Annotated in this window: 108 protein-coding genes (1 of these 108 cut by a window edge); 57 read left to right on the top strand and 51 right to left on the bottom strand. The window is 65.4% G+C overall.

Annotated features, from left to right (window positions below; translation table 11 throughout):
• Window positions 1-256: 256 nt before the first annotated feature.
• Both fliD and ACODTB_RS07320 read right to left on the bottom strand, forming a co-directional pair.
• Window positions 257-1,666 carry a flagellar filament capping protein FliD gene (fliD, locus tag ACODTB_RS07315; RefSeq protein ID WP_488929199.1) on the bottom strand — a complete coding sequence of 470 codons (1,410 nt, stop codon included), beginning with the start codon at window positions 1,664-1,666 and terminating at the stop codon, window positions 257-259.
• A gap of 162 nt (window positions 1,667-1,828) precedes the next feature.
• Window positions 1,829-3,016, bottom strand: coding sequence for a flagellin (locus tag ACODTB_RS07320; RefSeq protein ID WP_488929200.1), 1,188 nt, complete (start codon window positions 3,014-3,016; stop codon window positions 1,829-1,831).
• A gap of 547 nt (window positions 3,017-3,563) precedes the next feature.
• Between ACODTB_RS07320 and flhD the strand changes: the two genes are divergently transcribed.
• The 11 genes from flhD (at window position 3,564) to ACODTB_RS07375 (ending at window position 14,455) form a co-directional block, all read left to right on the top strand.
• Window positions 3,564-3,899 carry a flagellar transcriptional regulator FlhD gene (gene flhD / locus ACODTB_RS07325; protein WP_297403347.1) on the top strand — a complete coding sequence of 112 codons (336 nt, stop codon included), beginning with the start codon at window positions 3,564-3,566 and terminating at the stop codon, window positions 3,897-3,899.
• A 59-nt stretch (window positions 3,900-3,958) separates the two neighbouring features.
• The gene (flhC, locus tag ACODTB_RS07330; RefSeq protein WP_297403349.1) at window positions 3,959-4,495 is read left to right on the top strand and encodes a flagellar transcriptional regulator FlhC; all 537 of its coding nucleotides are present in this window, start codon (window positions 3,959-3,961) and stop codon (window positions 4,493-4,495) included.
• Between the two features lie 242 nt (window positions 4,496-4,737).
• Window positions 4,738-5,595 (top strand): flagellar motor stator protein MotA, encoded by an 858-nt coding sequence (gene motA, locus ACODTB_RS07335; protein WP_382161755.1) that lies wholly within the window; start codon window positions 4,738-4,740, stop codon window positions 5,593-5,595.
• A gap of 114 nt (window positions 5,596-5,709) precedes the next feature.
• The gene (gene motB / locus ACODTB_RS07340) at window positions 5,710-6,813 is read left to right on the top strand and encodes a flagellar motor protein MotB (protein ID WP_488929201.1); all 1,104 of its coding nucleotides are present in this window, start codon (window positions 5,710-5,712) and stop codon (window positions 6,811-6,813) included.
• A 47-nt stretch (window positions 6,814-6,860) separates the two neighbouring features.
• Window positions 6,861-7,247, top strand: coding sequence for a chemotaxis response regulator CheY (cheY, locus tag ACODTB_RS07345; RefSeq protein ID WP_382161749.1), 387 nt, complete (start codon window positions 6,861-6,863; stop codon window positions 7,245-7,247).
• 12 nt (window positions 7,248-7,259) lie between these two features.
• Window positions 7,260-7,886, top strand: coding sequence for a protein phosphatase CheZ (locus ACODTB_RS07350; protein WP_488929202.1), 627 nt, complete (start codon window positions 7,260-7,262; stop codon window positions 7,884-7,886).
• Between the two features lie 313 nt (window positions 7,887-8,199).
• A complete protein-coding gene (locus ACODTB_RS07355; RefSeq protein ID WP_291112642.1) occupies window positions 8,200-9,360 on the top strand; it encodes an EscU/YscU/HrcU family type III secretion system export apparatus switch protein in 1,161 nt (386 codons plus the stop codon).
• Window positions 9,357-11,432 carry a flagellar biosynthesis protein FlhA gene (gene flhA / locus ACODTB_RS07360; protein WP_291112640.1) on the top strand — a complete coding sequence of 692 codons (2,076 nt, stop codon included), beginning with the start codon at window positions 9,357-9,359 and terminating at the stop codon, window positions 11,430-11,432. The genes ACODTB_RS07355 and flhA overlap by 4 nt, the downstream gene beginning before the upstream one ends.
• Window positions 11,429-12,946 (top strand): flagellar biosynthesis GTPase FlhF, encoded by a 1,518-nt coding sequence (gene flhF / locus ACODTB_RS07365; RefSeq protein WP_291112638.1) that lies wholly within the window; start codon window positions 11,429-11,431, stop codon window positions 12,944-12,946. Before flhA ends, flhF begins: the two co-directional genes overlap by 4 nt.
• Window positions 12,939-13,736, top strand: coding sequence for a hypothetical protein (locus ACODTB_RS07370; protein ID WP_291112636.1), 798 nt, complete (start codon window positions 12,939-12,941; stop codon window positions 13,734-13,736). The genes flhF and ACODTB_RS07370 overlap by 8 nt, the downstream gene beginning before the upstream one ends.
• A 2-nt stretch (window positions 13,737-13,738) precedes the next feature.
• Window positions 13,739-14,455, top strand: coding sequence for an RNA polymerase sigma factor FliA (locus tag ACODTB_RS07375; protein WP_291112634.1), 717 nt, complete (start codon window positions 13,739-13,741; stop codon window positions 14,453-14,455).
• A gap of 136 nt (window positions 14,456-14,591) precedes the next feature.
• Here ACODTB_RS07375 and ACODTB_RS07380 read toward each other — a convergent pair whose 3' ends face one another.
• Window positions 14,592-15,164: a putative glycolipid-binding domain-containing protein gene (locus tag ACODTB_RS07380; RefSeq protein ID WP_291112632.1), complete on the bottom strand. Its 573-nt coding sequence runs from the start codon at window positions 15,162-15,164 to the stop codon at window positions 14,592-14,594.
• A gap of 134 nt (window positions 15,165-15,298) precedes the next feature.
• On the opposite strand from ACODTB_RS07380, the gene ACODTB_RS07385 reads away from it, so the two are divergent.
• Together ACODTB_RS07385 and ACODTB_RS07390 are read left to right on the top strand one after the other, a co-directional pair.
• On the top strand, window positions 15,299-15,670 hold the full coding sequence (locus tag ACODTB_RS07385) for an ankyrin repeat domain-containing protein (RefSeq protein ID WP_488929203.1): 372 nt from the start codon (window positions 15,299-15,301) through the stop codon (window positions 15,668-15,670).
• Window positions 15,671-15,730: 60 nt separating this feature from the next.
• On the top strand, window positions 15,731-16,369 hold the full coding sequence (locus tag ACODTB_RS07390; protein ID WP_488929204.1) for a LysE family translocator: 639 nt from the start codon (window positions 15,731-15,733) through the stop codon (window positions 16,367-16,369).
• 4 nt (window positions 16,370-16,373) lie between these two features.
• Here ACODTB_RS07390 and ACODTB_RS07395 read toward each other — a convergent pair whose 3' ends face one another.
• From ACODTB_RS07395 to flgA, 7 genes are all read right to left on the bottom strand, one after another.
• Window positions 16,374-16,763, bottom strand: a complete 390-nt coding sequence (locus ACODTB_RS07395) for a VOC family protein (RefSeq protein ID WP_291112626.1) — start codon at window positions 16,761-16,763, stop codon at window positions 16,374-16,376.
• Window positions 16,764-16,796: 33 nt separating this feature from the next.
• On the bottom strand, window positions 16,797-17,204 hold the full coding sequence (locus tag ACODTB_RS07400; RefSeq protein WP_291112624.1) for a hypothetical protein: 408 nt from the start codon (window positions 17,202-17,204) through the stop codon (window positions 16,797-16,799).
• Between the two features lie 56 nt (window positions 17,205-17,260).
• A complete protein-coding gene (locus tag ACODTB_RS07405) occupies window positions 17,261-17,497 on the bottom strand; it encodes a hypothetical protein (RefSeq protein WP_291112623.1) in 237 nt (78 codons plus the stop codon).
• Window positions 17,484-17,678, bottom strand: a complete 195-nt coding sequence (locus ACODTB_RS07410; RefSeq protein WP_291112621.1) for a hypothetical protein — start codon at window positions 17,676-17,678, stop codon at window positions 17,484-17,486. Before ACODTB_RS07410 ends, ACODTB_RS07405 begins: the two co-directional genes overlap by 14 nt.
• A 178-nt stretch (window positions 17,679-17,856) precedes the next feature.
• Complete coding sequence (locus ACODTB_RS07415) at window positions 17,857-18,237, bottom strand: hypothetical protein (protein WP_291112619.1); 381 nt, start codon at window positions 18,235-18,237, stop codon at window positions 17,857-17,859.
• Between the two features lie 26 nt (window positions 18,238-18,263).
• Window positions 18,264-18,581: a flagellar biosynthesis anti-sigma factor FlgM gene (gene flgM / locus ACODTB_RS07420; RefSeq protein ID WP_291112617.1), complete on the bottom strand. Its 318-nt coding sequence runs from the start codon at window positions 18,579-18,581 to the stop codon at window positions 18,264-18,266.
• 131 nt (window positions 18,582-18,712) lie between these two features.
• The gene (gene flgA / locus ACODTB_RS07425) at window positions 18,713-19,444 is read right to left on the bottom strand and encodes a flagellar basal body P-ring formation chaperone FlgA (protein ID WP_291112615.1); all 732 of its coding nucleotides are present in this window, start codon (window positions 19,442-19,444) and stop codon (window positions 18,713-18,715) included.
• Window positions 19,445-19,640: 196 nt separating this feature from the next.
• Between flgA and flgB the strand changes: the two genes are divergently transcribed.
• The 13 genes from flgB (at window position 19,641) to queC (ending at window position 32,270) form a co-directional block, all read left to right on the top strand.
• Window positions 19,641-20,054, top strand: coding sequence for a flagellar basal body rod protein FlgB (gene flgB, locus ACODTB_RS07430; protein WP_291112613.1), 414 nt, complete (start codon window positions 19,641-19,643; stop codon window positions 20,052-20,054).
• A gap of 134 nt (window positions 20,055-20,188) precedes the next feature.
• Entirely contained in the window at window positions 20,189-20,593 is a 405-nt protein-coding gene (gene flgC, locus ACODTB_RS07435; protein ID WP_291112611.1) for a flagellar basal body rod protein FlgC, read from the top strand.
• Between the two features lie 26 nt (window positions 20,594-20,619).
• Window positions 20,620-21,282 (top strand): flagellar hook assembly protein FlgD, encoded by a 663-nt coding sequence (locus ACODTB_RS07440; RefSeq protein ID WP_291112609.1) that lies wholly within the window; start codon window positions 20,620-20,622, stop codon window positions 21,280-21,282.
• Window positions 21,283-21,332: 50 nt separating this feature from the next.
• Complete coding sequence (flgE, locus tag ACODTB_RS07445; protein ID WP_291112607.1) at window positions 21,333-22,547, top strand: flagellar hook protein FlgE; 1,215 nt, start codon at window positions 21,333-21,335, stop codon at window positions 22,545-22,547.
• 136 nt (window positions 22,548-22,683) lie between these two features.
• Window positions 22,684-23,421 (top strand): flagellar basal-body rod protein FlgF, encoded by a 738-nt coding sequence (gene flgF / locus ACODTB_RS07450; RefSeq protein ID WP_291112605.1) that lies wholly within the window; start codon window positions 22,684-22,686, stop codon window positions 23,419-23,421.
• 26 nt (window positions 23,422-23,447) lie between these two features.
• Window positions 23,448-24,230: a flagellar basal-body rod protein FlgG gene (gene flgG, locus ACODTB_RS07455; RefSeq protein ID WP_291112603.1), complete on the top strand. Its 783-nt coding sequence runs from the start codon at window positions 23,448-23,450 to the stop codon at window positions 24,228-24,230.
• 9 nt (window positions 24,231-24,239) lie between these two features.
• On the top strand, window positions 24,240-24,935 hold the full coding sequence (locus ACODTB_RS07460) for a flagellar basal body L-ring protein FlgH (RefSeq protein ID WP_291112602.1): 696 nt from the start codon (window positions 24,240-24,242) through the stop codon (window positions 24,933-24,935).
• A 71-nt stretch (window positions 24,936-25,006) separates the two neighbouring features.
• The gene (locus ACODTB_RS07465) at window positions 25,007-26,095 is read left to right on the top strand and encodes a flagellar basal body P-ring protein FlgI (protein ID WP_291112646.1); all 1,089 of its coding nucleotides are present in this window, start codon (window positions 25,007-25,009) and stop codon (window positions 26,093-26,095) included.
• Between the two features lie 2 nt (window positions 26,096-26,097).
• Window positions 26,098-26,958, top strand: coding sequence for a flagellar assembly peptidoglycan hydrolase FlgJ (gene flgJ, locus ACODTB_RS07470; RefSeq protein WP_291112600.1), 861 nt, complete (start codon window positions 26,098-26,100; stop codon window positions 26,956-26,958).
• 13 nt (window positions 26,959-26,971) lie between these two features.
• Window positions 26,972-28,885, top strand: coding sequence for a flagellar hook-associated protein FlgK (gene flgK / locus ACODTB_RS07475; protein WP_291112598.1), 1,914 nt, complete (start codon window positions 26,972-26,974; stop codon window positions 28,883-28,885).
• Between the two features lie 161 nt (window positions 28,886-29,046).
• On the top strand, window positions 29,047-30,264 hold the full coding sequence (gene flgL, locus ACODTB_RS07480; protein WP_291112596.1) for a flagellar hook-associated protein FlgL: 1,218 nt from the start codon (window positions 29,047-29,049) through the stop codon (window positions 30,262-30,264).
• A gap of 19 nt (window positions 30,265-30,283) precedes the next feature.
• On the top strand, window positions 30,284-31,483 hold the full coding sequence (locus tag ACODTB_RS07485) for an HDOD domain-containing protein (protein WP_291112594.1): 1,200 nt from the start codon (window positions 30,284-30,286) through the stop codon (window positions 31,481-31,483).
• A 31-nt stretch (window positions 31,484-31,514) separates the two neighbouring features.
• Window positions 31,515-32,270: a 7-cyano-7-deazaguanine synthase QueC gene (queC, locus tag ACODTB_RS07490; protein ID WP_291112592.1), complete on the top strand. Its 756-nt coding sequence runs from the start codon at window positions 31,515-31,517 to the stop codon at window positions 32,268-32,270.
• Here the strand turns inward: queC and ACODTB_RS07495 are convergent, their stop codons facing one another.
• From ACODTB_RS07495 to gspG, 13 genes are all read right to left on the bottom strand, one after another.
• The gene (locus ACODTB_RS07495) at window positions 32,271-34,082 is read right to left on the bottom strand and encodes an ABC transporter ATP-binding protein/permease (protein WP_291112590.1); all 1,812 of its coding nucleotides are present in this window, start codon (window positions 34,080-34,082) and stop codon (window positions 32,271-32,273) included.
• 248 nt (window positions 34,083-34,330) lie between these two features.
• Window positions 34,331-35,227, bottom strand: a complete 897-nt coding sequence (locus ACODTB_RS07500; RefSeq protein WP_291112588.1) for a 5'-nucleotidase — start codon at window positions 35,225-35,227, stop codon at window positions 34,331-34,333.
• Between the two features lie 135 nt (window positions 35,228-35,362).
• A complete protein-coding gene (gene gspF / locus ACODTB_RS07505; protein WP_291112586.1) occupies window positions 35,363-36,592 on the bottom strand; it encodes a type II secretion system inner membrane protein GspF in 1,230 nt (409 codons plus the stop codon).
• Between the two features lie 9 nt (window positions 36,593-36,601).
• Window positions 36,602-38,044, bottom strand: coding sequence for a type II secretion system ATPase GspE (gene gspE, locus ACODTB_RS07510; protein ID WP_291112584.1), 1,443 nt, complete (start codon window positions 38,042-38,044; stop codon window positions 36,602-36,604).
• A gap of 10 nt (window positions 38,045-38,054) precedes the next feature.
• Entirely contained in the window at window positions 38,055-40,259 is a 2,205-nt protein-coding gene (gene gspD / locus ACODTB_RS07515) for a type II secretion system secretin GspD (protein ID WP_488929205.1), read from the bottom strand.
• A gap of 45 nt (window positions 40,260-40,304) precedes the next feature.
• Entirely contained in the window at window positions 40,305-41,099 is a 795-nt protein-coding gene (gene gspN, locus ACODTB_RS07520; protein ID WP_291112580.1) for a type II secretion system protein N, read from the bottom strand.
• Window positions 41,096-41,632 carry a type II secretion system protein M gene (locus ACODTB_RS07525; protein WP_291112578.1) on the bottom strand — a complete coding sequence of 179 codons (537 nt, stop codon included), beginning with the start codon at window positions 41,630-41,632 and terminating at the stop codon, window positions 41,096-41,098. The genes gspN and ACODTB_RS07525 overlap by 4 nt, the downstream gene beginning before the upstream one ends.
• Window positions 41,633-41,634: 2 nt before the next feature.
• Complete coding sequence (gene gspL, locus ACODTB_RS07530) at window positions 41,635-42,942, bottom strand: type II secretion system protein GspL (protein WP_291112576.1); 1,308 nt, start codon at window positions 42,940-42,942, stop codon at window positions 41,635-41,637.
• Window positions 42,943-43,045: 103 nt separating this feature from the next.
• On the bottom strand, window positions 43,046-43,975 hold the full coding sequence (gene gspK / locus ACODTB_RS07535; protein ID WP_291112574.1) for a type II secretion system minor pseudopilin GspK: 930 nt from the start codon (window positions 43,973-43,975) through the stop codon (window positions 43,046-43,048).
• A 131-nt stretch (window positions 43,976-44,106) separates the two neighbouring features.
• Entirely contained in the window at window positions 44,107-44,841 is a 735-nt protein-coding gene (locus ACODTB_RS07540) for a PulJ/GspJ family protein (RefSeq protein WP_291112569.1), read from the bottom strand.
• Window positions 44,842-44,843: 2 nt separating this feature from the next.
• A complete protein-coding gene (gspI, locus tag ACODTB_RS07545) occupies window positions 44,844-45,212 on the bottom strand; it encodes a type II secretion system minor pseudopilin GspI (RefSeq protein ID WP_291112567.1) in 369 nt (122 codons plus the stop codon).
• Window positions 45,209-45,661: a prepilin-type N-terminal cleavage/methylation domain-containing protein gene (locus ACODTB_RS07550; protein ID WP_291112565.1), complete on the bottom strand. Its 453-nt coding sequence runs from the start codon at window positions 45,659-45,661 to the stop codon at window positions 45,209-45,211. The genes gspI and ACODTB_RS07550 overlap by 4 nt, the downstream gene beginning before the upstream one ends.
• Before the next feature lie 121 nt (window positions 45,662-45,782).
• Window positions 45,783-46,244 (bottom strand): type II secretion system major pseudopilin GspG, encoded by a 462-nt coding sequence (gene gspG / locus ACODTB_RS07555; RefSeq protein WP_488929251.1) that lies wholly within the window; start codon window positions 46,242-46,244, stop codon window positions 45,783-45,785.
• 92 nt (window positions 46,245-46,336) lie between these two features.
• Here gspG and ACODTB_RS07560 point away from each other — a divergent pair, with 92 nt between their 5' ends.
• Window positions 46,337-46,843: a general secretion pathway protein C gene (locus tag ACODTB_RS07560; RefSeq protein ID WP_291112563.1), complete on the top strand. Its 507-nt coding sequence runs from the start codon at window positions 46,337-46,339 to the stop codon at window positions 46,841-46,843.
• 8 nt (window positions 46,844-46,851) lie between these two features.
• Here ACODTB_RS07560 and ACODTB_RS07565 read toward each other — a convergent pair whose 3' ends face one another.
• Window positions 46,852-47,949 (bottom strand): nicotinate-nucleotide--dimethylbenzimidazole phosphoribosyltransferase, encoded by a 1,098-nt coding sequence (locus ACODTB_RS07565; protein ID WP_291112561.1) that lies wholly within the window; start codon window positions 47,947-47,949, stop codon window positions 46,852-46,854.
• A 9-nt stretch (window positions 47,950-47,958) separates the two neighbouring features.
• A complete protein-coding gene (gene ilvA / locus ACODTB_RS07570) occupies window positions 47,959-49,563 on the bottom strand; it encodes a threonine ammonia-lyase, biosynthetic (protein ID WP_291112559.1) in 1,605 nt (534 codons plus the stop codon).
• 220 nt (window positions 49,564-49,783) lie between these two features.
• Between ilvA and ACODTB_RS07575 the strand changes: the two genes are divergently transcribed.
• Window positions 49,784-50,233, top strand: coding sequence for an OsmC family protein (locus ACODTB_RS07575; RefSeq protein ID WP_488929206.1), 450 nt, complete (start codon window positions 49,784-49,786; stop codon window positions 50,231-50,233).
• 21 nt (window positions 50,234-50,254) lie between these two features.
• Here the strand turns inward: ACODTB_RS07575 and coq7 are convergent, their stop codons facing one another.
• On the bottom strand, window positions 50,255-50,917 hold the full coding sequence (coq7, locus tag ACODTB_RS07580; RefSeq protein ID WP_488929207.1) for a 2-polyprenyl-3-methyl-6-methoxy-1,4-benzoquinone monooxygenase: 663 nt from the start codon (window positions 50,915-50,917) through the stop codon (window positions 50,255-50,257).
• Window positions 50,918-51,233: 316 nt separating this feature from the next.
• On the opposite strand from coq7, the gene ACODTB_RS07585 reads away from it, so the two are divergent.
• Window positions 51,234-52,238, top strand: a complete 1,005-nt coding sequence (locus tag ACODTB_RS07585) for a porin (protein ID WP_488929208.1) — start codon at window positions 51,234-51,236, stop codon at window positions 52,236-52,238.
• Window positions 52,239-52,498: 260 nt separating this feature from the next.
• Window positions 52,499-53,485, top strand: coding sequence for a porin (locus ACODTB_RS07590; protein ID WP_444688469.1), 987 nt, complete (start codon window positions 52,499-52,501; stop codon window positions 53,483-53,485).
• A 78-nt stretch (window positions 53,486-53,563) separates the two neighbouring features.
• On the opposite strand, the gene ACODTB_RS07595 is transcribed toward ACODTB_RS07590, so the two are convergent.
• The gene (locus ACODTB_RS07595) at window positions 53,564-54,064 is read right to left on the bottom strand and encodes a ComEA family DNA-binding protein (RefSeq protein WP_488929209.1); all 501 of its coding nucleotides are present in this window, start codon (window positions 54,062-54,064) and stop codon (window positions 53,564-53,566) included.
• Between the two features lie 181 nt (window positions 54,065-54,245).
• On the opposite strand from ACODTB_RS07595, the gene ACODTB_RS07600 reads away from it, so the two are divergent.
• The 8 genes from ACODTB_RS07600 to ACODTB_RS07635 all read left to right on the top strand — a co-directional run bounded on the left by ACODTB_RS07600 (window position 54,246) and on the right by ACODTB_RS07635 (window position 63,514).
• Window positions 54,246-54,902 carry a DUF3047 domain-containing protein gene (locus ACODTB_RS07600; protein ID WP_488929210.1) on the top strand — a complete coding sequence of 219 codons (657 nt, stop codon included), beginning with the start codon at window positions 54,246-54,248 and terminating at the stop codon, window positions 54,900-54,902.
• Between the two features lie 96 nt (window positions 54,903-54,998).
• The gene (locus tag ACODTB_RS07605; protein WP_291114061.1) at window positions 54,999-56,570 is read left to right on the top strand and encodes an ABC transporter substrate-binding protein; all 1,572 of its coding nucleotides are present in this window, start codon (window positions 54,999-55,001) and stop codon (window positions 56,568-56,570) included.
• A gap of 63 nt (window positions 56,571-56,633) precedes the next feature.
• Window positions 56,634-57,614 carry an ABC transporter permease gene (locus ACODTB_RS07610; protein WP_291114063.1) on the top strand — a complete coding sequence of 327 codons (981 nt, stop codon included), beginning with the start codon at window positions 56,634-56,636 and terminating at the stop codon, window positions 57,612-57,614.
• Window positions 57,614-58,897, top strand: a complete 1,284-nt coding sequence (locus ACODTB_RS07615) for a M20 aminoacylase family protein (protein WP_291114066.1) — start codon at window positions 57,614-57,616, stop codon at window positions 58,895-58,897. The genes ACODTB_RS07610 and ACODTB_RS07615 overlap by 1 nt, the downstream gene beginning before the upstream one ends.
• Window positions 58,894-60,480, top strand: a complete 1,587-nt coding sequence (locus ACODTB_RS07620) for an ABC transporter substrate-binding protein (RefSeq protein ID WP_291114069.1) — start codon at window positions 58,894-58,896, stop codon at window positions 60,478-60,480. The genes ACODTB_RS07615 and ACODTB_RS07620 overlap by 4 nt, the downstream gene beginning before the upstream one ends.
• Window positions 60,481-60,544: 64 nt before the next feature.
• Window positions 60,545-61,456 carry an ABC transporter permease gene (locus ACODTB_RS07625; protein ID WP_291114071.1) on the top strand — a complete coding sequence of 304 codons (912 nt, stop codon included), beginning with the start codon at window positions 60,545-60,547 and terminating at the stop codon, window positions 61,454-61,456.
• A gap of 7 nt (window positions 61,457-61,463) precedes the next feature.
• Window positions 61,464-62,438: an ABC transporter ATP-binding protein gene (locus ACODTB_RS07630; RefSeq protein ID WP_291114074.1), complete on the top strand. Its 975-nt coding sequence runs from the start codon at window positions 61,464-61,466 to the stop codon at window positions 62,436-62,438.
• A complete protein-coding gene (locus tag ACODTB_RS07635) occupies window positions 62,435-63,514 on the top strand; it encodes an ABC transporter ATP-binding protein (RefSeq protein WP_291114077.1) in 1,080 nt (359 codons plus the stop codon). The genes ACODTB_RS07630 and ACODTB_RS07635 overlap by 4 nt, the downstream gene beginning before the upstream one ends.
• A gap of 255 nt (window positions 63,515-63,769) precedes the next feature.
• Here ACODTB_RS07635 and ACODTB_RS07640 read toward each other — a convergent pair whose 3' ends face one another.
• Window positions 63,770-64,618: a MurR/RpiR family transcriptional regulator gene (locus tag ACODTB_RS07640; protein ID WP_291114080.1), complete on the bottom strand. Its 849-nt coding sequence runs from the start codon at window positions 64,616-64,618 to the stop codon at window positions 63,770-63,772.
• Between the two features lie 69 nt (window positions 64,619-64,687).
• Here ACODTB_RS07640 and tal point away from each other — a divergent pair, with 69 nt between their 5' ends.
• Window positions 64,688-65,629, top strand: coding sequence for a transaldolase (gene tal / locus ACODTB_RS07645; RefSeq protein WP_291114083.1), 942 nt, complete (start codon window positions 64,688-64,690; stop codon window positions 65,627-65,629).
• Between the two features lie 543 nt (window positions 65,630-66,172).
• Here the strand turns inward: tal and ACODTB_RS07650 are convergent.
• A complete protein-coding gene (locus tag ACODTB_RS07650) occupies window positions 66,173-67,075 on the bottom strand; it encodes an undecaprenyl-diphosphate phosphatase (protein ID WP_488929211.1) in 903 nt (300 codons plus the stop codon).
• Between the two features lie 167 nt (window positions 67,076-67,242).
• On the opposite strand from ACODTB_RS07650, the gene ACODTB_RS07655 reads away from it, so the two are divergent.
• From ACODTB_RS07655 to ACODTB_RS07685, 7 genes are all read left to right on the top strand, one after another.
• The gene (locus tag ACODTB_RS07655; protein ID WP_488929212.1) at window positions 67,243-68,262 is read left to right on the top strand and encodes a nucleoside monophosphate kinase; all 1,020 of its coding nucleotides are present in this window, start codon (window positions 67,243-67,245) and stop codon (window positions 68,260-68,262) included.
• Window positions 68,263-68,553: 291 nt separating this feature from the next.
• Window positions 68,554-70,662, top strand: a complete 2,109-nt coding sequence (locus ACODTB_RS07660; protein WP_488929213.1) for a hypothetical protein — start codon at window positions 68,554-68,556, stop codon at window positions 70,660-70,662.
• A 9-nt stretch (window positions 70,663-70,671) separates the two neighbouring features.
• Complete coding sequence (locus ACODTB_RS07665; RefSeq protein WP_488929214.1) at window positions 70,672-72,297, top strand: peptide chain release factor 3; 1,626 nt, start codon at window positions 70,672-70,674, stop codon at window positions 72,295-72,297.
• Window positions 72,298-72,333: 36 nt separating this feature from the next.
• Window positions 72,334-72,630, top strand: coding sequence for a hypothetical protein (locus ACODTB_RS07670; RefSeq protein ID WP_488929215.1), 297 nt, complete (start codon window positions 72,334-72,336; stop codon window positions 72,628-72,630).
• A gap of 31 nt (window positions 72,631-72,661) precedes the next feature.
• Complete coding sequence (gene groEL, locus ACODTB_RS07675; protein WP_488929216.1) at window positions 72,662-74,293, top strand: chaperonin GroEL; 1,632 nt, start codon at window positions 72,662-72,664, stop codon at window positions 74,291-74,293.
• A 113-nt stretch (window positions 74,294-74,406) separates the two neighbouring features.
• Window positions 74,407-75,000 (top strand): methyltransferase domain-containing protein, encoded by a 594-nt coding sequence (locus ACODTB_RS07680; RefSeq protein ID WP_488929217.1) that lies wholly within the window; start codon window positions 74,407-74,409, stop codon window positions 74,998-75,000.
• 74 nt (window positions 75,001-75,074) lie between these two features.
• Window positions 75,075-75,605: an NUDIX domain-containing protein gene (locus tag ACODTB_RS07685; RefSeq protein ID WP_488929218.1), complete on the top strand. Its 531-nt coding sequence runs from the start codon at window positions 75,075-75,077 to the stop codon at window positions 75,603-75,605.
• A gap of 34 nt (window positions 75,606-75,639) precedes the next feature.
• Here the strand turns inward: ACODTB_RS07685 and cfa are convergent, their stop codons facing one another.
• The 7 genes from cfa to ACODTB_RS07720 form a co-directional block, all read right to left on the bottom strand.
• Entirely contained in the window at window positions 75,640-76,821 is a 1,182-nt protein-coding gene (cfa, locus tag ACODTB_RS07690; protein WP_488929219.1) for a cyclopropane fatty acyl phospholipid synthase, read from the bottom strand.
• 53 nt (window positions 76,822-76,874) lie between these two features.
• The gene (locus tag ACODTB_RS07695) at window positions 76,875-77,234 is read right to left on the bottom strand and encodes a TraR/DksA C4-type zinc finger protein (RefSeq protein ID WP_488929220.1); all 360 of its coding nucleotides are present in this window, start codon (window positions 77,232-77,234) and stop codon (window positions 76,875-76,877) included.
• 19 nt (window positions 77,235-77,253) lie between these two features.
• On the bottom strand, window positions 77,254-78,135 hold the full coding sequence (locus ACODTB_RS07700) for a universal stress protein (protein WP_488929221.1): 882 nt from the start codon (window positions 78,133-78,135) through the stop codon (window positions 77,254-77,256).
• A gap of 1 nt (window position 78,136) precedes the next feature.
• A complete protein-coding gene (locus ACODTB_RS07705) occupies window positions 78,137-79,612 on the bottom strand; it encodes a SulP family inorganic anion transporter (protein ID WP_488929222.1) in 1,476 nt (491 codons plus the stop codon).
• Window positions 79,613-80,033: 421 nt separating this feature from the next.
• Entirely contained in the window at window positions 80,034-80,159 is a 126-nt protein-coding gene (locus ACODTB_RS07710; protein ID WP_488929223.1) for a hypothetical protein, read from the bottom strand.
• A 73-nt stretch (window positions 80,160-80,232) separates the two neighbouring features.
• On the bottom strand, window positions 80,233-80,958 hold the full coding sequence (locus ACODTB_RS07715) for a hypothetical protein (RefSeq protein ID WP_488929224.1): 726 nt from the start codon (window positions 80,956-80,958) through the stop codon (window positions 80,233-80,235).
• Entirely contained in the window at window positions 80,955-84,005 is a 3,051-nt protein-coding gene (locus ACODTB_RS07720; protein WP_488929225.1) for an HsdM family class I SAM-dependent methyltransferase, read from the bottom strand. Before ACODTB_RS07720 ends, ACODTB_RS07715 begins: the two co-directional genes overlap by 4 nt.
• Before the next feature lie 109 nt (window positions 84,006-84,114).
• Here ACODTB_RS07720 and ACODTB_RS07725 point away from each other — a divergent pair, with 109 nt between their 5' ends.
• Window positions 84,115-85,014: a BrxR family helix-turn-helix transcriptional regulator gene (locus ACODTB_RS07725; protein ID WP_488929226.1), complete on the top strand. Its 900-nt coding sequence runs from the start codon at window positions 84,115-84,117 to the stop codon at window positions 85,012-85,014.
• Here ACODTB_RS07725 and ACODTB_RS07730 read toward each other — a convergent pair.
• From ACODTB_RS07730 to ACODTB_RS07740, 3 genes are all read right to left on the bottom strand, one after another.
• On the bottom strand, window positions 85,011-86,408 hold the full coding sequence (locus ACODTB_RS07730) for a transposase (protein ID WP_488929227.1): 1,398 nt from the start codon (window positions 86,406-86,408) through the stop codon (window positions 85,011-85,013). The genes ACODTB_RS07725 and ACODTB_RS07730 overlap by 4 nt on opposite strands.
• 508 nt (window positions 86,409-86,916) lie before the next feature.
• Window positions 86,917-88,563 (bottom strand): chaperonin GroEL, encoded by a 1,647-nt coding sequence (gene groL / locus ACODTB_RS07735; protein WP_291114086.1) that lies wholly within the window; start codon window positions 88,561-88,563, stop codon window positions 86,917-86,919.
• A gap of 46 nt (window positions 88,564-88,609) precedes the next feature.
• A complete protein-coding gene (locus ACODTB_RS07740) occupies window positions 88,610-88,900 on the bottom strand; it encodes a co-chaperone GroES (protein ID WP_204733408.1) in 291 nt (96 codons plus the stop codon).
• A gap of 238 nt (window positions 88,901-89,138) precedes the next feature.
• Between ACODTB_RS07740 and ACODTB_RS07745 the strand changes: the two genes are divergently transcribed.
• Entirely contained in the window at window positions 89,139-90,884 is a 1,746-nt protein-coding gene (locus tag ACODTB_RS07745; protein WP_291114092.1) for a sensor domain-containing diguanylate cyclase, read from the top strand.
• A 77-nt stretch (window positions 90,885-90,961) separates the two neighbouring features.
• Window positions 90,962-91,513, top strand: coding sequence for an NADPH-dependent FMN reductase (locus ACODTB_RS07750; RefSeq protein ID WP_291114095.1), 552 nt, complete (start codon window positions 90,962-90,964; stop codon window positions 91,511-91,513).
• Window positions 91,514-91,525: 12 nt separating this feature from the next.
• Here the strand turns inward: ACODTB_RS07750 and ACODTB_RS07755 are convergent, their stop codons facing one another.
• The 3 genes from ACODTB_RS07755 to metK all read right to left on the bottom strand — a co-directional run bounded on the left by ACODTB_RS07755 (window position 91,526) and on the right by metK (window position 95,770).
• Complete coding sequence (locus ACODTB_RS07755; protein WP_291114098.1) at window positions 91,526-92,326, bottom strand: SDR family oxidoreductase; 801 nt, start codon at window positions 92,324-92,326, stop codon at window positions 91,526-91,528.
• A gap of 27 nt (window positions 92,327-92,353) precedes the next feature.
• On the bottom strand, window positions 92,354-94,405 hold the full coding sequence (locus tag ACODTB_RS07760) for a PAS domain-containing sensor histidine kinase (protein WP_291114101.1): 2,052 nt from the start codon (window positions 94,403-94,405) through the stop codon (window positions 92,354-92,356).
• 183 nt (window positions 94,406-94,588) lie between these two features.
• Complete coding sequence (metK, locus tag ACODTB_RS07765) at window positions 94,589-95,770, bottom strand: methionine adenosyltransferase (protein WP_291114104.1); 1,182 nt, start codon at window positions 95,768-95,770, stop codon at window positions 94,589-94,591.
• A gap of 158 nt (window positions 95,771-95,928) precedes the next feature.
• Here metK and ACODTB_RS07770 point away from each other — a divergent pair, with 158 nt between their 5' ends.
• Entirely contained in the window at window positions 95,929-96,792 is an 864-nt protein-coding gene (locus tag ACODTB_RS07770; RefSeq protein WP_488929228.1) for a lysophospholipid acyltransferase family protein, read from the top strand.
• Window positions 96,792-97,715, top strand: a complete 924-nt coding sequence (locus ACODTB_RS07775) for a lysophospholipid acyltransferase family protein (RefSeq protein ID WP_291114107.1) — start codon at window positions 96,792-96,794, stop codon at window positions 97,713-97,715. The genes ACODTB_RS07770 and ACODTB_RS07775 overlap by 1 nt, the downstream gene beginning before the upstream one ends.
• Before the next feature lie 6 nt (window positions 97,716-97,721).
• Here ACODTB_RS07775 and ACODTB_RS07780 read toward each other — a convergent pair whose 3' ends face one another.
• Both ACODTB_RS07780 and yihA read right to left on the bottom strand, forming a co-directional pair.
• On the bottom strand, window positions 97,722-98,642 hold the full coding sequence (locus tag ACODTB_RS07780; protein ID WP_291114110.1) for an alpha/beta fold hydrolase: 921 nt from the start codon (window positions 98,640-98,642) through the stop codon (window positions 97,722-97,724).
• Between the two features lie 26 nt (window positions 98,643-98,668).
• Window positions 98,669-99,457 carry a ribosome biogenesis GTP-binding protein YihA/YsxC gene (gene yihA / locus ACODTB_RS07785; RefSeq protein WP_488929229.1) on the bottom strand — a complete coding sequence of 263 codons (789 nt, stop codon included), beginning with the start codon at window positions 99,455-99,457 and terminating at the stop codon, window positions 98,669-98,671.
• A gap of 103 nt (window positions 99,458-99,560) precedes the next feature.
• Here yihA and ACODTB_RS07790 point away from each other — a divergent pair, with 103 nt between their 5' ends.
• The 5 genes from ACODTB_RS07790 to msrQ all read left to right on the top strand — a co-directional run bounded on the left by ACODTB_RS07790 (window position 99,561) and on the right by msrQ (window position 105,646).
• On the top strand, window positions 99,561-100,175 hold the full coding sequence (locus ACODTB_RS07790) for a c-type cytochrome (protein ID WP_382161488.1): 615 nt from the start codon (window positions 99,561-99,563) through the stop codon (window positions 100,173-100,175).
• Between the two features lie 188 nt (window positions 100,176-100,363).
• Complete coding sequence (locus tag ACODTB_RS07795) at window positions 100,364-102,520, top strand: cytochrome c biogenesis protein ResB (RefSeq protein ID WP_291113856.1); 2,157 nt, start codon at window positions 100,364-100,366, stop codon at window positions 102,518-102,520.
• A complete protein-coding gene (gene ccsB, locus ACODTB_RS07800) occupies window positions 102,517-103,884 on the top strand; it encodes a c-type cytochrome biogenesis protein CcsB (RefSeq protein ID WP_291113853.1) in 1,368 nt (455 codons plus the stop codon). Before ACODTB_RS07795 ends, ccsB begins: the two co-directional genes overlap by 4 nt.
• A 128-nt stretch (window positions 103,885-104,012) precedes the next feature.
• Window positions 104,013-105,014, top strand: coding sequence for a protein-methionine-sulfoxide reductase catalytic subunit MsrP (msrP, locus tag ACODTB_RS07805; RefSeq protein WP_291113850.1), 1,002 nt, complete (start codon window positions 104,013-104,015; stop codon window positions 105,012-105,014).
• 5 nt (window positions 105,015-105,019) lie between these two features.
• A complete protein-coding gene (gene msrQ / locus ACODTB_RS07810; RefSeq protein ID WP_291113848.1) occupies window positions 105,020-105,646 on the top strand; it encodes a protein-methionine-sulfoxide reductase heme-binding subunit MsrQ in 627 nt (208 codons plus the stop codon).
• Between the two features lie 6 nt (window positions 105,647-105,652).
• Here msrQ and ACODTB_RS07815 read toward each other — a convergent pair whose 3' ends face one another.
• The 7 genes from ACODTB_RS07815 to lptM all read right to left on the bottom strand — a co-directional run bounded on the left by ACODTB_RS07815 (window position 105,653) and on the right by lptM (window position 112,091).
• Window positions 105,653-106,642: a branched-chain amino acid ABC transporter permease gene (locus ACODTB_RS07815; RefSeq protein WP_291113845.1), complete on the bottom strand. Its 990-nt coding sequence runs from the start codon at window positions 106,640-106,642 to the stop codon at window positions 105,653-105,655.
• Window positions 106,643-106,652: 10 nt separating this feature from the next.
• Window positions 106,653-107,531, bottom strand: a complete 879-nt coding sequence (locus ACODTB_RS07820) for a branched-chain amino acid ABC transporter permease (RefSeq protein WP_291113842.1) — start codon at window positions 107,529-107,531, stop codon at window positions 106,653-106,655.
• 87 nt (window positions 107,532-107,618) lie between these two features.
• Window positions 107,619-108,812: an ABC transporter substrate-binding protein gene (locus tag ACODTB_RS07825; RefSeq protein ID WP_291113839.1), complete on the bottom strand. Its 1,194-nt coding sequence runs from the start codon at window positions 108,810-108,812 to the stop codon at window positions 107,619-107,621.
• Between the two features lie 65 nt (window positions 108,813-108,877).
• Entirely contained in the window at window positions 108,878-109,588 is a 711-nt protein-coding gene (locus ACODTB_RS07830; RefSeq protein ID WP_291113836.1) for an ABC transporter ATP-binding protein, read from the bottom strand.
• A complete protein-coding gene (locus tag ACODTB_RS07835; protein WP_291113833.1) occupies window positions 109,588-110,370 on the bottom strand; it encodes an ABC transporter ATP-binding protein in 783 nt (260 codons plus the stop codon). Before ACODTB_RS07835 ends, ACODTB_RS07830 begins: the two co-directional genes overlap by 1 nt.
• A gap of 196 nt (window positions 110,371-110,566) precedes the next feature.
• Entirely contained in the window at window positions 110,567-111,856 is a 1,290-nt protein-coding gene (gene lysA / locus ACODTB_RS07840) for a diaminopimelate decarboxylase (protein WP_291113830.1), read from the bottom strand.
• A gap of 31 nt (window positions 111,857-111,887) precedes the next feature.
• Window positions 111,888-112,091, bottom strand: coding sequence for an LPS translocon maturation chaperone LptM (gene lptM, locus ACODTB_RS07845; RefSeq protein WP_488929230.1), 204 nt, complete (start codon window positions 112,089-112,091; stop codon window positions 111,888-111,890).
• A 12-nt stretch (window positions 112,092-112,103) separates the two neighbouring features.
• On the opposite strand from lptM, the gene cyaY reads away from it, so the two are divergent.
• Window positions 112,104-112,189, top strand: partial view of an iron donor protein CyaY gene (cyaY, locus tag ACODTB_RS07850; RefSeq protein ID WP_291113827.1) — the beginning only. It continues 244 nt past the right edge of the window; the window shows 86 of its 330 coding nt (coding positions 1-86); the start codon lies at window positions 112,104-112,106; its stop codon lies beyond the right edge, outside the window.

Here is a 112,189-nt window from a genome sequence, read left to right on the forward strand (position 1 = left end):
CCCAGGTTGCGCTGGGCGGTCATCGACATCACGTTCGTGTTGATGGTGGTCATGAGGAACTCCGGTTGAGAGGTTGGGCTGACTGCCCGGTTGCCCGGGCCACGAACCCATGGAGAAGTTCGTTGCAACCTATTTCGGTGCCTGTCACGTTTTCTTGAGGAATTCGACCCCGACCGCCCGCCGCCGCGAAAAAACGCACGAAAAAAAGCCCTGGTCGCATGAAGCGCCAGGGCATCCGTGGAGCGGACCCTTCAACTCAACCCGTGGATTTGTTCCACTGCGCGATCTGCTGGCTGACGAAAGCGTTGAGCGAGTTGAGCTGGCCCACCATCGCGTCCATCGCGTTGTACTGCTTGAGGTAACGCGATTCGGCGCGGACGGCGCGCTCGTTCACCTTTTCCTGTTCCTTGGTGTTGCGCTTGGCGGCTTCGCGCAGCGATTCGGAGCGCGAGGTCAGCGTGCCGCTGGCGCCCGCGAAACCTTCGGCGAAGGTCTTGAGCTTTTCGCCGAAGCCCTGTGCCGTGGGATCGATGTGGTCGGCGTTGAAGAGGTTTTGCACCGCCTGGGGGTTGTCCAGCGCCTTGCCCAGCTTGGTGCTGTCGACGCTCATCTTGCCGCCGGACTTGATCTCGATACCGATGTCGGCCAGCGTGGTGAATTCACCGCCGGGCGTGAACGAGCGCATCATGCCGCGCAGCGCGTTCTGCAGGCCCACGGCCGTGCTGTCGCCCTGCAGCGAGCCGGCCACCTTGGTGTCGGCGTTGTAGCCCGTGGTGCTGCTGAGCATGTCGTTGAGCGAGTTGTACGCATCGACGAAGGACTGGATGGTCTTGGTCATCGCCTCCTTGTCGTTGGTGATCGACACCTCGACCGGCGCGGTGGTGGTCTGGGAGAACTGCAGCGTGATGCCGGGCAGGCCGTCCTTGTAGGTGTTGCTGGCCGACTCGATGGCGATGCCGTTGATGGTGGCCAGGGCGTTCGCGCCGTGCGTGATCTGCACGCCCGAGGCCACGCCACCCTGCACCGCCAGGCGGGAGAGGCCGGCGGCGGGGTCGCCGTCGGCATCGGTCACCTGCATCTCGAAGCCCATGGCCTCGCCGGTTTCCTTGGAGCGCATCAGCAGGCGCTCGCCCGAGGCGTCGCGCAGCACGGTGGCGGTCACGCCCGAATCGGTGGCGTTGATCTTGGCCGCGATCGCCGTGAGGGTGTCCTCGCCGTCGGCGATCACGATGTCCACCGGGGTCTTGTCACCGGCTACGAAGGAGCCCGAACTCCAGTCGCCGAGCGTGATCTTCAGGCTGCCGGCGCCCATGGCCGTGTCTTTGGGCACCGCCAGCGTGGCCGTGGACTGCGCCCGGGCCAGCTGGGAGACCTCTACCGACATCGCGGTGGGCGCGGTGCCCGCCGTCACGGTGACGCCCACGGCGGCGGCCAGCGAAGAGCTGCCCTTGACGGCCTTGAAGGCGTTGGGGTCGGCCAGCTTGGTGCCGAGCTCGCCGAGCGAGTTCATCATCGACGTCAGGGTGCCGAAGAGCGAAATCTTGCTCTGGATCTTGGTGGCCTGCGTCTGCAGGCCCGCCAGCGGAGCGCGCTCGAGCGCGACCAGCTGGGAGACGATGGTTTCGATCGGGACGCCGCTGGCCATGCCGGTGGAGGTGATCGGCATGTCAGATCTCCGCGCCGGCGCGGGGCGCCTGCGTGTGGGTGGAAGCGGGTCGGTTCTTCATGTTCTGTTTCCTCCGGGATGTACGCACCACACGCCAGGGCATGCGGTCTGTGCATCCCGCAATCGCCGTTGGACACGGCGCATGCGGATGTGCGCGCCCGATCAGGAGCGCAGCAGCGAGAGCACCCCCTGGGGAATCTGGTTGGCCTGGGCCACCATGGCGGTGCCGGCCTGTTGCAGGATCTGGGCGCGCGAGAGGTTGGACGTTTCCTTGGCGAAGTCGGCATCGACGATGCGGCCGCGCGCGGCGGAGATGTTCTCGCCCGTGATCTGGATGTTGGCCACGGCGTTCTCGAAGCGGCTTTGCAGGGCGCCGAGGTCGGCGCGCGAGCTGTTGATTGCGTTGATGGCGTTGTCGATCACCTTCAGGGCGAGCTGCGAGTCGCCGAAGGAGTTGACGTTGATGTCTTCGACGAAGGAGTCGGCGGCGGCGGCGGTGGCCGCGCCAGCGCCGGTGGTGCCGGCGGCGAAGTTGCCGAAGTCGCCCGCCACGAGCGCGCGGTCGGAGAACACCTCGTAGCCGTCCATCACGCCAGCGGTGAACGTGGGGCGGGCGAAGACGCCGGTGTCGGAGGACTTGGCGTTGATCGCGTCCACCACCTGGCCGGCGCGCTGCGCCAGCGTGGTGGCTTCACCGATGGGGCCGAGGTTGACCGCGTTGCCGTTGGCGTCGTTGATGGAAAGGGGCGTGGCGCCACCGGCGGGGATGGCGGCCAGCACGGCGGGCGCCACCGGCGTGGCCGGCGGCACGATCTTGGCGGTGGTATGCACCGAGGTCTGGCCCAGCGCCTTGGAGTTGGAGTTGACGATGCTGTCGATCGAGATGCCTTCACCGGCGTTGGCGCCGACCTGGAAGGTGGCGTTGGCGAACGAGCCGTCGAGCAGCTTGGTGCCGTTGAACGAGGTGGTCTTGGCCACGCGGTCGATTTCCTGGCGCAGTTGCTGCACCTCGGCGTTGAGCGCGGTGCGGTCGCTGCCGTTGTTCGAGGCGTTGGCCGACTGCACGGCCAGTTCGCGCATGCGCTGCAGCATGTCGCCGACCTTGCCCAGGGCGCCTTCGGCGGTCTGCGCCAGCGAGATGCCGTCGTTGGCGTTGCGCGCGGCCACGTTGAGGCCACGCACCTGGGTGTTCATGCGTTCGGAAATCGCGAGGCCGGCGGCATCGTCTTTCGCGCTGTTCACGCGCAGGCCCGAAGACAGGCGCTGCATGGAAGTGGCCAACGAGCTGGCCGAGCTGCTCAGATTTCGCTGAGCATTCATCGACATCACGTTCGTGTTGATGGTGGTCATAACTAACTCCTGTAAATGGACTTGGAAAGTGAACCGGCTTCATGGGCATTGCTGCCCATCGCCGTGTCGACCCTTGCGGGCCTCCACCGTCGCTGCTCGCCGCCTTTGCTGGCCGGACGACGAACCCATTTGGAAGTTCGTTGAGTCAATTTCGGTGATGAGTGGAGATTCTTGAGGTTTGTCTGCAATCCAACCGGCGGATAAACCGGGCCGTTCGGCGCCAGTTCGTGGCTTTAAGGGGCTCCCCCCTGCGCCGCTTTGCGGCTTCCCCCCTCTGTGGCGCGCCTGCGGCGCTTCGAGGGGGGACGGCGTCTCGGGCCGGCGGAGCCGGACCCTTGACGCCTCTTGAGGGAGGCAGCTCCTCTCCTGCGTCGCCCCACAGGCAGGATCGTTTTGAGTACCAAGGTTGTAGGTGTTTGGATGACAAGGGGGTGCTGCGCGCCTGACGCAACGCACAGACATTTCCCGATTCAAGTTTTTTTACCGCTCGACACAATTCATACATCGGGCCAACAAACAGCGGCTCTCACTGAAAGAAGGAAACATCATGGACAGCGAACAACTCCTGGCAGAAATCCGCGAAGCCAACCTGACGTACCTCATGCTGGCGCAGAACCTGATCCGCAAGGACCGCGCCGAAGCCCTGTACCGCCTGGGCCTGACCGAAGAGGCCGCCGACCTGCTGGGCATGCTGTCCACCGCCCAACTGCTCAAGATCGCGTCCAGCAACATGCTGCTGTGCCGCTTCCGCGTTGACGACGACCTGGTGTGGAACCTGCTGACCAGCCACAACGTGAAGAAGGTGGACAACAGCACCACCACCCAGCTGCACGCCAGCATCCTCATGGCCGGCCGTTTCGCCGAGTCCATGGCCGCTCACTGAGCCGCGCTTCCCGCTTCCTTTCTTCTTCTTTCTGAACGTCTCATCTCCAGGAGCCCACCATGGCCGCAGGCAAGAGCATCCTCAACGAGTCGCGTGACATCGAGCGCGCTGTCGCCCTGATCCAGCTCGGCGCCCGCCTGCAGGTTCTGGAGTACGAAACCAGCCTGTCCTACGAGCGCCTGCTGCGCCTGTACAAGGAAGTCGCCGGCAAATCGCCGTCCAAGGGCCAGCTGCCTTTCTCGACCGACTGGTTCCTGACCTGGCAGCCCAACATCCACTCGTCGCTGTTCCTCAACATCCACGAGTACCTCTCCAAGACCAGCGAACTCGAAGAGATCGACACGGTCATCAAGGCCTTCCGCCTCTACAGCGAACAGATGCAGGCCAGCGCCATCGAGCCGCTGCTCTCCGTCACCCGCGCCTGGCGCCTGGTGAAGTTCGTCGACAACGGCATGCTCACGCTGACCAAGTGCTCCTGCTGCGGCGGCCACTTCGTCACCGAACCCTACGAAAACCGCCATTTCGTCTGCGGCCTGTGCCAGCCGCCGGCCCGCGCCGGCAAAGGCAGCGCCAACGGCGGCCTGAAGTTGCATTGATCGCCCCCCCGCGCCGCCTTCGGCGTCACCCCCCAGGGGGCAACACCTGCGGCCCGGCAAAGCCGGTTCCGCGGTGTTCTGGAAGAAGGCCGGCGCAGCTCAAACCTCGAAATGGACCCCGATGCGGGTCCATTTCGCGTTTATGGCCCGCTTCATTCCCACCTAGAGTTGACCGATAGAAAACACATTCCTCCAAGTCACGCGTGCGCCGGTGTGCCGCGTCCTCTTCCAGGCACAAGAACATGTTCGTCATCATTGGTTTCGTGGTTTCGATGGTCTGCATCTTCGGGGTATTCATATTCCACGGAGGCAACATCGGTGTCGTGCTCAAGGCGCTGCCTTTCGAGCTGACGACCATCCTGGGCGCCGCGCTGGGGGCTTTCCTCATCAACAACCAGATGAAGGTGGTCAAGGCCTCGTTCAAAGGCCTGGCCCAGTGCTTCAAGGGCAGCCGCTACACCAAGGCGCGCTACATGGAGCTGCTCGCGCTGCTGTTCGACATCCTGCAGAAGGCCCGCAAGGAAGGCCTGATGGCGATCGAGCAGGATGTGGAGAACCCGCACGACTCCGCACTGTTCAAGAAATACCCCACCATCTCGGCCGACCACCACGTGGTCGAGTTCATCACCGACTACCTGCGCATGATGGTCTCGGGCAACCTCAACGCGCACGAGATCGAGTCGCTGATGGACGCCGAGATCGAAACCCACCACCAGGAAGCGCACGCCCCGGTGGCCGCCATCGGCCGCCTGGCCGGCGGCCTGCCGGCCTTCGGCATCGTGGCCGCCGTGCTGGGCGTGGTGAACACCATGGGCTCGGTTGGCCAGCCGCCCGCCGTGCTCGGCGCCATGATCGGTTCGGCCCTGGTCGGCACCTTCCTCGGCATCTTGCTGGCATACGGCGTGTTCGAACCGCTCGGCGGCCTGCTGGACCAGAAGATGGAAGAGGGCAGCAAGGAGCTGCTGTGCGTCAAGACCACGCTGCTCTCCAGCATGCAGGGTTATGCGCCGCTGACCGCGATCGAGTTCGGCCGCAAGGTGCTGTTCGCCGACGTGCGGCCGACCTTCGCCGAGCTCGAGACGCATGTGAAGAAGAAGTAACCATGCAACGCGAGCAGACACGCCATTCCAGGGCGCCGCGGAACCGGCTTTGCCGGGCCGCCAGCGCCGCCCCCTTGAGGGGGTCGCGCGCAGCGCGGCAGGGGGGAGCTCCATATGGCCGGTGATGGAAAAAAGCTCCAGCCCATCATCATCAAGCGCATCAAGAAGGGCGGCCATGCAGCCCATGGTGGCGCCTGGAAGATCGCCTACGCCGACTTCGTGACCGCGATGATGGCCTTCTTCCTGCTCATGTGGCTGCTGGGCTCCACGGCCAAAGGCGAGCTGCAGGGCATCGCGAGCTATTTCCAGTCGCCGGTGAAGGTCTCGCTCATGGGCGGCCCTGGCACCGGCAACAGCAGCAGCATCCTGCCCGGCGGTGGGCGCGACCTGAGCAAGTCCTTCGGCCAGATGGACAGCGGCGAGGCCGAGCGCGCGGCCAAGCTCATCGGCGCCCAGATGGCGCGTGCCGACTCGATGCGCCGCGACGCCGCGCGCATCGACGCGCTGGAGCGCAAGATCACCACGCTGATCGAGAAGAACCCCAAGCTCTCGGAGTTCGGTTCGCAGATCCAGCTGGAGAAAACCCTCGACGGCCTGCACATCCAGATCGTGGACCAGCAGAACCGGCCCATGTTCGACACCGGCAGCGCGCTGGTGAAACCCTACATGCGCGACATCCTGCGCGAGATCGGCGCGGCGCTGGGCGACGTGGAGAACCGCATCGCCCTGGCCGGCCACACCGACGCCACGCCCTACGGCAGCGGCGAGCGCGGCTACAGCAACTGGGAACTCTCGGCCGACCGGGCCAACGCCTCGCGCCGCGAATTGGTGGCCGGCGGCCTGCCGCAGGACAAGCTGCGCCGGGTGGAAGGCCTGGCCTCCAGCCGCCTGCTGCGCGAAGACCTGCCCACCGACCCGATCAACCGCCGCATCAGCATCGTCGTGATGACGCAGGAGGCCGAAGACCGCCTGCTGCCCCGCTCGTCGCCCACGCCCGTGATGCCCATGCTCGAACCCGCGCCGCCGCCGATACCCACTGCGGCCGCCAGGCCCCAGAGTGCCCCCCGCGCGGCCGCCCAGCCGGCCGCCGCCGGCGCCGCGCCGGACGTGCCCGCCGTGCCCGCCGTGCCCGTGAAGACCGCCGAGCCCGTCATTGCGCTGCCCACGCTTCAGATTTCCGGGCAAGTGACGAAATCTCCTTCACAGAGCGGTGGCTGACGCGGCCGGCTCCTCTTCCTTGATCCTTTCCTCCCACGGAGGCTTTCATGTCCACCCCGATGAAATTCCTGATCGTTGACGACTTCTCCACCATGCGCCGCATCGTGCGCAACCTGCTCAAGGAGATCGGGCACGCCGACGCCGACGAGGCCGAAGACGGCGCGATCGCGCTGAGCAAGCTGCGCAACGGCGGCTTCAACTTCGTGGTGTCGGACATCAACATGCCCAACATGAACGGCTTCGAGTTGCTGGCCCAGATCAAGCAGGACGAGAAGCTCAAGCACCTGCCGGTGCTGATGGTGACCGCCGAGGCGCGCAAGGAAGACATCGTGATGGCGGCGCAGAACGGTGCCGCCGGCTACATCGTCAAGCCCTTCACCAAGGCCACCCTGGAAGAAAAGCTCGCGAACATCTTCAAGAAGCTCGGCATCTGAGAGGGCCGCACCATGAATCAAAAACAAGAAGAGGCGGCGTCGGGCAACCCCGACATGTTCCGCCAACTCGGTTCGATCACGCGGCAGCTGCACGATGCGCTCAAGGAGCTGGGCTACACCGACAAGCTCAAAGGCACGGTGGACCAGCTGCCCGACGCGCAGAGCCGCCTGTCCTACATCGCGCGCCTGACGGGCGAGGCGGCTGAAAAGGTGCTCAACCACGTGGACGAAGGCAAGGCCGAGCAGGCGAAGATCGCCGAACGCGGTCGCCAGCTGGCCGACACCATCTCCCGCGTCCCCGGCCTGGCCCGCGCCATGCCCGAGCTGCTGGAATGGTCGAAAGACATCGTCGAGCTGAGCGACAAGTCCGACGCGCGCCTGACCGACATCATGATGGCGCAGGACTTCCACGACCTCACCGGCCAGGTGATCGGCCGCGTGGTCCAGCTCGCCGGCACCATCGAAGAACAGTTGCTGGGCCTGCTGCTGCAATCGGCCCCTGGCGGCCAGCCCGGCCAGGACCACGCGCTCGTGGACCAGCCCGCCCTGGCCGGCCCGGTGGTCAACGCCGAAGGCCGCACCGACGTGGTGAGCGACCAGGCGCAAGTGGACGATCTACTGGCAAGTTTGGGGTTTTGACCCCCGCGGCGCTTCGCGCCACCCCCTTTCAGGGGGCAATGCCAGTGGCCCGGCAAAGCCGGTTCCACGGCATTTCTGGAAAAGCCCTCGTTGGCACGCCACTGGCTCGGGGAGGCCGGGCGTTCTGCGCAGCGGGGTAAAGGCGGAGGCGGCACCAGCCGCCGGGGGACACCCGCGGAGCAGAGCGCCCGGCATCCCCGATGCCCGCGAAAGGTGACCAAAGAGAAAAGCGCCACCGAAGCGCGTCTTATCGCCCTTTAGTTTTTCCTGGCGGATTCCAGAATCGGATTCACCGATCGTGTGAACCCGCCCCATGGACTCTTCCGCCCAAGACAAGAACCTGCCAGCCACCGCGCAGCGCCTGAAAAAGGCGCGCGACGACGGCCAGGTGCCGCGTTCCAAGGACCTGTCCAACCTCGCCGTGCTCGGCGGCGGCGCCCTCATCCTGCTTGCGCTCGCCCCCGTCGGTTTCGAAAAACTGCGCAGCGCCCTGCAAGGCCAGCTGCGCTTCGACCACCAGACCCTGCTCAAACCCGAACTCGCCACCGAACGCCTGGTGGACGGCTTCGCGCAAGGCCTCCTGCTCTACCTGCCGCTGGGCGTGGCCGTGCTGGCCCTTGTGCTTTTCACGGCCTTCGCCTCCGGCAGCTGGGCCCTGAGCACCAAACCCCTGGTGCCCGACCTCAGCCGTCTCAACCCGCTCAAGGGCATCGGCCGCCTCTTCACCAAGCAGCAGCTCTTCGACACCGCCAAGCTCGCCGCCATCTCCGCCATCGTCGGGCTGGTGGCCTGGCAGTTCCTCTCGTCCCACGTGCAGGACTTCGCCATGCTGGTGATGCAGCCGCTCGAGTCGGGCCTGGGCCAGCTCGGCCACTGGCTCATGCTCGGTGTGGGCCTGCTGCTGATGGTGGTGGCGCTGGTCGCGGTGATCGACTTTCCCGCGCAGAAATTCCTGCACGCGCAGCGCATGCGCATGTCGCACCAGGAAGTGAAACAGGAACACAAGGAAGCCGAAGGCGATCCGCACTTCAAGTCCAAGCGCCGCGCGATGCAGCGCGAGATGGCCCAGCGCAACAGCGTGGGCGCCGTGCCCAAGGCCGACCTGGTGGTCATGAACCCGACCCACTACGCCGTGGCCATCCGCTACGACGACGCCAGCATGAACGCCCCGCGCGTGATCGCCAAGGGCGCCGACCTGCTGGCCTTGAAGATCCGCGACGTGGCCAAGGCCCACAAGGTGCCGGTGCTGCAGTCGCCCATGCTGGCGCGCGCGCTGTATGCCCACGCCGAGATCGACGACGAGATTCCTTCGGCGCTCTACACCGCCGTGGCCCAGGTGCTGGCCTACGTGTACCAGCTCAAGGCCGCCATGAAGGGCCAGGGCGCCATGCCCGCCGCGCAGCCCGAACCCCTGGTGCCGCCCGAGCTCGATCCGCACTTCAAGAAAACCCCCGCCAAAGAGGCCTCTGAATGAACCTGCAAGCGCTGCAGCAATGGTTGAACCGCAACGCCAGCTGGGCCGGCGGCCTGGCCGCGCCCATGCTGGTCATCACCATCCTGTCGATGATGGTGCTGCCGCTGCCGCCCTGGCTGCTGGACACCTTCTTCACGCTCAACATCGCGCTGGCGCTGGTGGTGATGATGGTGGCGGCCTACATGAAGCGCCCGCTGGACTTCTCGGTGTTCCCCACCGTGCTGCTGCTCACCACGCTGCTGCGCCTCTCGCTCAACGTGGCCTCCACCCGCGTGGTGCTGCTCGAAGGCCACACCGGCCCGGGCGCGGCCGGCGCGGTGATCGAGGCCTTCGGCCACTTCCTGATCGGCGGCAACTTCGCGGTCGGTTTCATCGTCTTCGCGATCCTGGTGGTGATCAACTTCGTGGTGATCACCAAGGGCTCGGAGCGCATCGCCGAGGTCTCGGCCCGCTTCACTCTGGACGCCATGCCGGGCAAGCAGATGGCGATCGACGCCGACCTCAACGCCGGCCTGATCGACGACAAGGAGGCCAAGCGCCGCCGCCGCGAAGTGGGCGAGGAAGCCGAGTTCTTCGGCTCCATGGACGGTGCCTCCAAGTTCGTGCGCGGCGACGCCATTGCCGGCATCCTGATCCTGTTCATCAACATCATCGGTGGCTTCATCATCGGTGTGCTGCAGCACGGCCTGTCGGCCGGCCAGGCGGCGGACAACTACATCCTGCTGGCCGTCGGTGACGCGCTGGTGGCGCAGATTCCCTCGCTGCTGATCTCGGTGGCCGCGGCCATGGTGGTCTCGCGCGTGGGCAAGGACGAAGACCTGGGCGTGCAGGTGATGGAGCAGATGTTCCTCTCGCCCAAGGTGCTGGGCATCACCGCCGCCGTGCTGTTCATGCTGGGCGTCGTGCCGGGCATGCCGCACCTGGTGTTCCTGAGCTTCGCGGCCATCGCCGGGGGCCTGGCCTACTGGGTGGCGCGCGAGCAGGCCAAGCCCGCGCCCGAACCGCAAGCGCCGGCCGTGCAGGGCGACGGCGAAGCCACCTGGGATGACCTGCAGCCGGTCGATCTGCTGGGCCTGGAGCTGGGTTACCGCCTGATCGCCATGGTGGACAAGACCCGCCAGGGCGACCTGCTCACCCGCATCAAGGGCGTGCGCAAGAAGTTCGCGCAGGAAGTCGGTTTCCTGCCGCCCGCGGTGCACGTGCGCGACAACCTGGAGCTGCGCCCCAGCGCCTACCGCATCACCCTGCGCGGCGTGGTGGTGGGTGAGGGCGAGGTGTTCCCCGGCATGTTCCTGGCAATCGATCCGGGTGGCATCGGCACGCCGTTGATCGGCACGCCCACCACCGACCCGGCGTTTGGCCTGCCCGCGCACTGGATCGACGAAAAGCAGCGCGAGAACGCGCAAATGGCCGGTTTTACCGTGGTTGATTCCGAGACCGTGCTGGCCACGCATCTTTCACACTTGATGCAAGTCCAGGCGGCCAAGTTGCTGAGCCGGACGGAGACCCAGGACCTGGTTGAACACGTCACCCGCCTGGCCCCCAAACTGATCGAAGAAGTCGTGCCCAAAATGGTCCCGGTTGCCACCTTCCAGAAAGTCCTCCAGCTGCTGCTGGAAGAGTCTGTGCATGTGCGCGACATCCGCACCATCATCGAATCGCTGGCCGAGCACGCCCCCCACACCACCGACCCGGCCGAGCTGGCCCGCCGCGTGCGCATGGCGCTCTCGCCGGCCATCGTGCAGCAGATCTACGGCCCGGTGAAGGAGCTCGAAGTGATTGCCATCGAGCCCGGCCTGGAGCGCCTGCTGATGCAGGCCCTCTCGGGCAGCGCCAACGGCGCGCTGGACCCGGGCGTGGCCGAGATGCTGAGCAAATCCGCCACCGACATCGCCAACCGCCAGGAAGAGAAGGGCGTGCCCGCCTGCCTGCTGGTGCCCGACGCCATCCGCAACGCCATGTCCCGCCTGCTGCGCCGCGCCGCGCCGCGCCTGCAGGTCCTGGCGCACAGCGAAATACCTGAAACCCACCTGATCCGCATCGGCCCGATCCTTGGAGAACTTGCAGCATGAACATCCAACGCTTCATTGCCCCCACGTCCCGCGAAGCCATGAACAAGGCGCGCAAGACCTTTGGCGACAGCGCCGTGATCCTCTCCACCCGCAACACCGCTGAAGGTTTCGAGGTGATGGCCGCCGCCGAGGAAAGCCTGGCTTCGCTGGCCGATCACGCGAACGCCGCGCCGGCCGCTGCCGCGCCCGCCCGTCCCAAGGCCTCCACCAGCGCTTCGCTGGCCGCGCCGCAGTCGGTGCAGAGCGACACCGAAACGCTGGCGATGAGCACGCTGTCGTTCCAGGACTATGTGCGCGAACGCATGCTGCGCAAGCGCCGTGAGTCGCTGCACGGCACGCCCGCCGCAGCCGCCGAAACCGCAGCGCCCGCCATCGAGCGCCGCGCGCCGGCCCCGGTCGCCGCGCCGCAGATCGTCGCCCGGCCCGAGCCGATCGAGGTGCCGGTGCAGCGCTTCAACCAGCCCGAATCCATGGTGGCGCGCAAGCCCGCCCCGATCCGCACCCGTTCCAGCGAGCCGGCGTGGGAAGACTCGCAGCCGCCGTCCACGCGCTTCCCCAGCCACGACGACAGCCGCATGGCGGTCGAGCTCTCGGCGCTCAAGGACATGATCGAAGAGCGCTTCAACACCCTGGCCTGGCTCGGCTCGTCCAAGCAGAACCCGATCCAGTCCAACCTGATGCTCAAGATGATCCGCGCCGGCTACTCGCCCGCGATGTCGCGCGCCGTGCTCGAGCGCGTGCCGGCCGAGGCCAATGCCGCCGAAGCGGTGCGCTGGCTGATGGATGTGATCACCCGCAACCTCAAGGTCGCCACGCCCGGCGCCGGCCTGTGCGACGAAGGCGGCGTGGTCTCGCTGGTGGGTGCCACCGGCGTGGGCAAGACCACCACCGCCGCCAAGCTGGCCGCGCAGTGTGTCAAGCAATACGGCGCCGGCAGCGTGGGCCTGATCACGCTGGACACCTACCGCGTCTCCGGCTTCGAGCAGCTGCGCGCCTTCGGCCGCATGCTGGGCGTCGTGGCCCACCTGGCGCACGACCGCGCCGCGCTCAAGGACCTGCTCAACCTGCTGGGCAACAAGCGCCTGGTGATCATCGACACCGCCGGCCTGGGCCAGCGCGACCAGCGCATCCAGGACATGCTGGACGTGCTCGACATCCCCAAGGTCAAGAAGACCCTGGTGCTCAACGCCGGCTCGCAAGGTGACACGCTGGACGAGGTGCTGACCTCGTTCAAAGCGAGCTCGCTGCACGGTGTGGTGCTCTCCAAGGTGGACGAAGCCGTCAAGCTCGGCCCGTCGCTGGACGCGCTGATCCGCCACCAGGTGGTGCTGCGCGGCGTGGCCAACGGCCAGCGCGTGCCCGAAGACTGGCAGAACGCCGATGCCGCCGCGCTGGTGCGCCTGTCCATGGGCACGCAGGGCAAGTCGGCCTACGACCCGCAACCCACCGACATGGGTTTCTTCTTTGCCCAGGCCTCCGGCCGCGGCATCGACCTGGGGGCGGCCCATGTTTGAACCCGGCTTCGACCAGGCCGCCGGTTTGCGGGGCGAACCGCCCGTGGGCGGGCCGGTGCTGGTGCCGGTGTCCAGCCCGGCGCAGCCCGCGCGCGCCTACGAATGGCTCTGCACGCTGGCCACCGCGCTCACGGCCGAAGGCCGGGCGGTGGTGATCGTCGATGGCACGGCCACCGAAGCCCGCAGCCGCGACCGCCACGACGGCGCCCACCTGGGCCTGATGCGCGTGCTGCAAGACCCCTCCATCGCTCACCTGGAACACCCCCTGGATGGCGCCGACTGGCTTGTGATGCCCGGCGCCGCCGGCCTGCAGGCCTTGCAGGAAACCGCGCAGGCCGCGGGCAGCCAGGTCGCGCTCTCGCGCCTGCTGACGCCGTTCGCCTCGGGCGCGGTGGTGCTGCTGTTCGCGCCCGCCTTCTCGCTGGCCGGTTTGCTGCACGGCCTGGGTGCCCGCGCGCTGGTGCCCGTGATCGAACAACCGCAGTCCAGCATCGACGCCTACGGCGCGGTCAAGCTGCTGGACGCGGCCGGCCTGGCGCCGGTGCTCGCCCCGCTGGCCTCTGGCGCGCCCGCCGCGCTGCAGACCGTGGTGCACACGGTGATCGACACCGCGCAGCGCCACCTCGGCCTGTCGCTGGACAGCTGGCCCGTGGCCACCTGGGCCCTGCGCGCGCAGGAAAGCGCGATCGAGCGGCCCCGCCCGACCCATGCGCACGGCTACCACGGCCTGGTGCCCGGCGCCTCGCGCACCGGCCGCTCCACGGCCGCCGCCCCTTCTCTCTGGAGCTGAAGATGTACACCGCCAAAGGCACCCTCAACCGGGACGACCAGTTGCGCAAATACAGCCCGCTGGTGCGCCGCCTCGCTCACCACATGATCGCCAAGCTGCCGCCCAGCGTGGAGCTCGACGACCTGATCCAGGTCGGCATGATCGGCCTGACCGAAGCCATCGCGCGCTTCGAGCCCACCCAGGGCGTGCAGTTCGAGACCTTCGCCAGCCAGCGCATCCGCGGCGCGATGATCGACGAATTGCGCGAGGGCGACTGGATGTCGCGCGGCTCGCGCAAGAGCCAGAAAGACATCGAGCAGGCCGTGCACCGCCTGCAGCAGAAGCTGCACCGCGTGCCCAAGGAAAGCGAGATCGCCGCCGAGATGGGCATGAGCCTGGCCGACTACCAGCACCTGCTGGCCAAGGTGCGCGGCACCCAGCTCGTGTACCTGGAGGACATCAGCGGCAACAGCGACGACGAAGACGGCTTCCTGGACCGCCACATGGGCGACCACGAGGCCGACCCCTCGGCCGTGCTGCAGGACCACCGCATGCGCACCGCCCTGGTGGCCGCCATCAAGGTGCTGCCCGAGCGCGAGCAGCAGATCATGTCGATGTACTACGAGCACGACATGAACCTGAAGGAAATCGCGGCCGTGCTGGGCGTGACCGAATCGCGCATCTGCCAGCTGCACAGCCAGTCGATCGCGCGCCTGCGCTCCAAGCTGCGCGCGCATTGACAGGAACACCCCCCTGCGCCGCTGGCGCGGCTTCCCCCCTCCGTGGCGCGCCTTCGGCGCTTCGAGGGGGGACGGCGTCTTGGGCCGGCGGAGCCGGACCCTCGACGCCTCTGGCTGGTGTCGCGCCGGCAATGCCTTAGATGCGTGTGAACAGACCTGGGTAGTCGAGCACGATGCCGTCTTCGTCCACCGGCAAATCCACCTGGAAACCGCTGCCGTCCAGGCTCTCGAAGCGGTAGAGCCGCTCGGCCAACCTGGTGTAGGCCTGGGGCTTGGCCTGTACGGTGAGCTCGGGGGCGTTCACCCAGGCCATGCGGAATTCGCGGCGCTCACCCACGGCCATCGGCTCGCGCCGGATCGGAAAGCTGTTGGTGAAGGGCGTGGGCCAGATGTCGATGTCCAGGCAGCCTTCCAGCTCCCGCAGCGCGCGGTTGTGGCCATCGCGCCAATGGCCCTGGCCGTCGGTGCGCAGGCTCAGCGCGCGCGAGGCCTGGTCGGTGTCTACCAGCAGGTCGGCCTGGCGCAGGTGCCACGACCGCCCCCAGGCCAGCCGGTAGCTGAGCCGGAACGGGCCGCTGGCTTCATCGAAGGCCAGCACCACCGCGCTGGCTTCGTTGTCCGACAGCAGCAGGTGTTCCATGCCCAGGCCCTCGCGGGCCGGGTTCCAGGTGGGTTGCCAGCAGAGGGTGCGGGTGTCGGTGCGGGCCATGGGAAAGGTCTATGGCGCCAGCCAAAGGGCGGCAAGGGTTTGTTTCATGGTCATGGCGCAGACCTCCGGTTATGGTGCAGGGCCTTGCCGGCATGCCGGCAGGCGGTCAACGATTGAAGCACGAAGGAGACGGGATGTCGGGTGGTGACTGGAAAGAGCTGTTCAAGGCGGCCTGCGAGGGCCATATCGAGCTGGTGCGCTACCACGCGCGCAATGGCGTGGACCTGAACTACGCGCACCCGGAGTTCCTCTCCACGCCGCTGGTGGCCTGCATCCTGGAGCGGCAGGAGGTGGTGGCCGGTTTGCTGCTGGACCACGGCGCCGATCCGCTGCTGCACTCCGAATTCGACAACCTCACGCCGGTGCAGGCCGCGCGTCAGGTGGGTCTGGGGGCGCTGGAGGCACGGCTGCGCGCGATGGGCGCGCCGGATCCCGTCGTGCGAACGCCGCGAAGAGGCGGCTGGCTCGCGCTTTTACTGGGGCGCTGGTTCTGGTGGGCGAGGTGAGCATGGGGTTGTTCGGCCTGGCCTAGGATGTGGGATCCCCACCCCACCGAGGCTTTTTTCATGGTTCCCCTGAACGACTGGCTGCTCTTTGCCGGCGCGGCCCTGCTGATGGCGCTGACGCCCGGCCCCAACATGGTCTATCTGATCTCGCGCTCGATCTGCCAGGGGCGACGGGCCGGCGTGATCTCGCTGTTCGGCGTGGTGGCCGGCTTTCTGGTGCACATGTTCACCGCCGCGGTGGGCCTCACAGCGCTGTTCATGGCCGTGCCTTTGGCCTACGAGATCCTGAAGTGGGCCGGCGCGGCCTACCTGCTGTACCTGGCCTGGCAGGCGGTCAAGCCGGGCGCGCGCTCGCCCTTCGAGGCGCGCGACCTGCCGCAGGACTCGCCGCGCAAGCTGCTCGCCATGGGCTTTCTCACCAACCTGCTCAACCCCAAGATCGCGGTGTTCTACCTCGCGATCTTTCCGCAGTTCGTCTCGCCCGAGCATGGCTCGGTGTTCGTGCAGAGCGTGGTGCTGGGGCTGACCCAGATCGTGTTCAGTTTCAGCGTCAACCTGAGCATCGCCCTGTCGGCAGCGAAGCTGGCGCGCTGGTTCCAGCACAACCGCCGCTGGCTGGCGGTGCAGCGCTACGTGATGGGCGGTGTGTTGGCCGCGCTGGCGGTGCGGCTGGCCGCCGAGCAGCGCCGCGTGGCCTGAAGATTCAGCGCGCGTCGCGCGCGTAACTCACGGTGAGCATTTCCCACTGGTGGCCGTCGGGCTGGTTCCAGTAGACGATGCGCCCGCCGTGGGCCGTGTCCACCTTCGAATCGACCGGCCCGTGCACCAGGCTGCGGTAGGGGATGCCGGCGGCCTGAAGGCGCGCGAGGATGGCGTCGAACGCGTCCTCGCTCACGCGAAACGCGAAGTGGATGGGTGGCACGGGCCCATCCCACTGATCGAAGTCGAGGGTCAGGCCGTCGTTGACATAAACCGGTGCGAATGGCCCGATGCCGCTGGTGGACCAGGGCACGCCGAGCAGCTCGGCGAGTTGCCGCGCGGCGGCGATCTTGTCGCGGGACGGCACGAGCAGGTGATCGAGTTGAATGTTCATCGCGATGCCGCCGTGCGCCTGGGCCGTCCGTGTTCAGTAGGAGCGCAGCGCGATGCCCCAGTGGCCCGCCGAACGGGTCACGATCCAGAGGTTGTGGTACCGGTTGAGCACCTCGCCCGCCGCGGTGCGCCGGGTGTAGTCCACGAGAAAGTGCACCTTGTCGGTGCTCGTGAGCACGGGGGTGATCGACTCGGTTTGTGTGCGCGCCCAGCCGGTGGCGCGCAGGCTGGCGAAAAAGTCGCTCGGAAGCTGGCCCGGCGCGAACCATTCCAGGCGGTGTGAGCCGGAAAGCAGGGTGTGCGGGAAGTTCAGTTCGGCATCCATGCCCGGCAGGTCTTCGGCGTTGAAGGCGGTGGCGAAACGCTCAATGCAGGCCCGGGCTTCCACCGTGTCGCCGTTGCCGCTGGTGTCCGAACCGTTCGGGGCGTGAATCTCGTTCATGGCAGGGGAAAAAGGAGATCGGGGGCCTGTCATGTTGGCGCTCGCGCGAGGGCGCGTCAACCTTGCTGGCAGAGCGCGCCCGGGTGTTCCCAGCCGGAGCCATTGCGGGGCCATTCGACCAGCACGCCTTCTTCGGTCTGGGCCACCACGCGGCCATCCACGCGGTCCAGGCTGCCTTTGTGAAGGCGGTTGACACGGGCGCCGGCAGCGAACTGGGGCGTCTGGAAATAGGATTTGAGCAATTCGATCATGGTGTGGGTCTCGGGATCGGGGTGGGGGTCAGAAGGCGCCATGGTGGTGGTGGCCTCGGTGGGCCTGGTCCCAACGGCGTTGCATGTCTTCCAGCTGGTGAAGGCTCTTGGCGGTGCTGAGGTATTCCTCCAGCCCGTCGGATGCGCCGGCGGCGGCGCGGCGGAAAAAGTGGCCAACGGCACCAGCCAGTCGGGTCCACAGGGAAGTGATGAGGGTGTTCATGGCATTCAATCTAAGGGTTAACCCGTATTTTAGAAGGGCTGCCGCTAAAAAAATACATCCATCAGTTTGGCTAATGAGATATCAGAGGCGATCTCTCAAACCGACTTTTGGGTGCCAGTGACGTCTGTAGACGCAAAAAAACCGGCAGATGCCGGTTTTTGACGGGAGAAGGAGAGGATCAGGCGGTCAGGAAACCGCGCCCCGCGCCGCCGAGCGGTGAGGGTTTGACCATGCGGCCGTAGGTGGGCTGGCGCTGCAGCGACTGCTGGGGCAGCAGGCTGGCGACCGCGCGTTCGTTCTGGGCGTTGGAGCGCAGCACGGCTTGGCGCAGCTGGGCAAAACGTTGCGCGGCGCTCTGGGTGTCGCGGCGCAGTGGGCTGTCGGGGTCGGTGAAAGCCGGCGTGCGGGGGGCCTGCTGCAGCACCGCCTGCATGGCCGCGCTGGCCTGTTCCACACCGGGCGCGTCGCCGCGCAGCAAGGCGGCTTCGAGCGCGTCGAGTTCGGCCTGCAACGAGTCGATCCAGGGTTGGTGGGGCGTCGTCGTTGCGGCTGAGGTCATGGTGCGGTCGGTGGGTGGTGGGGGAATCAGGCCCTGGCGCCGTTGAGCATTTCGGCGGCGTTGGCCAGCATCTTGTCGGCGATGGCCTCGGGGTTCACCTGGAAGGTGCCGTTGGCGATCGCCGCTTTCATGGCTTCGACTTTTTCCGTGTTGAACACCTCGTTGCCGCCCGAGCCCAGGGCCGAGACGGTGGAGGGGGACAGCGTCACGGTCACGCCCTGAGGCTTGGCCGTGGAAGCGCCTGCGGCGGCCAGTTCGGCGACCGCTGCGGGTTTTTCGGCGGCCTTCTGGGGACCACCGGCCACGGAACCTATATAGGAATCGGGTGACGAATCGACTTTCATTTCACGCTCCAAACCCCGTAGTCAGGGTGATGTGTGAGAACTATCGACCTGGGTGGAACGAACTTTAGGCATTTTTGAGGCGCCGGTTCAGGCAATCCGTCACGTTGGCGGGGCCGTTGCGGACGCCCGGCTCAAAGCGCCATCTCAACGGTCTGGTCTTCCTGCACCAGACCGGTGACCACCCGCCCGCCGGGCAGGCGGATGCGGGCGGACTGCCCGACCAGGCCGGCGGTGAGCGCCAGGCCGGTCACGGAAATGCTGAAACCGGTGCCGCTGCTGTTGACCCGCACCTGGTCGCCCGCGGCGAAGGCCTTGGTCGGGCGCACCATGTTCTGGCGGATCGCCAGGCCCGGGGTGAGGGCGAAGGCGGTTTCCTGGCCGATCCACATTTCGGGGCGGGCCAGCACCGTGGCGGGGCTGGCCGCCCAATCCACTTCGGCCAGTTCGGCATCTTCTTGAGTGAGGGTGGCACCGGCGTCCACCGGGCGCTTGATCACCCAGGCCGGGCCGAAGGCCTTGACCGTGACCGGCACGAAGACGTTCCAGCGCGAAGGGCCCTCGACGCAGCGCAGGCCGATGCGGCTGCGGCCCCACAGGCGCGAGCCGGCCGGCAGGTGGGGCTCGACCCTGGCGCAGGGCGCCAGGCGCAGGCGGGTGTCGAGCGCGCCCATCACGACCTCGGTGCGCAAAGGCAGGGCCTCGTCTTTCGGGATCGCGGCTTCCAGCGCGGGCTGCAGCCACGCGCGCGCGGTCTTCTCCAGTTCGTCGGTCTGGTTGTTCGCGTGGGCCGTGCCCAGGCCCGGCAGCAGCAGGGCCAGGGCCCAGCCGCAGGCGGCGAGCAGGCGGTGCAGGGTGGGGCGCATGGGCGGTCTCCGATGGGGGGTCAGGGCTGCACTGTAGGTGGAGGGCCGGCCGGACAAAGGCAGGAAAAGGCTTGAAAAGCGGCGCTTGTTCCGGCCATCGCCAATCCTCAAGATTTCCATACTCCTTCCAACCCCCACCCGGTGTCAGGACCTTCTCCCCAGGCCCGGCCGGACCCGAAACCCGCTGGAGTGAACGATGCTTGAACAGATGACCGGCCGGCTGGACTTCCATGCCAACGCCCTGCTGCTGCGCTCGCAGCGCCAGCAGGTGATCGCCAGCAACATCGCCAACGCCGACACGCCGGGCTACGTCGCGCGCGACTTCGATTTCGCCAGCGCGCTCAAGAACGTCTCGGGCATGCAGGCTGGCGCGACCGCAGGCGTGACCCAGACCAATGCCCAGCACATGCGCCTGGGCACCACCGGCGCGGGCCCGGCCCGACCCGACATGGCCTACACGGTGCAGACCCAGCCCAGCCAGGACGGCAACTCGGTCGACCTCGACCGCGAGCGCGCCAACTTCGTGGACAACAGCGTGCGCTACGAGTCCACGTTGCGTTTCATCAATGGTCACGTGAAGACCATGTTGAGCGCCATCACCGGCCAATAAACATGAACACCCCCCGCGTCGCCTTCGGCGCCACCCCCCTGATAGGGGGGCAACACCAGCGGCCCGGCAAAGCCGGTTCCGCGGTGTTTCTGGTTTGCACCTTTTCACGCGTTGCGTGATTGAAAGGAATTGGTATGTCGATGTTCTCCATCTTCGGTGTCTCGGGCAGCGCGGTCAGCGCGCAGTCCCAGCGCCTCAACGTGGTGGCCTCCAACCTGGCCAATGCCGACGCGGTGGCCGGCCCGGACGGCCAGACCTACAAGGCGCGCCACATCCTGTTCCAGACCGTGCCCATGGGCGGCGAGGGCAACGCCGGCGTGAAGGTGCAGAACATCGTGGAGAGCGATGCCCCGGGCCGCCGCGTGCACAACCCCACGCACCCCAGCGCCGACGCCGAAGGCTATGTGACGCACGCCAATGTGAACCCGGTCGAGGAGATGGTCAACATGATCTCGGCCTCGCGCTCGTACCAGAACAACGTCGAGGTCATGAACACGGCCAAGTCGCTGCTGCTCAAGACCCTGCAAATGGGGCAGTGAACCCGATCCCTGGAAAGACCTGAGCCATGTACATCACCCCCATCGACATCAGCCAGCTGGGCAACACGCCCGGCAGCACCACCGGCACCTCGGCCCAGAACAGCATGGACCCGAAGGCCTCGCAAGACCGGTTCCTCAAGCTGCTGGTCGCGCAGCTCAACAACCAGGATCCGTTGAATCCGATGGACAACGCGCAGATGACGACCCAGATGGCGCAGATCAACACCGTCAGCGGCATCCAGGAACTCAACGCGACGCTCACCAGCATGGCCGCGCAGTTCTCGTCGCAGACGGCGCTGCAGGCCACCTCGCTGATCGGCCGCGAGGCCCTGCTGCCCGGCGACAAGCTCACGTTCAAGGACGGCTCGGCCAAGGCCGCGTTCTCGCTCGACGCCAAGGCCACCGATGTGAAGGTGGACATCATGGGCACCAACGGCGAGGTCATCAAGACCATCGAGATGGGTGCGCTCGGGGGCGGCCTGCACCGCTTCAACTGGGAAGCCGCGGGCGTCGACCCGGCCACGGTCAAGGGCTTCAAGGTGCGCGCGGTCGACGGCAGCGAAGCCGTGGACGCCATGTCCCTGCAGCGGCTGACGGTGGACTCGGTGAGTTTCTCCGGCGGCTCCATCTACATGCTGCTGCAGGACGGCAGCACCCGCGCCTACAACGACGTGCTCGCGTTCATGTGAGCGCCTGAGCCTTTCCTTACACACCGCTTTCCCCTTCTAAGGACATCACCATGGCATTCCAGCAAGGACTCTCCGGCCTGAACAGCGCCAGCCGCAACCTCGACGTGATCGGGCACAACATCGCCAACGCCAACACGGTGGGCATGAAGAGCTCGCGCGGCGAGTTCGGCGAGCTCTACGCCAGCTCCGTGAACGCGGCCGGCGGCGTGAACTCCGGCATCGGCGTGGCGCTGACCACCGTGTCGCAGCATTTCACGCAGGGCAACATCACGGTGACGGGCAACGACCTGGACGTGGCCATCAACGGCTCGGGCTTCTTCGAACTCAACATGCCCAACGGCACGGTCGCCTACAGCCGCGCGGGCATGTTCAAGCTCGACAGCAGCGGCAGCATCATCACCAACGGCGGCGCCAACCTCATGGGCTACCCGACCGCGCCCGATGGCACGCGCCTGAGCTTCGACTCGCAGCCGCTGCGCCTGCCCACCGGCGGCCCGATTCCCGCGCGCCAGACCACCAGCATCCTGGCCGAATTCAACCTCGACGCCCGCGCGCCGGTGGCCTCCACGCAGACGCCGCCCACGCCGCTGTCGACCTACGGCACGTCCCTGGTCGCCTACGACTCGCAGGGGCTTGAGATCCCGGTGTCGCTGAGCTTCGAGAAGATCGGCAACAACCAGTGGAACGTCTACACCGGCGTCAACGGCGCCGACCCCGCGCTGTCCACGCCCTTCGTCGTGAACTTCCTGCCCGACGGTTCGCTCGACCCCGCCTCGGTGATTCCGCAGCTCACGCTGGCTTCGCCCAACGACCCCGCGCAGACCTTCAACGTCGATCTCGAGTTCGGCGCCGCGACGCAGTTCGGCACCAACTTCGCCGTCAGCGACCTGGACCAGGACGGCTACCGCCCCGGCCAGTTCCTGGGCCTGAAGATCGGCGAGGACGGCCTGGTCAGCGGCCAGTACTCCAACGGCGAGACCCGCGCCGCCGGCCAGATCGCGCTGGTCAACTTCCGCAACACCCAGGGCCTGCAGCCCATGGGCGGCGGCAACTGGACGGCCACCTTCACCTCGGGCGACCCGCTGCACGGCGAGCCGGGCACGGGCAACTTCGGCGCGCTGCGCTCGGGGGCGCTGGAAGACTCCAACGTCGACATCACGGCCGAGCTGGTCAACATGATGACCGCGCAGCGCACCTACCAGGCCAACGCCCAGACCATCAAGACGCAGGACCAGGTGCTGACCACCCTCCTGAACATGCGCTGAACATGAAACACCCCTGCCGCGCTGCGCGCGACCCCCTCAAGGGGGCGGCACTGGCCGTCCGGCAAAGCCGGCCCGGCGGTGCCCCTGGTCGAAGCCCTCGCGCGCGCATCGGCATCTGCATTCGAAGGAGCCCCGCATGGACCGCATGATCTACACCGCGATGACCGGCGCCAACGCCGCGCAGTACCGGCAGCAGGTGCTGGCCAACAACCTGGCCAACGTGTCCACGCCGGGCTTTCGCGCCGAGCTCTCCACCTTCCGCGCCGTGCCGGTGCGCGGCGACGGTGCGAGCACCCGCGTGTTCGCCCTGGAAGCCACCCCCGGCCATTCCGACCTGCCCGGTTCGATCGCCGCCACCGGCCGCAACCTGGACGTGGCCGCGCGCGGCAACGCCTATTTCGCGGTGCAGGGGCTGGACGGCACCGAGGCCTACACCCGCGCGGGCGCGCTCGAAGTCAACCAGGACGGCACCCTGGTCAGCGGCCAGGGCCTGCCCATGCTGGGCGACGGCGGCCCGATCGTGATTCCTGAGGGTGCGCGCGTGGACATCGCTTCCGACGGCACCGTGAGCACGCGCATCGGCAACCAGCCCTCGCAGACCGTGGGCCGCCTCAAGATGGTCACGCCCGACGCCGACAACCCGCTGCGCCGCAGCGAGGACGGCCTGTTCCGCGGCCCGCAGGGCGACCCGCTGCCTGCCAGCGACGTGGCGCGCCTGCAGGACGGCGCGCTCGAAGGCTCCAACGTCAATCCCATGGAGGCCATGGTCGGGATGATCGCCGTGGCCCGCCAGTTCGAGGTGCAGATGCGCATGCTGCAGAACGGCGAAACCAACGACAAGACCGCCAGCCAGCTGCTGAGCATGAACGGTTGAACCCCCTTTAAATCGCGGAGCACAAGATGATCAATTCGCTGATGATTTCCAAGACCGGCATGCAGGCGCAGCAGATGCAGCTGGATGTGATCTCGAACAACCTGGCCAACGTGTCCACCAACGGTTTCAAGCGCGCCAACGCCGTGTTCGAGGACCTGATGTACCAGAACCTGCGCCAGGTGGGTGCCAACACGGCCGAGCAGGCCGAGCTGCCCACCGGCCTGCAGGTCGGCCTGGGGGTGCGCACCGTCGCCACCTCGCGCAACTTCTCGCAGGGCAGCCTGCAGCAGTCGGACAACCCGCTGGACCTGGCCGTCAACGGCAACGGCTTCTTCCAGGTCGAGATGCCCGACGGTACCACCGCCTACACGCGCGACGGCAGCTTCAAGGCCGATGCGCAGGGCCGCATCGTCACCAACAGCGGCTACCCCCTCACCGCCGGCATCACCGTGCCGGCCCAGGCACAGAGCGTCACGGTGTCCGCCGACGGTGTGGTCACCGTCAAGCTGCCGGGCAACCCCGCGCCGCAGCAGATCGGCAACATCGAGCTGGCCAGCTTCATCAACCCGGCCGGCCTGGAGCCCCTGGGCCAGAACCTGTACGCCGAAAGCCTGGCCTCGGGCAACCCCATCAACGGCGCGCCCAACTCGACCGGCATGGGCTCGCTGATGCAGGGCTACGTCGAAACCTCCAACGTCAACGTGGTGCAGGAACTGGTGACCATGATCCAGACCCAGCGCGCGTACGAGATGAATTCCAAAGCCATTCAAACCTCTGACCAGATGCTGCAGCGTCTGAGCCAGCTGTAAGGAACCGCCATGTTGCGCATCGCCCTCATCCTGTCGCTCGCCGTGCTCGCTTCCGGTTGCGAAACCCTGCAGCGCACGCCCCAGGTGGACCTGGCGCCGGCCCAGCCGGTGCGCTATGCGCAGCAGGCACCGATGGCGGCGCCCGCCGTCACGGCCGCGCCCGGCGGCAGCCTGTTCCAGGCCGTGAGCTACCGGCCTGCGTTCGAAGACCCGCGCGCGCGCCTGCCAGGCGACATCCTCACGGTGCAGATCACCGAGCGCATCAACGCAACGCAGAAGTCCTCGTCGTCGGTGGACCGCACCGCCAACGCATCGGCCGGCGTCTCCGCGCTGCCCTTCATCAGCCCCAGCAGCTCGCTGCTGGGCAAGCTCGACGTGGGCGCGAATTCGTCCAACAAGTTCGCCGGCAACGGCGAGACCGAGAACGCCAACACCTTCACCGGCTCCATCACCACCACGGTGCAAGAGGTGCTGCCCAACGGCCACCTGCTGGTGGTGGGCGAGAAACAGATTGGTGTGAACCAGAACGTGGACGTGCTGCGTTTCTCCGGCACGGTGGACCCGAAACAGATCCGCCCCGGCAACGTGGTCGCCTCCACCCAGGTGGCCAATGTGCGCATCGAGTCGCGCGGGCGCGGCCAGCAGGGCGAAGCGCTTTCAATTGGCTGGTTGGCACGGTTCTTTTTGACGGTTCTCCCCTTCTGATGCCGTTGCATCATGGGCCACCGATCCCTGGAACCAATGAAATGAATATCGACCGGCTCTTCCGATACTTGATGGTGATTTGCAGTGTGCTGATCTGCCTGCCGGCGGCTGCCCAGTCCATCCGCATCAAGGAAATCGCGGCCGTGCAGGGCGTGCGCAGCAACCAGCTGACCGGCTACGGCCTGGTGGTGGGCCTTGACGGTACGGGCGACCAGACCACGCAGATGCCCTACACCACGCAGAGCCTGAACAACTACCTGCAGCAGCTCGGCCTCTCGCTGCCGCCCGGCACCAACATGCAGCTGAAGAACGTGGCGGCCGTGATGGTCACCGCGCAGCTGCCCGCCTTCGCCCAACCCGGCCAGGCCATCGACGTGACCGTGTCCTCGATCGGCAACGCCAAATCGCTGCGCGGCGGCACCCTCATCACCACGCCCCTCAAAGGCGCCGACGGTGAGATCTACGCGCTCGCGCAAGGCAACCTGCTGGTCGGCGGTGCGGGCGCCTCCGCCGGCGGCAGCAAGGTGCAGGTCAACCACCTGAGCGCGGGGCGCGTGCCCGGCGGCGCGCAGGTCGAGCGCGCGGTGGCCACGCCCTTCGCGCTGGGCGAGACCATCGACCTGGGCCTGAACTCGAACGACTTCCAGACCGCCAGCCGCGTGACCGACGCCATCAACCGCGCCATGGGCTCGGGCGTGGCCAGCGCCGTGGACGGCCGCGTGGTGCGCCTGCGCGCGCCGGCCGACCCCAGCCAGCGCGTGAGCTTCCTGGCCAAGGTGGAAGACATCCGCCTGGACGCCACCATCCCCACCGCGCGCGTGATCATCAACTCGCGCACCGGCTCCATCGTCATGAACCAGGCCGTCACCCTCGGCGCCTGCGCCGTCTCGCACGGCAACCTCTCGGTGAGCATCAGCTCCACCCCGGTGATCAGCCAGCCCAACCCGCTGTCGGTCGGTGGCCAGACCGTGGTCACCGAGAAGGCCGACATCCAGATCCGCCAGGACAAGGGCTCGCTCGTCAAGATCGACACCGCGCCCCAGCTCTCCGACGTGGTGCGCGCCCTGAACTCGCTCGGCGCCACGCCGCAGGACCTGCTCGCCATCCTCCAGGCGATCAAGGCCTCCGGTGCGATGAACGCGGAACTCGAAGTCATCTGAGCATGAACACCCGTGCCCTCACGCCCAGCGGCCTGGCCGCCGACCCGACAGCGCTCAATGCGCTGCGCTACGGCAAGGGCGACGACAAGGCCGCGCTCAAGGAAGCGGCCAAGCAGTTCGAATCGCTCTTCATGCGCGAACTCATCAAGAGCATGCGCGAAGCCACGCAGAAGTCGGGCCTGATGGACGGCGAGGGCGGCAACCTGGGCATGGACCTGCTCGACCAGCAGTTCTCGGTGCAGCTCTCCGGCCTGCCCGGCGGCCTGTCCGAAGCGATCGAGCGCCAGCTCGGCCGCCAGATGACCCCCACCGACGCCACCCGGGGTGGCGGCAGCGCCGCCCTCTCCGCCACCGGCGACACCAGCACCGTGGGCCGCGTGAACGCGGGCCCGCGCCAGGCCGGTTTCGTGGAGCAGCACAGCGAAGCCGCGGCCACCGTGGCGCGCGAGTCTGGCATTCCCGCCAGCTTCATGATCGGCCAGGCCGGCCACGAGACCGGCTGGGGCCGCAGCGAGATCAGGCACGCCGATGGCACGCCCTCGCACAACCTGTTCGGCATCAAGGCCACGGACAGCTGGAAGGGCAAGGTCGCCGAGATCACGACCACCGAATACATCAACGGCGAGCCGCGCAAGGTGACGGCCAAGTTCCGCGCCTACGACTCCTACGCCGATTCGTTCCGCGACTACGCGCGCCTCATCGGCAACAGCCCACGCTACGAAGGCGTGATGGACCAGCTGCATTCCGTGCAAGGCTTTGCCAGCGGCCTGCAGAAAGCTGGCTACGCCACCGACCCCCAGTACGCGGCCAAACTCAGCCGCGCGATCAACTCCACCCTGAGCCTGCAGCGGGCGCAGGGCTGAAAGAGAGCACGCCATGTCCGCCCTCAACATCGGCGCCCGCGCGCTCAACGCCAACCTCGCGGCCCTGCAGGTCATCGGCAACAACATCGCCAACGTCAACACGCCCGGCTATTCGCGCCAGAACGTGATCCAGCAGTCGTCGGGCTACCAGCAGATGGGCAACGGCTACTTCGGCATGGGCGTGGAGATCGCCACCGTCGAACGTTCGCACAACCAGTACCTCACGCGCGAAGCGCAGAAGGCCGGCTCCGTGGCCTCCGCCGATGCGCTGCGCTATGCGCGCCTGCAGCAGCTGGAAAGCGCCTTCCCCACCGGCTCGGCGGGCCTGGGCACGGCGCTCAACGACATGCTCAACGCCTGGACCGATGTCTCGTCCTCCCCCGGCAACCTGACCGCGCGCGTGGTCGTGATCGCCAAGGGCGAAGAACTCGCCACGCGCCTGCGCAACACCGCCAGCCAGATCGACTCGCTGCAGCACACCACCAAGCAGCAGGTGGCGGGCGCGGTCGACCGCATCAACGGCCTGGCGCAGGACCTGGCCAAGGTCAACGCGCGCATCACCGAGAGCCAGGGCAACGGCCACACGCCCAACGACCTGCTCGACCAGCGCGACAAGATCCTGGGCGACATCAACAAGTACGTGCAGACCACCAGCGTGCCCGCCGCCGACGGCAGCGTGAGCGTGTTCATCGGCGGCAGCCAGCCGCTGGTGCTGGGCACGCGCGCCAACGCGCTGGCCGTGGGGCAGGACAGCACCGACAGCTCGCGCGTCGCGCTCTCTTTCGTGCAGGGCGGCGTGAGCACCGCGGTGCCCGACGCCAGCCTGGGCGGCGGCGAACTCGCCGGCCTGATGCGCTTCATGAACGAAGACCTGGTCGACGTGCAGAACCTGCTGGGCCGCATGGCCCTGGCCACGGCCACCACGGTGAACAACCAGCACAAGCTGGGCGTGGACCTGCAGGGCAACCCGGGCCAGAACTTCTTCAACCCGCCGGCCGCCGCCGTGGGCCTGCCCCGGCCGGGCAATACCGGCAGCGCCGAGATCAGCGCCAGCGTGGCCGACCCGACCGCGCTCGTCGCCTCCGACTACGAACTGCGCTTCGAGGCCGGCGGCATGAGCGTGGTGCGCCTGTCCGACGGCACCGCCACCCCCGTGACCTCGCTCCCCGCCGTGGTCGACGGCCTCAACTTCAACCTCGACAACGGCGCCGGCGCGCCCGGCGACCGCATCCTGGTGCGCCCCTACGCCGCCGCCGCGCGCGACCTGCAGGTGGCCATCGGCTCGCCCGACAAGCTGGCTGCCGCCAGCCCCGTCATGGTCACGCCCGGCACCGGCAACTCTGGCGGCCTGAGCGTGGAGAGCCTGTACGCCTCGTCGGCCTCGCCCAACCTCACCGACCCGGTCACCATCACCTTCCTGGCCGACGGCAGCTTCACCGCCACCGGCCTGGGCCCGGGCAACCCGCCGCCCGACAACGCCGGCCCGCCGCCGAGCTACAACTTCAAGCCGGGCCAGTCCATCACCCTCAACGGCTGGAGCCTCACCATGCGCGGCAGCCCGGGCGCGGGCGACACCTTCAGCATCGGCGCCGCGCCCGCTGGCGCGATCTCGCAGAACGCGGGCAACAGCGCCGGCATGCTGGGCCTGCGCGACCTGCCCACCTACGGCGGCGTGCCGCTCTCCGATGGCTACGTCAGCCTGTTCTCTGACATCGGCACGCGCGTGCAGGGCGCCAAGTTCGCCGCGGACTTCTCGGCCAACGTCGCCAACACCGCCGAGACCGCGCGCGCCAACGTGGCCGGGGTCAACCTCGACGAAGAAGCCGCGCGCCTGCTGCAGTACCAGCAGGCCTACCAGGCCTCGGCGAAATTCCTCCAGATCGCCCAGAGCACCTTCGACAGCCTGTTGCAGACCGTGGGTCGCTAGATATGAACACCCCCCTGCGCCGCTTTGCGGCTTCCCCCCTCTCTGGCGCGCCTTCGGCGCTTGGAGGGGGGACGGCATCTTGGGCCGGCGGAGCCGGACCCTCGATGCCCCTGACCGGCGTCCGGCTGCGTGTCGAGATTCGGAAAGATTGAGGAACCAACATGCGCATCTCCACCGCCCACAGCTACGACAACACCATCGCCATCCTGACCCGCCGCCAGGCCGAACTGGCCGCGCAGCAGGAGCGCGTGTCCACCGGCCTGCGTGTGCAGAAAGCCAGCGACGACCCAGTGGCCGCCACGCTGGCCGAAACCGCTGCCAACCGCCTGGCCCGCACCACCGCCGACATGCGCGCGCTGGAAGCCTCGCGCGCCAGCCTGCAGCAGGCCGAGAGCGGCCTGAAGGAATCGGGTGACCTGATCCAGCGCGTGCGCGACCTGCTGGTGACCGCCGGCAACGCCACCTTCACCGACGCCGAACGCGAAGACGTGGCCAAACAGCTCGAAGGCCTGCGCGAGCAGCTCATCGCCGTGGCCAACCGCAAGGACAACGCCGGCCGCACCCTCTATGGCGGCCTGGGCGGTTCTTCCACGCCCTTCGTGGACCTCTACGGCCCCAGCGGCAGCGGCGTGCAGTTCGACGGCCAGCGCGGCCAGGCCGCCGCCGGCAACAGCTCGCTGCCGCAGGCGCTCGACGGCGACGCCATCTGGATGCGCGTGCCCCAGGGCAACGGCACCTTCACGCTCGGCGTGCCCACCAGCAACACCGGCAACGTGAGCACCACCATGGGCAACGTCACCAACGCCGCCGCGCTCACCGGCGACGACTACGACATCACCTTCGCCGAAGTCGGCGGCGTGATGCAGTACACCGTGACCAATGCCACCACCGGCACGCCGGTGCCCGGCCATGTCGGCCAGCCCTATGTGGCCAACAAGACCATCGAATTCGACGGCATGTCGCTGGAGCTGCGCGGCAAACCCGCCGCCGGCGACCGCGTGGAACTGCGGCCCGTGACCACCACCACCGACATCTTCTCGGTCGTGCAGAACGCCGTGGATGCGCTGCGCTACAACGGCCCCAACGAGAGCGCGTACCACGCCCAGGCCATGGCGCGTGCCATGACCGAGGTGGACGCCGGGCACGACCGCGTGCTCGCCGCCCGCGGCCGCGCCGGTGAGTGGCTCAACCGCGCCGACTCGCTCAACGCCCAGATGGAAGACGGCTCGATTGCCCTCAAGACCGAGAATGCCCGCCTGGTCGAACTCGACCCGATCAAGGGCCTGTCCGACCTGCAGACCCAGCAGCTCGGCCTGGAGGCCGCCATCAAGACCTACGCGCAGGTGCAGCGCCTGTCGCTCTTCCAGGTGATCAATTGACCTGCGTTCCCCTTTTCTCATGATCATCAGTCACACCGTGTTGGACAGCATCGCACTGGGCTACGAGCCCGTGTGGAACCGCGCGCGCGAACTCGCCGCCGTGCGCATGGGCGTGCGCGCCGTGCACCCCGAATCCGTCGACGCGGCCCACCTCATGCAGGCCCTGGGCGACGACTGGCCCGCCAGCGCGCCGGTGCTCATCCTCAGCGTGGACAGCCCCCGGCTGCTGCAACAGGCGCTGGCCTGCGCGCCCGTGCAGAACACCTGGCTCGAAGTGCCCGCCGCCCTGTTCGAACAACCCGACACCCTGGCCCGCCTCACGGCCGGCGCCCGGCGCGGGCACCGGCTGCTGCGCCGCACCGACCTGGCCGCCGTGCGCGGCCAGGCCGTGGCCCCGGCCGATGCGCGCAACCTGCTGCGGCTGGGCGCCGAATCCGTGCCCGCCGGGCTGATCGGCCAGCTCGTCGAAGGCGTCGCCACGCAAACCCTGGCGCGCCAGTGCCTGGACGACGCCGGTGCCTGGGGCGTGCTCGGCTGGCCCGACAGCGACGTGCTGCACGCGCACCGCCACCAGCCGCTGAACTACGACGGCGCCGTGGTCAAGCAGATCCTCATGGCCATCGGCGACGAAGACTGCTCCATCGAACACCTGGAACGCCTGGTGCGGCAAGACCCGGTGCTGGTCTACCGCATCCTGCTGATGGTCAACTCCGCCGCCTTCGGCGGGCGCCACGAAATCGGCTCGCTGCGCCACGCCTTGATGATGCTGGGCTTTCGCGAGCTCGGCCGCTGGCTCGCCGAACAGCTGCCCAACAGCGAACCCGACCGCGACCTGCACCCCGTGCGCTACGCCATGGTGATGCGCTCGCGCCTGGCCCAGCACCTGCTGGCCACCGGCTCCGAAGACAACCTGCGCGGCGAGGTCTACACCACCGCGCTGCTCTCGCAGCTCGACCGCTTGCTGCACCAGCCGCTGGGCGAACTGCTCAACCGGTTGCCCCTCTCGGGCCGCGTGTTCGACGCCGTGCTGCGCCATGACGGCCCCTACCACCCGCTGCTCGATGTGGCGCGCGCCCTGGGCGAACCCGCCCAGCTGCACCGCCTGCCGGCGGTGTGCCAGCGCCACGACATCAGCCTGGAGCATGCCAACCGCGCGCTCATCCGCATGCTGGCCACCAGCCGCGACCACGCCAGCCCGAGGTCCGAACGTTTGACCTAGTGAGCCCGGGCGGCGCGCTACGATGATGCCCATGACCTCCGCGCCCCCCGCCTCCACCCCCCACCACAGCAGCGCGCTCGTGCTGTTCTCCGGTGGACAAGACTCCACCACCTGCCTGGCGCACGCGCTCTCGCGCTACCCGCGCGTGGAAACCATCGGTTTCGACTACGGCCAGCGCCACAACGTGGAGATGACCGCCCGCCTGAACGTGCTGCGCGAACTGCGCCAGCGCTTTCCGGCGTGGTCGCAGCGCCTGGGCGAAGACCACGTGCTCGACCTCGGGGTGCTCGGCAAGGTCAGCGAAACCTCGCTCACGCGCGACATGGCCTTCCGCATGGAAGAGAACGGCCTGCCCAACACCTTCGTGCCCGGGCGCAACCTGCTGTTCCTCACGCTGGCCGCCGCCCTGGCCTACCGGCGTGGCATCCAGGTCATCGTCACCGGCGTGTGCGAAACCGACTTCTCGGGTTACCCCGACTGCCGCGACGACACCATGAAGGCGCTGCAGGTCGCGCTCTCGCTCGGCATGGACCACCGCTTCCTGATCGACACCCCGCTGATGTGGATCGACAAGGCCGCCACCTGGCGCCTGGCACACGAGCTGGGCGAAAACGCGCTGCTGGTGGGCGGCGGCAACGCCCTGGTGGACCTGATCGTCGAACACACCCACACCTGCTACCTCGGCGACCGCGAACACCGCCAGCCCTGGGGGTACGGGTGTGGCGGGTGCCCGGCCTGTGAGTTGCGGGCGAGGGGGTGGGCGGCTTACGCCGCGCCGCAGGCCTGATCAGGCGCCGTCGGCGCGGCTGATGTCCAGCCGGTAACGCGCCCCGCCCGCCGCCGCCTGCTCGTTGGCCCGCAGCGCCCAGCGCTGCCGGTGGTGCGCCGCCAGGGTGGAGCGGTGGGCGATGGAGACGATGGCGCCGTGCGCCTGCTTCACCCGTTCCACCAGGCGCTGGTAAATCGTGGCTTCGGCTTCTTCGTCGAGCGCGCTGGTGGCTTCGTCGGCCAGCACCCAGGCCGGCTTCTTGAGCATCACGCGCGCGATCGCCAGGCGCTGGCGTTCGCCGCCCGAGAGTTTCTGGCTCCAGGCGTCTTCGCGGTCGAGCTGGTCGGTCAGCGCCGGCAGCAGGGCCTCGTTCAGGGCGTCGCGCAGGGCTTCGTCGGTGTAGTTCTCCGCCGGGTCGGGGTAGGCCAGGGCGTCGCGCAGGCGGCCGTCGGGGAAGTAGGGCCGCTGCGGGATGAACATGGTGTCCTTGGGCAGGCCCACGCGGCCCAGCGCGTGGGGCCAGATGCCGGCGAGGGCGCGGAACAGGCTGGACTTGCCGCTGCCCGAGGGGCCGTGCAGCAGCACGGTGTCGCCCGTTTTCACGTCCAGGTCCACACCGGCCAGCAGCGTGCTGCCGCCGGGCAGGGCCACGGTGAGGTCTTGCGCGTGGATGCCGTCGGCCGACTCGTTGAGCGACAGGCCGTCGCGCGTCTGCGACTGGTGCGACAGGCTGGCCTCGAAGCCCACCAGGCGGTCGGTGGTGGCTTTCCAGACCGCCAGGGCCATGTAGTTGTCGACCAGCCAGGACAGCGAGTCCTGCACGCGGCCGAAGGCGGAGTTGATCTGCATCAGCTGGCCGAGCTGGATGGCGCCGCTGAAATAGCGCGGCGCGGCGACGATCATGGGGAAGATGATGGCGGCTTGCGAGAAGAAACTGCTGAACCAGGTGAGCTGTTTCTGGTTGCGGATGAGGGCGAAGTAATTGCCCATCACGTCGCGGAAGCGCACATCCAGGTGGCGGCGCTCCACCTGCTCGCCGCCGTCAAGTGCGATGGATTCGCTGTATTCGCGCACACGCACCATGTGGTGGCGGAAGTTGGCTTCCAGCATCTGCTGCTGGAAGTTCAGTCGCACCTGCGGCCGGCCGATCCAGTGCGCGATGGCGCTGCCCACCGCGCAATACAGCACGGCGGCCCACACCATGTAGCCGACGATTTCCAGTTCGCCACCGCCCAGGAAGCCGGGCAGCGGGACGCTGATGGAGCCGCTCAAGGTCCAGAGGATGCCGACGAAACTCACCAGGGTGATGAGCGCGTTGAACATGCCCATGGACAGCGACACGGTGTAGCTGGTGAAGAGGTTGAGGTCTTCCTGGATGCGCTGGTCCGGGTTGTCGGGGTTGCCGTGTTCGTCGGCGGTGAAGCGCGCCAGCTCCATGCGGTAGAAGGCCTTGTTGGCCAGCCAGCGGCCCATGTAGTGGTCGGTGAGCCAGACGCGCCAGCGCAGCTGCAGGATCTGCGTGAGGTAGAACTTGTAGACCGCGAGCACGATGTAGATCAGCGCCAGCCAGCCGAAGCGCCCGATCTGCTGCCAGAACACGGGCTGGTCCTTGGCCTGCAGGGCGTCGTAGAAGACGCGGTACCACTCGTTGATCTGCACCAGCATGTAGACCGTGCCGAGGTTGAGCAGCACCACGGCCAGCAGGAGGCCGCGCGCGCGCCATTTTTCGCTTGATTTGAAATACGGCAGCGCGAACCCCCAGATGTTCTTGAGGGTGGGCCACAGGGAAGGCGGCCGGTGGGCGGGGGCTGGATTCGTGGTCGTCGTCATGAAAGGGCCCTGTGCAGGTAGGCGCAGACGGCGCCCATGACGCGCATCGTAGCGGGTCCTGTGGCCGCTTCACTGAGGCAGGACTTATGCCGTGCTGCCAAGCCTGAACCAACCCGCACCGCACGAAGCAGCCCCTCCAGAGGCATCGAGGGACGGCTCCGCCGGACCAAGACGCCGTCCCCCCTCGAAGCGCCGAAGGCGCGCCACGGAGGGGGGAAGCCGCGCAGCGGCGCAGGGGGGAGCTTCTGTCAACCGTTGCTGACCCCGCTGGCCACATGCCCTGCGGGCACGTGCAGCGCGGCCGACTCGATGTGGCCGGTCTGGTCGTCGAAGAAGAAATCGGGCTCGAACTCGCGCAGGAACTCGCCCTTGGGCAGGCCGCCGAGGAACATGGCTTCGTCGACTTCGATGTTCCAGTTCATCAGGGTGCGGATCGCGCGCTCGTGCGCCGGGGCGCTGCGCGCGGTGACCAGCGCGGTGCGCACGCGCATCATCGGCGTGCCCTCGCTCTGCAGGCGGTGCAGGGCTTCGAGCAGCGGCTTGAAGGGGCCGCCGGCCAGCGGCAGCGAGGCCTTGCTGGCCTCGTGTTCCTGGAAGGCCGAGAGCCCTTGCGCCTGGTAGACGCGCTCGGCCTCGTCGGAGAACAGCACGGCGTCGCCGTCGAAGGCGATGCGCACTTCGTTGGGGTGCTCGCTGCTGGCGTGCACCGACTGGGGGTAGACCTGCGCGGCGGGCACGCCGGCCTCGAGCGCGGCGCGCACGTCGGCCAGGTGGGTGGAGAGGAACAGGTTGGCGCGCAGCGGGCGCAGGTAGCGCCAGGGCGGCTGGCCGCGCGTGAAGCTGCCGCGCTGGATCGGCAGGCCGTAGTGTTGGGCGGAGCGGAACACGCGCATGCCCGAGACCGGGTCGTTGCGCGAGAGGATCACCACCTCCACCCGCTGCGCCTGCGCGTCGTTGAAGGCGAGCAGCTTGTGCACCAGCGAGAAGGCCACGCCGGGTGCGGCCGGCTGGTCCAGCCGGTCGAGCTGCAGCTTCATGTAGGCGCGGTCGTCGCCGGTTTCGAAGAGGCGGTTTTCTTCCTCGAAGTCGAACAGGGCGCGGGAAGAGATGGCAACGACGAGCTTGCCTTCGAGCGTTACACCCATGAAAAAAGTCCCTGGGTCATAGATGGTCGGGGCGCTCAGACCCCCTTGCAAGAAACGCCGCGGAACTGGCTTTGCCAGGCCGCAGGCGTTGCCCCCTTGGGGGGGTGACGGTCCGAAGGGCCGGCGCAGGGGGGATCATGAAACGAGTTGGTTGAGCTGGATGATGGGCATCAGCACCGCCAGCACGATCAGCATCACCACCAGGCCCATGCCCACGATCAGCAGGGGTTCCAGGATGGTGGCCATGTGCATGGCGCGGCGCTGCACCTCGTCGCCGAGCTGTTTCGCGGCGCGGTCCAGCATGGCGGGCAGCTGGCCGGTCTGCTCGCCCAGCCGGGCGAACATGGACACCAGCGGCGGAAAGCGCTTCTTGCTGCCCAGGGCCGAGGCCAGGGGCGCGCCTTCGCGCACCAGCACCACGGTGTCGAGCGCGTCGGCGCGCATGGCCTGGTTGGAGAGGGTTTCGGCGGCGGTCTGTAGCGCGCGCAGGATGGGCACGCCGGCCGCCGCGAGCATGGCCAGCGTGGCCGAGAAGCGGGCCGCGTTGTAGCCGCGCGCCAGGCGGCCCACCAGCGGCAGGCGCAGCCAGGCGGCGTCCATGCGCAGGCGGATGGCTTCGTTGCGGCGCGCGAACACGACACCACCGATGCCCAGCGCCAGCAGGGCCAGCATGAACCAGCCGTAGGAGCGCACGAAGTCGCTCAGGCCGAGCATGACCACGGTGAGGAAGGGCAGGGCCCGCTTGCTGCCGGCGAACACGTTGGCCACCTGCGGCACCACGTAGGAGACGAGGAACACCACGATCACGATCGCCACCAGCGTGACGATGGCCGGGTAGAGCGAAGCCGCGACGATCTTGTTCTTGAGGGCTTCGCGCGCCTCCAGGTCGTCGGCCAGGCGTTCGAGCACGGTGCCGAGCAGGCCGCTCTGTTCGCCCGCGGCGATCACGCCGGTGTAGATGGGGGAGAACTCGCGCGGGTGTTGCGAGAGCGCGCGGGCGAAGGTGGAGCCGCCGTTGACCTCGGAACGCAGCGAGGCCATGAGGTTGCGCTGTTTTTCGTCTTCGGATTCTTCGGTCAGGGCCGAGAGCGCGCGTTCCAGCGGCAGGCCGGCGGCCACCAGGCCGGCGAGCTGGCGCGTCCAGACCGCGAGGGCGGTGGCGCTGAAGGCGCGGCCGCCCCAGAGCGTGATGTTGAGGCCCTTCGCGGCCGAAGTGCCCTGCGAGCCCGCGGCGGGCTCGACCAGCAGCGGCACCAGGGCGCGCGCGCGCAACATGCTGCGCGCGGCGCGCGCGGTGTCGGCGTCGATCAGGCCTTTCTGCGTGGCGCCCTGGGCGTCCAGGGCTTCGAAGGTGTAGGCGGGCACAGCCTGGCCTCAGTCTCTGGTGACGGACATCACTTCTTCCGGCGAGGTGATGCCCGCATCGATCAGCCGCTGGCCGTCGGCGCGCATCGAGCGCAGGCCGGCGTCTTCGGCCGCCACATACACCTTGCTCTCGGCGGCGCGGTTGTGGATCAGCGCGCGGATCGTGTCGTCGGCCACCATCAGCTCGTAGATGCCGGTGCGGCCCTTGTAGCCGGTGTGGTTGCACTGCTCGCAACCCACCGGGTGCCAATGGCCCTTGTCGTCGGCGCGGCGGCAGTGCGGGCAGAGCTTGCGCACCAGGCGCTGCGCGAGCACACCCAGCAGCGAGGAGCTCAGCAGGAAGGGCTCCACGCCCATGTCGGTCAGGCGGGTGACGGCGCTGGGCGCGTCGTTGGTGTGCAGCGTGGCGAGCACGAGGTGGCCGGTGAGCGAGGCCTGGATGGCGATCTGCGCGGTCTCGAAGTCGCGGATCTCGCCGATCATGATCACGTCCGGGTCCTGCCGCAGGATGGCGCGCAAGGCCTTGGCGAAGGTCAGTTCGATGCGGGCATTGACCTGCGTCTGTCCCACGCCGGGCAGTTCGTATTCGATCGGGTCTTCCACCGTCATGATGTTCTGGGCGTTGGCGTCCAGGCGCTGCAGCGCGGCGTACAGCGTGGTGGTCTTGCCAGAGCCGGTCGGGCCGGTGACGAGGATGATGCCGTGCGGCTGGCCGATGAGCTTGCGAAAGGCGTTGAGCACATCGCCCTGCATGCCCACGGCTTCCAGGCTGAGCTTGCTCTCGCTCTTGTCCAGCAGGCGCAGCACGGCGCGTTCGCCGTGGGCGCTGGGCAGGGTGGAGACGCGCACGTCCACCGCGCGGGTGCCGATGCGCAGCGAGATGCGGCCGTCCTGCGGCAGGCGCTTCTCGGAGATGTCGAGCTCGGCCATGATCTTCAGGCGCGAGATCAGCGCGGCGTGCAGCGCGCGGTTGGGCTGCACCACTTCGCGCAGCGAGCCGTCGACGCGGAAGCGCACGCTGGAATGCCGTTCGTAGGGTTCGATGTGGATGTCGCTCGCGCCGTCGCGCGCGGCCTGCGTGAGCAGGGCGTTGAGCATGCGGATGATGGGCGCGTCGTCGGCGGTCTCCAGCAAGTCCTCGATCGCGGGCAGCTCCTGCATCATGCGGCTGAGGTCGGCGTCGCTCTGCACCTCGCTCACCACGGCGGCGGCGCTGGACTCGCCCTGGGCGTAGGCCGCGCTGATGCGCTGCTTGAGGGCGTCGCCTTCTTCCCACAGGATGTCGTTGACGGGGTGCACGCGCAGGATTTCGGTGAGCGCCGAGAGGCGCCGCGTCTGCGCGCCGGAGTCGGTGGCCGGCGTGCTGCTGCCCAGCAGGGTCAGCGCGGTGCCGTCGTCTTCCAGGAGCCAGTGGTGCTCGCGGGCGAAGGCGTAGGGCAGCGGGTACTTCACGGCCGCCGCCTCACTGCCGGGGCGCCGGGTTCTGCGGTGCCGGGTTCACCGGGGGCGTCGTCTGAGGATCGGCCAGCGAGCGCACCGGCGCGGCCCCGTCCGGCGAGGGCGCGCGCGGCGGCAGTTGCGGTGGCATGACCGGGGCCTCGTTCACGCCCAGCACGCCGCTCTGCCGGGGTTGTGCGTCTTTCTGCACGGCGCGCATGAGTTCGTAGCGGTCGAGCGCCAGGTTGCTGGTTTCATTCCCGTCGCGCATCACCACGGGGCGCAGGAACACCATCAGGTTGGTTTTCTTGCGCGAGCGGGTTTCGCTGCGGAACAGGTTGCCGAAGAGCGGCACGTCGCCCAGGCCGGGCACTTTTTCCTGGTTGCCGGCGTACTCGTCCTGCAACAGGCCGCCCAGCACCACGACCGCACCGTCCTCGACCAGCACGGTCGATTCGATGGTGCGCTTGTTGGTGATGAGGCCGGTGGTGGAGTTGACCGAGGAGGGCACGACGTTGCTGACCTCCTGGTAGATGGTCATCTTGATGGTGCCGTTCTCGCTGATCTGCGGCTTCACGCGCAGCGTCAGGCCCACGTCCTTGCGCTCGATGGTCTGGAAAGGGTTGACCGAGCCGTTGTTGCCGCCGCTGCCGGTGTTGGTGAACTGGCCGGTGACGAAGGGCACGTTCTGGCCGATCACGATCTTGGCTTCTTCGTTGTCCAGCGTGAGCAGGTTGGGGGTGGAGAGCACGTTGCCTTCGCCGTTCTCCTGCAGGAAGCGCGCGAGGAAGCCCAGCACGTACACGCCGTTGGTGCGGCGCGCCAGGCCCAGGTTCATGCCGGGGGATGGCGTGGCGTTGCCCTGGGCCAGTTCCAGGATGTTGCGGCCACCGGTGCCGAAGTTGGTGCCCAGCAGGCCGATCACGCGGTCGCCCGAGCTGCCGAGCGCGCCTTGCCACTGGATGCCGAACTCGGCCGCCTTCTCGGCGTTCACTTCGGCGATCAGGCTTTCCACGTAGACCTGGGCGCGGCGCGAGTCGAGCTGGTCGATCACGGCGCGCAACTGGCGGTACTGCGGCTCGGGCGCGGTGATGATGAGCGAGTTGGTGGCCGGGTCGGCCTGGATCTGGCCGCCGGTCGATGGCGAGCCGCTGGGCGTGACGGCGGCGGTGGCCGCGTTGTTGTTGTTCGCGCTGGCGGTGCCGGTGGGCGTGAGGGCCGCTCGGTTGAGCGGGGAAGTCGCACCACCGCCCAGGGAACCGCCGCTCAGCCCACCGGAGGACTCACCCGCCAGCGCGGCGCGCAGGGTGGTGGCCAGCGAGGTGGCGTCGGCGTTCTTCAGGTAGACGACGTGGATGTTGCCGCTGAGCTTGTCGGACGAAGGCTGGTCCAGCCGGGCCACCAGTGAGCGCACCAGCGCCAGGCGGGCGGGGTTGGCCGCGCGCAGCACCAGGCTGTTGCTGCGCGGTTCGGCCACGAGTGTGGTCTTGTACGACTGGTCGGCCTGCGCACCACCGCCGGCGGTGGCGGGGTCGATCAGCCGGGTCACGAGCGCGGCCATGTCGGCCGCCACGGCGTGTTGCAGCGGGATGATTTCCACGTCGGTCGCGCCGGCGACGTCGAGCGAGGCGATGATGCGGCCGATGCGCTGCAGGTTGTCCGCGTAGTCGGTGATGACCAGCGAGTTGTTGCCTGGGTTGACGTTGATGGTGTTGTTCGGGCCGATCAGCGGGCGCAGCACCGGCACGAGGTTGTTGGCCGATTCGTGGTTGAGCCGGAAGATCTGCGTGACCACGGTGTTGGAGGCGGGCAGGGCCGACACCGAGCCGGCGCTCACCACGTTGCCCTGCAGCTTGGCGTCGGCCTCGGGCACGATCTTGTAGAGGCCGCCGGTGTCCACCAGCGAGAAGCCCTGCAGCCGCAGCACGGCGGCGAACTGGTTGAGCGCGGCGGTGGGGGTGACGGGGCGTTCGGTGACGAGGTTGACGGTGCCCTTCACGCGCGGATCGACCACCACGTTGCGGCCCGTGATGGTGGCCATGGTGCGCGCCACCGCCTCGATTTCGGCGGCGACGAAGTTGAGGGTGACGGGCTCGTTCGAGGCGGCCGGCGCGCGCGCCGTCTGCGAGATGCCGTTGCCCGACAGCAGGCACAGGACCAGTGCCAGCGCCGTGAGCGCACCGCCGTGGGCTGCACGGCCCGGGGCGACACGGAGTGGGTTCGGTTTCATGGTCGGATCGTATCTTGAAGTGTGGAGGAGGGGCGCGCTCAGTTGTCAGCCAATGTTGAGCAGCGAGCGTGGGCCTTGGCGGCGGCCCATGATGTTGAGCAGGTTGCCCAGTGCGGCTTCCGCTTCGGGCGCGGCCTCGGCCACGCCTTCGAAGCGCAGCCTGCCACCGACCCAGCGGCCCGCGCCTTGCAGCTTGAGCGCGCCGCTGAGGGTTTCCAGGTTCAGCGTGGTGGTGTTGCCGTCGGCGTCGGCGCGCACGGTCATGCGGTAGCTGCCCAGCGGGCGCAGGGTGGACAGGCGCGAGGCCAGGTCGAGCGCGTCGATGGCGGCCTCGCCCTGCATGCTGGCGCGGCCTTCGTCCCAGCGCAGGGTGAGGCCGGCGGTCTGCAGGGCCAGCTGGCCTTCCACGCGCAAGGTGTTCCAGGGTGTGCCCAGGCCGCTGAGCAGTTCGGCCGGCCACAGGCTGGTGGAGCTGGCCACGCGCAGTTCGCCGCCGCCCAGGCGGGGAATGAAGGTCATCGCCAGGGGCTCGGGGGTGCAGCAGGGGGCCATCAGGCGCAGCGCCATCGCGGGCGATCCCGAGGCCAGGCGCGGCGCGAGCTGCCATTGCAGGCCCTGGGGCAGCGCGGTCTGGGTGCGGCTGCCTTCGCCGCCGGTCAGCACCAGATCGGCCTGGCCGTTCCAGACCGTGCCGCGGGCATTGACCAGTTGCAACTGGCCCTGGGTGGCCGAAGTCACGCCGCTGGCGAGCCAGCGCGCGGGCGCGAACACGATGACGGCGAACAGCAGGCCGAGCAGGCCACCGATCCAGGCCAGACGGATGGGCCAGTTGCCGTTCATGGCGTGCCACCCAGGCCGGGGCCGGTCAGGACCACGGTACCGCTCCAGCCGGGACTGCCGGGTTCGCGGTGGATCTGGCTGTCCACCGGCAGCAGACGGGCGTTGATGCGCACCTGGGCCAGCCACTGGGCCAGGGCCTCGGGCGGGGTGTTGCGCAGGGTCAGCGTGGCGCGCTCACCCAGCACCGAAAGCTGGCCGGTGCCAGACAGGCCGTTGGTGGCGGTCTCGACGGCGCGCAACACCTCGTCGCGGCCGGGGGGTTGGGCGGTGTTCTGGCTGCGCAGGGTGTCGGCGGTGGCGGCCATGCGCTGCATCTGCCCGAGCTGGGCATCCAGTCGGGCGTGGCGCGCGGGGGCCTGGCGCAGCGTCTCCAGGGCGGGCGCGATGGCCACCCACCACACCAGGCCCAGGCCGATCACCCAGGCGGCGATGGTCACCGCGTTGCGCTCGCGGGACGAGAGGCGGGCCAGCGCCACCGAGAGGGCCAGGGTGAGCCTGGCGATGGGGGAGGGGGAAGAAGAGGCGGTGGCCATGGTCAGGGTTCCGGCGGGCGCAGGGCCAGCTCATTGCCATCGAAACGCACCCGCCAGCCGCTGTTCTGCAGCGACTGTTGCAGGGCGCGCAATTGGTCCTGGGTGGCGCGCCAGCCCGAGAAGCGCCCTTCGCCCGTGCTGTAGGCGATGGTGGAGGGCAGCAGGGCTTCGCCGGCCGAGGCCTGGTCGATCGCCGCAAGCAGGGTTTCCAGATCGCCTTCGGACAGGGCGCCGGTGGCCTGTTGCAGGCGGGCGACCTCGCGCTGCATCTGGACCGGTGCGTCGAGCACCAGCGTGACTTGCGGGAAGCTTTTCTGCAGGGTCTGCACCACCGCCTTCTGCTTGGCTTCCAGGCCGCTGCGCTCGTGCCAGGCGGCGGCGTTCAGGCCCACCAGCTGCACGCCCACCAGCGCCGCCAAGCCCCAGCGCGCGGGTCGCCAGGCCGGGGCGTTGCGCCATTGCCGGAAGCTGCGCTTGAGCCGTTGGCCGCGCCGCGCGCCAGCCGAGAGGCTGAGGTCGAACTGCGCGAGGTTCCAGTCGGACTGGGCGCAGCGCAGCAACCACGCGGGGAGGGCGACGAGCTCAAAACGCTGCTGCAGCATCTGCTCGGCCTGCGCGGCCACGGTCGGGTCGGCCAGCCAGACGTCGTATTCACCAGGCTCGCCTGGCGCGTCGCTGGCGGGGGGCATGAGCGCGGTGACCACCATGTCGCCCGCGGTGCCATGGCCCAGGGGCGTTTCCCGCAGCGGTGTGCAGCTCACGCCGAGCAGGCCGGCGCTGCCCAGCCAGATCTCGCCGTTCTCGTTGTAGGCCCAGTGGACGTTGGAGGGCACGTCCAGCGCAAAACTGCGCGAGGAGCCCGGCGTGGCGCCGGGGGTTTCGGAGGGCAACAGCGGCCACAGGGCCGGCGCGATGCGCCCGGCCGGGCGGGCCGCTCCCTCCAGGATCTGCAGCCAGCCGCGCAGCCAGACCTTGTGGCAGGCCGCGACCCACACCGTCTGGCCCGAACGGCCACCGGGCTCCAGGGCGAAGTGCAGGTCGGCCGTGTCGGCCAGCAGGCGGTCTTCCAGCAAGCCTTCGAGCGCGGCCCGCAGGCGCGCGGTGGCGACCTTGGGCAGGGCGACCCGGTGCCAGGAGACGGCGCGCGGCGGCAGCACGAGCACCACATCGTCGTCTCGCGGCAGCAACGCGGCCGCGCACTGACCGTGGTCGGTGATCTGCTGGCCATTGCTGGACGTGGCCCAGTCGAAAAGGGCCGTGGGTCCCGCAGGGGGCGCAGCGGAGAAGTCCGAGGGAGTGACGATCAGCACGGTGATGCGGTCATGCGAAGGTGTTACAGGGCGGCGAGCCCCTCATTCTAGAGACCCTGGGTGACTCTCAGGGGCCTGATGTGCACCGGGAAAACACGCCGTCTCAGCGCCGGGCGAAGCGTTCGCGCCAGTTCACGCGCACATCGAGGTTGTTGCGCACGACGAGAGAGCGCTCTTCGATGATGGTGTCGTCAAGCCGCAGGCGCCCGCGCACCTCGAAGTGGCTGCTGCGCACACCGTGGTACAGATCCGACAGTTGGCCCGTCATGGCCGGCACCACGGCGCTGGCATCCGCCAGGCTCTTGAACGGTTCGCGCTCGCGCGCGCTGGTGATTTGCCGGGCCTGGGCCATGTCCAGGCCTGGCACGCTGGCGCAGATGGCCTGGGCGCTGGCGGTGTTGAGGTTGAGCGTGGAGCGGGAGGGCAGCACGGTGACGTGGGGTTCGAGCACGGCCAGGCTGTTGCGGCTGATGCCGAGCCAGGCCAGCTGCGCGTATTTCCGGGGCAGCAGGGCGGTGCGCGAGGGCAGGGGGTCGCTCAGCGCCAGGCTCATGGAGGTGCGCAGCTCGTTGGCGGCGGCATTGAGTTCCGAGACCGGCAGCCCAAGTTGTTCGTAAAGCTTGGCGAAGCTGCGCATGTCGGCTTCGGAGAGTTCCACCTTGGCCTGGGCGCCCGCGCCGACGGTGCGCACCACGTTCAGGAAGTTCATGCGCGACTGCATGTCGATCACTTCGCCCGAGAGAAAGGCTTCCAGCATGCCGTCGGTGTTGTTGTTCTTGTCGGCGGCGAGAAAGCTGGACAGGCGTGCCTCCTCCAGCGGCATGGCCCAGGGCTCGCCCAGGTGGTCGGCGTTGCCGCTGCTCTGGTTGTCGCGCGCGTCCTCGCGCAGGATCAGGCGCGCCCAGTCGAGCGCACCGGTCAACACCCAGCCAGCCTGCACGCGGCGCCGCTCGGCCTGCTCGACCTCGGCCGAGCGCCACTGCTGCCACAACGCGGCCGAGGCCAGGGTGGCCACCAGCGTGACGACGAGCATGGCGAGCAGCAGGGCGGCGCCCTTCTGGGTTCGACCCGAAGTCGAAACGGCCGCAGCGCCGGGCCGCCCCAAGCAAGGCCAGCCCCCTCGGGGGGCAGCGACCCGCGCAGCGGTGGAGCATGGGGGCTTCATCAGCGGCCGGCCTCGAGCGTTGGGCGGACCCAGTCGCGCACCAGACTGCCGCTGAGGCCTTCGCCGGTGCCGAGCACCAGCTCCAGGCGCACGCCATTGGGCACGCTGCCGGTGCGCGAACCTTCCGGACCACCCACGGGTTCTTCGTTGCCGGTGGAGGACTGCGGGTTGCCCCAGGTTTCGCCCCGGTGGTAGAAGAGTTGCCAGTTGTCGATGCCGAGCAGGGCGATGGCGCTGTCGGAGCTGGCGTTGCCCGCCTGTGAGGACAAGGCGCCGCGTCCCCATTCACCGGCACGCTGCCAGGCGCGCGCGAGTTCGTCGCGCCGCAGCACGGGGCCGGATTGCCAGCGCACCCATTGGCCGCTGGCCTGGATGCTCGATGAGATCTGCGGCAGGCCGGCCAAGGCCACGCCGGTCAGGCGCGTCCAGGCCACGACGCGGATGCCTCGACTGTCCAGGCCGGTTTCGCCGCTGTCGCGCCGCGTCATGCGCAGCACCTGACCATTGAAGTCGAGCGCGTTGACTTCGCCGGTGTCGATCAGGGCGTCCAGGTCGGCGGCCCACTGGCCCATGGCCGCCTGCATGCGAAGCAGGTCGTCGGCGCGTTGCTGGGTGATGTTCTGGGTGCGCGTCATGCCGTCGAGCGAACGCCAGCTCAGCAGCGCGAGCATGGACATCACGACGATGGCCACCAGCAGTTCGACGAGGGTGAAACCGCGTGCGTGTTTCATCATGCTCAATACCGGCCCATCACGGTGGAGAGGCTGAGCAGGCGCACGTTCACCCCATCCACGGCGGCTTCGACGACCGTGTCCACGCGCCGGAAGTTCGGGTTGGGCGTGGGCAGCACGGACAAGCGCACGCGCATCTCGCGCCCCGCCTGCGTGCACACGGAGTCGGTGTCGCCGGTGCCGGGCAACTGGCGCTGCAGGCGCAGGCGGGTGAGTTCGTTCTCGGCGCACAGCTGGGCCAGCCATTGGTCGCTCTGCCTGCCGGATGCCCGGGTGAGGGCGCCAGTGGCCTGCAGCCCGGCGGCCAGGGTGATGGCAACCACCGCGAGAGCGACGAGCACCTCGATCAGTGTGAAGCCGCGCGGGCGCGTCATGGTGTGGCGGCCAGCACGGTGAAGGGCGAAAGGCCGTCGGTGCCCAGGGTGATGCGCCGGTCCCCCTGGACCAGCATCACCCGCTGCGCGGCGATCAGCGGTTCGGGCCCGAGCACCAGGGTTTGCGCGCCTGGCGGTTGCAGCACCTGGGCCTGGGTGTCCTGGTTGAGCCAGGGACGCGGTCCGGTGAGCGAGCCGGTGCCCGCCTGGGTGGGCAGGCCGAGGAATTCGAAGCCTTGCGGCAGGCTGCGCCAGACCACTGGCAGCCCGCTGGTGCGCGACTGGGCACGCGCGGACTCCAGCATGGCCGTCAGCCGCAGGCCCTCGCGCTCCAGGCGGGTGGCGCCGTCGTCGCGCAAGGCCACGGTCACACCGGCGGTGGCGAAGGCCACGATCACCAGCACCACCATGAGCTCGAGCAGGGTGAAGCCGTGTGCCTTGCTGGCCATGATCAGGGAAACCGCGTTGCCGGAAGGCCGACGATGGTCGCCGCGCAGGGCCGCCCCACGCAAGGCAAGCCCCCTTGGGGGGCAGCGACCCGCGCAGCGGCGGAGCGGGGGGGCGTGTTTTTCACTGCCAGCTGCCGATGTCGGCGTCCTTGCCCTCGCCACCCGCTTGCCCGTCGGCACCGAGCGACAGCACGTCCACCTCGCCCCTCAGGCCCGGGTTGATGTACTGATAAGGGCGGCCCCACGGGTCGCCGGGCAGCTTGTCGAGGTAGGGGCGCCAGTTCGGCGGCACGGGGCCGGCGGTTGGTTTGGCCACCAGGGCGTTCAGGCCTTGTTCGTTCGTCGGGTAGCGCTGGTTGTCCAGCCGGTACAGCTTGAGCGCCTGCATCAGGTTGTTGACGTCGGTCTTGGCGGCGGTCACGCGCGCATCGTCGGCACGGTCCAGCACGTTGGGCACGATCAGCGCCGCGAGCACACCGATGATGACCAGCACCACCATGAGCTCGATGAGAGTGAAGCCGCGTTGCAGGGTGCGGGCCAGGCGGGCCGCGAAGGCTGGCGTGCGCAGGGTGGGGGTGGTCAGTTGTGGCAAATCAATCTCCCGCGAACAAGGGCCTGTGGAACGGCCCGATGGCCAGGCCGGAAACCGGTGGTCGTCGATCATAATGCGCCCATATGAACAAGGCACCCGCGTTCGGCCATTCCGGCTTCCTCATGGAAAGCCCAGCCGCCCTGCAGACCGCAGGACGGCGAGGGCCGACCATCGCCGCAGGCCTCCTGTGGCTGGCGGCGGGCCTGAGCGCGGGTTACTGGGTGTTGCTGGCCTGGGGCCGGTCGCCGGTGACGCCGGTGTCGGCCATGGCACCGGCGCAGGTGGCGGCCGATACGGCTTCCGTGGCCCGCTCGCTGGGTGCCTTGCCCGCTGCCGCGTCCACGGGTGCGGTGGCCAGCGCAGCGCCGCCCCGCTACAACTTGCTGGGGGTGGTCGCGGTCGGTACCCGGGATGGTGCCGCGCTGATCGCGGTGGATGGCCAACCACCACGGCCTTACCGCCTCGGGGCTTCGCTGGAGGGTGGGTTGGTGCTGCAATCCGTCTCGCGCCGGGCCGTGCATCTGGGCCCTTCGCTGGAGGCGCCCGCTTCGGTGGAACTCACCCTGCCCGAGGCCGCCACGGCGCCCTGACTCCGGGCTCAGCGTTCGAGCAGACCCTGGGCCGCGAGCAGCAGGGGCCACGCCAGCAGCGCGCCGGTGCCCTGGCCCATGCGCATGCCCATGTCCAGCAGGGGCTGGGCCTGCAGATGAATCAACATGAGGCGGTGGCCGCTTTCCGCCGAGCGGTGCGCGAACACCAGGTAATCGGCCACGGCGGGCACCAGGCCCCGCGCGACCAGGGCGGCGGCGCTTGCCACGTACCCGTCTACCAACACCACGCGCCGCTCGGCGGCCGCTTGCAGCATGGCGCCGGCCATCATGGCGATCTCGAACCCGCCGAGCGCGGCCAGCGAATCCAGCGGGCCCAGCGCCTTGCGGTGCCGGCTGGCGGCAGCGGAGAGCTTTTCGATCCGCTGAGGGTGCGGGTCGTCGTGAGGGCCTGCGCCGTGAAAATCGTCGCGTCCGCAGGCGTCGGACAGCGGCACGCCACACAGCCGGGAGAGCAGCAGGGAGGCGGCGACGTTGTTGGCCACACCCACGTCGCCCAGGGCAATCACGTTGCCGGGGAGGTGGCGCACCACGTCCATGCCCGCGTGCAAAGCCGACACGGCCTGCGCCTGTGACATGGCCGGGCCGATCATCAGGTTGCGGGTGCCATAGCCGATCTTGCGCAGCAGCAGCGGTGCCTTGCGCCGGGCATCGTCGGGCAGGGTGATGTGGGAGGCCACGCCAGCGTCGACCACCGTGAGGTCGAAGCCGTGCATCTGGGCCAGGGCATTGACCGGTGCGGCGCCGAGCAGCAGTTGCAGCACGTGCTCGCAGGTCATGGACTGCGGCATTTCCGACATGCCCTCGTCGGCAATGCCGTGGTCGGCGGCGAACACCACCAGTTGCGGTGAGTCGAAGACCAGCAGGTCAAAGGGCAGGGGGCTGCCGTGCTGGATCCGCGCCAGCTGCAGAACCAGGGCTTCCATGCGGCCGAGCGAGTGCTCCGGCATGCCTTCGGGCGCCAGGCGCAGCATCACCGAGTGATCCAGCAGCGTGTCCGTCGTGGCCGCGATGTGGGGCAGCTTCAGGTTCGCGGGCAACTCGGGTGCCCGTCGGGTGATGGGTTCGAAGACGGGGTCGAGGGCCATGGCGGGTGGTCAGCTTTTGAGGAACAGACGGTACACCGGATTGCTGGTTTCCTCTACGTACGGATAACCCAGCGTGTCGAGAAACTTGTCGAACGCCTTGTGGTCCTTTGCAGGCACCTGAAGCCCGACCAGGATGCGGCCGTAGTCGGCGCCCTGGTTGCGGTAGTGGAACAGGCTGATGTTCCAGCCCGGGCGCATCAGACTCAGGAATTTGAGCAGCGCACCTGGCCGCTCCGGGAACACGAAGCGCAGCAGGCGCTCGTCGTGCGCCAGGGGCGAATGCCCGCCCACCATGTGCCGGATGTGCTCCTTGGCCAGTTCGTCGTGCGTGAGGTCCAGGGTCTCGAAACCGTGCCTGATCAGGTTGGCAGCGATCTTGCCGGACTCGCCCTTGCCATGGGTGGTCAGGCCCACGAACACATGGGCCGCGCTGCCGTCGTGGATGCGGTAGTTGAACTCGGTCACGTTGCGCGGTCCGCCGGGCAGCTTTTCGATCGCTTCGCAGAAGCGGCGGAAGCTGCCCCGCTCCTCGGGGATGGTGACGGCAAACAGCGCCTCGCGCTCCTCGCCCACTTCGGCGCGCTCGGCCACGAAGCGCAGCCGGTCGAAGTTCATGTTGGCGCCGCACAGGATGGCGGCATAGGTTTCGCCGCGGGTCTTGTGCTGGGCCACGTATTGCTTGATGGCTGCGACCGCGAGCGCCCCCGAGGGCTCGACGATGCTGCGCGTGTCCACGAACACGTCCTTGATCGCGGCGCACACCGCGTCTGTGTCCACGGTGATGTATCCGTCGACCAGATCGCGTGCGATGCGGAAGGTTTCCTCGCCGACCAGCTTGACCGCCGTGCCGTCGGCGAACAGACCCACGTCGGCCAAGGTAACGCGCTCGCCCCCTTCGACCGAGCGCAGCATCGCGTCCGAGTCGGTCGTCTGCACACCGATCACCTTGATTTCGGGGCGCACGGCCTTGATGTAGTTGGCCACGCCCGAAATGAGACCGCCGCCGCCGATCGCCACGAACACGGCATCGAGGTGGTCCGAGCCTAGGCTCTGGAGCTGGCGCAGGATCTCCATGGCGATCGTGCCCTGACCCGCGATCACGTCCGGGTCATCGAAAGGGTGCACGAAAGTGAGTCCCTGCTTCTTCTGCAGGGTAAGGGAGTGGGTATAGGCGTCGGAGTAGCTGTCGCCATACAGGACCACTTCACCACCAAAACCACGGACCGCGTCGACCTTGACCTGGGGCGTGGTGGTCGGCATCACGATCACCGCGCGCGCGCCGAGTTTGCGCGCGCCCAGCGCCACCCCCTGGGCATGGTTGCCCGCCGAGGCACAGATGACGCCCTTCTTCAACTGCTCTGGCGAGAGGTGCGCCATCTTGTTGTAGGCGCCCCGCAACTTGAAGCTGAACACGGGCTGCTGGTCTTCCCGCTTGAGCAGCACGGTGTTGTGCAGCCGCCGGCTCAGGTTGGTTGCCGGCTCCAGCGCGGATTCCACCGCGACGTCATACACCCGGGCATTCAGGATCTTTTTCAGGTAGTCCGCCGGCCCCATGGTGGTGGTCGACGAGGCTCTGGGGGTGTTGTTGTGTTGTTTGGGGCGGGCTGACGGCATGGTGTTCCTCGCCGCACATCATATCGGGGGCGAAAAAAAGCCCGGGCTGGCAGAACCAGACCGGGCTTGAATCCACCCGTGGAGGGTAGAGGAGACAACCGTAAATACAATGACGCCAGTATAACGCTCGCATGCTGCATTGCAACATCGTCAATCAGATTTCTATGATTTTTAGAGCGCTCACCCCAATACCTTTGGTTATTTAACGACAGGACACCTCATGGAATGCACCGTCACCTGGACCGGCGCCGCCGGTACCCGCTCCAGCATGGGCTTCGTGGCCGAGACCGGCAGTGGCCACGTGATCGCCATGGATGGCGCCCCTGATGAAGCGAAGCCGGACAACGGGGGCGCCAACCTGGCAGCCCGCCCGATGGAAACGGTGTTGGCCGGCACGGGCGGTTGCACCGCCTACGACGTGGTCCTGATCCTCAAAAGAGGGCGCCACGACGTGCGCGGTTGCAGCGTGAAGCTGGTGACCGAACGCGCGCCCGTCGATCCCAAGGTGTTCACCAAGATCCACATGCATTTCACGGTGACCGGGAAAGGCATTCCGTCCGTGGCGGTGGAGCGCGCCATTGCCATGAGCCACGACAAATACTGCTCGGCCAGCATCATGCTGGGCAAGACCGCAGAGATCACGACCAGCTTTGATCTGCTGGAGGCTTGAGCGTCGGCGCTTGCGCGCTGCTCAGATGCGGTGCGCCACCGTGGTCATGACCTTGGCCGCCATGCGCATCAGTCCTTTGACCGGAGCGGGAAGCTCCACCGCGCCAGCCTGCTGAGCCTCACGGGCGTGTCGGGCTTCGTCGTCCTTCATTTGCGCGACGATGGCTCTGGAGGCTTGATCCTTCGCGGGAAGGCGGTCCATGTGGCTCGCCAGGTGGGCTTCCACCTGGCGTTCGGTTTCGACCACGAAACCCAGGCTGACACCCGGTCCCACGCGTCCGGCGATCAAGCCCAGGCCAAAGGCCCCCGCATACCAGAGCGGGTTGAGCAGCGAGGGCCGGGCGCCCAGCTCGTCCAGGCGCGCCTGGGTCCACGCGAGGTGGTCAGTCTCTTCACGCCCTGCGGCTTCCAGTTGCTGGGCAAGTACCTCATTGGGAACGGCACCGGTAGCCCGGGGCCAGCGCGCCGCCAAGGCTTGCGCTGTGTACAGCGCCTGGGCACAGACCTCACCGACATGGTTCACCCGCATCAGGGCGCCAGAGAGCTGGCGCTCTTCCGGGCCGAGTTCCGCGTCCGATGCCCGTTCGGGCAAGGTCGGGCATTCGCGCGTGCCCCTCGGTGAAACGAACAGGGTCCTCAGGGCCGAATCGGCGGCGTTCAGCAAGGCATCGGTGGTATTGGGCATGGTGTGGATTGAAGGGATCGCCAGGGCACATGCTGCCATGGATTGCCCCTCAGTGATTTTGGCGATCGGCTGCGCGTGCTGGTTTCCTGGGCTGAACGCCGAGAGCCACGAATCATGATTTGCCGGCCTAACCATATGCGGGTATCTACTAACAACGTGGCACATGTGCAACGGATGCACCGTCATGAGGCGAGAAAAGCCCTCACCACCATGGCGCCATCGGAAACTTTCTGATGCAATTAGCGCAGCTTCCTGGATGGAGGTTGGCTCGGTGGCAAAGACCCCCGGCCCTTATTAACCCTTGGAGAACCCTTCAATGAAAAAGACCCTGATCGCTTTGGCCGCCGTGGCAGCCACCGGCGCCGCTTTCGCCCAGTCGACCGTGACCCTGTCGGGTACCGTTGACGTTGGCCTCGAGAAGCGTTTCTCTGGCGACGCCCTGCGCATGACCGCCAACCGCAACGGCACCAGCAACTGGACCCTGGCCGGCACCGAAGACCTCGGCGGCGGCCTGAAGGCTGTGTTCCAAGTGTCGACCTCGTTCAACAGCGACACCGGCACCGTGTCTTCCGTTGATGGCCTGGGCAACAACGGCATGTTCGTTGGCCTGACCGGCGGCTTCGGTACCCTGCGCGCTGGCCGTCCGGTCAACACGCTGTACGCCAACGTCCTGCTGGCCAACGGCACCAAGGGTGTTTCCGTGCATGACGCCAACACCGTGCTGGGTGGCAACGCCACGGCGACGGCCAAGACCTCGAATGCGTCGAGCTCGGTGTACGTGCCCAACGCGGTGCAGTACCACTCGCCCCGTTTCGGCGGCGTGCAAGTCCAGCTGGAATACGCACCTTCCGAGTCCACGGCTGCTGGCAACAAGGCTGGCAAGGCCATCGGTGTTCGCTACGACGGCGGTCCTCTGAGCGCCACGTTCGTGAACTACACGGGCGCCACGGCAGCTGCCACCACGCTCAAGGCCGTGAACCAGTTCGCGATCTCCTATGACTTCAGCGTCGTGAAGGTGCTCTTCACCATCCGCGACCAAGGCGGCCTGGCTTCCACGCAAGACAACTCCTACGCTCTGGGCCTGACGGCGCCCGTGGGCCCTGGCCTTGTCTACGCCTCGTTCAACAACAACGAGCAAGTGGGCGACGATGGCCGCACCATCATCGCTGGCTACAAGTACTTCCTGAGCAAGCGCACCCAGGCCTACGTGAACGTTGCACGCCGCAACGCCGCTTGGGTCCCGGCGACGGTGACGGCCGCTGGCGGCAATGGCGCCAAGTCCAGCACCGGCTTCGGCTTCGGTCTGCAACACAACTTCTGATCGTCTCGCTGGCTTCAAGCCAGCTTGTTCAGATGTTTGAAAGCCACCTGTCTTCGGACAGGTGGCTTTTTTTGTTTGTCTGGTTGACGGTCACCGAAGGCCGTCGTCCGTGTGTTGTTGCACTGAGGCAACAAAACGGACGGAATTTGAACCGTTTTTCAGGGCTTACCCTAGGGGCGAGGAGCTTTCCTCCTAACATGCACCAGTCAGTTTTCTAACTTTGTGGTGGTCCTCACCGCAATATTTTTAAGGAAGTAACCATGAAAAAATCATTGATCGCCCTGGCAGTTCTCGGCTCCGTGGCTGGTGTGGCCCAAGCCCAATCCAGCGTGACCATGTACGGTCTGGTGGATGTTTGGGCTGGCCGCGTCAAGACGGAAGTGCCTGGCGTGGGTTCCGTGTCCTCCACCCGTCTGGACTCCGCTGGTCTGGCCACCAGCCGCTGGGGCGTGCAGGGTTCGGAAGACCTGGGCGGCGGTTTGAAGGCCATCTTCAAGCTGGAGCAAGGCTTTGATGCTTCCAACGGCACGGCCGTTGCTGGCACCGCTTTCAACCGCCAATCGTGGGTTGGCCTGGAAGGCGGCTTCGGTACCGTCCAGTTCGGTAACGTGTGGTCGGCTTTTGACGATGTGTTCTACATCGGCAACTCCATCTTCGACGCAGTGTCCTTCTCGCCCGCATACGCTGTCATGAGCGTTGCTGCCTATAACGACAAGCCGCGCAACGCCCTGCGTTACACCTCGCCCAACTTCGGCGGCTTCAGCGCTGCTGTGTCGCACGGCCTGGACGAGAACGCTGCTGTCAAGCGCGACCAGACCGACTTCAACCTGCAGTACGCTGCTGGTCCTCTGACGGCTGCTTTCGCCTACCAGCTGCAAAACGACGCTGCTGGCGTTGGTCAAGACGCCAAGTTCACCTACTTCACCGCCGCCTACGACCTGGGCGTGGCCGTGCTGAAGGGCGGCGTTGGCCAGACCCGCAATGTGTTCGCCACGAAGACCAACGACTGGCAAATCGGCGCCGACTTCCCCCTGTCGTCCGCTCTGACCCTGTCGACCGGCTACGCCTCGTCCAAGGACAAGGATGGCACGGACACCAAGCGCACCGGCTACTCCGTGGGCGCCCTGTACGCGCTGTCCAAGCGCACCTCGACCTACGCCGCCTTCACCAAGGCCAAGGAAGAAGTCGCTGGCACGACCGCCGTCAAGGGCACCGTGTTCGGTGTTGGCCTGCAGCACAAGTTCTGATCCCCGTTCTTCGGAACACCGATCAGTCAAAAGCCACCCGGCATGCCGGGTGGCTTTTTTTATGGGCTTGGCGGGAGACTACTTTGTTGGGGCAGCAGACTTCTTGTCTGCTGGCGCAGCTGCGGTGGGTTTGAAGCTGTCCCCATTGACGGTCAGTCCCTCCGACGACAGCTTGGCGGCGCGTTTGTCACCAATGCCGGGTACCCTCTGAATCAGGTCGCCCCAGTTCTTGAAGGGGGAGGCCTTGCGCGCTTCCAGGATCTTGGCCGACGTGCTTGGGCCGATGCCTTTGATGCTGTCGAGGTCGGCCACGGTGGCGGTGTTGATGTCCACTGCAGCGAAACTGGCGGCGGCGAGAAGGGCCAGCAGACTGGTCAGAATTTTCTTGAACATGGATTCCTTTCCATTGAAACGTTGATGACGTGTCATGGACGGGGGCTTGCAAGCATGCGCTTCCCGATTCATGACCCGAAGCCAGCGATGGCTTCGGGTCATGAATTTATTTCCAAAGTTTGATTTTTCAAAGAAAAATCCAATTTTTATAATTCTTAGCAACTCTTTTATGCGTGTTTGCAACATGAAGGCGCCCGTTCGAGCGCCAAAAGGAAGTGGATTGGGTTTGCTGGCGTCCCTTGCTTGCGTCGGATGGTTTGCGTTGTTGCTGGCAGGGTGTGCGGGATCACCTGCGGTGTCGGACGACCTCGCTGAGGAGGGCCCACCTTCTCGACCTCAAAGAATGCCCCATGGGGCCAGCCCGGCGGTGCTGAAAGCCGCCCACCAGCTGTTTTCCACCCCGGCGACGGAGGTGCCATGGGAGCCGTTCTTCTTCCCTGGCAAGCGGTACCTGGCGTTCGAGCCGGTTCAGGTCGGGGGGCGCCCGGCACTGCAGGTGCGTGCGAAGAGTTCCGTCAGCATCCTGAGGCAGCGGTTCGTGCCTTCGCTGGAATCCGTGGGGCGTCTGTCGTTTTCGTGGCGGGTCGATGGTTTGCCCACGGATGCCGATCTGGCCGTGTCCAGTCAGGCGGACTCGGCGGTGCGGGTGGTCCTCGCCTTCGATGGTGATCGCACGCGCTGGACGCCCAGAAACCATCGCCTGTCGGAGATGAGTCGCTTGCTGACGGGCGAAGAGATGCCCTATGCCTCCTTGGTCTATGTCTGGAGCGCCAAGCACGCACCGGGCACCGTTGTGGTGAACCCGCGCACGGACCGCATCCGGAAGCTGGTGGTGGACAGCGATGTGGCCAACTTGGGGCAGTGGCGCGATCATGTGCGCGACGTGCGCGCCGATTTCCGCCTGGCCTTTGGCGAGGAGCCGGGGCCCTTGCGCCTCGTGGCGCTGATGACGGACACTGACAACACGGAGAGCCAGCTCACGGCGTGGTATGGCGCGCTGAGGCTGGAACGCGCCTCAGATTGACGCCAGGGCGTCTGTCCGTTCGGGTTACTCCGGTGCATTGGCCGGGAACGTTTGTTGCATAGTGGCGGGATGCCCACTTTATTTAGGTGTCAACAAATGAAGCTCCCACTTGCAGTCCTGTTCGCCGCGATGGCCGTTGGTGCCGGCGGTGCTCACGCCAAAACCTTCAAATGGACGAGCGCCAGTGACATTCCCACGTGGGACATCCATTCCCAGAACAACGCCCTGGCCAACGGCATCCATGCGTCGGTCTATGAGTCGCTGGTTTACTACAACAGCAAGACTTTCAAACCAGAGCCCGTTCTGGCGACGGCCTGGAAGCAGGTGACGCCCACGCAGTTGCGCATGAATCTGCGCACGGGGGTCAAGTTCCACGATGGTTCGACGTTCTCGGCGGATGACGCGGTGTTTTCGATCGAGCGAGCGATGACCAAGACATCGAATTTCGGCATCTATGCGCAAGGCATTGACCGGGTCGTGAAGGTGGACGCCAACACCATCGACATCTTCACGAAGGACCCCAACCCGGTGTTGCTCAACCAGCTCACCGAGTTGCGCATGATGAGCAAGGCCTGGGCGGAGAAGAACAACTCGACCATGCCCAAGGACATCAAGACGCAGGACGAGAACTTCGCCCATCGCAACGCCAATGGCACGGGCCCCTTCGTGCTGAAGGAGTGGCAGCCGGACCAGAAGTTGGTGGTCACGCGCAACCCGAACTGGTGGGGCAAGGCGGAAGGCAACGTGACCGAAGTGGTCTACACGCCTGTCAAAGCGGTGGCCACGCGCATGGCGGCGCTGCTGTCGGGTGAGGTGGATCTGGTGCTCGATCCCAGCCCGCAGGATCTGGCGCGCGTGCGTGGCGACCAGAACCTCAAGGTGATCGATGGCGTGGAAAACCGGACCATCTTCTTCGGCATGGACCAGTTTCGCGATGAACTGCCAGGCAGCAACATCAAGGGCAAGAACCCCTTGAAGGACCAGCGGGTCCGCAAGGCGCTGTACCAGGCCATCGACATGAACACGATCGCGCGTGTGAGCTTGCGTGGTCTGGGACAGCCCACTGGCGCCCTGGTGGCCCCACAGGTCAATGGTTGGACGGAGGCGGTTCACAAGCGGCATCCTTTCAACGTGGCGGCAGCCCAGAAGCTGCTGGCCGATGCGGGCTACAAGGATGGCTTTGAGGTCGACTTCGCCTGCCCCAACAACCGCTACATCAACGATGAGCAGATCTGCCAGGCCGTGACGTCGATGTGGGCGCGCATCGGTGTGAAAGCCAAGCTGCGCACCTTGCCGCTGGTGACCTATTTCCCGATGATCCAGCGCTACGAAGCCAGCATCTACATGCTGGGTTGGGGTGTGCCCACCTTTGACGCGCTCTACAGCCTGCAGTCCCTGGTGCGTTCGGTCGGGGCGGGTGGCGATGGCAACTACAACGTGGGCCGCTACAGCAACCCGCAGATGGACGCGCTGGTGGAGCGCACCAAAAAGGAAACGGATCTCAAGCTGCGCACGGAGCTCCTGACCAAGGCCTTGGCGCTGCAGAACGAGGACGTGGCCCACATTCCCCTGCACAACCAGATCATTCCCTGGGCCATGAAGAAGAATGTCGACGTGGTGCACCGGGCGGACAACCGCCTGGACTGGCGTCTCATCAAGGTAAACTGATTTCACAGCGTCAGTCGAGGGTCGCGCACCGCAGGGGGCGACCCTCTCTTTATTTTTCACACGATGTTCGCATTCATTCTTCGGCGACTGGCGCAAGCCGTGATCGTCATGGTCAGCGTGGCGTTCATCGCGTTCATGTTGTTTCAGTATGTAGGGGATCCCGTGGTGTTCCTGCTCGGGCAGGATGCCACCCCGGACCAGGTGCGCGAACTGCGCACCGAGCTCGGTCTGGACCGCCCCTTCTTCGTGCAGTTCTGGCATTTCCTCGCCAACGCGGTGCAAGGTGAATTCGGCCTGTCGTTGCGGCAGGGGGCCAAGGTCTCGCGCCTGATCGCCGAGCGTTTCCCTGCCACGCTGGAGCTGTCCATGGTGGCGGCGGTGCTTGCGCTGGTGGTAGGGATCCCGATGGGGGTGTATGCGGCGTTGCGGCGCGGTACGTTCATGAGCCAGGTGTTCATGACCGTGTCGCTGCTCGGTGTGTCCCTGCCCACGTTTCTGATCGGCATCCTGCTGATCCTGCTGTTCGCCGTCACATTGGGCTGGTTCCCCAGCTTCGGTCGGGGTGACGTGACGCAGCTGGGTTGGTGGAGCACCGGCCTGCTGACTCCGAAGGGCTGGCACCACATCACCCTGCCGGCCATCACGCTGGCGATCTTCCAGCTCACGCTGATCATGCGGCTGGTGCGCGCGGAAATGTTGGAGGTGCTGCGCACCGACTACATCAAGTTCGCGCGCGCCAGAGGCCTGACCAACCGCGCGGTGCATTTTGGACACGCGCTGAAAAACACGCTGGTGCCGGTGATGACCATCACCGGTCTGCAACTGGGGGGCTTGATCGCCTTCGCCATCATCACCGAGACGGTGTTCCAGTGGCCGGGCATGGGGCTGCTGTTCATCCAGGCCGTGACCTTCGCCGACATCCCGGTGATGGCCGCCTACCTGTGCCTCATCGCCTTGATCTTCGTGGTCATCAACCTGATCGTCGATCTGCTGTACTTCGCGGTCGACCCCCGCCTGCGCGTGGAGAAGGCGGGAGGCCACTGATGTCCACCCCATCCCGCATCAAGGCCCATGGCCGTGCGTTTTCCCATATCGCGGCCTTCCACCCCGAGCTCACGGCCCTGCGCCGTGATCTGCACGCCCATCCGGAAATCGGTTTCGAAGAGCACTACACCGCGCAGCGCGTGGTCGAGTCGCTCAAGGTGTGTGGCGTGGACGAGATCCACACCGGCATCGGCAAGACGGGGGTGGTGGCCGTGATCCGCGGCCGCCGCCACACCAGTGGCCGCATGGTCGGCCTGCGCGCCGACATGGACGCGCTGCCCATGACCGAGCACAACGACTTCGCCTGGAAGTCCATGCGCCCCGGCATGATGCACGGCTGCGGCCACGACGGCCACACCGCCATGCTGGTGGGTGCGGCGCGCTATCTCGCCGAAACGCGCCAGTTTGACGGCACGGCGGTGCTGATCTTCCAGCCCGGCGAAGAAGGTTTTGCGGGCGCCAAGGCCATGATCGAGGACGGCCTCTTCGACCGCTTCCCGGTGCAGTCCGTTTTCGGCATGCACAACTGGCCGCAGATGCGCCCTGGCATGGTGGGCGTGAACCCCGGCCCCATGATGGCCTCGGCCGATCGCATCACCATCGAAGTCACGGGCAAGGGAGGCCACGGCGCGCACCCCTACCAGACGGTGGATCCGGTGCTGGTGTCGGCCCACATCATCACGGCGGTGCAGAGCATCGTCTCGCGCAACGTGCGAGCCATCGACAGCGCGGTCATCAGCCTGTGCGCGATGCAGGCCGGCGATATGGGCGCGTTCAGCGTGATGCCGGGCAAGGCCACGCTGGTGGGCACGGTGCGCACCTTCAACCCCGAAGTGCAGGCCATGGTCGAGAAACGCCTGCAGGAGGTCTGCTCCGGCGTGGCGCTGGGCCTGGGTGCCACGGCGCACGTGAACTACGAGCGCATCTACCCGGCCACCATCAACACGCGGGACGAAGCCCGTTTCGCGGCCGATGTGGCGCAGAAGCTGGTCGGCCACGATCACGTGGACCGCAACATGGACCCGAGCATGGGGGCCGAGGACTTCTCGTTCATGCTGCAGGTCAAGCCCGGGGCCTACCTGCGCCTGGGCCAAGGCGCTGAAAACGGCCTTGGCAGCTGTTTCCTGCACAACAGCCGCTACGACTTCAACGACGAGGTTCTGCCGCTCGGAGCGGCCCTGCACGCCAGCCTGGTGGAACACGCCATGCCATGGGTCGATGAGGCTCACGCGTCGAGCAAAACCCCTTCCACAACCACAAACGCATCAAGGAGCGAAGCATGATTTTCCGGAAAACGCTGGCGGCCACACTGGTCACAACCGCCATGCTTACCCTGGGGGTTGCCTCGGCGCAGACCATCCGCATCGGCAACCAGGGCGATGCCCTGTCCATGGACCCGCATTCGCTCAACGAGTCCTTGCAGCTCAGCGTGACGAACAACGTCTACGAACCCCTGGTGGGCCGTGACCAGAACCTGAAGTTGGTGCCCGGGCTGGCAACGAGCTGGAAACAGACCTCGCCCAGCGTCTGGCGTTTCGAGTTGCGCAAGGGCGTGAAATTCCACGACGGCGCACCCTTCACGGCCGATGACGTGTTGTTCACCTTCGCGCGCGCTTCGGGCGAAGGCTCGGACATGAAGAGCTACACCAACGATGTGAAGGAGGTCCGCAAGGTCAACGACTTCACGGTCGACATCGAGACCAAGGGACCGTTCCCTATCCTGCCCGATGTGCTGTCGCTGCTGTTCATCATGAACAAGAAGTGGGCCGAGGACAACCAGGCCACCCGGCCGGTGGACCGTCGCAAGGGTGTCGAGAATGCGGCCTCGTTCCGCGCCAACGGCACAGGCCCGTTCCGCCTGCGCGAGCGTCAGCCCAACGTCAAGACCAGCTTCGTGCGCAACGGCAGCTACTGGGGCAAGATCGAAGGCAACGTGGTCAACGTGGAGTACACGCCGATCGGCAACGATTCCACCCGCGTGGCCGCGCTGCTCTCGGGTCAGGTGGATGTGATCGAACCGGTGCCGCTGCAGGACGTGGCGCGCATCAACGCCAGTGGCAAGAGCAAGGTGATGCAGGGCCCCGAGCTGCGCACCATCTTTCTGGGCATGGACCAGAAGCGCGACGAGCTGCTGTACTCCAACGTCAAAGGCAAGAATCCCTTCAAGGACAAGCGTGTGCGCCAGGCCTTCTACCAGGCCATCGACATCAACGGCATCCAGCGCACCGTGATGCGCGGCGCCTCCAAGCCCATGGCGCTGATGGTGGGGCCCGGCATCAACGGGTTCGACAACGCCATGAACAACCGCCTGCCGTACGACCCGGACGCGGCCAAGAAGCTGCTGGCCGATGCGGGTTACCCCAATGGCTTTGAAGTGGCCTTGAACTGCCCCAACGATCGCTATGTGAACGACGGGGCGATCTGCCAGGCGGTGGCCGCCAACCTCGCGCGCGTGGGCGTGAAGATCAACCTGCAGGCCGAAACCAAGGGCACCTACTTCCCCAAGATCCTGCGCCGCGACACCAGCTTCTACATGCTGGGCTGGACCCCGGGCACCTACGACGCGCACAACGCGCTGAACGCCCTGATGCGCTGCGTGGACGACAAGGGCAGCGGCCAGTTCAACCTGGGTGCCTATTGCAACCCGAAGGTGGATGAGCTGACGGTGCAGATCCAGTCGGAAACCGACAAGGCCAAGCGCGATGCCCTGATCAAGGAGGCCTTCAAGCTGCACTCGGACGACATCGGCCACCTGCCGCTGCACCAACAGGCCTTGGCCTGGGGCGTGGCCAACAACGTGGAGCTGATCCAGCTGGCCGACAACTTCATGCCGTTCCGTTTCATGTCGGTGAAACCGGCGAAATAAGCCGGCCCTCGCCACCACGAGGCCCCGGCCTTGTGGTGGCGTCGCACCCAACCAGGTTCCCCACGTGATCAGCCTCATCAAAAGAGGGCTCGACAGCGATGTCGGCCACAGCTTCCGCACCTCGCCGACCGCCATCGTCGCGGCGGTGATCGCCTTCATCTGCGTGTTCTGCGCGGTCTTCGCGCCGTGGGTGGCTCCGCACAACCCTTTTGACCTCGCAACGCTCGAACTCATGAATGCCCGGCTGCCGCCAGCCTGGCACCCCGATGGATCAAGCACCTTCCTGCTCGGGACGGACGACCAGGGCCGCGACATCCTCTCGGCATTGATGTACGGCGCGCGCATCTCGCTCGCGGTGGGCCTGGCCTCGGTGCTTCTATCGGTGGTGATCGGTGTCACCTTCGGCCTGCTGGCCGGCTTCCTCGGCGGTTGGGTGGACGGTTTCCTCATGCGCCTGTGCGACGTGATGCTGTCCTTCCCGCCGATCCTCATCGCCTTGCTGATCGCCGGCGTGGGCCGCGCCTTGTTTCCGAACGCGCACGAGACGCTGGCCTTTGGTGTGCTGATCATCTCGATCACGCTCACCGGCTGGGTGCAGTACGCGCGCACGGTGAGGGGTTCCACGCTGGTGGAGCGCAACAAGGAGTACGTGCAGGCCGCGCGCGTGACCGGCGTGGCGCCGCTGCACATCATGCGCAGCCATGTGCTGCCCAACGTCATGGGCCCGGTGCTGGTGCTGGCCACCATCCAGGTGGCCACGGCCATCATCACCGAGGCCACGCTGTCTTTCCTGGGTGTGGGCGCTCCGCCGACCTCACCGTCGCTGGGCACGCTGATCCGCGTGGGCAACGACTACCTGTTCTCCGGCGAATGGTGGATCACCATTTTTCCGGGCGCCATGCTGGTGCTGATCGCACTCAGCGTGAACCTGCTGGGCGACTGGCTGCGCGACGCACTCAACCCCCGCCTGCGCTGAGACCAAGATGAGCCTTCTCCAAGTCAAGAACCTGATCGTCGAATTCCCCGGCCGCCGCGGCACATTGCGCGCGCTGGACGACGTTTCCTTTGACATCGCCCCGGGCGAGATCCTCGGCGTGGTGGGCGAGTCCGGCGCGGGCAAGTCGCTGACAGGCGCCTCCATCATCGGCCTGCTGGAACCACCGGGCCGTGTCGCCTCGGGCGAGATCCTGCTGCATGGCCGCCGCATCGACAACCTGCCGCACGACCAGATGCGCAAGGTGCGGGGCCGCCAGATCGGCGCGATCTTCCAGGACCCGTTGACCTCGCTCAACCCCCTGTATTCCGTGGGCCGCCAGCTCATCGAGACCATCACCACCCACCTGCCGGTGAGCCAGGCCGAGGCGCGCAGGCGTGCGATCGACCTGCTCAAGGACACCGGCATTCCGGCCGCCGAGCAGCGCATTGACCACTTCCCGCATCAGTTCTCCGGTGGCATGCGCCAGCGCGTCGTGATCGCGTTGGCACTCGCGGCCGAGCCGCAACTCATCGTGGCCGACGAGCCCACCACCGCGCTCGATGTCTCGATCCAGGCGCAGATCATCACGCTGCTCAAGACCATCTGCAAACAGCGTGGGGCGGCGGTGATGCTGATCACGCACGACATGGGCGTGATCGCCGAGACCTGCGACCGCGTGGCCGTGATGTACGCCGGACGCGTCGCCGAGATTGGCCCGGTGCACGAGGTCATCAACCACCCGGCGCACCCTTACACCGCCGGTCTGATGGCTTGCATTCCCGACATGAGCCAGGACCGCGAGCGCCTGCACCAGATCGACGGCGCGATGCCGCGGCTCAACGCCATTCCCTCCGGTTGTGCCTACAACCCGCGATGCGAGAAGGTGTTCGACCGCTGCCACGTCGACCGGCCCGATCTGCTGCCGGCCGGGGCCACCCGGGCGGCCTGCTGGCTGCACGCGCAAGCAGGAGCCCTGGCATGAGCGCCGACATGATCGAAAAGGCGGTGTTGGCCGCACAAAGCCGCGGTGCTCCAAGCAGCGCTGCGGCACCTGCCGCCGCCCCCCAGGCGCCGCTGGTGCGCGCCACCGACCTGGCCAAGACCTTCGACGTGTCTGCGCCCTGGCTCAACCGCGTGATCGAGCGCCAGCCGCGCCAGATGTTGCGCGCGGTGGACGGTGTGTCTTTCGACATTCCACGGGGCCAGACGCTGGCCCTGGTGGGCGAGTCGGGCTGCGGCAAGAGCACGGTGGCGCGCCTGCTGGTGGGTCTGTATGAACCGACTCGGGGTGGCTTCGAGTTCGATGGCCAGGACGCTCACGCTGCGTTCAAGACGCCAGAAGGCCGCAAGCTGCGCCGCCGGATCCAGATGATTTTCCAGGACCCGTATGCGAGCCTGAACCCGCGCTGGCGCGTGGAGGACATCATTGCCGAGCCGCTGCGTGAGCACGAGATCGAGACCGAGCCGGTGGCGTTGCGCGCGCGGGTGGATGAGTTGCTGAAGTCGGTGGGTTTGTCGCCGCTGGATCGCGTGAAGTACCCGCACCAGTTCTCGGGCGGGCAGCGCCAGCGCATTTCCATCGCGCGGGCCCTGGCCACGCAGCCGGAGTTTCTGGTGTGCGATGAGCCCACGTCGGCGCTGGACGTGAGCGTGCAGGCGCAGGTGCTCAACATCATGAAGGACCTGCAGCGCGAGCGCGGGCTGACCTACCTGTTCATCAGCCACAACTTGGCGGTGGTGCGCCACGTGAGCGATCAGGTGGGGGTGATGTACCTGGGTCGGCTGGTGGAATTGGCGCCCAAGCACACGCTGTTCGACCGGCCGCGCCATCCCTACACGCGCATGCTGCTCGATGCGATCCCGAAGATGCACGACACCGGCAAGGCGCGGACACCGGTGTCGGGCGAGGTGCCCAACCCGCTGAACCCGCCCAGCGGGTGTGCTTTCAACCCGCGGTGTCCGCATGCCAACGACCGCTGCCGCAGCGAGCGTCCTCAGTTGCTGGAGCTTGGCGGTATTCGCATCGCCTGCCATGCGGTGGAAGAAGGCCGGATTTAGTTTCGCGCCAAGGTGTGGGCGTTGGCGCGGACGGTGGGCGCTCCCCTCCGCGAATGTCCCCCGGCGGCTGGGGCCGCCTCCTCCTTGACTTCGCTGCGGGGAGCACTCACCGTCCTGAGGTGGTGTGTCCGGAGCAAGCTCTGGTCCAGAGATGCCGTGGAACCGGCTTTGCCGGGCCACAGGCATCGTCCCCTCACCGGGGGGAAGCCGCGTCAGCGGCGCAGGGGGGCACGTGACCCTGCGCAACGCGCACGGTCACGTGTACCTCTTGCTCCGGAGGTTGTTCTTCATTTCCTTGAGCAGGGGTTGGAGCTTGTTGCCGCCGATGCGCAGGGCCAGGCAGGTGGCGACAATGTCGATCACCATCAGGTGCATCAGGCGCGAGGTCATCGGGCTGTAGCGGTCGTAGCCTTCCGGGTGGTCGGCCGAGAGGTGGATGTGGCCGCTCTGCGCCAGCGGTGAACCGCTGGTGGTGATGACGATCACCGTCGCGCCGTGCTTGCGCGCGATGTCGGCTGCATCCATCAGGTCGCGCGTGCGGCCGGAGTTGGAGATGATGACCACGCAATCGCCCGGCCCGAGCAGCGAGGCGCTCATCACCTGCATATGGCCGTCGCTGTAGGCAATGGCATTGATGCCCAGGCGGAAGAACTTGTGTTGCGCGTCCTGCGCGACGATGCCCGAGTTGCCCGCGCCGTAGAACTCGATGCGCCCCCGGTTCTTGTAGGTGGCCACCAGGGCGTCCACCGCCTTTTCGATCGCGTGGCTGGAGGCGTCGTTGCGGTATTTCAGGAAGGCCGCCACGGTGTTGTCGATCACCTTGACCAGCACGTCACTCGTCTTGTCGTCCACGTCCACGCTGCGGTGGATGAACGGCACGCCCTCACTCACCGTGCCGGCAAGCTTGAGCTTGAAGTCCGACAGGCCGTCGTATCCCATGCTGCGGCAGAAGCGCACCACCGTGGGCTTGCTCACGTGCGCGCGCTCGGCGAGTTCGGTCACCGGCAGGCTGGCAAAGGTGCGCGGGTCCAACAGCACGAGCTTGGCCACACGTTGCTCGGCAGGCGCCAGCGAGGGCAGGGAGGCTTTGATCCGGTCGAGCATGGTGGTTTTAGTTACATGGATGACAGATGGCGTGAAATTTTATTACACCCGCTGGTCGATAATCCGGCCATGAACCAACTCGATGCCCTCAAGCAATTCACCACGGTTGTGGCCGACACCGGTGACTTCAACCAGATCGCGGCCTACGCGCCGCAGGACGCCACGACGAACCCGTCGCTCATCCTGAAGGCGGTCCAGAAGCCCGAGTACGCCCATCTGCTCAAGGACGCTGTCGCGAAGCACGGCGCCCAGGGGTTGGATGAGGTGATGAATCGCTTGCTGGTGGCATTTGGTGGCGAGATCCTGCGCCTGATCCCGGGCCGGGTTTCGACCGAGGTGGATGCCCGGCTGAGCTTCGACACCGAGGCCACCGTGACCCGCGCGCGCCGCATCATCGAGCTCTACCAGGGTGCCGGCGTGCATGTGGACCGTGTGCTGATCAAGATCGCCTCCACCTGGGAAGGCATTCAGGCCGCTGCGCGGTTGGAGCGCGAAGGCATTCACACCAACCTGACCCTTCTGTTCTCGTTCGCCCAGGCGGTGGCCTGTGGCCAGGCCAAGGTGCAGCTGATCTCGCCCTTCGTGGGCCGCATCTACGACTGGTACAAGAAAAGCGCGGGCACCGGCTGGGACGAGGCTGCGATGGCCGGTGCCAACGACCCGGGCGTGCGTTCCGTGCGCAGCATCTACGAGTTCTACAAGAAGCACGGCGTTGCCACCGAGGTGATGGGCGCGAGCTTCCGCAACGTGGGCCAGATCACGGCGCTGGCCGGTTGCGACCTGCTGACCATCAGCCCCGAGCTGCTGGCCCAGCTGGCCGCCAGCGATGCGCCCTTGAGCCGGGCACTGGATGCCAACGCCGCCAAGTCGTTGGACATTCCCTTCGTGACCCACGACGAAGCCAGCTTCCGCTTCGCCCTGAATGAGGATGCGATGGCGACCGAGAAACTGGCCGAGGGCATCCGGGCGTTCGTGGCGGACACGATCAAGCTCGAAGCCTTGATGAAGTAGCTCGAGCCGAGCGCAAAAACAAAAAGCCCCGCGATTTCTCGCGAGCCGTTCAATTAAAGTGTTGACGTCTATTTAGCGATTGCGCCCATCGACAAATGGGGCTCTAGATGGGCGTAGCCGGCCCACGAAGGTGCTGCTTGGCTACGTAATTGACTGGTTCAAGTCCCTCCTGCTTCGGCAGCGAGGGACTTATTTTTTCACCGGTGTTTTTGTGGTGAAACTACCACTCTTTTCGCGTAAGGTGCACACGAATAGTGCGTGCGTGCAAGTGCTGGCACAGTGAATGCTCAGGGTGTTCGAGCCACAATCCCTGCAAAGCCGGAGCGCAGAAGAGCTGCGTGATCTGACCACGCGCCTCATGAACCAGCTGCACATTCGAGCAAGCATGCGCGAGCCGCCGCGCTTGGTGGGTCTTGACGGATAGGGCCGAGTTCTGTAGTCACAGCCAGCACCTACCCGGTGGGATTCGCTCGGAGCCAGTTTGGACGCCTGAGTCTCCGCTCCTGCGCATTCATATTTCACGGCTTGCCGGATTCAAGCAGCTCATTGGGCCTGCAAAGTCCCCGTGGCGAGCAAGCTGAACACCACCAAACCCAGCGCCACGCGGTAGACCACGAAGGGCATGTAGCTTCTGGTGGAGACAACTTTCAAGAACCATACGATGACACCATAGCCGACGAAAAAAGCTATCAGTGTTGCCAGTGCAGTGGGACCAGGCGCGATCGGGCTTCCCACCTCCCAACTTCTTCGAAGTTGATACAGGCCAGCAGCCAACACAGCAGGCATCGCCAAGAGGAACGAGTACCGAGCCGCTGCTTCTCTCGTGTATCCCATCAACAACCCCGCTGTGATCGTCCCACCGGAGCGTGAGACTCCTGGAATCAAGGCGAGAGCCTGAGCAAAGCCGAAAAACAGCCCGTGACGCCAGCTCAAATCTCGCAGGGTGAGCCTTTGCTCTGCACGTTTGTCTGCCCATGCCAAGATTAGCGCGAATCCGATCAGCATCGCAGCCGTGATGGCGAGATGCCTAAGCGAGGTCTCGATTGCATCCTTGAAGACCAGACCCAACACCGCGATAGGGACTGTGCCAGCGATGATCAGCCAACCCATAAGGGCATCAGGATCGCTTCGCAAAGCCGGATAGATAAACGAACCAAGCCAGCGCTTCAAAATACGCCAAAGGTCCTTTCGGAAATACACAAACACGGCAGCTTCTGTACCCAGCTGAGTGATCGCGGTGAAGGCTGCGCCTGGATCAACTCCGGACGGGAGAAGTGGCCCAATGATGCGCAAGTGTGCGCTCGAAGACACCGGCAGGAACTCTGTGAGTCCCTGCACCAATCCAAGAAATGCGGCTTCCAGCCAAGGCAATAGTGAATTCATCGAGATGACCAACGTCGCATGAAGTCCGCTACAGATTTGCGTAGAAAGCAGGGGTTCGGCCACTCCCTGATCGAAGCCTCTCCTTTCCCTTGCTGCGGACTTGGTGTGAAGAAAAATGAACCCATGTAGTAGAACATTCCCCAGCATCCCTCCCGGTTCAGACCGTGCACGGCTGGCTATCCCTAGGCGCCGTCAATCCATGTCAATGTCACAGCACTCAGAAAGAAAGCATGTCCAAACCCCAAGAGCAGAAACCCAATACATACTTTGTCGAAGTGTCAGGATCAGGCCTCCCAGAAGTCGACGGCCTGTTCGTCCCGTCGACTGCGCCTCCTGCCACGTCCGAGTCCAACGTGGTATCGAGCCCTGGGTACTGGAACGGGAAGATGGCCTGGGACCGTGCCGACGGGCGAGGTGCTCGAAGCCCGTCCCTCTCGTACTCAATCACTTACAGATCGTGGCGTATTTCCCGTCTTGATGGCCATCTCGCTTACCACGTCACGAGCGATGAGGACATGCCACCCACAGATCGGGACTGGGAGACCTACAAAATGGGCGTCGCTCCGGCCCCCAGAGTCGTGTTGCACCAAAGTGATCCTCGGCTGCCAGCTTCAGACCCCAAGGTGGTCTTTGTACTCGGCGGGCCGGGTGCGGGCAAGGGAACGATGTGTGATCTGGCCGCGATCCGGCTGGGTTGGACACATCTGTCCGCAGGTGCGCTGCTCCGCCAGGAAAGGGAGGGCGGAGGTCCAAACGCGGCGCTGATTGAAGGCATCGTGACCGCGGGCAAGTTGGTACCAGACGAGATCACCGTGGGCTTGCTGAAGACTGCCATGAGCAACGCCGCGCAGACGATGGGAAGCAACCGTTTCCTGGTGGATGGCTTCCCCCGTTCCCTGTCCAACCTGGAAGCGTGGAAGAAGATTTTCGGCCAGCACGCCGAGCTTCCCGGGATGGTGTACTTTGAGTGCCCGTATTCTGTGCTCGAACAGCGCATCTTGCGCCGCGCCAAGTACACAGAGCGGCTCGATGACAACGTGGAGAGCATGAAGGTGCGGTTCGAGACGTTCAAGGCAGAGACGTTGCCTATCGTGCAGTTTTTCAGAAGCAAGGGGCGATGCGCAGACATCGACACGAGCCAGGACCGTGAGACGGTTTACAGGCTGTTCAGTGAGCATCTCGCTGTTCCCGCTGCTGGCCCACTTGCAGAACCGAGCTTGGCTGAAGGCGCGTCGTCCTCAAGCAATTGAGAAATTGAGAAATCGCGTCAAGTGTGTGGGCAGGGGGTGACGGATTTCTCTGCAGGTTTTAGAATGTCACCAGACCGATGTAGCAACACACACCATCAGCCGTCCTTGACGGCACTTGCCTCTCGCGCTGAGCTTCGCTCAGCCCAGGCTTGCACCTGATGTGACACGCGCGGCCTCCGCGAATGCTTTGAGGCCCAACGACCGGACCCCGGTCGACGTTTCCCCACAGTGGCCGCTTGGCTTGCGTTCTCATCGCGGGCCCTCAAACTTTCCAACGGAAAGCGGTCCTGCATGCGTGTCCACTCCTCGTACCTTCTCGGTACCCAAACAATCCACATTGAATCTCCAGAATTGCCAAGTGACTTGACCAGTGCAGTCAAGCTCACAATGGGCAAGACGTGTGTGCTGACTTCGGTTGCCCTGGAACCGGTGGGCTTGAAAAACGCCGACTCCACTCGCTTGGCGGTCGACTTTGCCAATGCGTCGAGCAACCGCACAAGTGGAGGGTTGCACCGGGAGGCCTCCGCGAAAAAAGCCAGCGACGAGATAGGTGACTTGATCCGGCTGTTGGTTGATGCCTTGACCCCAGAAGATGTCTCGCCAAGGTTGCGCATCATGGTCCGGGTGCTAACCGCCGACTCCGACCCCGCCGTCGAGGTGGCGGTCTTGCAGGGCGTGGGCGCGGCTATGCACTTGTTGAAAGAGCTGCGCGTTCCGCTGGCCGTCGCCATACGTGCCGCAGTCATGGACTCCCACCTGATTTTGATGCCGAGCGAGACACAGCGCTCGACGAGTGATCTTGACTTTCTCGCGGTTGTTGCCCGCAAGGGCGTGCTCCTCCTAAGGGCGCACGCGCGAGACGTGCCTCACCCAGTGCTCATTGGCGCCATAGACCAGCTGCAGGAGAGCCTGTTGCCGGTGTACCAGGCGGTCGAAGCAATGGGGGGCGACTTGGCCTCTATGGAGTCGAGTGCGCAGCAGATCTGTTTGGTGTCCGACGAGGTTGGTCAGGTTGCAGCTAGCGTCGAGAAGGCGATTCAGGCTGCCAGCCGGTTCAGTGTGGTTTCTGCTCGCCGGATGGCATTGCGCGCGATTTCAACCCGATGCGCCAGTCGGCTCAAGACTGCGGGTCATCGATTTGAGTCGGGTCAGGTTGATCTCGCCCTGCAGAGAATGGAACGCACGTTCATGCGACAACGTCTGTTGGCGGGTCTAGGCCGCTTTGACGGTCGATCCGCTGGCGACCCTGGTCAGATGACGTTGAACCTCATACCCCAGGTCAATGGCCGGAGCTCTGTGATGATTCACAGCGGGCGATCACAGACGTGCATCTCCGCCGCAGCCGGCCTGTCGATGGGCCATTTCAATGGCCTCGGTTCCAGTGAAGCTTTGCTCACAGATGTGTTCCTCAAGTTTGCTCCGTCGGACACTGCGCGGGTTGAGGTGCCATTGGCTTTGGGCACCGAGCATGGGATGGCAGACCACAAACGTGATTTCTTCCCGTTTGTCTCCATGGCGCTTGCACCCGTGATGCATTCGCGCGCGCGCCTGGCCGCATACACCACACCCGCACTGGGCGAAGGTATTCAAACACCCAGCTCCGCCATGACCGGCGTGGGGGGTGGATGTCTGGCCATGCTCAGCGCAGGTACCCCTATCAAGGCTTGGGTGGCTGGCGCCGATCTGGGGCTGCTGGTGCATGGAGATCAATGCCTCGTGCTGGCCGATCCACTGCCTGGCGAGGACTCGTTGCTGGACGCTCATCTGAAGCTGGCTGGTACCTGCCACGGACTGACCGCAGTTCAGTTGATGGCGAACACGCCTGGAATCTCACTGGGTCAGCTGGAAACAGCGCTGTTACAAGGCGTGGACCTGTGCCGCTCACGTCTGACGGAGATGCGTGCAGCGTTGGTCGATCTGCCGAATACGACCGAGCCGACAACGCCTTGGAGCCAGACGATGCACATCGATCCTGCGCTCAACCATGAGGTCATGGTTCGACGTCGCGACGCGGTTGCCGAGCTGTGCGAAGCCATCGGCACCTGCATCCGGGTTGACGAACATGGTTTGGTGACGATCTCGGCTCCCAGCGCCCAACTGCTGGAGATGGCTTGCAAGCAGTTCAAGACGATTGCAGGCGACGCATTGAAGAATGGCGCGACTGTTCGAGCCGTGGTGGTTGAGGTGATCGAATTTTTTGGCGTCCGGCTTTCGACAGAGGACGGCAAAGTTGCATTGCTTCACTCCTCGCGAATGACACCGAGCACCCTGAGACAGGGCTTGGATGTGGGCGACACGATCAGGGTCAGGTTGTTGGGGCAGGACGTTCTGGGTTGCTACAGGGCGGAGATGCCCCTGGACTCAGAGCCAGCACCGGGCGGTGCATCGGCTTCGTTCTGAGGGCTCCCGATGACCAGCCCATCACACACCGAATCCGTGACGCAGACCCGGCGCCGCCGAACGTTTGCAATCATTTCCCACCCCGACGCAGGAAAAACAACGCTGACGGAAAAACTGCTTCTGTACGCAGGGGCCATTCACATCGCTGGCAGCGTAAAGGGCAGAAAGGCGACCCGCCACGCCACTTCAGACTGGATGGAGATCGAGAAGCAGCGAGGGATCTCCGTGGCCAGTTCGGTCATGCAGATGGAATACCGCGGATGCGTCATCAACCTGCTCGACACCCCCGGGCACCAGGACTTCAGTGAAGACACCTACCGCGTGCTCACCGCTGTGGACGCGGCATTGATGGTGATCGATGCGGCCAACGGCGTGGAGGCCCAGACGCTGAGGCTGCTGGAAGTGTGCCGTGCGCACAAGACGCCCTTGATCACCTTCGTCAACAAGCTGGACCGTGAGGTTCGTGAACCCCTAGACCTCATCGACGAAATCGAGCGTGTGCTCGCCATACCGACGGTTCCCATGTCGTGGCCTGTCGGTATGGGAAAAACGTTCCGTGGGGTGTTCGACATCCCCGGTCAACGGATGCGGGTCTTTCGCGCTGGGGAGGACAGAGCCCGCGATGCGGATGAGTGTCTTGAGGGGCTGGACAACCCGGTGGCCGCAGAAAGATTTGGCGATGAGTTTCGACAAGCTCGAACCGACATCGACCTGGTCCAAACGGCGGGTGCACAGTTTGACCGCGAGATTTTTCTGCTCGGCAAACAAACCCCCGTGTTCTTTGGCTCGGCCATCAACAACTTCGGCGTGCGGGAGGTGCTTGACGCCTTGGTGGACCTTGCCCCACCGCCTGGGCCTCGGCAAGCACTGCAGCGTTGGGTCGAGCCCGATGAGCCCGCCTTCACCGGTGTCGTTTTCAAAATCCAGGCCAACATGGACCCGGCGCACCGCGACCGCATTGCATTCGTGCGTGTGTGTTCGGGGCACTTTGCCCGGGGCATGCGCTTGAAGGTGTGCCGCAACGGCAAGGAGTTCAGAGCGTCCAACGTGGTGTCGTTTCTTTCTCAGCGCCGTGAGCAACTCGAAGAGGCGTGGGCGGGCGACATCATCGGCTTGCCCAACCACGGTCAGTTGCAACTGGGCGATACCCTGACCGAGGGGGAAATGCTGCAGTTCACAGGCTTGCCGTTCTTTGCGCCCGAGTTGTTCCGCACGGTGGAGTTGGCGGACCCCATGCGTGCCAAGCAGCTTCGAGAGGCGTTGAAGCAGTTGGGCGAAGAAGGAGCGATACAGGTGTTTCGCCAAGCCAACGGTAGCGGCACCCTGTTGGGTGCCATAGGAACGCTGCAGTTTGAGGTGGTTGAGCACAGGCTTGAGCACGAATACGGCGTGCGCGCGCGCATTGCACCCGCGTCGTACCAGTCCGCGCGTTGGGTGAGTTCCAACGACCCGCTACAGCTGCGTCGCTTCCTCGATGTGAACGCCCACCGGATCGTTTACGACGCAGTGGATGCCCCGGCATTCCTGGCCACCTACCGCGCCGAGCTTCAGGTGGCTCAGGAGCAGTGGCGCGACATCGTGTTTCACCCCATGCGCGAGCACGCGGGGCTGGTCGCACAGCCGCGCATTGTTTGACGCTCTCTCCTGAACTCTCACACGAAAGGAATGAACATGGATCACGCTTCCCCGGAACAGATGGACATCGAGGCCGTTCGCACAAGGCTGGTGCAGCAGCTCAAACAGGTTGAGCGCGATGTACCGGCCATTGACATGCCCGCCACCATTGAGCGCACGCGCATTCGCCGTCGGCGAGCTCAGGCAGCGCTGGACCGCCTGGATGCAGGCATCTACGGCCTGTGCTGCCAATGCAATCTGAGCGTTGAGCCCGAGGTTCTGCATTTCGATCCCTCAGCGCCTTTCTGCAACGACTGCCAGTCCGAGGTGGATCTGCGCCGCCGCAATGCATGAACCCAAATCGTCCTATTGAAAGGATCTCGCAATGAATTTGAACATGGAGACTCAGACACCCGACTTGCGCTTTGAGCTGCTGCGGGGCGTCGATGTGCTGGCTGCGGCCGTCAAGGCCACCCTGGGGCCTGCAGGGTGCCATGTGGTGCTGGAGCGCGCGGACGATCCACCGCGTATCACCAAGGATGGCGTGAGCGTGGCCAGGACAATTCAGTTGAAGAATCGATTTGAGGACCTCGCAGTCCAATTGGTCAAACAAGCCGCGCAGCGCACCGCCGACGAAGTTGGCGACGGAACCAGCACGACCACGGTGCTTGCCCACGCCTTGCTGCGCGAGGGCATCAAGCACCTGGCCGTGGGGGTTGACCCAACGCAGCTCAAGCACGGCATGGAGCAGGCTGCCACAGCCGCGCTGGCTGATCTGCGCAAGCATTCCGTGGCTTGTTGCGGACCTGACATGTTGAAGCAGGTGGCCACCCTGGCGGCCAATGGCGACAGCCATGTCGGACGGCTCGTGGCCGATGCGTTGCATCGTGTGGGCACAGAAGGCGTGGTGCACATCGAGCCAGGCCGTGGGTTGCGCAGCGAACTCCATCTCGTGGACGGATTGCAATGGGAAACAGGTCCTGTATCGATGCGATTTGCAACCGACCAGGTACGACAGCGGGTGAGGCTTGAAAAGCCGTGGGTGCTGGTCGCCTTCGGGACGATCGAAGTTTGCGTCGATCTGGTGGATCTGCTGGAGCGCTTGGCCAAAAATGGAGGGGCGTTGGTGATTGCCGCCGAAGATTTCTCTGAGGGTGCCTTGCAACTCCTGTGTGCCAACGCTGGTCACGCATCACTCAAGCTGGTGGCCATCAAGGCTCCTTGGATGGGGGAACGCCGACGAGAGGGCTTGGTTGATCTGGCCTTGGCCACAGGAACGCAGCCTCTGAATCCGCTCACGGGTCACACGCTGAAAAAGCTGGCCTTGTCCGAGCTGGGAACGGCTCTGGCATTCGAGGCCTCCGAGCGGCATTCGGTGTTTCTGGGTGGCGGGGGAAAGTCTGTCGATCTCCATCGCCACATCGAATCGCTTCGCAACATGGCCCTCGCGGCGGACAGCGAGGTGGATCGTGCCCAGGCGCGAGAGCGCCGTGACATGTTGGCCACAGCTGTGGCATCGATAAGGGTGGGAGCTGTCACCGAGCTTGAATACCAGGAAATCTCGGACCGCCTGGATGACGCCTTGCATTCGGCACGAGCGGCCAGCCGGGAGGGACTCGTGCCGGGCGGAGGCGTTGCCTACCTGCGCGCACGAGCAGCCGCGTCCTCGGTGCCGACGGACAGTGAAGACGTCGCCGCCGGTGTCGCCGTGCTGGTCAAGGCACTGTCCGAGCCCTTTCTGCAAATCGTCGGGAATGCCGGCATGGAGGCCTTGCCAGAGCTCAGTCTCATTGAAGGACTTCCAGTTGCGCATGGTCTGGATGTGGTCCACCGGCGCTACGGTGACATGCTCGAACTCGGCATCATGGACCCGACGTCGGTTGTCTGCAGCGCACTGCGCAACGCGGTCTCGGTTGCAGGAATGCTGTTGACCACCGACTGCGCCATCACCGCTGACGGAATCCACCATGCCAAAACCGGGCATGCTGGGGAAGAATTTGCATCCGGCAAGCGGTGATGTGGCGCGGAAATTCCAGACGAACTTCAGAAACTGAGGAGGATTTTTCCTGGCTTGAGCTTTCGGGCTCCGCCATCGACACCGTCCCCTGTGAGCCCACAGCGTTGCATGCGATGCGCATTGACACTGTGCTCACACACCTGCTGGACTGTGGCTCAACGTCGGTGGCTGATCTGGGCTGTGGCGGCGGCTTGCTCGTACAGCGATTGCTTGCCCATCCAGGGTTTCACTCCGTGGTGGGGGTTGACGTTTCGGCGGCGGCCTTGTGGAAGGTGGAGCGAGACAACTCAGCAGAAATACGGACGGGCCGACTTCGACTGATTCACGGGTCGTTCACTGACCCCCATCAAGATCTTCTCGGGCTTGAAGCCGTGGCGATGGTGGAGACGATTGAGCACATTCCCCCGTCCAGGCTCTCTCGGTTGGAACGCTGGCTTTTTGAGCAATGGCGCCCTTCCGCTGTCGTGATCACCACACCCAATCAGGAATACAACGTGCTCTTCGGCATGGCCCCAGGGCAGATGCGCGAACCTGGACATTGCTTCGAATGGCCGCGCGCCCGGTTCCGCCAGTGGGCCTGCGGTGTGGCCATGCGCCATGGCTACGCGCTGGAACTGTTTGGCATCGGCGATGACGACCCCCGGCTCGGCAGCCCGACCCAGGCGGCGCGGTTTCGCAGGCTCGACGTTCGCCATTTGCATTGCTGAACGTCGGAAGACAGTATGTTCGGCAACGTTAAGCTTGCCGGTTCCTCCCTTCGGGGCGATCCGAACCGACAGCCATGCGACTCATCTCCCAATTGATTCACCCGCGGGTAGCCAGCATGAACGGCACAGTGCTCAAACGCCAGGCTGCGCGTGGCATCGTGTTGCGCGAGCAATCCGTCTTATTGCTCTTCACGGAGCGGTACAACGACTTCAGTTTCCCTGGCGGTGGCGTTGACCCGGGCGAGAGCTTGACCGTGGGCCTTCAGCGAGAGATGGAAGAAGAAACCGGCGCGACCAACACGCGTGTGCTGCGCGACTTTGGGTACCTTGAGGAATACCGGCCCCACGGGAAGGGCGGGTTCGACCTGCTTCACATGACCTCTCACTTCTTCCTGTGCGAGATCGACCAGGAGCTGAAGGCAACGAGGATGGAGGGTTATGAAAAGAGCAACGGCATGCGTCCCATGTGGGTGGACCTTCGCACGGCGCTGAACCACAACCGCGCCGTCCTGCAGCGGCAGGAGATCACCATGGGCATGTCCATCCAACGTGAGACGCTGATGCTGGAGTTGGTCGCGAAGGAGCTGCTTCAGCAAACAGGGTGAACACCCGAGGGCCACGCTGTGCTTTGAGGGGGACTCAGGGGCGACGGTATCCGCCACGCAGGCCGTCTTTGGTCAAGACCCACTGCCACAGTTGGATGTCCCGAGCCCGAAAGGCTCCTGCGCAGGACAAGAGGTAGTAGCGCCACATGCGGTGGAATCGCTCTCCCAGTTCCTCGCTGAAACGAGTCCAGGCGGCCTCGAAGTTGGCGTACCAGGCCATCAGTGTCTTGTCGTAGTCCGGGCCAAAGCTGTGCAGGTCTTCCACCACAAACAAGGCATCGAAGGCATCGCCCATCTGCCCGATAGAAGGCAGGTCGCCGTTTGGGAAAATGTACTTGTCGATCCACGCATCCGGCGTTCCCTCACGGGTGTTTTTGCCGATGGTGTGAAGTAGAAACAGCCCGTCATCCGCCAGACAGCGGTGTGCCACTTCCATGAATGTGCGGTGGTTCTTGCGCCCAACATGCTCGAACATCCCCACACTGGCGATGCGATCAAATGGCTCGTCCACTTCCCGGTAGTCCTGCAGCCGGAACTCGAGCGGCAGACCCCGGTACCGCTCCTGCGCCCAAGCGGTCTGCTCTTGGGAGATCGTCACGCCCACACATTGAACGCCATAGTGCTCGGCCGCGAAGCCCATCAGGCTGCCCCAGCCGCAGCCGATGTCCAGCAATCGCATGCCGGGTTGCAGTTGCAGCTTGCGGCAGATCATGTCGAGCTTGGCCTCTTGAGCCTGCGCCAGTGTTTGTGCGCCACCGGACCAGTAGCCGCAGGTGTAGGTCATGCGCTCGTCGAGCATGGCGGCGTAAAACTCGTTGCCCAGGTCGTAGTGGACTTTGCCGACCTTCCAGGCGCGCTTTCGATTCTGGCGGTTGATCAATCGAGTCCGCAGCGCGTGAAAAGCCAGCCGAAGCGGTTTCACTTTGGCATCGAGCCTTGCGTTGAGGATGCGATCAAAAAACTCATCCAGCCTGTCCGCCTCCCAATGCCCGTCCATGTAGGCTTCGCCCAATCCGAGATTGCCCAAAGAGAACACACGTTCGGGCAGGCTCGCATCATGGAGTTGCATGTCCCAAGGTTGGTCGCCATTGACCTGAATATCGGCGGACTCGAGCAACTCCAGCATCAGCTTGTGAACGCTTGAACGCGCATTCAAGTCGATTCGATGATTTCTGGTCGCATCCAAACCACTGGTTGCTTCTTCTGTACTCAACATCTTCAATTTTCTCCTCAAAAAAATTGTGTGACGAGAGGGCGCTGCCTGAGGCTTCAGCGCAATCGGTCGGGGTCGTTGCGTTCGATCTGGCAAGCCATGCAGAACACCACGGCCGGGTCCTGCCGCAGACGGGCCGGATCGATGTCTTCGTCGCACTCGCAGCAGCGGCCGTAGGCGCCTTGCGCCAAACGGTCTTGTGCCGCCAGCAGCTGGCGCTGACGCTGGCGCAGCCGCTGCTGGCGCTCCTGCGCCATCGCCTGCTGCTGCAGTGCGTCCATGCGCGAGAGGCGGCCCACGCTGGTCTGGTCCAGCTCCACCGTGCTGGCTTCGTCAGCTGCCTGCTCCAGTGAGGTACTCACCCCGGCGAGTTCATCGGCGATCAGTTGGGCAAATGGGGTGTGGGAGGGTTCCATGTCGATTTGCCCGGCGTGTTCAGCGCAGCAGCAGGGTGGGCACCTTGGCCGCCCTGAGCAGCTCGCTGGTGCGACTACCCATGAACAGGCTGCGCAGGGGCGAGTGGGTGTACGCGCCCATCACCAGCATGTCGATACCTTGTTCATCGATGTATCGCGCCACCGCGGTTTCCGGATCGCCCATCACCTGGGCCGCTGACGTGTCGATGCCGGCGGCCATCAGCGCGGCCTGCGCCACCTGCAGTTGCTTTGAAGCCTCGCTACGGCCTTCCTTGCCCACCATCAGCAGGTGGCAGGGAATGCCTTTGAACAGTGGGCTGGCAGCCACCATTTCCACGCCGTGGCGTGAGGCCGAGCCGCCGTCAAATGCGATCAACACCCGGGCCGGCGGTGTGAAGTTGTCGGTGACGGTGAGGATGGGGCGCTCCATGGCGCGCACCACACGCTCCACGTTGCGGCCTAGGTCGCGCAGCGTGGTGGTGGACGATTCGCCGCGCCGGCCCATGACCACCAGGCGCACATCGGCCTGCTGTTCGGTGAGCGTTTCCACCAGCGAGCCGTGGCGCTGGCGCATGTCGGGCTCGGCCACGCCGCTGGCCTGGGCGCGCAGGCGCAGGCGGTTGAGGAACACGCGGCCTTGTTCACGCTCGCGAACGGCCACGCTGGCCTCGTCTTCGGTCAGCTGGTTGAGCAGGTTCTCCTGTGCGTTTACGCCGATGGCACCGCTGTGGTCGGTCACAGGGGTAATGCCTTGCTGGCGGTCGATGACGTGCAGCAGCTCCAGCGGTGCGCCCAGTCGCAGCGCGGCCCAGGCGGCGGCGTCGGTTACGTGGTCGGCGTAGGGCGACTGGTCCACACAGGCCAGCACCTTGTTCTCGAAATTCATGTTCGTGCTGTCCATGTCAGTGCCCCATCAGCAAATCTTCGGCGCCGTCCTTGTCGTGCACACCGAACTTGTCCACCATGGTGGCGCTGGCCTGGTTCAGGCCCACCACCTCCACTTCGGTGCCCTCGCGGCGGAACTTCAGCACCACCTTGTCGAGCGAGCTCACGGCCGTGATGTCCCAGAAGTGTGCGCGGCTCACGTCGATGCGCACCTTGTCCACCACTTCCTTGTAGTCAAACGAGTTGGTGAAGCGATCGGCCGAAGCAAAGAACACCTGGCCCAGGATCTGGTACGTGCGTGTGCGGCCATCGTCCTCAGCACGCGACTGCACGCGCAGGATCTGGCCCACCTTGTGCGCGAAGAAGAAGCCCGAGAGCAGCACGCCCACCAGCACACCCTTGGCCAGGTCGTGTGTGGCGACTGTGACCACCACAGTGGCCACCATCACCACGCTGGAGCTGCGAGGGTTGTCGCGCAGGCCCTTTAGCGAGGCCCAGTTGAAGGTGCCGATGGCCACCATGATCATCACGGCCACCAGCGCGGCCATGGGGATCTGACCCACCCAGTCGCCGAGGAACACCACCATGAGCAACAGGAACACGCCCGACGCGAGCGATGACAAGCGCCCGCGTCCGCCCGACTTGATGTTGATGATGGACTGGCCGATCATGGCGCAGCCCGCCATGCCGCCGATGAAACCGCTGGTGATGTTGGCCACACCCTGGCCTACGCATTCGCGGTTCTTGTCGCTCTTGGTGTCGGTGAGGTCGTCCACGATGGTGGCCGTCATCAGCGATTCGAGCAGGCCCACCACCATCAGCGTGAGCGAATACGGGAAGATGATCAGCAGCGTCTCCAGGTTGAGCGGGATCTGCGGGATCAGGAAGAACGGCAGGCTGTCGGGCAACTCCCCCATGTCGGCCACCGTGCGGATGTCCATGTTCATGAAGATGGCCACGGCGGTCAGCACCACGATGGTCACCAGCGGCGACGGAACGGCCTTGGTGATGTAGGGAAAGCCGTAAATGATGGCCAGACCTCCTGCTGTCATGGCGTACACATGCCAGCTCACGTTGGTGAGCTCGGGCAGCTGCGCCAGAAAGATCAGAATGGCCAGCGCGTTCACAAAGCCGGTGACCACCGAGCGCGAGACAAAACGCATCAGCACGCCCAGACGCACCCAGCCCGCAATGATCTGCAGCACACCGGTCAGCACGGTGGCGGCCAGCAGGTATTGCAAGCCGTGGTCCTTCACCAGCGTGACCATCAGCAACGCCATGGCGCCGGTGGCGGCTGAGATCATGCCGGGGCGACCGCCAGTGAAGGCGATCACCACTGAAATGCAGAATGAGGCGTACAGCCCGACTTTGGGGTCGACTCCGGCGATGATGGAAAACGCGATGGCCTCAGGGATGAGCGCCAGTGCAACGACGATGCCGGCGAGCAGGTCGCCACGGATGTTGGACAACCAGTCCTGTTGAATAGATTTCATGAATTCGATGGGTGTGCTCAAGCCGTGCGGACCTTGTATGGGCATCGCGGCGGAGCGGGGAAAACGGAGCGATTGACTGGCTGGTTTGAAGATGGATCTTCAAACAACCGCACCAATGGGTACGGCGCCCTGACGCATGACCAAACACTTTTGCCGCTCGCCGGGCAGTGCCGGTGCGGTCAATGTGTGTTGTGAACGGTCGCGAGTTACAAGGGTCTGTCCTGTGATCGGTGCATCTCGCGACAGGTTGCGAGGCACCGGCGGGCCGGGAAAACCCTAGATTCTACATGCAGTTACGCATACCGCCGAGGCAATGGCTGTCGCATGGCACAGAAGCCACACTGCAGTGGGTGCAGCTTCATATGACCACAGGCCATAGCGCCGGCGGCCAAGCCAGACTGAGCAGGCGGTGGAACAGCAACTAGGCCACCACCGCGCTGTTGGCGTCCATCAGAAGCGCCACCCACCATTTCTCGCGCTGCAACAGCAGGTACACCAGCAGATAGACCGGCAATGCCGCCACCACGCCAGTTGGGGACTGCATCATGGGTCAAACCAAAAGTGGCAAAACTCAACCGTAGCTCACCGTTGTTGAACCACCATGTCCAAAAATACTGCCGTCATGTGCCAGGATCGGGAGGATCTGGAAGCACGACAAACATGTGCGAAAGCAGCATGGTGCCGTGGGCCGGCGCGCTGCCGGACAATCTGTTGTGTTCCGTGTCGAAGTGCGCAAGACCAGGAAACATTGCTGAAGGATCGCGAATCAACTCGCCAGCATCGTCACTGACCATTCTCAGATCAGCTTTTGCAGCCGTCGACAACAGCGATCGACGCAGCGTTTGAACGCAGTTTGAAGCGTCTCCAATGAGCATGCCGACCATGAAGGCGATAGGAAGGCCCTTCGCGTATTCACCGTCGACAAATCGGCGCATTCCCTCCGTTCCCCGATAGACCTTGCAGCTCGTTTTGGTTGCCTCAAGCTTCTTGAACTCGAAGATCAGCTCTATACGCACCTTGCCACTGTTCGACTTGTAAACCAGATCTTTTCGGATTCGGCCTTTTGGTTTGAGCTCTCCGTTGACGACTTCCGACTCGCCAGAGGGTTCCTCGTAGCTCCACCACCCCATCAGCCTTGCTTGGGACAGCGAAATCTTGGGCATGTGCATGCCAAAGCGCTCTGTGATGTGGTTCTCGCGATTCCCAGAGTGGAAAGTTTTTGGGGCCTGGGCCGAGAGATCATTCCATTTGTCGAAGACGAATTGCGCGGCACGGCGTGCTTCGTTCGCCGGAAAAGCCTTCATCCATTCATCTCGCGACGTCTGTCGCGGGGCGGGCTTGCTCATTGCGCAGCCTGCGCCTGTACATAGCGAACAATCCGCTCAGCGTCTCGGAAGGCTTGCGCCTGCAGCCACATTCGGCGGGCCATCGGTTTGATTAGATAGAGCGAATCGCCATGGCGCACCACCACGTCAGCCGCAAGGTAGAGGTTTTCGCGAAGTTGAACCGGCAGCAGTTCGCTGGTTTGCAACGTCCGCACCAACTTAGCCACGGCCTGGTCCGCAACCTCGGGCCGTGCATGGTGACCCTCAGCTGATTTTTGAGCCTGTACATCTAGGCGGATGACCGCCAGTGCACCGCATGCCTGTGCAGAGCCGATCGTCAAGCTGGCCTCAAAGTCGCCTGATCCATCCATCGCATCGCGCCATTGAGCGAGCTCCGCCAGCAGCGCCTTCACGTAACGCTGCAGATCGCGATCACTCGTGCGCATTTGCAGTGGCGTTACCAACCTGGCATACGAGGGTGGCTGCATGCTGGGTACCACCAGCGTGACCATCTCCTGCACCCGCGCCTTCTCCATTGCTGTCAAACCGAAGTACTCGCTGATCAGTTTCTCAGCCTGTGTCCTCCAGCGATCGAACATGCCCTGGCGACCAATCATGGGGGAAGCTTCCATCTCCCGTACGAACTCTGCCACCTCCGCCACGATCGCAGCAGCACGCTGCGGATTCGAATGGTCACGTGGGTGCACGAAAGGCAAACGCTTGACGTTCAACAGGCTAACCCTCTCGCGCTCGAAGCTGATTTGATAGGCTGTCAACAGCAGGAGGTAACGCACCAGGTCGGAGTGAAGGTAGACCGATAAGAATCGCAGCAAGTCGGCGTCTTTGGGGGAAGCCACGATCGCTGTCGTGCTGCTGTTGAACGAAAAACGCTTGGTGCTGAAGCCTGCGCAAATCTCTCGCTCAGACGTCATCCCGTCTTTGAACACGATGCGCGGGCCCTTGAACGCGCCCAAGATCTTGTCTGACAGCTTGGCTACGTGGGTCACCTTCTGCGGAAAACGCTCGAGCACACCCTCATCCAGCAGGGGGCCATGCAAGGCAAACTTTCGTGCATCCAGATACGGTGCGCTTGCAATCGACTCTACCGACACGGGAGTGCTGACCGAGCTGTCCTTGAGGTGGAAACCCTTGGCCATCTGCCAGCCGGTTTCATCGAGCAGGTCACCAATCTGTCCACGCATCTCCAGGCTGGCAATCGTGGCCTGATCCTGTGGCGTACCCCAGTACAGCGTGGTAAGCACCGAGTTGTCATGGGCCAACATGGAGGTCTGCACTGTGTGCCGATCGGCACCGTGCAGTGTCAACCGGCCAAAGGCCAGACTGACGTCGGCTTTCGGCGTCCAGTACTCGAAAGTTTCCGGCGACGCAATCGCATCCCGAGGCCGGCGCGGCCGCGCTGCAACGACCAGCGTTGGCTGCTTGGCGTTTTCGAAAAGCAGTTTGCGAAGATCGCCAAAGTTGATCACCGTGTCGAGTTCACAGCGGCGCAGCCATTCCTTCACAAAGGGCTGGCTGGTCTCCGCACCCAGACTGCTGACCGGCAGGATGAAACAGAATCGCCCCCTCACAGGGTCCACTGCATCCATCGCGCGCAACATGTAGGACAGACAGACCTGCCTGCGCGGAATTTTGTGCCCCTGTGCAGTGGCCCAAACGTCAGATGACAGCAACTCCTTGCCGCTGGGCTCCAGCCATGGTGGGTTGGATATCAGCAGAGTGAAATTGCCACGCTTGACCAGTGGGTTCTTGTCTGAGAAAAAGTCGCCCTTTGCTCCGCGTACGATGTTGTGGCCATCCAGCGTGGGCAATGTCGCCATACCCTGCGCCGTCAACTTGAAAAGGTCGGCCGGCTGAAGGTTCTCCAAAACGCACAGGTACAAACTGAATGCCGTGACACGGCATGCGGAATCGTTGATGTCAGAGCCGAAGATGTTTTGCTGGAGCAGTTCAACGCGCTTGGCAAACGGCCACTGAGCACCTGTTTTGGCTTCCCCATAAGCCAGCATGCGGCGGTAGGCGGTCGTCAGCAAAATTCCGGATCCACACGCACCATCGAGGACGCGCTCGGCCAAGATGTCGGCCGAGCCAGCAAACGCCTGATCGACTGCCAAAGCGGCCAGATGACGGGGGGTGTAGTACGCGCCCACGTCTCGTTTGTCCTCGGCGAGGAAGGATTCGTAAATGCCTGAGATGAGCTCGACCGGGATGAAGCGAAAGTCGTAGCGCCAGAAGCTTTTCTGCCCGTCGGCCATGTCAACGTGGGACAGGAACTCGTTGAGATGTTGGAAGGCCACTTCACTGAGCTTGCTCCAGACCGACTGGCCACCATCGGGTTCCAGCAAGTCCCCGTTGAAATCCTTCTTGACCCGCTTCATCAAAGCGATCATGCCTTTGCGATCTGCGTGCTTGGCCAAGTTAAAGAGGCTGCCCACCTCTCTCTGCTTGCGGTATTCGTCCCCAACGATGCCGCGGTGCTCCAGGTAGGCCACGAACATCACCTGGGCCATCAGCAGTTGCGCTGCACCCTTGTCCAAGCCCTCTTGGGTCAAGGCGTCCACGATGATTCCAAGGTTCGACAGCAGCTTTCGGTCGACCCGATTTTCTGGCGCAAACCACTGCGTATGGCGCGAGAACACTTCGCCCGATTGAATGTCCGCCCGGGAGAAGGCCCCAAAGGGCTTGGCTTGTTTGAATTCGATCTCTTCGAACGTAGCCTCGGGCAACGAGGTCGGTGCCGCGAGTGCATGCGTATCGTCAACCACCAGCACGATAGATACCAGGTTCTGGTTCCATGCGCGCTCGCGCACGCCACGCATCAAGCTTTGACTGTCAAGCGCCTCACCATTGCTCTCGAGGAAGCAAATCGTCGGCACGCCCTCGACGTCAAACACAGCCTTGGCGCGAATCGCCCCTTTGGGATCAAGCAGTCCCCGGATCTCGGTGCGATACGGATGCTGGCCATCCACGGAATCGCCGTGCACGTGCAGCGAGCCCGGGGCGTCTGAGTAGCCCCAAGCGTCCAACCACTGGTTCAGCACACCTTCCACGCGGACGTCTTTCTAAAAGTGTTTTCTTAGCAGTGAGTTTACCGTAGTAAGTGCATAAATCAAGAGCAGTGCTACACTCGTCTGCAATTAGCTACTCGTCGTGATAGGTATGGATGTCGTCTGGCTTGATACTCTGAGTTTTGCCCAGAAGCAGCGCCTTCAGTTCATTGAGGCACGGCTGATCTGGGACGGCTTCGTGCGCCGGGGACAGGTGTGCGAGGTCTTCGACGTCACGCCCAACCATCTTTCCAGGGACTTCAGGCGGTACCGACAGCACCATGCCCACTCGCTGGAATACGACGTGGAGAGGAAGGCCTACATCCGGGGCCGCGACTTCAAGCCTCTGCTGGCATCTGGCTCTGCGGAAGAGTACTTGTCGCTGCTTCAGGTGTACAGCACCAGCAAGTCAACCGCTGTCGTCCCTGCACTGGGGCATGTCACGTCGGCAGAATCCATCACGCAACCCACTGGCAGCATCGACCCTGACGTGCTGCGCCTCATGATGCAGGCCCTGCGCGATGGCTGTGGTCTGGCAGTCACTTACCAATCATTCAATGAAGCCGACCCCGTGCCTCGGACTCTGTGGCCACACACGCTGGTGTTCAACGGAGACCGCTGGCACGTCCGCGCTTTTGACGGTCGCCACCAGCAGTTCCGGGACTTTGTGTTGGCCAGGTGCAGCCATGCGTCGCTGGACGCAGCTACGGCACCCGTTGCCGCCGCGGACGACAAGATGTGGCATGAAACAGAAACTGTAGACGTGATTCCCGCTCTGCGCCTGTCGACCAGCCAGAAGTCTGTTGTCGCACGCGAATTTGGAATGAAGTCCACTGGCGACGCAGAGTTCCTGTGGTCATCGGCCATCCGGAAATGTTTGGTGAGCTACTTTTTGTACCGCCATCGATTGGAGCGCGGCGGTGCCGCCGAAAAGCCAGCCCCCGGGCAACATCCTTATCTGACACTGAAAGATCCCGATCTGGCGAACAAGTATCGCTTCGGAGGCGACTAAACGAAATCGAGGATCTCTTTGTGAGGCACGGGTTTGTCGGCCAAGCCCAGCCGCATCGCGGGGGTCTTGCCGTCTTTGCCAGTCATGCTGTAGTTGTAGATCACGCGAAACAACCCCATGATCTTTTGCGCGATTTCCGGGTTGTAGGCGCTGTAGCCGTACCAAGTTCGATGACCTGAACTGGCCGAGGCGATGGGTCGCTCCAGCAGGCTCACGCGCCTACGGAGCAACATGAAGAATCGATCAATGGGATGCAAGCTCGCAGATAGCATGCCCCCTGCGATTCGGTCCACATCGGCATCTCCCCAGTCGGTCAGGCAACTGACCTCTTTGAGCGGCTCGCCCATGTGCGGCAGTATGCTGGTGACCCACCGATTGGCCGCGTTGGCCTCTGACTTGCGCACCTGCAGATAGCGCTGCTTCATGACTTCGTGGGCGATCTGGCGTCGAGTGAGTTTCGGGTACTGCTTCTTTAAGCCTGACAAGTAGGTCTCGCTGTGTGCGACGGCCAGCTTCCTCTCATCGATCGTGAGCTCCTTACCAATCCGTACAAAGTAGGCATCCGCCCGCTTCTGCGCAACAAGATCCAGGCACGCTGCTAGAAAAGCGCCGCGGATGTTGGGCTCTTGGTCAAGATAGAAGTCAAATGCTCCCACGTTGGGCATTAGCCAGCGCAAAAACTGGAAGTGGCCCATGAGGACGTACTCAGCATGGATGCGCAGGCCTGACGCGGGTAGCTTGGTTCCTTCTTCTGCAAGGGCAACGCCAGCTGGGACGGCCTTGCCCAGCTCTTCGTCCCCGGGCAGAAAGAACTGCGCGTACCGGCGAAACGGCCCTGTCAATTCGTAGTCGCCAATTTCGCGAGCATGCAAGTCGACCTCGAACGGATTCCTGGCTGGATCGAAGTCAAGCTCAATCCCGAAGACATATCCACTGTCGCAGTCTGCGCTGCCCGTCGCTGACAGCTTCGTGTTGCGGCGATCAGCGCTGGAGGCCCAGTTGAAGGTGTGATCCTGGCGGTCGACTGCTATCCGCAGCTTTTGAAAGCTGAGCCGCTCTTGCAGAGCGCGTTCGCGGTCAACCACGAAGCTGATGGCCTGTTTGTGGAAAAAACGTATGCGCGAGTACAAAACGGCAGGCTGGACATCTGCCACCTCGCAGATCCTGCGCATGGGCATTTTATTGACCAGCAAGTTCAGTACCAACTCGTTGACTTCCGGTTGGCGCTGGCGCAGCGTCGCGCGTTGTGAAACCGTGAAGGTTTGCTTGCAGGCCTTGCATCGGTACCGCGCTGAGCCCCCTCGGCTTTTGCCGAACGACTGGTAGCCGTCGGAGTTGAAAAGTCCATGGTTGACGCATGAAGCGTTCCGGCATGCTGCAGCATCGCGCAGCATGAAGGGAGCTCGTTGTCTTTCAAACTCTTCCAGCGTGGCTCGGTTGCTCTTCAGCGTGAAGCTTTGGTTGCACCGCATGCAATAGATGGTCGATTCTGTCGAAACACCGATGGCCCGGTAACCATCGACCGATGCCCTTCCTGACCCCGCCTCTGCAAGCGGTGGTATGCCGAAATTTTCGCACTCCAAATTGCGACAGAAATTGAGCTGAAGGCCCTCGTGTTCTAGGGGGACGCGCCCTTGGCCCCCTGCGTTTCTGCGTTTGTAGCTTCTTGCCAAAAAAGAACCCCCGGTGAATACCGAGGGTTCTACCAGACGTTAAGGTGAGTCAACACCTTAATTGAACGGCTCGGATTTCTCGCGGGGCTTTTTTTGGGGAACCCTGTCAGAACACCAGCAGGCATTCCGACGCAGCATGAGGGTGCAGGGCAAGGCGCAGACGCGCTGACAGTGGCATCGCCACGGCAAGCGGCTGCAACGCCGCCATGCGCCCTCAGGCAAGGAGCAATTACATGCCCATGCCGCCCATGTCGCCCATGCCACCCATGCCGCCGCCGGGCATCGCAGGTGCGTCGTCCTTCGGGGACTCGGCGACCATGGCTTCGGTCGTCAGCATGAGGCTGGACACCGATGCGGCGTTCTGCAGCGCGGTGCGGGTGACCTTCGTCGGGTCCAGAATGCCCATCTCGATCATGTCACCGTAGGTGTCGTTGGCGGCGTTGAAGCCGTAGTTGCCCTTGCCGGCCAGGATGGCGTTGACCACCACCGACGGTTCGCCACCGGCGTTGGCCACGATTTCGCGCAGGGGCGCTTCGATGGCCTTGAGCACCAGCTTGATGCCGGCGTCTTGATCAGCGTTGTCACCCTTGATGGTGCCAGCGGCTTGGCGGGCGCGCAGCAGGGCCACGCCACCACCGGCCACGATGCCTTCTTCCACGGCAGCGCGGGTGGCGTGCAGGGCGTCTTCCACGCGGGCCTTCTTTTCCTTCATCTCGACTTCGGTGGCGGCACCGACCTTGATGACGGCCACGCCGCCGGCCAGCTTGGCCACGCGCTCTTGCAGCTTCTCGCGGTCATAGTCGCTGGTGGCTTCTTCGATCTGCACGCGCACTTGCTTGACGCGGGCTTCGATGTCAGCGGCAGCGCCGGCGCCGTCGATGATGGTGGTGTTTTCCTTGCCGATTTCCACGCGCTTGGCTTGGCCCAGGTCGGCCAGGGTCACCTTCTCGAGTGTCAGGCCCACTTCTTCAGCGATCACCTTGCCGCCGGTCAGGATGGCGATGTCTTCCAGCATGGCCTTGCGGCGGTCGCCGAAGCCAGGGGCCTTCACAGCCACGACCTTCAGGATGCCGCGGATGGTGTTGACCACCAGCGTCGCCAGGGCTTCGCCTTCGACGTCTTCGGCAATGATCAACAGCGGACGGCCAGCCTTGGCGACTTGCTCCAGCGTGGGCAGCAGGTCACGGATGTTGGAAACCTTCTTGTCGTACAGCAGCACGAAGGGGTTGTCCAACAGCGCCGATTGCTTCTCGGGGTTGTTGATGAAGTAGGGCGACAGGTAGCCGCGGTCGAACTGCATGCCTTCGACGACGTCGAGTTCGTTCTGCAGCGACTTGCCGTCTTCCACGGTGATCACGCCTTCCTTGCCGACCTTGTCCATGGCATTGGCGATGATCTCGCCGATGCTGGAGTCGCTGTTGGCGGAGATGGAACCGACCTGGGCGATTTCCTTGCTGGTGGTGGTGGCCTTGGAGGCCTTCTTCAGCTCGGCGATCAGGGCTTCCACGGCCTTGTCGATGCCGCGCTTGAGGTCCATCGGGTTCATGCCGGCGGCCACGTACTTCATGCCTTCGCGCACGATGGCCTGGGCCAGCACGGTGGCGGTGGTGGTGCCGTCACCGGCGTTGTCGGACGTCTTGGAAGCGACTTCCTTGACCATCTGCGCGCCCATGTTCTGGAGCTTGTCCTTGAGTTCGATTTCCTTGGCCACGGACACACCGTCCTTGGTCACGGTGGGGGCGCCGAAAGAGCGCTCGAGCACCACGTTGCGGCCCTTGGGGCCCAGGGTGACCTTGACCGCGTTGGCCAGGATGTTCACGCCTTCAACCATGCGTGCGCGGGCTTCGCCGCCGAAAATGACGTCTTTTGCTGCCATGTTGTTTCTCCGAATTCAGTAAAAAAGAGTGGATGACGGCGAAGGATTACTTCTCGACGACCGCGAACAGGTCGTCTTCCTTCATGACCAGCAGTTCGTCGCCAGCGACCTTGACGGTCTGGCCGCTGTACTTGCCGAACAGAACGCGGTCACCGACCTTGACGTTCATGGCGGACAGTTCGCCCTTGTCGTTTTTCTTGCCGGGACCGACTGCCAGGACTTCGCCCTGGTCGGGCTTTTCGGCGGCGGCGTCGGGGATGACGATGCCGGAAGCGGTCTTGGTTTCGCTGTCAATGCGCTTGACGATCACGCGATCGGCGAGAGGACGAAGGTTCATTGCATCTCCTGGGTATGGAACAGATGGGGTTTGTTCAGAACGGCGGTGCCAGCCCTGGCGGGCCAGCGGATACCGCTGATCGACATGGCGTCGGGTGTTAGCACTCAACGCCAGCGAGTGCTAATCATAAGGGCGCCGGAACCCCATTTCAAGATCGAAGGGGGTTTATTTCTGGTGTGATGGGTCTGGCCACCGGATCGCCGGACGCTGATTGGACACAAACACTTACGATGCCGGCATGGACTGCATCCTTTCCTTCCACGGGCCGGCCCAGCGTCTCCTTCTTCGCTTTCTGACGGCGCTGGTCGCCCTCCTGGGTCTTTGGTCGCACCCGGGTTCTGCCCAGGCGGCTCCTCCTGCGTCCGATGTCACCCTGCAAGCGCGCTTCTGGGTCGATACCTCGGGTCAGGCCTCCCTCGACGACGCCATGCGCCGACCGGTGGGGGACTTCCAGCCCATGGGCCACGACCGGTCTTTTGACCTGGCGGCTGCCGCCTTGTGGTTGCGGCTGGACTTGCCTGCCCTGGACGCCAGCCGGCGTTGGTACCTCGCCCTGAGTGCGGCGGCCTTCACCAACCGGGCGACGCTCCATGCCATCGGTCCTCAGGGAGAGTGGACGGTGCAACAAGCGGGCGATCATTTGCCGGTGTCGCAATGGAGCCATCCCGACCAGACACCGGTGTTTGCCTTGCCGGCCGGATCAACGGGCCCAGTCTGGCTGCGCCTGGAAAACCGGCCAGCACCCCTGAGCCCGCGCCTGCTGCTGCTGGAGGAAGACACGCTGCAGGAAACACGCTACTGGACTTTCCTCATGATCGGGGGGTATCTCGGTTTCGGCCTGCTGGTCTTGTTCTGGGGCTGGGTGCACGCGCGCCTCTATGGCGACCGCGCTTTCATCGCCTACTGCTGCTATGTCGCGAGCATGTTGGGCTTTCAGGCGGCCTTCACAGGCGTGGGCGGGGTGTTTTTCTGGCGCGATTGGGCGTGGTGGAACGACGCCGCGCCGGCGGTGTTCATGCTGTGGCTCACCGCGGCGGGCATCTGGTTCGTGCGCGAGGCCTGTGCGGTGTCGCGCCACCACCGGCAGGTGGACCTTTTCGTGAAGGCCTGGTCGTGGTTCGGGCTGCTGTTCCCCGTGGTGTACCTGCTGCTGCAGAACCGCTTTGGCTTTGTCGTGCTTAACCTGTACGGCCTGCTGTCGGTGGTGTTGAGCTTCGTGCTGTGCATCTGGACCTGGCGGCTGGGCGAGAAGTACGCGGGCTGGCTGGCGCTGGGTTTCCTGCCGGTTCACCTGAGCTACCCGTTTCCCGCACTGCGCGCGGCCGGCGTGTTGCCGGACAGCTGGGCCACGCAATACGCCGTGCTCATCGGCTCGGCCATCGAGATCCCGCTCCTGCTCTACATCCTGCATCGGCGTGCCAAGGAGTTCAACGAGAACCATGCCCGCCTGCGTGCGATCGAGAGCACGGACCCCTTGACCGGTTTGACCATTGAGCCCGTGCTTCATCTGCGTTTGCGCGATGCCATGCGCCGCTCCAGGCGCTATGGGCATCAGAGTGGCCTCCTGATGGTGGAGGTGCTCAACCATGCGGACATCGTCTCCCGCCATGGCCGGGAGGTGGCCGACCGCGCACTGGTGGTGGCGGCATCGCGGCTGTCGCACGTGGCGCGCGACGTGGACACCGTCTGCCGTGTGGCCAATGCGCGTTTTGCGGTGCTGGTCGAAGGGCCGCTGCAGCCCGACGACCTGATGCTGCTGGCGCAACACATCGTGGCCAAGGGGCTGGAGCAGGGGCCTTCCTTGCCGGCGGGCCTGTCGCTGCGCTTTCGCCTGGCCTCCCTGTCGCTGCCTGGCGAAGCAAAGGATGCGGACGATGCGAGCTTGCTCGACCGGCTCCGCGCCGCGCTGGACCAGATGGCCGACGATCCGCGCAAGGTGGTGCTGCACCTGCCGGCGGGCTCACCGGTACCCACACCGTCCTGAGTGTTTGTCTTGAGCCTGTAGTCTCTCGCGTTCACCCTTTGTTGTTTCCCCAACCCCGTTCCAGAAGAGGATTTGCCATGAGTGGATTTCAGATCGGTGTGATCGTCGGCAGCTTGCGCCGCGACTCCTTCAACCGCCGGCTGGCGACGGCCCTCGCCCAGCTTGCCTCGAAGGAGTTCACGTTCAAGCAGCTCGAGATCGGTGACCTGCCGCTGTACAACCAGGACGACGACGCGAACCAGGCCGCTCCGGTGAAACGGCTCAAGGCCGAGATCGCGGCGTCGCAAGGCCTGCTGTTCGTGACTCCCGAGTACAACCGCTCCCTGCCCGGTGTGTTGAAAAACGCCATCGACCACGCCTCGCGCCCCTACGGCCAGAGCGCCTGGGCCGGCAAACCCGCCGGGGTCATCGGCGTGTCGGTCGGCGCGATTGGCACGGCGCTCGCACAGCAGCACCTGCGCAACATCCTCGCCTACCTCGACGTGCCCACGCTGGGTCAGCCCGAGGCGTTCATCCAGTCCAAGGAAGGCCTGTTCGACAAGGACGGGGGCATCGGTGCCGACAGCCGCGAGTTCCTTCAGAAATGGGTGTCCACCTACGAAGCCTGGGTTCGCCGGCACGCGGGCTGACGCCCGCTCGGCTCAGAAGTGGGCTAGGTAACCGCCGTCCACGACCAGCACCTGGCCCGTGACGTAGCTGGCGGCGGGTGAGGCCAGGAACACCGCCGCGCCACCGATCTCCTCGGGCCGGCCCCAGCGGCCCAGCGAACTGCGCCGATCGAGCCAGGCCGCCACGGAGACGTCCTCTACCATGGCGGTGTTGGCGCCGGTGGCGAAATAGCCCGGGGCGATCGCGTTGACGTTGATGCCTTGCGGGCCGAGTTCGGCCGCGAGCGCGCGCGTGAGGGCGTCGAGCGCGCCCTTGCTGGTGGTGTAGGCCGCGTCGCCGGCGCGGGCGATCGGCCCGGCGATGGAGGTGACGTTGATGATGCGCCCAGCGCCCTGGGCGCGCATGGGCCGCGCCACCTCGCGACAGAGGTGCCAGGCCGAGACGAGATTGGCCTCCAGCAATTCACGCAGGGCCTGGGCGGGCAATTCGTCCAGGGGCTGGCGCCGGCGCTGGCCCACGTTGTTGATCAGAATGTCGATCCGGCCACTTTCGGCCAGCAGGTGGGCCACGGCCGCCGTGGCAGCGGCCTCGTCGCCCACATCGAAAGGCAGCGCCTGCGCGGTGCCGCCAGCGGCTTGGCCGCTTTCGCGCACCCGGTCCACCGCTTCATGCAGGCTGGCGGCATCGCGGCCGTTGAGCCAGACGGTGGCGCCATGGGCGGCCAGCGCCTGGGCCATGCACAGGCCCAGACCGCGGGTCGCGCCGGTGACCAGGGCGACGCGGCCTGACAGGGAGAACAGGACAGAGGGAATCGGTGCGGTGGTGGGGCTCACCGCGCGATTATCGGCTGGCCTTCGGCTTCAGGCCGGCAGCTCGGCCAGGGACGACTCGGGGAAAGCCATCTCCGGCTCCATGCCGTCAAATGGCAAGGTGAAGTAGAAAGTGCAGCCTTCGCCGGGTGCGGTTTCAGACCAGATGCGCCCACCATGGCGTTCGATGATGCGCTGCGACAGCGCCAGGCCCGTGCCGGTCCCTTCGAAGTCCATCGAATGGTGCTGGCGCTGGAACATCACGAACAGGTTGTGCGCCTTCTCCAAGTCAAAGCCCACGCCGTTGTCGGCGATGTAGAAAGTGCGTCCCCCGACTGGGCTGACCTTCCAGCCCACCTCGATGCGGGCCAGGTCGCGAGGACGGGTGTATTTCACGGAGTTGCCCAGCAGGTTGCCCAGGGCCTGGGCCAGCAGCATGGCATCGCCCCGCACGACGGGCAGGTCGTTCTCGATCACCCACTCGATGCGCCGGTCCGGGTTTTCCTGCTTCAGGTGCGCGATCACGCCTTCCACAAGCTGGGCGATCGGCACCGGCTGGGTGTCGATGGCCACACGGCCCAGGCGGGCGTACTCCAGCAGGCCTTCGATCATCAGGCTCATGCGTTTGGACGCCTTGGCGATCGAATTCTGGTACTGCAGGGCCAGCGTGTCGGCGGAGTCGCCCATCTGCTCCTGCAACAGGCTCACGAAACTGGCGATGTGGCGCAACGGTGCGCGCAGGTCGTGCGAAACCATGTGCGAGAACACGTCCAGGTCCTTGTTGGCCGCCACGAGCTGCTGCGTGCGCTCGGCGACGCGCTTTTCCAGCTCTCGGTTGAGGTCGTTCATCACGTCCTCAAGGCTCTTGGCGGCGGTCATGTCGCGCGTGATGCTGGAGAGGCCCTGCAGCTCCCCGGCTTCGTTGCGCAGCGCGGTGAGCACGGTGTGCGCCCAGAAGCGCGAGCCGTCCTCTCGCAGGCGCCAGCCTCGGGTTTCCCATTGGCCGTGGGCCTTGGCCAGGCGCAGCACCTGGCCGGGGTCGACCTCGTCCTCGCCCGCGTTGTCGCTGGACAGCAGTGCTTCATAGGAGCGGCCCATGATCTGTGAGCGCGTATGACCATGCAGACGCTGGGCGCTCTCGGTCCATTCGGTGATGCCGCCGTTTTCGTCGACGAAGTAGATGCAGTAGTCCTGGATCGCATCCACCATCAGGCGGTAGCGCTGCTCGCTGGCAAACAGCTCAGCCGAACGCGAGCGCACGCGCTCCTCCAGATCCTGGTTGGCGTGCAGCACGAACTCTTCCGTGCGGCGGCGTTCCGTGATGTCGTGCAGCTCGATGAAGATGCCCTCGACCGTGCCATTCTGGAAGTCGGGGATGTAGTGGATCTCGAAGTAGTTGGTCGAACCGTCGGCGGCCGTGCGCGCGGCTTCGAAGGTCTGCGTCTGGCCGGAGAGGGCCTGCGCCACGCGCGGCAGGATGTCGGGCAGGATGTCGGGCCGCACCACCTGACTCAGCGGCGAGCCGACCATGTCGCTCGGCCGTTTGCCGTAGCGCGCGGCATGGGCCTGGTTGGCGAATCGGCAGATCAGGTTCTTGTCGTAGTAGGCCAGCCGTGCGGGAATGCGGTCGGTGATGCTGCGCAGCAGGCTGTCCTGTGCGGAGGCGATCTGGGCCGCGTCGTGCGGCGTGACCACGCCGCTGCCATGCAGGAAATGGCCCTCGGCATCAAATACCGGTGTCGAGGCGAGGCGGGCTCGAAACAGGCTGCCGTCGACGCGCAACCAGTCCAGATCGACCGGTTCGCTCTGCCCGCTCTGGCGCAGGGCTTCCACGTGGGCGGTCAGTGCGTCGCGCGAGCGCGGGGCGACCAGTTCGTTCAGGGGCATGCCCGGCGCGCCATGGCCCAGCCAACCCAGCAGGGCTTGATTGAGATGGACGCAACGCTGTGCGTCGTCAAAAGTGAGCAGGCCGCAGGGCGCCTGGTCAACGAGGGAAAGGGCGCTGTCCAGGGCGGACTGGAGGTCTTGCGTGCGCAAGGCCACCAGCCGTTCGAGCTGTTGCTCTGGCGTTTCCATCCCGTCTGGGCAGATAGAGTTGTCCATGGTTCAAGGCTCCCGGGTCGTTGCAGTGCAAGCCAGAAAGGTGGCTTGTACTCCCATATCGGACACCTCCGCAGAAAATTCAAATTGTTACGACCGGTGGTTTTCCCTGTTGTCCGAAAAAAGTACGAAAAAAAGCCCCGGGGCTTTCGCTCCGGGGCCTGGGCGGTCGATTCGGGTGATTATTTACAGACCGGCGGCCTTGCGCAGCGCGGCGGCTTTGTCGGTGCGCTCCCAGGTGAACTCGGGTTCTTCGCGGCCGAAGTGGCCATAGGCTGCCGTCTTGGTGTAGATGGGGCGCAGCAGGTCGAGCATCTGGATGATGCCCTTGGGGCGCAGGTCGAAGTGCTCTTGCACCAGCGCGGCGATCTTCTCATCCGGGATCACGCCCGTGCCTTCGGTGTAGACGGTGACGTTCATCGGGCGGGCCACGCCGATGGCGTAGGCCACCTGGATCTGGCACTGCTTGGCCAGGCCGGCGGCCACGATGTTCTTGGCCACGTAGCGGGCGGCGTAGGCGGCCGAACGGTCGACCTTCGAGGGATCCTTGCCCGAGAATGCGCCACCGCCGTGCGGGCAGGCGCCGCCATAGGTGTCGACGATGATCTTGCGACCGGTCAGGCCGCAATCACCCTGCGGGCCACCGATGACGAAGCGGCCGGTCGGGTTGATCAGGTACTTGGTGTCCTTGAGCCACTCCTTGGGCAGCACGGGCTTGATGATCTCTTCGATGATGGCTTCGTTGAAAGACGCCTTCATCTTGGTGGACGACTCGCTCTGGTCGGGCGAATGCTGGGTCGAGAGCACCACGGTGTCGATGCTGTGCGGCTTGCCGTCGACGTAACGCATGGTCACCTGGCTCTTGGCGTCGGGACGCAGGAAAGGCAGGCGGCCATCCTTGCGCAACTGGGCCTGGCGCTCCACGAGGCGGTGGGCGTAGTAGATCGGCGCGGGCATCAGCTCGGGCGTCTCGTCACAGGCGTAGCCGAACATCAGGCCCTGGTCGCCGGCGCCGGTGTTCAGGTGGTCGTCGGAGGCGTGGTCCACGCCCTGGGCGATGTCGTTGGACTGCTTGTCGTAGCAGACCATGACCGCGCAGCCCTTGTAATCGATGCCGTACTCGGTGTTGTCGTAACCGATCCGCTTGAGCGTGTCACGCGCGACCTGGATGTAGTCGACGTGCGCGTTGGTGGTGATTTCACCCGCCAGCACCACCAGGCCGGTGTTGCACAGGGTCTCGGCGGCCACGCGGCTGCGCGGATCCTGGGCAAAGATCGCGTCGAGGATCGCGTCGGAAATCTGGTCGGCGACCTTGTCGGGGTGGCCTTCGGAGACGGATTCGGATGTGAAAAGGAAATCGCTCGCCATGTATAAACTCCACGTTGGTTGACCGGCGTTGCCGGTCTGTCAGAGTTCGGCGAACGCTTTAGCGGAATTTGTGAATCGCCCCGCAATTAGTTCCATAACTCGGCGATGGCGGCATTCTAGATCAAGTCCGTGCCGCCACCCTGTCCTTCCCATCTCCTGTGACCCTGCTGATCCATGGCCTTTTTCGCGTCCTGAGCTGGATGCCGCTGTCCGTTCTGCATGCGATGGGCTGGTTGCTTGGCTGGCTCAGTTTTTTGCTCTCGGGCCGGTATCGACGTCGCCTGTTTGCGCATGCCGCCCAGGCGGGCTACCCGCGCCAGGTGGCGCTGGCCACGGTGGGGGAGTCGGGCAAGCTGGTGGCCGAGCTGCCCCGCCTGTGGCTGGGCCGGCCCGTGCCCGTGGTCTGGGCAGGCGCCGAGCACATCGAATCCACGCATCAACAGGGCACCGGCGTGCTGTTCCTCACGCCCCACCTGGGCTGTTTCGAGATCACGGCCCAGGCGTACGCACGGCGCTTCGGCGCGGTGCATCCCATGACGGTGCTGTTCCGCCCGGCGCGCCAGCCCTGGCTGCGCGATCTGGTGGCCGGTGCCCGCCAGCGCCCTGGTCTGTTCGCCGCACCCACCACCCTGGCGGGCGTGAAGCAGCTCATCAAGGCACTCAAGGCGGGGCAGGCGGTGGGCCTGTTGCCGGACCAGGTGCCGCCTGAAGGGCAGGGTGTGTGGGCGCCGTTCTTCGGCCGTGATGCGTACACCATGACGCTGTCGGGCCGCCTGGCTCAGGCCGGCCGCGTGCAGATCCTGTTGAGCTGGGGTGAGCGTCTGAGTTGGGGCCGAGGCTACCGCGTGCACGTGCGCCCGTTCGAGCCGCTCAACGGCGGGCCACTCTCGGACGACCCGCTGGAGGCCGCAGCACAGATCAACCGCGCCATGGAGGCGCTGGTGCGAGAATGCCCGGCCCAGTACCTCTGGTCCTACAACCGCTACAAGTCGCCGCTCCGGTCGACACCGCCGTCGCCCTGATGCCTTCCTTGCCACCCACGCCCCACGCTCCGCTGCCCCCCGGCAACCTTGGCAACCGCCTGGGGGTGGCCTTCATGCGTGTGCTGGCCGCATTGCCGCTCTCCTGGGTGCGTGGCATGGGCTGGGTGCTGGGGCAGGTGCTGCACCTGGCGGCGGTGCGGCGCCGTCGCATCGCGCGCATCAATTGGGCCCTGTGCTTTCCGGAGAGCAGCGAGGCCGAGCGCGACCGCGCGGTGCGCCAGCATTTCGTGTACTTTGCACAAGCCTGGCTGGACCGCAGCTGGTTGTGGGAGGCGCCGCTGGCCACGGTGCGTCAGCGCCTGACACTCACGGGCGATCTGCAGGCCCTGGCCGGGAACGAGCCCACCGTGATCTTCGCCCCGCATTTCGTGGGCATGGACGCGGGCTGGATCGGGCTCACGGCCCACCTGGAGCGGCGTTTCTGCGGGCTCTACGCCGAGCAGCTCAACGCCGATGTGGACCGCTGGATGGCACAGGGCCGCCAGCGTTTCGGCAACCCCCATGTCGTGGGCAAGCGCCAGGGCATCAAGCCCCTGGTCGCGGCGATGCGCCAGGGCCTGCCGCTGTACCTGTTGCCCGACATGGACCACGGCATGCGCGACGCGGCGTTCGTGCCCTTCTTCGGCGTGCAGACCGCCACGCTCATGTCGCTGTCCCGGTTGGCCCGCCTGGGGCGTGCCTGCGTGGTGCCGGTGGTGAGCCGCCTCACGAGCGAAGGTTATGAGGTGAAGGTGATGTCACCCTGGCCCGATTACCCGACGGCGGATCCCGAAGCCGACACGGCGGTCATGAATCGCTACCTGGAGGGTTACATCCGCCAGGCGCCGGCGCAGTACTACTGGGTGCACAAGCGCTTCAAGACCCGCCCGGGCAATGAGCGTTCTTTCTACGCCGATCTCTGAACCGGCTCAGGTGGTCAGAAAGCCGCCGATCAAGGCGGCCACGCGTGCCGGTTGCTCGTGCACGATCCAGTGCGTGGCGCCGGGGACGCGCTCGATGCGCAGGTCTGGCACATACCCGTCCAGCCCTTCGAGCAGGGCTTCGGGCAGGGCGGTGTCGTTCAGTCCCCAGATCACCAGGGTCGGCCGCGTCACCATGGCCTTTTCGCGCGGCACCTGCACGGCTGTTGCCCCAGGATCGTCGGGCGTCGGTGGGCGCAGGGGCGACGCAGCGTAGTAAGCGCAAGGCCCCGCCAGCCCCTGGCGCCACACCGCGCGGTAGCGATCGCGCGTGGGTTCGTCAAGCCAGGCCCTTGGCCCGCTGTCGGCCGCCATGTGGGTGAAGAAGGGCCATAGGCGGGCGAAGTCGTTCTCGGCCAGCAGCGCGGGCGCGTCGGGCCGGATCAGGAAATTCATGTAGGCGCTGGCCGCCTGTTGCGCGGGCGACTGGGCCAGTTCACGCTGGAAGGTGGCGGGGTGCGGCGCGTTGACGATGACCAGTTGCCGAAGCAGGCCAGGCCGCTGCGCGGCGAGGCCCCAGGCCAGTGCACCGCCCCAGTCGTGCGCGATCAGGCCGGCCAGTTGACCTGGCGTGGGGCTGTCGGCGGTGATGGCCGTGACCAGTGCGCCAACGTCTTGCAGCAGAGGCTTGGCGCGGTAGGCCGATGGGTCGGAGGGGGCGCTCGACTGCTCGAAGCCGCGCAGGTTGGGCGCCACGCAGCGGTAGCCGCCGTGTTCGGCTTGAGCGAAATGCAGAAGCAGTTCGTCCCATACGAAGGCAGCTTCGGGAAAACCGTGCAGGAACAGCAGCACGGGGCGGCCGGGATCGCCGGCAGCGCGGCAACTCAGCGTGATGCCGTGGGGCAGGGCTTGTTGGAAAGTCTGGATCATGCGGGCTCTCCTCGAGCCCGCACGGTTCAGTCCAGCGCGGGCGGCTCGTCGTCGGGAACGGGGTCGGCCGCTTGGGCTGGTGCGTTGATGCCATGGGTCCATTGCCAGAGCAGCAGCGCCACCTCGTCCAGCCCCTTTTTCTTCAGGGCTGAGAAGAGTCTCGCCTCGCCACCGCCCGACTGCAGTCGCGCAATCGACAGCGCCTTTTGCGCTTCGGCGTGGTTGAGCTTGTCGGCCTTGGTGAGCAGCACCAGGAACTTCAGGCCTTCCTCGACCCGAGGCCGGATCACCTCCAGCAGGATCTCGTCGAGCTCGGTCAGGCCCACGCGCGGGTCGATCAGCAGCACCACGCCCTTGAGGTTTTCGCGCGTGAGCAAATAGTTGCCCATGACGCGCTGCCAGCGCAACTTGGCTTCGCGCGGCACGGCGGCATAGCCATATCCCGGCAGGTCGGCCAGTACCGCATCGGTCACGCCCTGTTTGCCGAGCGAGAACAGGTTGATGCTCTGCGTGCGGCCCGGCGTCTTGGACGCGAAGGCCAGGCGCTTCTGCTGCGTCAGCGTGTTGATGCAGGTGGACTTGCCCGCGTTGGAGCGCCCGACGAAGGCGATCTCGGGCACGTCCAGCGGGGGCAGGTGCTCGAGTTGCGGGGCGGTGGTGAGAAAACGGGCGGTGTGCAGCCAGCCGTGCGCGATCTTGGGATCGGGCTTGAGGGGATCGATGGTTTTTCCAGCTCGGGGTATCGGGGCTTTGAGGCCCGGGGCGTCGTGCGACGGCGAAGCGGTCTGGGGGGCTGGAGTGGGGCGGTGGGTCATTTGGGGGTTTTCCCGGTGGGACATTGTAAAATCGATTGGCTTTGTCCAGACAAACCGAGAATTCCCACAAACCGAACCCGTCGCAACCGACGCCCGCCCCGTCATGAAATTGCCTGTTTCCTTCCTTTGCGCCGCTGCTGCCGCAGCCCTGTCGTTCAGCGCCCAGGCGCAATCGGCCAAGCCCGATCTGGCCAAGGGCAGCGCCATGTACGGTCAGGTCTGCGTGGCCTGCCACGCGGCGGACGGCAACTCGACCACGCCGGCCAACCCGAAACTGGCGCAACAGCACCCCGAGTACCTCGTCAAGCAGTTGCAGGAATACAAATCGGGCAAGCGCGACAACGCCATCATGAAGGGCTTCGCTTCGGCCCTGTCCGACGCCGACATGCGCAACATTGCCTATTGGCTGGCCGATCAGAAGGCCAAGGGCGGCGCCGCCACCGACAAGGACTTGGTGCGCCTGGGTGAACGCATCTACCGCGGCGGGATCGCCGACCGCCAGATCGCCGCCTGCGCCGGCTGCCACAGCCCCAACGGCGCCGGCATTCCCGCGCAGTACCCGCGCCTGTCGGGCCAGCAGGCGGAGTACACCGCCACGCAGCTCAAGCACTTCCGCGACGGCACCCGCAAGAACAACGCGCAGATGGCCGGTGTGGCCGCCAAGATGAACGACCGCGAAATCCAGGCGGTGTCGGACTACATCGCCGGCCTGCGCTGATTGACTTTCAAGGGGCACAAGCCCCTCGTGCCCGGCCGGGATATAAGCCGACAATAATATTTGCCGGCACAATGCCATAAACCCCGTCGGGCGTTGAACCGCCAGCCAAAAAACACATCACATCAGGGCGCGTTCCGGGACTTCCGGGGCCGCCCTTTTTTGCTGCACCGTTCTGCCCTCATTCCTCCATGACCGTCTCCACCCAAGGCCTGCAAATTCGCACCGGCTCGCGCATCGTCAGCGAGCTGGTGGAGTTGCTGTCGTCGATGCGGTTTGCCATTTCGTTGCTCACCGTGATCTGCATCGCGTCGGTGATCGGCACGGTGGTCAAACAGCACGAACCTTTCATCAACTACGTCAACCAGTTCGGGCCTTTCTGGGCCGACGTGTTTGCCAGCGCGAACCTGTACTCGGTCTACAGCGCGTGGTGGTTCCTGTTGATCCTCGCGTTTCTGGTCGTCAGCACCAGCTTGTGCATCGCCCGCAACACGCCCAAGATCTTTGCCGACCTCAAGGCCTACAAGGAAAACATCCGCGAGCAGAGCCTGAAGGCTTTTCCGCACCGTGCCGAGGGTGAGTTGGGCGAAGCGCCCGAGGCCGCGGCGAACCGCATCGGCCAGACCCTGCTGGGATCGGGCTGGAAGGTCAAGCTGCAGTCGCGCACCACCCCGGCAGGCGCCGGCTGGATGGTGGCGGCCAAGGCCGGTGCGGCCAACAAGATCGGTTACCTCGCGGCGCACAGCGCCATCGTGCTGGTGTGCATTGGCGGTCTGCTCGATGGCGACCTGATGGTGCGCGCGCAGACCTGGTTCAACGGCAAGACGCCCTTCATGGGTGGCGGCCTGATCGCCGATGTACCGGCCCAGCACCGGCTCTCGGCCAGCAACCCCACCTTCCGCGGCAACCTGCTGGTGACCGAGGGCACGACGGCGGGCACGGCCATCCTCGCGCAGCCCCAGGGTGTGCTGCTGCAGGACCTGCCGTTCTCGGTCGAGCTCAAGAAGTTCATCGTCGAGTACTACGACACCGGCATGCCCAAGCTGTTCGCCAGCGAGATCGTGATCCACGACAACGAGACCGGCGAAAGCAAGGAAGCGCGGGTGGAGGTGAACCACCCCGCCAGCCACCGCGGCATCAACATCTACCAGTCCAGCTTCGATGACGGCGGCTCGCGCGTGAAGCTGCAGGCCGTGCCGCTGAACGGGCCCACGCGGCCGTTCGAGATCGAAGGCACCATCGGCAGCTCGACCGCACTGAGCAATGGCGACGACAAGCTCACGCTGGAGTACACCGGCCTGCGCGTGATCAACGTGGAGAACTTCGCCACCAGCAACGCCGCCGACGGCGTCGATGTGCGCAAGGTGGATCTTCGGGGCTCGATCGAAAGCCGCCTGGGCTCGGGCCACAAGACCGCGACGGAGAAGACGCTGCGCAACGTGGGGCCGAGCGTGTCTTACAAGCTGCGGGATGCGGCTGGTCAGGCGGTGGAGTACCACAACTACATGCTGCCGGTGGAGATCGACGGCGCGCGCGTGTACCTGCTGGGCCTGCGCGAGACGCCGGCCGAACCGTTCCGCTACCTCCGCATTCCCGTGGACGACAAGGATGGCCTCGACGGTTTCGTGCGCCTGCGCGCCGCCTTGGGCGACCCGCAGTTGCGCGATCTGGCGGTGCGCCGTTACGCGGCCTCGGCGGTGGAAGACGGCCGCCCAGAGCTGGCCGAAGCCTTGGCGGCCTCGGCAACGCGCGCCCTGGGCTTGTTTGCCGGTGCCGAGTCGGTGAACGCGCCTGGCGTGCAACCGGTGGCGGCCAACGGCACCACCGACAAGCCCATTCGCGGAGGCCTGCAGGCCGTCTCGGCCTTCCTTGAAAACAACGTGCCGTCCGCCGAGCGCGAGCGCGCGAGCGATGTGCTGGTGCGCATCCTCAACGGCACGCTGTTCGAGCTGATGCAGATCAGCCGCGAGCGCGCTGGCCTGCCGCCGCTGGAACGCAGCGAGGCCACGCAGCAGTTCATGTCGCAGTCGGTGATCAGCCTGAGCGACACCTTCTTCTACCCCGCGCCCATGACCTTCCAGCTCAAGGACTTCACGCATGTGCAGGCCAGCGTGTTCCAGGTCGCGCGAGCACCGGGCCAGAACATCGTCTACCTGGGCTGCCTGTTGCTCATTCTGGGCGTTTTTGCCATGCTCTACGTCCGCGAGCGCCGCCTCTGGGTCTGGCTCTCGCCCTCGGGTGAGCAATCCTCGCAGGCCCGCATGGCGCTGTCGTCGAACCGCAAGACGATGGACGCCGACCGTGAATTCGAGCTGTTGAAGACCCAATTGTTGAAGGTGCATCCATGAATACCGTCGCCGCCACCCAGACCATCGAACTGAAGAAGGGTCACTACGGGCAGGGCCTGGAGCCCGGTTACTGCGCGCGCCGCAATGTCTGGGACTGGCTGTTCGCGGTCTTCGTGATCGCGGGAGCCACCTGGGCCTTCATGCGCTACAACGCGGCCATGGACGGCTACGAGAAGGCCATCCTTGTGGGCACCGTGCCCAGCATGATCTGGCTGGGCTGGTTCTGGCGTCCGCTGCGCGCGCTCACCGTCGTGGTGGCGGCCACAGCGCTGCTCGCGATCTGGCTGTACCAGACACCCGCCGGCACGGCCGACCTCGCGCGGGCCGACCAGGTCTTCCTGCTGAAGTACTTCATCTCCAGCCAATCTGCCATTCTGTGGATGAGCGTGCTGTTCTTCATGAGCACCGCGTTCTACTGGGTCGGCATGTTCAAGCGCGCGGGCGACACCTTTGAACTGCTGGGTTCGCGCATGGCCTGGGTGGCGGTGACGCTGGCCCTGATCGGCACCATGGTGCGCTGGTACGAGAGCCATCAGATCGGCCCCGACATCGGACACATCCCGGTGAGCAACCTGTACGAAGTGTTCGTGCTGTTCTGCTGGATGACGACGGCTTTCTATCTTTATTACGAAGACCAGTACAAGACGCGTCGCATGGGCGCGTTCGCGATGCTGGTGGTTAGCGCCGCGGTGGGCTTCCTGCTCTGGTACACCCTGGTCCGCGAGGCGCATGCCATCCAGCCGCTGGTGCCCGCCCTCAAGAGCTGGTGGATGAAGCTGCATGTGCCGGCCAACTTCATCGGCTACGGCACCTTCGCGATTGCCGCGATGCTGGCCTTTGCCTACCTGATCAAGCAGAGCGCCACCGAAAGCCGCTGGTACAAGCTCGCGCCGCTGTGGCTGCTGGGCGTGGTGCTGTGCTTCGAGCCGATTGTGTTCCGCCAGTCAGCGGCGGAAAACGGCAGCAGCTACTGGTTCGTGTACTTCGGCGTTTCGGCGTTGATCGTGGGCGCCATCCTGTTCGGCCGCCGCCGCATTGCCGAGCGCCTGCCCAGCTTCGAGGTGCTCGACGACGTGATGTACAAGGCCATTGCGGTGGGCTTTGCGTTCTTCACCATCGCCACCGTGCTGGGCGCCCTTTGGGCGGCCGAGGCGTGGGGTGGTTACTGGAGCTGGGACCCGAAGGAAACCTGGGCGCTGATCGTCTGGTTGAACTACGCCGCCTGGCTGCACATGCGCCTCATCAAGGGCCTGCGTGGCACGGTCTCGGCCTGGTGGGCGCTGGTGGGCCTGGCGATCACGACCTTCGCCTTCATCGGCGTGAACATGTTCCTCTCCGGCCTGCACAGCTACGGCGAACTCTGACGCGCGTGGGCCAGGTTCCGGTGAGCGCGGCGGCGCCGGAACTTTGTGAGAACCGCTTCGGTCCTAAGATCGACGAACCCGCGACGCGGCATCTTCCGCCGTCGGGTGTCTTCAGCAAGGATGGTCCCATGCTCATTCGCACGCGCGACAATGGCTTCGAGCACCCCCTCTCCAGCGAGATCACGCCGCCGGCGGCCTACCAGAACCGGCGCCAATGGCTGCTGACCGCAGCGGCGATGGGCGGCATGGCTTCCTGGGCTTCGCGCGATGCCTGGGCGCAGGCCGCTTCGGTCACGCCCAAACCCGGCAAGCTCGCTGCCTTGCCCGGCAAGCGCTCCGCCGTGGACGGTGCGATGACGATGGAGGCGCTCACCTCCTACGACGACGTCAGCTCCTACAACAACTTCTACGAGTTCGGCACCGACAAGTCTGACCCCGTGGCCCAGGCCAAGACCCTCAAGCCCCGGCCCTGGACGGTGGCCGTTGAAGGTCTGGTGAACAAGCCCGGCACCTTCGACCTGGACGCCTTGCTCAAGCTCAGCCCGATGGAGGAGCGCATCTACCGGCTGCGCTGCGTCGAGGGCTGGTCCATGGTGATTCCCTGGGTGGGCTACTCGCTGAGCGAACTCATCAAGCAGGTGCAGCCTCAGGGCAGCGCCAAGTACGTCGAATTCGTGACGCTGGCCGACCCCAAACAGATGCCCGGCCTGCGCTCCAACGTGCTGGGCTGGCCTTATGTGGAGGGCCTGCGGCTGGACGAGGCCATGCACCCGCTGACGCTGCTGGCGTTCGGCATGTATGGTGAGGTGCTGCCCAACCAGAACGGTGCGCCGCTGCGCCTGGTGGTGCCCTGGAAGTACGGCTTCAAGAGCGGGAAGTCGCTGGTGAAGATCCGTTTCACCGACAAGGAGCCGCGCACGGCGTGGAACGTGGCTGCGCCACAGGAGTACGGCTTCTACTCGAACGTCAACCCCGAGGTCTCGCACCCGCGCTGGAGCCAGGCCACCGAGCGCCGCATCGGCGAGGGGGGTGGCTTGTTTGCCAAGCGCCGCCAGACGCAGATGTTCAACGGCTACGCGCCCCAGGTCGGCCAGCTCTACGCCGGCATGGATCTTCGCAAGCTGTATTGATCGGCATGCAGCGCCGCCCGCCTGCCGGAGGGCCGGTCAACCGCGTGCTCAGCCATGGCGCTGCCAAGCCGGTGGTGTTCGTGCTGGCCAGCTTGCCCTTTGTCTGGCTGGTGTTCGCGGCCTTTGCCGATCGGCTGGGGGCCAACCCGGCCGAGGCCCTGATCCGCTCGCTGGGCGATTGGACCCTGCGTTTCCTGGTGCTGGTGCTGGCGATCACGCCCCTGCGCGTGAGCCTGGGATGGCCCGCGTTGCTGCGCCTGCGGCGCATGGTGGGGCTGTTCGTGTTCTTCTACGCCTGCATGCACCTGCTGGCCTACGCTTGGTTCGACATGGAGTTTGATGTGGTGGGCGTCGCAGCCGACGTGGCCAAGCGCCCGTTCATCCTGGTGGGTTTCCTCTCCTGGCTGTTGCTGCTGCCGCTGGCGGCCACTTCGTTCAACCGCGCCATTCGCACGCTGGGGGCTCGGCGCTGGCAACTGCTGCACCGCGCGGTATACGTGATCGCGGGCCTCGCGGTGTTGCACTTCTTCTGGATGCGTGCCGGCAAGAACGACTTTGGGGAGGTGGCTGTGTACGCCGCGATCCTGGGGAGTCTGCTGGCCTGGCGCCTGTGGCGCCGACTCAAGAGCTGAGCCTGTTCAGGCCTGCTTGCCGCGCCAGCGCTCCACCAGCGCGATGGCTTCGCCCATGATGCCGCGGCGGAAGGCCAGCACGCACACCACGAAGATGAAGCCGATCACCATGGTCACCGACTCGCCCAGGCCATTGAACCAGTCGATGCCGGTCACGCCAGCCAGGAAATGGCCGATCTCGCCGAGCTTGTTCTCCAGCGCGATCACCACGGTGGCGCCCACCAGCGGGCCGGAGAGGGTGCCCAGGCCGCCCACCAGCGTCATCAGCACCACCGAGCCGGACATGGTCCAGTGCACGTCGGTGAGTGTGGCAAAGCCCATGGCCAGGGTCTTGAGCGAACCTGCCAGGCCGGACAGCGCGGCCGACAGCACGAACACCAGCAGCTTGAACCGCTGCGTGTCGTAGCCCAGCGAGATGGCGCGCGGCTCGTTTTCCTTGATCGCCTTGAGGATCTGGCCGAAAGGGGAGTGCACGATGCGCATGATGAGCAGGAACGCTGCCACTGTGATCAGCAAGGTGAAGTAGTACATGGTCATGTCGTTGCCGAGTTCGATGAAGCCCAGCAGCCGGCCGCGCGGCACACCTTGCAGACCATCCTCGCCCCCCGTGAAGGGCATCTGCAGGCAGAAGAAGAACAGCATCTGCGCCAGCGCCAGGGTGATCATGGTGAAGTAGATGCCTTGGCGGCGGATCGCGAGCGACCCTACCAGCCAGCCCAGCACCGCGCCCGCCAGGGTGCCGATCACCAGACCCAGCTCGGGCGGCACGCCCCAGACCTTCAGTGCGTGGCCGGTGACATAGGCCGAGCCACCCAGAAAGGCCGCGTGGCCGAACGAGAGCAGGCCCGTGTAGCCCAGCAGCAGGTTGAAGGCCGAGGCAAAGAGCGCGAAGCACAGCAGTTTCATCACCAGCACGGGGTAGATGCCGATGAAGGGAACGGCCAGCAGCCCCAGCAGGAGCAAGCCGTAGAGGATGTTCTTGGAAGTCGTGTTCATGCGGCTGGCTTCACTTTTCCTTGCCGAACAGGCCGGCCGGCCGGATCAGCAGCACGATGGCCATGATGACGAAGACCACGGTGGACGAGGCCTCGGGGTAGAAGACCTTGGTCAGTCCTTCGATGACGCCCAGGCCCAGGCCGGTGAGGATGGTGCCGAGAATGGAGCCCATGCCTCCGATCACCACCACGGCAAAGACGATGATGATGAGGTTCTGCCCCATGAGCGGAGACACCTGCATGATGGGCGCGGCCAGCACACCCGCCAGGCCCGCCAGCGCCACGCCAAAGCCGTAGGTCAGCGTGACCATCAGCGGCACGTTGATGCCGAAGGCTTCCACCAGCCGTGGGTTCTCGGTGCCCGCGCGCAGGTAGGCGCCGAGCTTGGTCTTTTCGATCACGTACCAGGTGGCGAAACACACCACGAGCGAGGCCAGCACCACGAAGCCGCGGTAGTTCGGCATCACCATGAAACCCAGGTTGGTGGCGCCCGAGATGGGAGCGCTGTAGGGCAGGCCCGAGACCCCGTAGGCCGAGCGAAGCACGCCTTCCAGCATCAGCGTGAGGCCCAGCGTGAGCAGAAGGCCGTAGAGGTGGTCGAGGCGGTAGATCCAGCGCAGGAAAAGCCGTTCGATGACAATGCCCACCACGCCCACGGCCAGCGGGGCGAGCACGATCATCACCCAGAAGTTCAGTTCCAGGTAGTTCATGCCCATCCAGGTCAGCACCGCGCCCAGCATGAACAGCGCGCCGTGCGCGAAGTTGATGACGTTGAGCAGGCCGAAGATGACCGCCAGCCCCAGGCTCAGGATGGCGTAGAACGAGCCGTTGACCAGGCCCAGCAACAACTGGCCCAGCAGGGCGGACAAGGGTATTCCGAAGAAGTCCATCGGCAGGGCGTGGGTTGGGGGTGGGTGAGGTCAGGCCGTGTGGACAGGGACACCTGCGGGCCGCAGCCCGCAGGTGTCCCGCTCAGATCACTTCCAGAGCTTGCACTTGGAGTCGGCCTTGGTCGTGAAGACCGAATCGCCCGGCAGCGTGGCGGCCACCTTCATGTAGTCCCACGGCTTGGTGGACTCGGCGGGCTTCTTCACCTCCAGCAGGTACATGTCGTGCACGTAGCGGCCATCGGGGCGGATGTTGCCCTTGCCGAAGAAGTCGTTGATCGGCATCTTCTTGAGCTGTTCCATCACCTTGTCGCTGTCGGTCGTCTTGGCCGCCGTCACCGCTTTCAGGTAGGTGGTGGTGGCCGAGTAGTTGGCGGCCTGGATGCTGGTCGGCATGCGCTTGGCCTTGTCGAAGAACTTCTTGGCAAACGCACGGCTCGCATCGTCCTTGTCCCAGTACCAGCTGTCGGTCAGGTACATGCCCTGCGTGTCCTTCAGGCCCAGGCTGTGCACGTCGGTGATGAACATCAGCAGGCCCGCGAGCTTCATCGTCTTGGTGATGCCGAATTCGCTCGCGGCCTTGATCGAGGCGATGGTGTCGCCGCCCGCGTTGGCCAGGCCGAGGATCTTGGCGCCCGAGCTCTGGGCTTGCAACAGGAAGGAGGAGAAGTCCGAGGTGTTGAGCGGCGCGCGCACCGCACCCTTCACGGCACCGCCGGCCGCCTTCACGACGTTGCCGGTGTCGGTTTCCAGCGCGTGGCCGAAGGCGTAGTCGGCCGTCAGGAAGAACCAGTCCTTGCCGCCCTGCTTCACGATCGCACTGCCGGTGCCCTTGGCCAAGGCCACGGTGTCGTAGGCGTAGTGCACGGTGTAGGGAGAGCAGGCGTCGTTGGTGAGCGCGGACGAGCCCGCGCCGTTGACGATGTACAGCTTCTTCTTCTCTTCCGCCACCTTGGCCGTGGCCAGGGCGGTGCCGGAGTTGGTGCCGCCGATCATGACGTCCAGGCCTTGCGTGTCGATCCACTCGCGGGCCTTGGAGGCGGCGATGTCGGCCTTGTTCTGGTGATCGGCGCTCAGCAGCTCGATGGGCTTGCCCAGCACCTTGCCACCGAAGTCGTCGATGGCCATCTGGATCGCCATGGCGCCGTTCTTGCCGTCCACGTCGGAGTACAGGCTCGACATGTCGGTGGTGAAGCCGATGCGCACTTTGTCCTGTGCGTGGGCGGCGGTGAACAGCCCCGCGGCACCCAGTGCCAGGGTGAGCAGTTTGACGGTGTGTTTCATGCTGTCAGTCTCCGTTGAGGTGGCGGTTGGGGGAAAACGGTGATCGGTGAACGGGGCGAGGGCGCTCAGACGCCCAGCAGTTCGTGAAGAACAGGCATCTTTTCGGTCAGCTGGGAGGCGTTGAAGTGCTCGACCATGCGGCCGTGCTCCATCACGTAGAAGCGATCGGCCAGCGGGGCGGCGAAGCGGAAGTTCTGCTCCACCATGACCACGGTGTAGCCCTTGCTCTTGAGCATCTTGATCATGCGGGCCAGGGCCTGCACGATCACGGGCGCGAGGCCTTCGGAGATTTCGTCGAGCAGCAGCAGGTGGGCGCCGGTGCGCAGGATGCGGGCCACGGCCAGCATCTGCTGCTCACCGCCGGACAGGCGCGTGCCCTGGCTATGCCGGCGCTCGGCCAGGTTGGGAAACATCTCGTAGATGTCGTCCACCGACATGCCCTTGCCCGAACCCTTGAGCGTGGGGGGCAGCAGGAGGTTTTCCTCGCACGAGAGGCTGGCGAAGATGCCGCGTTCCTCGGGGCAGTAACCGATGCCGTGGCGCGCGATGCGGTGGGTGGGCAGGTGGATGAGCTCCTGCCCGTTGCTCTGGATGGAGCCCTTGCGCGAGCCGGTGAGGCCCAGGATGGCGCGCAGCGTGGAGGTGCGGCCCGCGCCGTTGCGCCCGAGCAGGGTGACGACCTCGCCCGGTTGCACGACCATGTCCACGCCATGCAGCACATGCGATTCGCCGTACCAGGCCTGCAGGTTCTTGATCTCGAGCGCCGGTGCGGTCATCAGTGCGCTCCCTGGAGCTGGCCGTCGGTGGTGCCCATGTAGGCCTCCATCACAGCGGGGTTGCCCGAGACCTGGGCATACGAGCCTTCGGCGAGCACGGCCCCGCGTTGCAGCACCGTGATGGTGTCGGCGATGTTCGAGACCACGCCCATGTTGTGCTCCACCATCAGGATGGTGCGGCCGGTCGCCACCTTCTTGATGAGCTGGGTCACGCGGTCCACGTCTTCGTGGCCCATGCCCTGGGTGGGTTCGTCCAGCAGCATCAGCTCGGGCTCCATGGCCAGTGTGGTGGCGATCTCGAGCGCGCGTTTGCGACCATAGGGCAGGTTGACCGTGGTCTCGCGCGCGAAATCCTGCAGGCCCACTTCGGTCAGCAGATGGTGTGCCCGCTCGTTGAGCTGGTTGAGCGAACGTTCGCTCCTCCAGAAGTGATAGGCCGTGCCCAGCTGGCGCTGCAGGCCGACGCGCACGTTCTCGAGCACGCTCAGGTGAGGAAACACCGCCGAGATCTGGAAGGAGCGGATGATGCCGCGGCGCGCGATCTGCGCCGGCTGCTCACGCGTGATGTCCTGACCGTTGAACAGGATCTGGCCTTGCGTCGGCTCCAGGAACTTGGTCAGCAGGTTGAAGCACGTGGTTTTGCCAGCGCCATTGGGTCCGATCAGTGCATGAATCGCCCCGCGCTGGACGCGCAGATTGACGTCGTTGACCGCGGTGAAACCCTTGAAGGACTTGGTGAGCTGGCGCGTTTCCAGAATGGTGTCGCTGGTCTTGTCGTGCATGGGTTGGGGGCGCTTCCAGAAGGCCGTCGGGCCATGTTGCTGTGCACAATGTCGACGGATTCTGGAGGACTCGATCTGCACGGCCTATAGGTGCAAACACCGAGGGGGTATGGCGGCCCGCTGCACCATGAGAGGGCATGCGGCCTGGCGCCGCGTGCATGCACAAAAGGGTGTCGCGCGCGCGACGGCGCGACGGTCAGAGCAGGCGTTCGAGCCGTGTCTGGTCAGTCAGGGATTCGCGCGCGCGGATCAGGTGCGCATGAGCACCATCCACCAGCACTTCCGCCGCGCGGCCCCGCGTGTTGTAGTTGCTGGCCATGCTCATGCAGTACGCGCCCGCCGACAGCACGGCCAGCAAGTCACCCGACTGCACCGCGAGCGCGCGGTCGCGGCCGATCCAGTCGCCGCTCTCGCACACGGGGCCCACCACGTCCCAGGTCGGTGCGTCTTCTGACGCGCGCGGTGCGACCGGCACGATGCGGTGAAACGCCTGGTACATCGCCGGGCGCGGCAGATCGTTCATGGCCGCGTCCACGATCAGGAAGTTCTTCTGCTCGCCGGGCTTGAGGTACAGCACCTCGGTGAGGCACACGCCGGCATTGCCCACCAGTGAGCGGCCGGGCTCGATGCAAATCTGGCGGTCGCCGAAACCCCGCACGTCCAGGCGCTGCAACAAGGCCTGCCAGAGTACGTCGGCTTCCGGTGGGTTGTCACCCTGGTAGTCGATGCCCAGGCCGCCGCCGAAGTCGATGTGTTCGATCGGCACGCCGGCCGCCTCGATCTGTTCCACAAGGTCGAGCACGCGGTCCATGGCATCGAGGTAGGGCCCGGTCTGTGTGATCTGGGAGCCGATGTGGCAGTCGATGCCGACCACACGCAGACCTTCGCACGCGGCGGCGTGCTGGTAGGTCGACAACACGTCCTCGTGCGCGATGCCGAACTTGTTGCCCTTGAGGCCGGTGGAGATGTACGGGTGGGTCTGTGCGTCCACGTTGGGATTGACACGGATGCTCACCGGCGCGCGCAGGCCCATGCCCCGGGCCACCTCATCGAGCACGTCGAGCTCGGCGCGGCTTTCCACGTTGAAACAGCCGATGCCTACGGAGAGCGCCTGGCGCATCTCGGCGCGCGTCTTGCCCACACCGGAAAAGATGACCTTGGTGGGATCGACGCCCACCGCCAGGGCGCGTTCGAGTTCGCCGCCCGAGACGATGTCCAGACCGCAGCCCGCGGCCACCAGGGTCTGCAGGATCGCCAGCGATGAATTGGCTTTCATGGCGTAGCAGATCAGGTGCCGACGCCCGGCCAGGCCACGCTGGTACGCGGCCAGTGCCTGCAACATGGCGGCGCGGCTGTACACGAACAGCGGCGTGCCATGCTCGCGAGCCAGCGCGGCCAGAGACGCGCCTTCGACCATGAGTTGCTGGTCCTGGTAGGTGACGAACGGCGGCAACGGGGTGGTGGGCAGGCCGGCGAGTGTGGTCATGCGAGCGGTGCGAAGCAAAGAGGGCGGTGAATCAACGCTGCGCTGGGGTGGCGGGCGTCTCGGCGGGAGCCGTTGGAGCGGGGGAGGATGACTTCTTGGGCGCGGGCGCGTTGGGATCGGGCAGGTACAGGGGGCCCTTTTGGCCACACGCCGCGAGCACCAAGGCGCTCACGGCGATGGCCATGCCACGCGAGGGGCCGATGGCCCGACCTAGAATGCGTTTCAAACCAAACATCGACGCATTGTAATGACCGACACCGAGTACCAGGACCGCGCAGAAGCGCTGCTTCGGGCGATTGAACTGGCCTGCGACCGCATCAACGACGAGACCGA

The organism is Hydrogenophaga sp. FG152, assembly GCF_057809615.1.

Excerpts from the sequence above, each read along its gene's own strand:
- ACODTB_RS07705 (WP_488929222.1), bottom strand. The coding sequence starts at position 79,612 with ATGAAATCTATTCAACAGGACTGGTTGTCCAACATCCGTGGCGACCTG.
- ACODTB_RS07710 (WP_488929223.1), bottom strand. The coding sequence starts at position 80,159 with ATGATGCAGTCCCCAACTGGCGTGGTGGCGGCATTGCCGGTCTATCTG.
- cheY (WP_382161749.1), top strand. The coding sequence starts at position 6,861 with ATGTCCACCCCGATGAAATTCCTGATCGTTGACGACTTCTCCACCATG.
- flgE (WP_291112607.1), top strand. The coding sequence starts at position 21,333 with ATGGCATTCCAGCAAGGACTCTCCGGCCTGAACAGCGCCAGCCGCAAC.
- ACODTB_RS07695 (WP_488929220.1), bottom strand. The coding sequence starts at position 77,234 with ATGGAACCCTCCCACACCCCATTTGCCCAACTGATCGCCGATGAACTC.
- ACODTB_RS07835 (WP_291113833.1), bottom strand. The coding sequence starts at position 110,370 with ATGCACGACAAGACCAGCGACACCATTCTGGAAACGCGCCAGCTCACC.
- flhD (WP_297403347.1), top strand. The coding sequence starts at position 3,564 with ATGGACAGCGAACAACTCCTGGCAGAAATCCGCGAAGCCAACCTGACG.
- ACODTB_RS07685 (WP_488929218.1), top strand. The coding sequence starts at position 75,075 with ATGCGACTCATCTCCCAATTGATTCACCCGCGGGTAGCCAGCATGAAC.
- ACODTB_RS07440 (WP_291112609.1), top strand. The coding sequence starts at position 20,620 with ATGTACATCACCCCCATCGACATCAGCCAGCTGGGCAACACGCCCGGC.
- ACODTB_RS07400 (WP_291112624.1), bottom strand. The coding sequence starts at position 17,204 with ATGAACGAGATTCACGCCCCGAACGGTTCGGACACCAGCGGCAACGGC.
- ACODTB_RS07790 (WP_382161488.1), top strand. The coding sequence starts at position 99,561 with ATGAAATTGCCTGTTTCCTTCCTTTGCGCCGCTGCTGCCGCAGCCCTG.
- ACODTB_RS07525 (WP_291112578.1), bottom strand. The coding sequence starts at position 41,632 with ATGGCCACCGCCTCTTCTTCCCCCTCCCCCATCGCCAGGCTCACCCTG.
- ACODTB_RS07740 (WP_204733408.1), bottom strand. The coding sequence starts at position 88,900 with ATGAACCTTCGTCCTCTCGCCGATCGCGTGATCGTCAAGCGCATTGAC.
- flgG (WP_291112603.1), top strand. The coding sequence starts at position 23,448 with ATGATCAATTCGCTGATGATTTCCAAGACCGGCATGCAGGCGCAGCAG.
- ACODTB_RS07410 (WP_291112621.1), bottom strand. The coding sequence starts at position 17,678 with ATGAACACCCTCATCACTTCCCTGTGGACCCGACTGGCTGGTGCCGTT.
- ACODTB_RS07640 (WP_291114080.1), bottom strand. The coding sequence starts at position 64,618 with ATGCTCGACCGGATCAAAGCCTCCCTGCCCTCGCTGGCGCCTGCCGAG.
- ACODTB_RS07540 (WP_291112569.1), bottom strand. The coding sequence starts at position 44,841 with ATGATGAAACACGCACGCGGTTTCACCCTCGTCGAACTGCTGGTGGCC.
- ACODTB_RS07385 (WP_488929203.1), top strand. The coding sequence starts at position 15,299 with ATGTCGGGTGGTGACTGGAAAGAGCTGTTCAAGGCGGCCTGCGAGGGC.
- ACODTB_RS07775 (WP_291114107.1), top strand. The coding sequence starts at position 96,792 with ATGCCTTCCTTGCCACCCACGCCCCACGCTCCGCTGCCCCCCGGCAAC.
- ACODTB_RS07495 (WP_291112590.1), bottom strand. The coding sequence starts at position 34,082 with ATGACGACGACCACGAATCCAGCCCCCGCCCACCGGCCGCCTTCCCTG.
- ACODTB_RS07825 (WP_291113839.1), bottom strand. The coding sequence starts at position 108,812 with ATGAAACACACCGTCAAACTGCTCACCCTGGCACTGGGTGCCGCGGGG.
- ACODTB_RS07465 (WP_291112646.1), top strand. The coding sequence starts at position 25,007 with ATGGTGATTTGCAGTGTGCTGATCTGCCTGCCGGCGGCTGCCCAGTCC.
- gspD (WP_488929205.1), bottom strand. The coding sequence starts at position 40,259 with ATGAAACCGAACCCACTCCGTGTCGCCCCGGGCCGTGCAGCCCACGGC.
- fliD (WP_488929199.1), bottom strand. The coding sequence starts at position 1,666 with ATGCCGATCACCTCCACCGGCATGGCCAGCGGCGTCCCGATCGAAACC.
- ACODTB_RS07575 (WP_488929206.1), top strand. The coding sequence starts at position 49,784 with ATGGAATGCACCGTCACCTGGACCGGCGCCGCCGGTACCCGCTCCAGC.
- metK (WP_291114104.1), bottom strand. The coding sequence starts at position 95,770 with ATGGCGAGCGATTTCCTTTTCACATCCGAATCCGTCTCCGAAGGCCAC.
- flhC (WP_297403349.1), top strand. The coding sequence starts at position 3,959 with ATGGCCGCAGGCAAGAGCATCCTCAACGAGTCGCGTGACATCGAGCGC.
- ACODTB_RS07460 (WP_291112602.1), top strand. The coding sequence starts at position 24,240 with ATGTTGCGCATCGCCCTCATCCTGTCGCTCGCCGTGCTCGCTTCCGGT.
- ACODTB_RS07795 (WP_291113856.1), top strand. The coding sequence starts at position 100,364 with ATGACCGTCTCCACCCAAGGCCTGCAAATTCGCACCGGCTCGCGCATC.
- ACODTB_RS07660 (WP_488929213.1), top strand. The coding sequence starts at position 68,554 with ATGCGTGTCCACTCCTCGTACCTTCTCGGTACCCAAACAATCCACATT.
- ACODTB_RS07750 (WP_291114095.1), top strand. The coding sequence starts at position 90,962 with ATGAGTGGATTTCAGATCGGTGTGATCGTCGGCAGCTTGCGCCGCGAC.
- cfa (WP_488929219.1), bottom strand. The coding sequence starts at position 76,821 with ATGTTGAGTACAGAAGAAGCAACCAGTGGTTTGGATGCGACCAGAAAT.
- ccsB (WP_291113853.1), top strand. The coding sequence starts at position 102,517 with ATGAATACCGTCGCCGCCACCCAGACCATCGAACTGAAGAAGGGTCAC.
- ACODTB_RS07665 (WP_488929214.1), top strand. The coding sequence starts at position 70,672 with ATGACCAGCCCATCACACACCGAATCCGTGACGCAGACCCGGCGCCGC.
- flhF (WP_291112638.1), top strand. The coding sequence starts at position 11,429 with ATGAACATCCAACGCTTCATTGCCCCCACGTCCCGCGAAGCCATGAAC.
- ACODTB_RS07780 (WP_291114110.1), bottom strand. The coding sequence starts at position 98,642 with ATGATCCAGACTTTCCAACAAGCCCTGCCCCACGGCATCACGCTGAGT.
- ACODTB_RS07670 (WP_488929215.1), top strand. The coding sequence starts at position 72,334 with ATGGATCACGCTTCCCCGGAACAGATGGACATCGAGGCCGTTCGCACA.
- ACODTB_RS07415 (WP_291112619.1), bottom strand. The coding sequence starts at position 18,237 with ATGACCTCAGCCGCAACGACGACGCCCCACCAACCCTGGATCGACTCG.
- ACODTB_RS07745 (WP_291114092.1), top strand. The coding sequence starts at position 89,139 with ATGGACTGCATCCTTTCCTTCCACGGGCCGGCCCAGCGTCTCCTTCTT.
- msrP (WP_291113850.1), top strand. The coding sequence starts at position 104,013 with ATGCTCATTCGCACGCGCGACAATGGCTTCGAGCACCCCCTCTCCAGC.
- flgK (WP_291112598.1), top strand. The coding sequence starts at position 26,972 with ATGTCCGCCCTCAACATCGGCGCCCGCGCGCTCAACGCCAACCTCGCG.
- ACODTB_RS07700 (WP_488929221.1), bottom strand. The coding sequence starts at position 78,135 with ATGGACAGCACGAACATGAATTTCGAGAACAAGGTGCTGGCCTGTGTG.
- ACODTB_RS07585 (WP_488929208.1), top strand. The coding sequence starts at position 51,234 with ATGAAAAAGACCCTGATCGCTTTGGCCGCCGTGGCAGCCACCGGCGCC.
- flgL (WP_291112596.1), top strand. The coding sequence starts at position 29,047 with ATGCGCATCTCCACCGCCCACAGCTACGACAACACCATCGCCATCCTG.
- motB (WP_488929201.1), top strand. The coding sequence starts at position 5,710 with ATGGCCGGTGATGGAAAAAAGCTCCAGCCCATCATCATCAAGCGCATC.
- ACODTB_RS07390 (WP_488929204.1), top strand. The coding sequence starts at position 15,731 with ATGGTTCCCCTGAACGACTGGCTGCTCTTTGCCGGCGCGGCCCTGCTG.
- ACODTB_RS07605 (WP_291114061.1), top strand. The coding sequence starts at position 54,999 with ATGAAGCTCCCACTTGCAGTCCTGTTCGCCGCGATGGCCGTTGGTGCC.
- ACODTB_RS07590 (WP_444688469.1), top strand. The coding sequence starts at position 52,499 with ATGAAAAAATCATTGATCGCCCTGGCAGTTCTCGGCTCCGTGGCTGGT.
- flgM (WP_291112617.1), bottom strand. The coding sequence starts at position 18,581 with ATGAAAGTCGATTCGTCACCCGATTCCTATATAGGTTCCGTGGCCGGT.
- groL (WP_291114086.1), bottom strand. The coding sequence starts at position 88,563 with ATGGCAGCAAAAGACGTCATTTTCGGCGGCGAAGCCCGCGCACGCATG.
- ACODTB_RS07615 (WP_291114066.1), top strand. The coding sequence starts at position 57,614 with ATGTCCACCCCATCCCGCATCAAGGCCCATGGCCGTGCGTTTTCCCAT.
- ACODTB_RS07370 (WP_291112636.1), top strand. The coding sequence starts at position 12,939 with ATGTTTGAACCCGGCTTCGACCAGGCCGCCGGTTTGCGGGGCGAACCG.
- queC (WP_291112592.1), top strand. The coding sequence starts at position 31,515 with ATGACCTCCGCGCCCCCCGCCTCCACCCCCCACCACAGCAGCGCGCTC.
- ACODTB_RS07320 (WP_488929200.1), bottom strand. The coding sequence starts at position 3,016 with ATGACCACCATCAACACGAACGTGATGTCGATGAATGCTCAGCGAAAT.
- ACODTB_RS07375 (WP_291112634.1), top strand. The coding sequence starts at position 13,739 with ATGTACACCGCCAAAGGCACCCTCAACCGGGACGACCAGTTGCGCAAA.
- ACODTB_RS07610 (WP_291114063.1), top strand. The coding sequence starts at position 56,634 with ATGTTCGCATTCATTCTTCGGCGACTGGCGCAAGCCGTGATCGTCATG.
- ACODTB_RS07565 (WP_291112561.1), bottom strand. The coding sequence starts at position 47,949 with ATGGCCCTCGACCCCGTCTTCGAACCCATCACCCGACGGGCACCCGAG.
- ACODTB_RS07620 (WP_291114069.1), top strand. The coding sequence starts at position 58,894 with ATGATTTTCCGGAAAACGCTGGCGGCCACACTGGTCACAACCGCCATG.
- ACODTB_RS07395 (WP_291112626.1), bottom strand. The coding sequence starts at position 16,763 with ATGAACATTCAACTCGATCACCTGCTCGTGCCGTCCCGCGACAAGATC.
- ACODTB_RS07655 (WP_488929212.1), top strand. The coding sequence starts at position 67,243 with ATGTCCAAACCCCAAGAGCAGAAACCCAATACATACTTTGTCGAAGTG.
- flgA (WP_291112615.1), bottom strand. The coding sequence starts at position 19,444 with ATGCGCCCCACCCTGCACCGCCTGCTCGCCGCCTGCGGCTGGGCCCTG.
- flgC (WP_291112611.1), top strand. The coding sequence starts at position 20,189 with ATGTCGATGTTCTCCATCTTCGGTGTCTCGGGCAGCGCGGTCAGCGCG.
- ACODTB_RS07760 (WP_291114101.1), bottom strand. The coding sequence starts at position 94,405 with ATGGACAACTCTATCTGCCCAGACGGGATGGAAACGCCAGAGCAACAG.
- ACODTB_RS07715 (WP_488929224.1), bottom strand. The coding sequence starts at position 80,958 with ATGAGCAAGCCCGCCCCGCGACAGACGTCGCGAGATGAATGGATGAAG.
- motA (WP_382161755.1), top strand. The coding sequence starts at position 4,738 with ATGTTCGTCATCATTGGTTTCGTGGTTTCGATGGTCTGCATCTTCGGG.
- ilvA (WP_291112559.1), bottom strand. The coding sequence starts at position 49,563 with ATGCCGTCAGCCCGCCCCAAACAACACAACAACACCCCCAGAGCCTCG.
- flgB (WP_291112613.1), top strand. The coding sequence starts at position 19,641 with ATGCTTGAACAGATGACCGGCCGGCTGGACTTCCATGCCAACGCCCTG.
- flhA (WP_291112640.1), top strand. The coding sequence starts at position 9,357 with ATGAACCTGCAAGCGCTGCAGCAATGGTTGAACCGCAACGCCAGCTGG.
- ACODTB_RS07595 (WP_488929209.1), bottom strand. The coding sequence starts at position 54,064 with ATGTTGCAAACACGCATAAAAGAGTTGCTAAGAATTATAAAAATTGGA.
- ACODTB_RS07635 (WP_291114077.1), top strand. The coding sequence starts at position 62,435 with ATGAGCGCCGACATGATCGAAAAGGCGGTGTTGGCCGCACAAAGCCGC.
- groEL (WP_488929216.1), top strand. The coding sequence starts at position 72,662 with ATGAATTTGAACATGGAGACTCAGACACCCGACTTGCGCTTTGAGCTG.
- ACODTB_RS07630 (WP_291114074.1), top strand. The coding sequence starts at position 61,464 with ATGAGCCTTCTCCAAGTCAAGAACCTGATCGTCGAATTCCCCGGCCGC.
- ACODTB_RS07830 (WP_291113836.1), bottom strand. The coding sequence starts at position 109,588 with ATGACCGCACCGGCGCTCGAGATCAAGAACCTGCAGGCCTGGTACGGC.
- tal (WP_291114083.1), top strand. The coding sequence starts at position 64,688 with ATGAACCAACTCGATGCCCTCAAGCAATTCACCACGGTTGTGGCCGAC.
- lysA (WP_291113830.1), bottom strand. The coding sequence starts at position 111,856 with ATGACCACACTCGCCGGCCTGCCCACCACCCCGTTGCCGCCGTTCGTC.
- ACODTB_RS07485 (WP_291112594.1), top strand. The coding sequence starts at position 30,284 with ATGATCATCAGTCACACCGTGTTGGACAGCATCGCACTGGGCTACGAG.
- flgF (WP_291112605.1), top strand. The coding sequence starts at position 22,684 with ATGGACCGCATGATCTACACCGCGATGACCGGCGCCAACGCCGCGCAG.
- yihA (WP_488929229.1), bottom strand. The coding sequence starts at position 99,457 with ATGACCCACCGCCCCACTCCAGCCCCCCAGACCGCTTCGCCGTCGCAC.
- ACODTB_RS07725 (WP_488929226.1), top strand. The coding sequence starts at position 84,115 with ATGGATGTCGTCTGGCTTGATACTCTGAGTTTTGCCCAGAAGCAGCGC.
- gspK (WP_291112574.1), bottom strand. The coding sequence starts at position 43,975 with ATGCTCGTCGTCACGCTGGTGGCCACCCTGGCCTCGGCCGCGTTGTGG.
- ACODTB_RS07380 (WP_291112632.1), bottom strand. The coding sequence starts at position 15,164 with ATGGCCCGCACCGACACCCGCACCCTCTGCTGGCAACCCACCTGGAAC.
- coq7 (WP_488929207.1), bottom strand. The coding sequence starts at position 50,917 with ATGCCCAATACCACCGATGCCTTGCTGAACGCCGCCGATTCGGCCCTG.
- gspN (WP_291112580.1), bottom strand. The coding sequence starts at position 41,099 with ATGAACGGCAACTGGCCCATCCGTCTGGCCTGGATCGGTGGCCTGCTC.
- ACODTB_RS07820 (WP_291113842.1), bottom strand. The coding sequence starts at position 107,531 with ATGGACTTCTTCGGAATACCCTTGTCCGCCCTGCTGGGCCAGTTGTTG.
- msrQ (WP_291113848.1), top strand. The coding sequence starts at position 105,020 with ATGCAGCGCCGCCCGCCTGCCGGAGGGCCGGTCAACCGCGTGCTCAGC.
- ACODTB_RS07500 (WP_291112588.1), bottom strand. The coding sequence starts at position 35,227 with ATGGGTGTAACGCTCGAAGGCAAGCTCGTCGTTGCCATCTCTTCCCGC.
- ACODTB_RS07355 (WP_291112642.1), top strand. The coding sequence starts at position 8,200 with ATGGACTCTTCCGCCCAAGACAAGAACCTGCCAGCCACCGCGCAGCGC.
- ACODTB_RS07815 (WP_291113845.1), bottom strand. The coding sequence starts at position 106,642 with ATGAACACGACTTCCAAGAACATCCTCTACGGCTTGCTCCTGCTGGGG.
- ACODTB_RS07405 (WP_291112623.1), bottom strand. The coding sequence starts at position 17,497 with ATGGCGCCTTCTGACCCCCACCCCGATCCCGAGACCCACACCATGATC.
- gspI (WP_291112567.1), bottom strand. The coding sequence starts at position 45,212 with ATGACGCGCCCGCGCGGCTTCACACTGATCGAGGTGCTCGTCGCTCTC.
- ACODTB_RS07550 (WP_291112565.1), bottom strand. The coding sequence starts at position 45,661 with ATGGCCAGCAAGGCACACGGCTTCACCCTGCTCGAGCTCATGGTGGTG.
- flgJ (WP_291112600.1), top strand. The coding sequence starts at position 26,098 with ATGAACACCCGTGCCCTCACGCCCAGCGGCCTGGCCGCCGACCCGACA.
- ACODTB_RS07350 (WP_488929202.1), top strand. The coding sequence starts at position 7,260 with ATGAATCAAAAACAAGAAGAGGCGGCGTCGGGCAACCCCGACATGTTC.
- ACODTB_RS07730 (WP_488929227.1), bottom strand. The coding sequence starts at position 86,408 with ATGCTGCGCGATGCTGCAGCATGCCGGAACGCTTCATGCGTCAACCAT.
- lptM (WP_488929230.1), bottom strand. The coding sequence starts at position 112,091 with ATGTTTGGTTTGAAACGCATTCTAGGTCGGGCCATCGGCCCCTCGCGT.
- ACODTB_RS07560 (WP_291112563.1), top strand. The coding sequence starts at position 46,337 with ATGAACAAGGCACCCGCGTTCGGCCATTCCGGCTTCCTCATGGAAAGC.
- ACODTB_RS07680 (WP_488929217.1), top strand. The coding sequence starts at position 74,407 with ATGCGCATTGACACTGTGCTCACACACCTGCTGGACTGTGGCTCAACG.